General features: G+C 64.5%; 103 protein-coding genes and 4 pseudogenes (2 of these 107 cut by a window edge). 54 read left to right on the forward strand and 53 right to left on the reverse strand.

Annotation, left to right across the window (positions count from 1 at the left end; genetic code table 11):
* Nucleotides 1–645 carry the 5' portion of a 4-oxalomesaconate tautomerase gene (locus TQ98_RS15050; RefSeq protein WP_197708615.1) on the reverse strand. 453 nt of this gene lie to the left of the window's left edge, so 645 of the gene's 1,098 nt are visible here — the first part of the coding sequence; the start codon lies at nt 643–645; its stop codon lies off the left edge, out of view.
* Between the two features lie 138 nt (nt 646–783).
* Between TQ98_RS15050 and TQ98_RS15055 the strand changes: the two genes are divergently transcribed.
* Both TQ98_RS15055 and TQ98_RS15060 read left to right on the forward strand, forming a co-directional pair.
* Nucleotides 784–1,677 carry a LysR family transcriptional regulator gene (locus TQ98_RS15055; RefSeq protein ID WP_044874439.1) on the forward strand — a complete coding sequence of 298 codons (894 nt, stop codon included), beginning with the start codon at nt 784–786 and terminating at the stop codon, nt 1,675–1,677.
* A 402-nt stretch (nt 1,678–2,079) separates the two neighbouring features.
* A complete protein-coding gene (locus TQ98_RS15060; RefSeq protein WP_044874438.1) occupies nt 2,080–2,829 on the forward strand; it encodes a hypothetical protein in 750 nt (249 codons plus the stop codon).
* A 210-nt stretch (nt 2,830–3,039) separates the two neighbouring features.
* Here the strand turns inward: TQ98_RS15060 and TQ98_RS15065 are convergent, their stop codons facing one another.
* Entirely contained in the window at nt 3,040–3,870 is an 831-nt protein-coding gene (locus tag TQ98_RS15065) for a tyrosine-protein phosphatase (RefSeq protein WP_082073286.1), read from the reverse strand.
* Nucleotides 3,871–4,353: 483 nt separating this feature from the next.
* On the opposite strand from TQ98_RS15065, the gene TQ98_RS15075 reads away from it, so the two are divergent.
* Nucleotides 4,354–5,361, forward strand: a complete 1,008-nt coding sequence (locus TQ98_RS15075; protein ID WP_044874436.1) for a hypothetical protein — start codon at nt 4,354–4,356, stop codon at nt 5,359–5,361.
* Nucleotides 5,362–5,461: 100 nt separating this feature from the next.
* Here the strand turns inward: TQ98_RS15075 and TQ98_RS15080 are convergent, their stop codons facing one another.
* A complete protein-coding gene (locus tag TQ98_RS15080; protein WP_044874435.1) occupies nt 5,462–5,914 on the reverse strand; it encodes a MerR family transcriptional regulator in 453 nt (150 codons plus the stop codon).
* Nucleotides 5,915–6,315: 401 nt separating this feature from the next.
* Here TQ98_RS15080 and TQ98_RS15085 point away from each other — a divergent pair, with 401 nt between their 5' ends.
* The 3 genes from TQ98_RS15085 (at nt 6,316) to arsJ (ending at nt 9,000) form a co-directional block, all read left to right on the forward strand.
* Nucleotides 6,316–6,672: a metalloregulator ArsR/SmtB family transcription factor gene (locus TQ98_RS15085; RefSeq protein ID WP_044874434.1), complete on the forward strand. Its 357-nt coding sequence runs from the start codon at nt 6,316–6,318 to the stop codon at nt 6,670–6,672.
* 71 nt (nt 6,673–6,743) lie between these two features.
* Nucleotides 6,744–7,748: an ArsJ-associated glyceraldehyde-3-phosphate dehydrogenase gene (locus TQ98_RS15090; protein ID WP_044874433.1), complete on the forward strand. Its 1,005-nt coding sequence runs from the start codon at nt 6,744–6,746 to the stop codon at nt 7,746–7,748.
* 19 nt (nt 7,749–7,767) lie between these two features.
* A complete protein-coding gene (arsJ, locus tag TQ98_RS15095) occupies nt 7,768–9,000 on the forward strand; it encodes an organoarsenical effux MFS transporter ArsJ (protein ID WP_044874432.1) in 1,233 nt (410 codons plus the stop codon).
* A gap of 48 nt (nt 9,001–9,048) precedes the next feature.
* Here arsJ and TQ98_RS15100 read toward each other — a convergent pair whose 3' ends face one another.
* From TQ98_RS15100 to TQ98_RS15130, 7 genes and pseudogenes are all read right to left on the reverse strand, one after another.
* Nucleotides 9,049–10,377, reverse strand: coding sequence for an MATE family efflux transporter (locus TQ98_RS15100; protein ID WP_044874431.1), 1,329 nt, complete (start codon nt 10,375–10,377; stop codon nt 9,049–9,051).
* A gap of 22 nt (nt 10,378–10,399) precedes the next feature.
* Nucleotides 10,400–11,476 (reverse strand): arginine deiminase-related protein, encoded by a 1,077-nt coding sequence (locus TQ98_RS15105; RefSeq protein ID WP_146036020.1) that lies wholly within the window; start codon nt 11,474–11,476, stop codon nt 10,400–10,402.
* Nucleotides 11,477–11,507: 31 nt separating this feature from the next.
* Nucleotides 11,508–11,623 (reverse strand): annotated as a pseudogene (locus TQ98_RS27910) (IS5/IS1182 family transposase); the annotation flags it as partial.
* Nucleotides 11,620–12,417, reverse strand: coding sequence for a phosphatidylserine decarboxylase (locus TQ98_RS15115; protein WP_082073284.1), 798 nt, complete (start codon nt 12,415–12,417; stop codon nt 11,620–11,622). The pseudogene TQ98_RS27910 and the gene TQ98_RS15115, both read right to left, overlap by 4 nt.
* Nucleotides 12,418–13,175: 758 nt before the next feature.
* Nucleotides 13,176–13,658, reverse strand: a complete 483-nt coding sequence (locus tag TQ98_RS28140) for a hypothetical protein (protein ID WP_242443130.1) — start codon at nt 13,656–13,658, stop codon at nt 13,176–13,178.
* Nucleotides 13,658–14,101 carry a histidine kinase dimerization/phospho-acceptor domain-containing protein gene (locus TQ98_RS15125; protein ID WP_146036021.1) on the reverse strand — a complete coding sequence of 148 codons (444 nt, stop codon included), beginning with the start codon at nt 14,099–14,101 and terminating at the stop codon, nt 13,658–13,660. The genes TQ98_RS28140 and TQ98_RS15125 overlap by 1 nt, the downstream gene beginning before the upstream one ends.
* Nucleotides 14,094–14,192: pseudogene (locus tag TQ98_RS15130) on the reverse strand (ATP-dependent zinc protease); the annotation flags it as partial. The gene TQ98_RS15125 and the pseudogene TQ98_RS15130, both read right to left, overlap by 8 nt.
* Before the next feature lie 212 nt (nt 14,193–14,404).
* On the opposite strand from TQ98_RS15130, the gene TQ98_RS15135 reads away from it, so the two are divergent.
* From TQ98_RS15135 to TQ98_RS15145, 3 genes are all read left to right on the forward strand, one after another.
* The gene (locus TQ98_RS15135) at nt 14,405–15,361 is read left to right on the forward strand and encodes an SdiA-regulated domain-containing protein (RefSeq protein ID WP_052659236.1); all 957 of its coding nucleotides are present in this window, start codon (nt 14,405–14,407) and stop codon (nt 15,359–15,361) included.
* A gap of 37 nt (nt 15,362–15,398) precedes the next feature.
* Nucleotides 15,399–15,788 (forward strand): YkvA family protein, encoded by a 390-nt coding sequence (locus tag TQ98_RS15140; RefSeq protein ID WP_044874430.1) that lies wholly within the window; start codon nt 15,399–15,401, stop codon nt 15,786–15,788.
* A gap of 111 nt (nt 15,789–15,899) precedes the next feature.
* Nucleotides 15,900–16,529, forward strand: coding sequence for a TetR/AcrR family transcriptional regulator (locus TQ98_RS15145; protein WP_044874704.1), 630 nt, complete (start codon nt 15,900–15,902; stop codon nt 16,527–16,529).
* A gap of 214 nt (nt 16,530–16,743) precedes the next feature.
* Here TQ98_RS15145 and TQ98_RS15150 read toward each other — a convergent pair.
* The 4 genes and pseudogenes from TQ98_RS15150 to TQ98_RS15165 form a co-directional block, all read right to left on the reverse strand.
* A pseudogene (locus TQ98_RS15150) lies at nt 16,744–16,878 on the reverse strand (agmatine deiminase family protein); the annotation flags it as partial.
* A gap of 83 nt (nt 16,879–16,961) precedes the next feature.
* The gene (locus TQ98_RS15155; RefSeq protein WP_044874428.1) at nt 16,962–18,056 is read right to left on the reverse strand and encodes an extracellular solute-binding protein; all 1,095 of its coding nucleotides are present in this window, start codon (nt 18,054–18,056) and stop codon (nt 16,962–16,964) included.
* Nucleotides 18,057–18,058: 2 nt separating this feature from the next.
* Nucleotides 18,059–18,967, reverse strand: a complete 909-nt coding sequence (gene aguB, locus TQ98_RS15160) for an N-carbamoylputrescine amidase (RefSeq protein ID WP_044874427.1) — start codon at nt 18,965–18,967, stop codon at nt 18,059–18,061.
* A gap of 4 nt (nt 18,968–18,971) precedes the next feature.
* On the reverse strand, nt 18,972–20,021 hold the full coding sequence (locus tag TQ98_RS15165; protein ID WP_044874426.1) for an agmatine deiminase family protein: 1,050 nt from the start codon (nt 20,019–20,021) through the stop codon (nt 18,972–18,974).
* 133 nt (nt 20,022–20,154) lie between these two features.
* Here TQ98_RS15165 and TQ98_RS15170 point away from each other — a divergent pair, with 133 nt between their 5' ends.
* The 4 genes from TQ98_RS15170 to TQ98_RS15185 all read left to right on the forward strand — a co-directional run bounded on the left by TQ98_RS15170 (nt 20,155) and on the right by TQ98_RS15185 (nt 23,143).
* Nucleotides 20,155–21,015 carry a LysR substrate-binding domain-containing protein gene (locus tag TQ98_RS15170; protein ID WP_044874425.1) on the forward strand — a complete coding sequence of 287 codons (861 nt, stop codon included), beginning with the start codon at nt 20,155–20,157 and terminating at the stop codon, nt 21,013–21,015.
* 240 nt (nt 21,016–21,255) lie between these two features.
* Nucleotides 21,256–21,957, forward strand: a complete 702-nt coding sequence (locus TQ98_RS15175) for an alpha/beta fold hydrolase (protein WP_044874424.1) — start codon at nt 21,256–21,258, stop codon at nt 21,955–21,957.
* A gap of 157 nt (nt 21,958–22,114) precedes the next feature.
* Complete coding sequence (locus TQ98_RS15180) at nt 22,115–22,843, forward strand: helix-turn-helix transcriptional regulator (protein ID WP_044874423.1); 729 nt, start codon at nt 22,115–22,117, stop codon at nt 22,841–22,843.
* Between the two features lie 75 nt (nt 22,844–22,918).
* Nucleotides 22,919–23,143, forward strand: a complete 225-nt coding sequence (locus TQ98_RS15185; protein WP_044874422.1) for a VF530 family protein — start codon at nt 22,919–22,921, stop codon at nt 23,141–23,143.
* A gap of 39 nt (nt 23,144–23,182) precedes the next feature.
* Here TQ98_RS15185 and TQ98_RS15190 read toward each other — a convergent pair whose 3' ends face one another.
* Nucleotides 23,183–24,811: a mechanosensitive ion channel domain-containing protein gene (locus TQ98_RS15190; RefSeq protein ID WP_044874421.1), complete on the reverse strand. Its 1,629-nt coding sequence runs from the start codon at nt 24,809–24,811 to the stop codon at nt 23,183–23,185.
* A gap of 235 nt (nt 24,812–25,046) precedes the next feature.
* Here TQ98_RS15190 and TQ98_RS15195 point away from each other — a divergent pair, with 235 nt between their 5' ends.
* From TQ98_RS15195 to TQ98_RS15215, 5 genes are all read left to right on the forward strand, one after another.
* On the forward strand, nt 25,047–25,391 hold the full coding sequence (locus TQ98_RS15195; RefSeq protein ID WP_044874420.1) for a hypothetical protein: 345 nt from the start codon (nt 25,047–25,049) through the stop codon (nt 25,389–25,391).
* 140 nt (nt 25,392–25,531) lie between these two features.
* Nucleotides 25,532–26,737, forward strand: coding sequence for a TolC family protein (locus tag TQ98_RS15200; RefSeq protein WP_242443210.1), 1,206 nt, complete (start codon nt 25,532–25,534; stop codon nt 26,735–26,737).
* A complete protein-coding gene (locus TQ98_RS15205; RefSeq protein ID WP_103102978.1) occupies nt 26,734–28,215 on the forward strand; it encodes an efflux RND transporter periplasmic adaptor subunit in 1,482 nt (493 codons plus the stop codon). Before TQ98_RS15200 ends, TQ98_RS15205 begins: the two co-directional genes overlap by 4 nt.
* Nucleotides 28,212–31,373 carry an efflux RND transporter permease subunit gene (locus TQ98_RS15210; protein ID WP_044874416.1) on the forward strand — a complete coding sequence of 1,054 codons (3,162 nt, stop codon included), beginning with the start codon at nt 28,212–28,214 and terminating at the stop codon, nt 31,371–31,373. The genes TQ98_RS15205 and TQ98_RS15210 overlap by 4 nt, the downstream gene beginning before the upstream one ends.
* 220 nt (nt 31,374–31,593) lie before the next feature.
* A complete protein-coding gene (locus tag TQ98_RS15215) occupies nt 31,594–32,052 on the forward strand; it encodes an isoprenylcysteine carboxylmethyltransferase family protein (protein WP_044874415.1) in 459 nt (152 codons plus the stop codon).
* Between the two features lie 52 nt (nt 32,053–32,104).
* On the opposite strand, the gene TQ98_RS15220 is transcribed toward TQ98_RS15215, so the two are convergent.
* Entirely contained in the window at nt 32,105–32,860 is a 756-nt protein-coding gene (locus tag TQ98_RS15220) for an SDR family oxidoreductase (RefSeq protein ID WP_044874414.1), read from the reverse strand.
* Nucleotides 32,861–33,052: 192 nt separating this feature from the next.
* Here TQ98_RS15220 and TQ98_RS15225 point away from each other — a divergent pair, with 192 nt between their 5' ends.
* Both TQ98_RS15225 and TQ98_RS15230 read left to right on the forward strand, forming a co-directional pair.
* Nucleotides 33,053–34,300, forward strand: a complete 1,248-nt coding sequence (locus TQ98_RS15225) for an NADH:flavin oxidoreductase/NADH oxidase family protein (RefSeq protein ID WP_044874413.1) — start codon at nt 33,053–33,055, stop codon at nt 34,298–34,300.
* 234 nt (nt 34,301–34,534) lie between these two features.
* Complete coding sequence (locus TQ98_RS15230) at nt 34,535–36,211, forward strand: MFS transporter (protein ID WP_044874412.1); 1,677 nt, start codon at nt 34,535–34,537, stop codon at nt 36,209–36,211.
* A 78-nt stretch (nt 36,212–36,289) separates the two neighbouring features.
* On the opposite strand, the gene TQ98_RS15235 is transcribed toward TQ98_RS15230, so the two are convergent.
* Entirely contained in the window at nt 36,290–36,601 is a 312-nt protein-coding gene (locus TQ98_RS15235; protein WP_044874411.1) for a DNA binding protein, read from the reverse strand.
* Between the two features lie 267 nt (nt 36,602–36,868).
* Here TQ98_RS15235 and TQ98_RS15240 point away from each other — a divergent pair, with 267 nt between their 5' ends.
* The gene (locus tag TQ98_RS15240; protein WP_044874410.1) at nt 36,869–37,240 is read left to right on the forward strand and encodes an NUDIX domain-containing protein; all 372 of its coding nucleotides are present in this window, start codon (nt 36,869–36,871) and stop codon (nt 37,238–37,240) included.
* 51 nt (nt 37,241–37,291) lie between these two features.
* Here TQ98_RS15240 and TQ98_RS15245 read toward each other — a convergent pair whose 3' ends face one another.
* Entirely contained in the window at nt 37,292–38,296 is a 1,005-nt protein-coding gene (locus TQ98_RS15245; RefSeq protein ID WP_044874409.1) for an FAD:protein FMN transferase, read from the reverse strand.
* A 256-nt stretch (nt 38,297–38,552) separates the two neighbouring features.
* Between TQ98_RS15245 and rsxC the strand changes: the two genes are divergently transcribed.
* Nucleotides 38,553–39,953 (forward strand): electron transport complex subunit RsxC, encoded by a 1,401-nt coding sequence (gene rsxC / locus TQ98_RS15250; RefSeq protein WP_044874408.1) that lies wholly within the window; start codon nt 38,553–38,555, stop codon nt 39,951–39,953.
* A complete protein-coding gene (locus TQ98_RS15255) occupies nt 39,950–40,927 on the forward strand; it encodes an RnfABCDGE type electron transport complex subunit D (RefSeq protein WP_044874407.1) in 978 nt (325 codons plus the stop codon). Before rsxC ends, TQ98_RS15255 begins: the two co-directional genes overlap by 4 nt.
* A 205-nt stretch (nt 40,928–41,132) precedes the next feature.
* On the opposite strand, the gene TQ98_RS15260 is transcribed toward TQ98_RS15255, so the two are convergent.
* The gene (locus TQ98_RS15260) at nt 41,133–42,080 is read right to left on the reverse strand and encodes a hypothetical protein (protein ID WP_044874406.1); all 948 of its coding nucleotides are present in this window, start codon (nt 42,078–42,080) and stop codon (nt 41,133–41,135) included.
* A gap of 538 nt (nt 42,081–42,618) precedes the next feature.
* Between TQ98_RS15260 and TQ98_RS15265 the strand changes: the two genes are divergently transcribed.
* Complete coding sequence (locus TQ98_RS15265) at nt 42,619–44,328, forward strand: amidase (protein WP_044874405.1); 1,710 nt, start codon at nt 42,619–42,621, stop codon at nt 44,326–44,328.
* Between the two features lie 88 nt (nt 44,329–44,416).
* On the opposite strand, the gene TQ98_RS15270 is transcribed toward TQ98_RS15265, so the two are convergent.
* The 4 genes from TQ98_RS15270 to TQ98_RS15285 all read right to left on the reverse strand — a co-directional run bounded on the left by TQ98_RS15270 (nt 44,417) and on the right by TQ98_RS15285 (nt 46,952).
* Nucleotides 44,417–45,148, reverse strand: a complete 732-nt coding sequence (locus tag TQ98_RS15270) for a hypothetical protein (protein WP_044874404.1) — start codon at nt 45,146–45,148, stop codon at nt 44,417–44,419.
* On the reverse strand, nt 45,141–45,320 hold the full coding sequence (locus TQ98_RS15275) for a hypothetical protein (protein ID WP_044874403.1): 180 nt from the start codon (nt 45,318–45,320) through the stop codon (nt 45,141–45,143). Before TQ98_RS15275 ends, TQ98_RS15270 begins: the two co-directional genes overlap by 8 nt.
* A gap of 205 nt (nt 45,321–45,525) precedes the next feature.
* Nucleotides 45,526–45,948, reverse strand: a complete 423-nt coding sequence (locus TQ98_RS15280) for a VOC family protein (protein WP_044874402.1) — start codon at nt 45,946–45,948, stop codon at nt 45,526–45,528.
* Nucleotides 45,949–46,001: 53 nt separating this feature from the next.
* On the reverse strand, nt 46,002–46,952 hold the full coding sequence (locus TQ98_RS15285; RefSeq protein ID WP_044874401.1) for a GlxA family transcriptional regulator: 951 nt from the start codon (nt 46,950–46,952) through the stop codon (nt 46,002–46,004).
* Between the two features lie 104 nt (nt 46,953–47,056).
* On the opposite strand from TQ98_RS15285, the gene TQ98_RS15290 reads away from it, so the two are divergent.
* The gene (locus TQ98_RS15290; RefSeq protein ID WP_044874400.1) at nt 47,057–47,857 is read left to right on the forward strand and encodes an SDR family oxidoreductase; all 801 of its coding nucleotides are present in this window, start codon (nt 47,057–47,059) and stop codon (nt 47,855–47,857) included.
* Nucleotides 47,858–48,005: 148 nt separating this feature from the next.
* On the opposite strand, the gene TQ98_RS15295 is transcribed toward TQ98_RS15290, so the two are convergent.
* A complete protein-coding gene (locus TQ98_RS15295; RefSeq protein ID WP_044874399.1) occupies nt 48,006–48,440 on the reverse strand; it encodes a DUF1801 domain-containing protein in 435 nt (144 codons plus the stop codon).
* A gap of 119 nt (nt 48,441–48,559) precedes the next feature.
* Nucleotides 48,560–49,036, reverse strand: a complete 477-nt coding sequence (locus tag TQ98_RS28145; protein ID WP_242443132.1) for a hypothetical protein — start codon at nt 49,034–49,036, stop codon at nt 48,560–48,562.
* Between TQ98_RS28145 and TQ98_RS15305 the strand changes: the two genes are divergently transcribed.
* From TQ98_RS15305 to TQ98_RS28150, 5 genes and pseudogenes are all read left to right on the forward strand, one after another.
* Nucleotides 49,035–49,547: an ATP-dependent zinc protease gene (locus TQ98_RS15305; RefSeq protein WP_044874397.1), complete on the forward strand. Its 513-nt coding sequence runs from the start codon at nt 49,035–49,037 to the stop codon at nt 49,545–49,547. The two genes, TQ98_RS28145 and TQ98_RS15305, sit on opposite strands and share 2 nt — an antisense overlap.
* 164 nt (nt 49,548–49,711) lie before the next feature.
* A complete protein-coding gene (locus TQ98_RS15310) occupies nt 49,712–51,388 on the forward strand; it encodes a glycosyltransferase family 39 protein (RefSeq protein WP_103102979.1) in 1,677 nt (558 codons plus the stop codon).
* Between the two features lie 38 nt (nt 51,389–51,426).
* Nucleotides 51,427–52,890, forward strand: a complete 1,464-nt coding sequence (locus TQ98_RS15315) for a glycosyltransferase family 39 protein (protein WP_103102980.1) — start codon at nt 51,427–51,429, stop codon at nt 52,888–52,890.
* Between the two features lie 179 nt (nt 52,891–53,069).
* Nucleotides 53,070–53,768 carry a histidine phosphatase family protein gene (locus TQ98_RS15320; RefSeq protein ID WP_044874396.1) on the forward strand — a complete coding sequence of 233 codons (699 nt, stop codon included), beginning with the start codon at nt 53,070–53,072 and terminating at the stop codon, nt 53,766–53,768.
* A gap of 92 nt (nt 53,769–53,860) precedes the next feature.
* Nucleotides 53,861–54,197 (forward strand): annotated as a pseudogene (locus TQ98_RS28150) (polyphosphate kinase 2); the annotation flags it as partial.
* A 220-nt stretch (nt 54,198–54,417) separates the two neighbouring features.
* Here TQ98_RS28150 and TQ98_RS15330 read toward each other — a convergent pair.
* Together TQ98_RS15330 and TQ98_RS15335 are read right to left on the reverse strand one after the other, a co-directional pair.
* The gene (locus TQ98_RS15330) at nt 54,418–54,858 is read right to left on the reverse strand and encodes a ParB N-terminal domain-containing protein (protein WP_044874395.1); all 441 of its coding nucleotides are present in this window, start codon (nt 54,856–54,858) and stop codon (nt 54,418–54,420) included.
* 55 nt (nt 54,859–54,913) lie between these two features.
* The gene (locus TQ98_RS15335; protein ID WP_044874394.1) at nt 54,914–55,783 is read right to left on the reverse strand and encodes a CoA ester lyase; all 870 of its coding nucleotides are present in this window, start codon (nt 55,781–55,783) and stop codon (nt 54,914–54,916) included.
* A gap of 566 nt (nt 55,784–56,349) precedes the next feature.
* Here TQ98_RS15335 and TQ98_RS15340 point away from each other — a divergent pair.
* The 13 genes from TQ98_RS15340 (at nt 56,350) to TQ98_RS15400 (ending at nt 71,916) form a co-directional block, all read left to right on the forward strand.
* Nucleotides 56,350–57,753, forward strand: a complete 1,404-nt coding sequence (locus TQ98_RS15340; RefSeq protein ID WP_044874393.1) for a Y4yA family PLP-dependent enzyme — start codon at nt 56,350–56,352, stop codon at nt 57,751–57,753.
* A 13-nt stretch (nt 57,754–57,766) separates the two neighbouring features.
* Nucleotides 57,767–58,810 (forward strand): cysteine synthase family protein, encoded by a 1,044-nt coding sequence (locus tag TQ98_RS15345; protein WP_044874392.1) that lies wholly within the window; start codon nt 57,767–57,769, stop codon nt 58,808–58,810.
* Between the two features lie 26 nt (nt 58,811–58,836).
* On the forward strand, nt 58,837–59,985 hold the full coding sequence (locus TQ98_RS15350; protein ID WP_044874391.1) for an NAD/NADP octopine/nopaline dehydrogenase family protein: 1,149 nt from the start codon (nt 58,837–58,839) through the stop codon (nt 59,983–59,985).
* A gap of 50 nt (nt 59,986–60,035) precedes the next feature.
* The gene (locus TQ98_RS15355; RefSeq protein ID WP_044874390.1) at nt 60,036–61,886 is read left to right on the forward strand and encodes an IucA/IucC family protein; all 1,851 of its coding nucleotides are present in this window, start codon (nt 60,036–60,038) and stop codon (nt 61,884–61,886) included.
* Between the two features lie 17 nt (nt 61,887–61,903).
* A complete protein-coding gene (locus TQ98_RS15360; RefSeq protein WP_044874389.1) occupies nt 61,904–63,139 on the forward strand; it encodes an MFS transporter in 1,236 nt (411 codons plus the stop codon).
* A 39-nt stretch (nt 63,140–63,178) separates the two neighbouring features.
* Nucleotides 63,179–64,372 carry an aminotransferase class V-fold PLP-dependent enzyme gene (locus TQ98_RS15365; protein WP_044874388.1) on the forward strand — a complete coding sequence of 398 codons (1,194 nt, stop codon included), beginning with the start codon at nt 63,179–63,181 and terminating at the stop codon, nt 64,370–64,372.
* Nucleotides 64,373–64,461: 89 nt separating this feature from the next.
* Nucleotides 64,462–64,977, forward strand: coding sequence for a sigma-70 family RNA polymerase sigma factor (locus TQ98_RS15370; protein ID WP_044874387.1), 516 nt, complete (start codon nt 64,462–64,464; stop codon nt 64,975–64,977).
* A complete protein-coding gene (locus TQ98_RS15375; protein WP_044874386.1) occupies nt 64,978–65,943 on the forward strand; it encodes a FecR family protein in 966 nt (321 codons plus the stop codon). It abuts the gene before it with no gap.
* Nucleotides 65,944–66,047: 104 nt separating this feature from the next.
* Nucleotides 66,048–68,477: a TonB-dependent siderophore receptor gene (locus TQ98_RS15380; protein ID WP_044874385.1), complete on the forward strand. Its 2,430-nt coding sequence runs from the start codon at nt 66,048–66,050 to the stop codon at nt 68,475–68,477.
* A gap of 66 nt (nt 68,478–68,543) precedes the next feature.
* Nucleotides 68,544–69,728, forward strand: coding sequence for an ABC transporter substrate-binding protein (locus TQ98_RS15385; protein ID WP_103102981.1), 1,185 nt, complete (start codon nt 68,544–68,546; stop codon nt 69,726–69,728).
* Complete coding sequence (locus tag TQ98_RS15390) at nt 69,725–70,786, forward strand: iron ABC transporter permease (RefSeq protein ID WP_044874382.1); 1,062 nt, start codon at nt 69,725–69,727, stop codon at nt 70,784–70,786. Before TQ98_RS15385 ends, TQ98_RS15390 begins: the two co-directional genes overlap by 4 nt.
* Nucleotides 70,780–71,541: an ABC transporter ATP-binding protein gene (locus TQ98_RS15395; protein WP_044874381.1), complete on the forward strand. Its 762-nt coding sequence runs from the start codon at nt 70,780–70,782 to the stop codon at nt 71,539–71,541. The genes TQ98_RS15390 and TQ98_RS15395 overlap by 7 nt, the downstream gene beginning before the upstream one ends.
* A 72-nt stretch (nt 71,542–71,613) precedes the next feature.
* A complete protein-coding gene (locus tag TQ98_RS15400) occupies nt 71,614–71,916 on the forward strand; it encodes a helix-turn-helix transcriptional regulator (RefSeq protein ID WP_044874380.1) in 303 nt (100 codons plus the stop codon).
* A gap of 220 nt (nt 71,917–72,136) precedes the next feature.
* On the opposite strand, the gene TQ98_RS15405 is transcribed toward TQ98_RS15400, so the two are convergent.
* A complete protein-coding gene (locus tag TQ98_RS15405) occupies nt 72,137–73,909 on the reverse strand; it encodes an acyl-CoA dehydrogenase C-terminal domain-containing protein (protein WP_044874379.1) in 1,773 nt (590 codons plus the stop codon).
* 177 nt (nt 73,910–74,086) lie between these two features.
* Here TQ98_RS15405 and TQ98_RS15410 point away from each other — a divergent pair, with 177 nt between their 5' ends.
* A complete protein-coding gene (locus TQ98_RS15410; RefSeq protein WP_044874378.1) occupies nt 74,087–75,109 on the forward strand; it encodes an AraC family transcriptional regulator in 1,023 nt (340 codons plus the stop codon).
* 20 nt (nt 75,110–75,129) lie between these two features.
* On the opposite strand, the gene TQ98_RS15415 is transcribed toward TQ98_RS15410, so the two are convergent.
* Nucleotides 75,130–75,669 (reverse strand): cysteine hydrolase family protein, encoded by a 540-nt coding sequence (locus TQ98_RS15415; RefSeq protein ID WP_044874377.1) that lies wholly within the window; start codon nt 75,667–75,669, stop codon nt 75,130–75,132.
* Between the two features lie 209 nt (nt 75,670–75,878).
* Here TQ98_RS15415 and TQ98_RS15420 point away from each other — a divergent pair, with 209 nt between their 5' ends.
* The 5 genes from TQ98_RS15420 to TQ98_RS15440 all read left to right on the forward strand — a co-directional run bounded on the left by TQ98_RS15420 (nt 75,879) and on the right by TQ98_RS15440 (nt 81,161).
* Nucleotides 75,879–76,676, forward strand: a complete 798-nt coding sequence (locus TQ98_RS15420) for an alpha/beta hydrolase (RefSeq protein WP_044874376.1) — start codon at nt 75,879–75,881, stop codon at nt 76,674–76,676.
* 36 nt (nt 76,677–76,712) lie between these two features.
* A complete protein-coding gene (locus TQ98_RS15425; RefSeq protein WP_044874375.1) occupies nt 76,713–77,114 on the forward strand; it encodes a hypothetical protein in 402 nt (133 codons plus the stop codon).
* A gap of 80 nt (nt 77,115–77,194) precedes the next feature.
* Nucleotides 77,195–78,058, forward strand: coding sequence for a GNAT family N-acetyltransferase (locus tag TQ98_RS15430; protein WP_044874374.1), 864 nt, complete (start codon nt 77,195–77,197; stop codon nt 78,056–78,058).
* The gene (gene puuE / locus TQ98_RS15435) at nt 78,058–78,969 is read left to right on the forward strand and encodes an allantoinase PuuE (RefSeq protein WP_044874373.1); all 912 of its coding nucleotides are present in this window, start codon (nt 78,058–78,060) and stop codon (nt 78,967–78,969) included. The genes TQ98_RS15430 and puuE overlap by 1 nt, the downstream gene beginning before the upstream one ends.
* A 233-nt stretch (nt 78,970–79,202) precedes the next feature.
* Entirely contained in the window at nt 79,203–81,161 is a 1,959-nt protein-coding gene (locus TQ98_RS15440) for a methyl-accepting chemotaxis protein (RefSeq protein ID WP_044874372.1), read from the forward strand.
* A gap of 129 nt (nt 81,162–81,290) precedes the next feature.
* Here TQ98_RS15440 and TQ98_RS15445 read toward each other — a convergent pair whose 3' ends face one another.
* The 7 genes from TQ98_RS15445 to TQ98_RS15475 all read right to left on the reverse strand — a co-directional run bounded on the left by TQ98_RS15445 (nt 81,291) and on the right by TQ98_RS15475 (nt 90,424).
* Nucleotides 81,291–82,250 carry a biotin/lipoyl-binding protein gene (locus TQ98_RS15445; protein ID WP_044874371.1) on the reverse strand — a complete coding sequence of 320 codons (960 nt, stop codon included), beginning with the start codon at nt 82,248–82,250 and terminating at the stop codon, nt 81,291–81,293.
* Nucleotides 82,251–82,253: 3 nt separating this feature from the next.
* Nucleotides 82,254–82,607: a DUF3302 domain-containing protein gene (locus tag TQ98_RS15450; protein WP_044874370.1), complete on the reverse strand. Its 354-nt coding sequence runs from the start codon at nt 82,605–82,607 to the stop codon at nt 82,254–82,256.
* A gap of 172 nt (nt 82,608–82,779) precedes the next feature.
* Nucleotides 82,780–85,251 (reverse strand): MMPL family transporter, encoded by a 2,472-nt coding sequence (locus tag TQ98_RS15455; RefSeq protein WP_044874369.1) that lies wholly within the window; start codon nt 85,249–85,251, stop codon nt 82,780–82,782.
* Between the two features lie 18 nt (nt 85,252–85,269).
* Nucleotides 85,270–86,322, reverse strand: coding sequence for a YCF48-related protein (locus TQ98_RS15460; protein ID WP_044874368.1), 1,053 nt, complete (start codon nt 86,320–86,322; stop codon nt 85,270–85,272).
* Nucleotides 86,323–86,385: 63 nt separating this feature from the next.
* Nucleotides 86,386–87,744: a DUF1329 domain-containing protein gene (locus tag TQ98_RS15465; RefSeq protein ID WP_044874367.1), complete on the reverse strand. Its 1,359-nt coding sequence runs from the start codon at nt 87,742–87,744 to the stop codon at nt 86,386–86,388.
* A gap of 38 nt (nt 87,745–87,782) precedes the next feature.
* Nucleotides 87,783–89,726: a DUF1302 domain-containing protein gene (locus tag TQ98_RS15470; RefSeq protein WP_044874366.1), complete on the reverse strand. Its 1,944-nt coding sequence runs from the start codon at nt 89,724–89,726 to the stop codon at nt 87,783–87,785.
* A gap of 134 nt (nt 89,727–89,860) precedes the next feature.
* Entirely contained in the window at nt 89,861–90,424 is a 564-nt protein-coding gene (locus TQ98_RS15475; protein WP_242443142.1) for an alpha/beta hydrolase, read from the reverse strand.
* Nucleotides 90,425–90,800: 376 nt separating this feature from the next.
* On the opposite strand from TQ98_RS15475, the gene TQ98_RS15480 reads away from it, so the two are divergent.
* Nucleotides 90,801–91,805, forward strand: a complete 1,005-nt coding sequence (locus TQ98_RS15480; RefSeq protein ID WP_082073281.1) for an AraC family transcriptional regulator — start codon at nt 90,801–90,803, stop codon at nt 91,803–91,805.
* Nucleotides 91,806–92,339: 534 nt separating this feature from the next.
* Here TQ98_RS15480 and TQ98_RS15485 read toward each other — a convergent pair.
* From TQ98_RS15485 to prpD, 9 genes are all read right to left on the reverse strand, one after another.
* The gene (locus TQ98_RS15485) at nt 92,340–93,350 is read right to left on the reverse strand and encodes a putative sulfate exporter family transporter (RefSeq protein WP_044874363.1); all 1,011 of its coding nucleotides are present in this window, start codon (nt 93,348–93,350) and stop codon (nt 92,340–92,342) included.
* Nucleotides 93,332–93,682 carry a Rieske 2Fe-2S domain-containing protein gene (locus TQ98_RS15490; protein ID WP_044874362.1) on the reverse strand — a complete coding sequence of 117 codons (351 nt, stop codon included), beginning with the start codon at nt 93,680–93,682 and terminating at the stop codon, nt 93,332–93,334. Before TQ98_RS15490 ends, TQ98_RS15485 begins: the two co-directional genes overlap by 19 nt.
* Complete coding sequence (locus tag TQ98_RS15495; protein WP_044874361.1) at nt 93,679–94,344, reverse strand: DsbA family oxidoreductase; 666 nt, start codon at nt 94,342–94,344, stop codon at nt 93,679–93,681. The genes TQ98_RS15490 and TQ98_RS15495 overlap by 4 nt, the downstream gene beginning before the upstream one ends.
* Complete coding sequence (locus TQ98_RS15500) at nt 94,341–95,648, reverse strand: MFS transporter (protein WP_044874360.1); 1,308 nt, start codon at nt 95,646–95,648, stop codon at nt 94,341–94,343. Before TQ98_RS15500 ends, TQ98_RS15495 begins: the two co-directional genes overlap by 4 nt.
* A 111-nt stretch (nt 95,649–95,759) precedes the next feature.
* The gene (locus TQ98_RS15505; RefSeq protein WP_044874359.1) at nt 95,760–96,812 is read right to left on the reverse strand and encodes a 3-keto-5-aminohexanoate cleavage protein; all 1,053 of its coding nucleotides are present in this window, start codon (nt 96,810–96,812) and stop codon (nt 95,760–95,762) included.
* A gap of 70 nt (nt 96,813–96,882) precedes the next feature.
* Nucleotides 96,883–97,731, reverse strand: coding sequence for a TauD/TfdA family dioxygenase (locus tag TQ98_RS15510; protein WP_044874358.1), 849 nt, complete (start codon nt 97,729–97,731; stop codon nt 96,883–96,885).
* Nucleotides 97,732–97,745: 14 nt separating this feature from the next.
* A complete protein-coding gene (locus TQ98_RS15515) occupies nt 97,746–98,726 on the reverse strand; it encodes a quinone oxidoreductase (RefSeq protein ID WP_044874357.1) in 981 nt (326 codons plus the stop codon).
* A 202-nt stretch (nt 98,727–98,928) separates the two neighbouring features.
* A complete protein-coding gene (locus TQ98_RS15520; RefSeq protein ID WP_242443144.1) occupies nt 98,929–100,038 on the reverse strand; it encodes a hypothetical protein in 1,110 nt (369 codons plus the stop codon).
* Between the two features lie 215 nt (nt 100,039–100,253).
* Nucleotides 100,254–101,738 (reverse strand): 2-methylcitrate dehydratase, encoded by a 1,485-nt coding sequence (prpD, locus tag TQ98_RS15525; protein ID WP_044874356.1) that lies wholly within the window; start codon nt 101,736–101,738, stop codon nt 100,254–100,256.
* Nucleotides 101,739–101,872: 134 nt separating this feature from the next.
* On the opposite strand from prpD, the gene TQ98_RS27915 reads away from it, so the two are divergent.
* From TQ98_RS27915 to TQ98_RS15540, 4 genes are all read left to right on the forward strand, one after another.
* Complete coding sequence (locus TQ98_RS27915; protein WP_177410175.1) at nt 101,873–102,016, forward strand: hypothetical protein; 144 nt, start codon at nt 101,873–101,875, stop codon at nt 102,014–102,016.
* 128 nt (nt 102,017–102,144) lie between these two features.
* On the forward strand, nt 102,145–102,714 hold the full coding sequence (locus tag TQ98_RS15530) for a periplasmic-like protein (protein WP_044874355.1): 570 nt from the start codon (nt 102,145–102,147) through the stop codon (nt 102,712–102,714).
* A gap of 152 nt (nt 102,715–102,866) precedes the next feature.
* Nucleotides 102,867–103,253, forward strand: a complete 387-nt coding sequence (locus TQ98_RS15535) for a VOC family protein (protein ID WP_044874354.1) — start codon at nt 102,867–102,869, stop codon at nt 103,251–103,253.
* 100 nt (nt 103,254–103,353) lie between these two features.
* Complete coding sequence (locus TQ98_RS15540; RefSeq protein WP_044874700.1) at nt 103,354–103,632, forward strand: hypothetical protein; 279 nt, start codon at nt 103,354–103,356, stop codon at nt 103,630–103,632.
* A 45-nt stretch (nt 103,633–103,677) separates the two neighbouring features.
* Here TQ98_RS15540 and TQ98_RS15545 read toward each other — a convergent pair whose 3' ends face one another.
* The 8 genes from TQ98_RS15545 to paaN form a co-directional block, all read right to left on the reverse strand.
* Entirely contained in the window at nt 103,678–105,228 is a 1,551-nt protein-coding gene (locus TQ98_RS15545) for an amino acid permease (RefSeq protein ID WP_044874353.1), read from the reverse strand.
* A gap of 161 nt (nt 105,229–105,389) precedes the next feature.
* Nucleotides 105,390–106,763, reverse strand: a complete 1,374-nt coding sequence (locus tag TQ98_RS15550) for a glutamine synthetase family protein (protein WP_044874352.1) — start codon at nt 106,761–106,763, stop codon at nt 105,390–105,392.
* Between the two features lie 218 nt (nt 106,764–106,981).
* A complete protein-coding gene (locus TQ98_RS15555) occupies nt 106,982–108,472 on the reverse strand; it encodes an aldehyde dehydrogenase family protein (RefSeq protein WP_044874351.1) in 1,491 nt (496 codons plus the stop codon).
* Nucleotides 108,473–108,516: 44 nt separating this feature from the next.
* On the reverse strand, nt 108,517–108,909 hold the full coding sequence (locus TQ98_RS15560; RefSeq protein WP_044874350.1) for a c-type cytochrome: 393 nt from the start codon (nt 108,907–108,909) through the stop codon (nt 108,517–108,519).
* Between the two features lie 241 nt (nt 108,910–109,150).
* Entirely contained in the window at nt 109,151–110,065 is a 915-nt protein-coding gene (gene feaR / locus TQ98_RS15565) for a transcriptional regulator FeaR (protein ID WP_044874349.1), read from the reverse strand.
* A gap of 105 nt (nt 110,066–110,170) precedes the next feature.
* Nucleotides 110,171–111,094: a phenylacetic acid degradation operon negative regulatory protein PaaX gene (paaX, locus tag TQ98_RS15570; RefSeq protein ID WP_044874348.1), complete on the reverse strand. Its 924-nt coding sequence runs from the start codon at nt 111,092–111,094 to the stop codon at nt 110,171–110,173.
* Between the two features lie 91 nt (nt 111,095–111,185).
* Entirely contained in the window at nt 111,186–111,785 is a 600-nt protein-coding gene (paaY, locus tag TQ98_RS15575) for a phenylacetic acid degradation protein PaaY (RefSeq protein ID WP_044874347.1), read from the reverse strand.
* 26 nt (nt 111,786–111,811) lie between these two features.
* On the reverse strand, nt 111,812–113,053 hold the 3' portion of the coding sequence (paaN, locus tag TQ98_RS15580; protein WP_044874346.1) for a phenylacetic acid degradation protein PaaN. The gene runs 441 nt beyond the window's last position; 1,242 of the gene's 1,683 nt are visible here — the last part of the coding sequence; the start codon falls outside the window, past its right edge; the stop codon is at nt 111,812–111,814.

Here is a 113,053-nt window from a genome sequence, read left to right on the forward strand (position 1 = left end):
AGCCGGATCGGCGTGACCATCCACACCCAGGTCGCTTGCACGAATCATCACCGTCGGGGTCGCGGCATCCAGGCAGGTGACGTCGACACCCTCAATCTGCTCGATAGCATGACCTGTAGGAAGCAGGGCCCCGGTCTTGGCACCAGCGACGTCCAGAAAGCTGAGACGAATTCCCGCTGCAGAACCTGGAACGCCACTGATACTGGTATCGCCTTCGTATTCCACGCGACCACGCGGAGTGGGTACGAAACACTCAATGATGCGCTGAGTGTTGATGTTGAACACTCGCACTCGCGTCTCGCCGTAGGTGGGAGCCACAAGGCCAGTCTCGATCGCGAATGGGCCAACGGCCGAGAGCATGTTGCCGCAGTTGGGCGTGAAATCTACTCGGCGCTCAGTCACGTCGACCTGGGCGAACAAGTAGTCCACATCTGCGTCGGGGCGACTAGAGTGCCCAACGATGGCTACCTTGCTGGTCAGGGAGTTACCGCCACCGATACCGTCCACTTGGAGCGGATGGCCGGAGCCCATCAGATCGAGCAGTACCTGAGCGCGTGCTTCCTCCGACTCAGGCAAGTCAGTCATGTGAATGAAAGGGCCTCTTGAAGTGCCGCCACGCATGATCATGCAGGGAATGCTGTTCATCATCTTGTGTTAACCCATGACCGTTCCAACGATGGCCACAGGTTGTCAGCAGCGATTTAATGCTTCAAATGCAAAAATCATCCTCTACTGATAGGATTCGAGCATTAATGCGCACAGCAGAGAGAAAGAGACATTTCTATGCATAGAATAGAGTTCCTGGATCTGGCAGCCTTCGTACGGGTAGCTGAATCCCAGTCATTCCAGGAGGCTGCGCAAGCCCTTCACCTGTCACAACCTGCCCTGTCACGACGCCTTCAGAAACTGGAGGAAACGCTCGGCGCCAAACTCCTGGAGCGCACGACTCGGCGTACGTGGTTAACCGAAATAGGCAAGGAGTACCTGCCCCGAGCGCGACGGATGCTGGAAGACTACGAGTCCTCAATTCAGGGCATACGTGAGCTCAAGACCCATCAGAAAGGCACCGTCACCATCGCCTGCATTCCCACTGCGGCGTTCTACTTCCTGCCCAGCGTGATACGGGTGTTCAACGAGGCCTACCCGGGCATACGCATCCGAATACTTGATGTCAGCGCCAACGAAGGTCTGGAGCGCGTGGTGAGCGGAGACGCTGACTTCGGCATCAACATGATCAGCGCCCAACATCCTGACGTCAGCTTCACACCGCTGCTTCGTGACCCATTCGTGCTGGCAATGCGAAGCGACCATCCTTTGGCAGCGCTGTCTGAAGTGAACTGGCAAGATCTCCAGAACGTACGCCTGATCACTGTGAGTCGAGACAGCGGCAACCGCATGTTGCTGGACAGTGCCCTTTCAGGCCATGGAATCCGCCTCAACGGCTTTTACGAAGTGCAGCATCTATCCACCTCGCTGGGTCTGGTCGAATGCGGCCTTGGTGTAGCGATTTTGCCGCGGATGGCTATGCCTGATGCCGAACATGAAAACCTCTGTTCCAGGGAGTTACCTCCCCCTCATATCGAACGCACTATCGGCCTGGTGCGTCGAGATGGTGAACCCTTGTCGAGCACCGCAGAACTCTTTATCGAGATGCTGCTCAAGCGATGGCGTGAATAGGCTACCTGATCGACCCTGAGCGAGGCGTGATCCTGGATATTCCACCCCGGCGAATTGGAATGCCGAAGTCGAGCCGACCAGGACGATGATGGAGCGCGTCGAAACACGGCAGAACATCCTTCTTGTTGAGCAGGATGGAGGCGCCGCTTGAGATGACCACCACCCCAAGCTCCCGGTCGTGAGCAACAGATTGGGGTAGGAAAAGCAGATCCGTCCTCCTTTTGGAGTATGTCCCCCTTTTTGGTCCCGACTACTATCCGCCGGCTAGCTGACCAGCCTTTCACCTGCGCAGGCGTCTTGATGCCCCGTTGCTCAAGGCTGGTCGCATGGAGAGCCGGCCGGATGGGCTGCATGGTTTTGCGCGGTAACCCGACATAACAACAAGAATTGAGGAGTTGGATCATGCAAAAGAAGTCGCTGCTGTTCCTGTTGTGCCTGATTTGCCCGCTGGTCTGGGGGGATGGACGAAGCGCCGGGAAGTTGAGCGAAATTCTCAGTCGCAGCCAATTGATGTGTGCCAGTGCGATGGTCTATTTCAATCCGGCCGAACGCACACCCGACCCACGAGGCTTGAACGCGACCTACGAGCACCTCAATTTGATGGAGACCTACATGGTCCAGCTGGGGCAGCCCGAGGCGTTGGTGCAGCCGCTGCGCGCCATGAAGGAAGCCTTCGAAACCCTCGATCAATTGCCTCCGACCGAGCGCGAGCGTTACCCCAAGCTGATCCAGCAGCTACTCGGCCATCAGCAACAGCTGCAGCAGGCGGCCACCACTGCTTATGCCAGTGCCGGCCCCGATCCGGCCGCCGCCGACCTGGAGGCGCAAAGCCAGGCCCTGGCCACGCTGTTGCTGGACTACCAGGTTCGTCGCTACCCGCTGCCGCACAAGGGCGACCTGACGCTGACGCCAGAGCAGGCGAAGAAGCTCGACCAGACGATCGAGCAGCGTTTCGACACGCTACTGACCCGCCATGTCGAGCATGCCGATGTGTTGTCGAAGGTCAGGTCCAGCTATCTATTCGTACGTCCGCAACTGCAGCAGGTGGCAAGTGGTAATAACGCTGGCAGCGGTGGTGCGGAGTTTTATCTCAATCGCGCCTCCGTCGATCTGGACGAACTGGCAGCTGCGGTGCTGACACCCTCCCCCTGAACCGGACCTAGGTTCCCCCACCTTGCAGCCGCTGGTGCGGCTGCCTCCCAAGTACCTGCAGTCCAACAGACGACGGGCAATCGCCGCATGCGGGTATCACCGGTTTCACGAACCAGCCGCCTGTTGGCGCTGCCGCAAGGTTGGTGGGGGCGCCCTACCCTCGCTGAACGTGCGATTTTGCCCGCGGCATGGGGTGGCGGCTGAACAGGCTCAATCAACCTCCTCAAGGTAATGAGCCTGCAAGCGCTGCACATCCACCGACAGCGCTTCGCTCAAGAAGCGGGCAGTGGTGCCCCACTCCTGTTCAATCGTCTGCAGTGACGCCTGTAGATAGCCGGCCCGCACTTCCAACAACGGCATCGCCACCTCTGGCGAAATATCGAGCGATGCCAGGCGAGTGAGCAGGCCTTGGATGAGTCGCTGGTTCCAATGATTCGATTCCAGGTAATTGGCCAGAATCATGTCGGGCGCCACGTCAAATGCCGACAGCAACAGCAGGGTCGCAAAGCCGGTCCTGTCCTTGCCCGTGCTGCAGTGATACAGCAACGTGCGACCTGCTTCTGCCGCTTTCATGAACTGGCCAAAGACCGCCTGGTGCTTGACCGGAAAGTCGCGGTAAATCCGCAGCATGAAGTCGTCCATTTCCTGTCGCGTAGCCGCCTGCAGACGCGGCACCAACTCCTTCATGCTCATAGTGCCTTCCAGCACGGGCAGCGCCACCCAATGGAAAGCATCGGCAAAGCCGCCTTCTTCGGGGGACTTTTCTTCGGGGGACCGAAAGTCAATCACGTCATCAAGGCCAAGGGTTCGCAGCAGTCCAATGTCAGCCACGCTGGCCAATCCCGGGTTGCCGCTGCGAAACAGGCGACCTGCGCGTACGCGCCTGCCGTCACGGCTGCGCAGGCCACCCAGGTCGCGCAGATTGTGAACGTTCTCAAGCGGCAGCGCGGTGCCCGTGAGGACGAATTCCGAATCGAGGCTTGTGTTCGATTGCGCTGGGTCTGTGACCCCTGAAAGCAGCGATGTGATCTGGCTGTTCATGTGTACTCTCGGTCTCTTTTTGGGTGTGCGCCTGGGTAACCTGCGTGCCGCATCGCGATCCTTTGCCCTTCACAGCCCTTCCACCAGGCCGGCCACCTTAGGGCCTCCCCCTGATCGTTGCTTTGCATTGCACGCCCACGTCTTCGCATTTGACGCCAATTCAGGCGCTGTGCAGGTCTGCCGTGGGCGCCATGTCGTCGCGTGCCCACGCCGTTCTGCGTCGGGCCCCTCCTCCCCTAACCAGCCACGAATACGCAATGCAGTCCAAAAGTCTTGCACTGAAATGCTTGACCTTAAAGTTAAGTTAAACGTTAGGGTGCTGATGGCGGACTCAACAGGGCGTGCCCTGGCAGATGGAGGTTGGCTCAAGGCCGGGTCAGGGACCATGAAGGAGCAGGTTCCGATGACCGAATTCCAATCTGACAAGGCGACTTCCCTGGACGCGAACATTGGCAATGACGCACTTTGCGGAGACTTTGGAAAATGAAAATCGGCAGTTTGGCGGTAATAGCGGGAGCACTCATGAATTCCGTTGCGGCGTTCGCATGGGCGGAAGACTCAGCCGAAGTCAAAGGACCTGGCAATACGATGATCGATATTGCCGGCCATGAAGTCCCGGTGGTCGCGGGTGGTCTGTATGACCGCTTCCGCTCCAACCCGCCTCTTTCCACCATAGAATCCGAAGCCCCTGGCGTTGACCTGAGCTGGTTCAAGGGTCTCAAGAAGACCAAGGTCGACATCGGATTCGAATCCTACTCGCCCAACTTCTACTACAAGAACAGTCGAATTACCGCGGTCTTCACGGCGGATTTGGACAAGCTGCGAGAACTGATGCCTGCTGAGGTCCTGGATAAAGTCCAACCCCTTCAGGTGTGGCCGGGCAGAGGCCTGGTCGCCTTGACCGCTTACTCGTATGAGTACTGCGACAACGACAGCTATAACGAAATCGCCCTGTCCATCGTCACGAACAAGCCTGGATCGTCAAACCTGGGCCCCCTCTCCCTGCTTGGTCAGTCGATGTCCAAGGATTTCTGGGGGTACGTACTGAAACTCCCGGTCAATACCGAGCTTGCGAGAGTAAGGGGCGTGGTCGGATACAACCTGCCGAAGTGGCTGACCGGTATCAATCGCCGGGACAATGACAAGTCCGTCATCTTCGAGATTATCGATCACGAAACCGGCAAGGTTGACGTTGTCTTTGAAGGAGAAAAGCTGAGTGACCCTTCAAATGAAGTCGAACTGGTGACCAATAGCTTTACCAATGTCGGGCATAGCGGAGAGCTGACCTACGGCTATGCGGTATCGCGTCAACAGAGCCACGCCTCCAGCACGAGCGCAGAATCAGTCAACCTCACGCTGAATGAAGGGAGTCTTTCTACGTTCATGAAGTCCCTGAAGCTTGGGAAAATGATGAAGTATGAATACGTGCCGCAGTTCCAGAGCGCGCTCTATGCACCCGAATCACTGAAATCCCTCCTGGGCAACCAGTAATTTTTCGGGAGAGGCAAAAACCGGCAGCCATGTCGATGAGGCTGGTTCGTTCAAGTCAGGCTTTCATGGCCTGACTTGCTTTGCGCGAATGAGCGTTGCCTCAACCTTCCCCAGCGGGGTTTAGCCAGCTCGCCCCATTCCCTCCATTGGCTTCCTCGCGGAGGCGGTTCAGCACCCGTTGCGTGTTTTCCACGCATTGCATGCCTTCCGGCTTGCTCTCGATGCTTTCGATGGCGACCAACAGCTGCACCTTGTTCTGCTCCAGGCGCTTCTGCAGAACCTCGATCTCGGCCACCTTGCGCTTGAGGCTGTCCAGGAGCTCCCCGTGCTGCCAATTGTTCTGGCCGACCGGCAGCAGGTGGCGGATCTCCTCCAGCGAGAAGCCCGCCGCCTGGGCCCCGGCAATGATCTCCAGAATCCAGACCGCCTCGGGGCCGTAGTCGCGATAGCCGTTTGCCTTGCGCTCCACCGAGCTGATCAATCCACTGGCCTCGTAAAAGCGGATGCGGGAAGCCGCCAGGCCGCTGAGCTTCGCCAGCTCTCCAATTCTCATGTAGCACCTCGGAACAGGGATTGACCTTAAAGCTTACTTGAATCCTAGAGTACATAAGCGGCCCAACAGTGCAACGCCCACGGCAGGTGTTCATGAGCACAGCAAGCGGTGCGCTTGCGGCCGCGTTTCCAATCAGTTGCCCATCGAGAACGGTGCGGGACGCTCGCCATGGGAAAACGCTAGAGCCTCTGTCCAGGACGAAAGCAGGCCGTCGAAGCAGTGCCCTCTCCCCCACTCCCACCGCGTTTCCGCCCAAGATGCTTGCGAAATATGCGAAACTCCATATATTCGCCTGTCCGTATATGCGCAGCAGACGCTCGCTCCGCGGCAACGTTCGAAGCGCCCGTCTCAGCTGCTGGTGGCGATACACGTCCCGGCAGCCCCCAAGCGAAGAGGCCGTCATGGCTGATCAACTGACCCCCACCACCGTATTCAAATGCCTGGCCGACGAAACCCGCGTGCGGCTGATGTTGCTCATCACCCGAGAGGAAGAGCTGTGCGTGTGCGAGCTGACCTGTGCCCTGGACGAGAGTCAGCCGAAGATTTCCCGGCATCTTGCGCAGTTGCGCACCGGTGGGTTGCTGCAGGATCGACGCCGGGGCCAATGGGTGTACTACCGCCTTCACCCCGACCTACCAGGCTGGGTACACAGCGTGTTGAGCACCGCGCTGGACGGCAACCAACACTGGTTGAACGCTGACACCCGGCGCCTGGACGCCATGGGTGATCGCCCCGAGCGAGCGGCTGCCTGTTGCTGAGTGCCTACGCCGATGGCGGCCCGATCAACCTGAGATTTCCCCTCCCCCAACACACACCTGAGAACACCCGCATGAGCATCAAAGTCGGCATCAACGGTTTCGGTCGTATCGGTCGCCTGGCGCTGCGCGCCGCCTGGGACTGGGCGGAATTCGAGTTTGTCCGGATCAATGACCCGGCAGGCGACGCGGCGACCCACGCCCACCTGCTGAACTTCGACTCGGTGCACGGTCGCTGGCACCACGAAGCCCGTGCCGATGGGGATTTCGTGGTGATCGGCGGCAAGCGCATCCAGGTCACCTCCAACAAGGCCATCGCCGACACCGACTGGTCGGAGTGCGATCTGGTGATCGAGGCCAGCGGAAAGATGAAGACGGTTGCCGCGCTCCAGGCCTACCTGGACCAGCGTGTGAAGCGCGTGGTGGTGAGCGCGCCGGTCAAGGAGCCTGGTGCACTGAACGTGGTCATGGGCGTCAATGACCACCTGTTCAATGCAGCGGAGCACCGCATCGTCACGGCCGCATCCTGCACCACCAACTGCCTGGCGCCGGTGGTCAAGGTGATCCACGAGAATCTCGGCATCCGCCACGGCTCGATCACCACCATCCACGATCTGACCAACACCCAGAGCATCCTCGACCAGCCGCACACGGACCTGCGTCGCGCCCGCGCCTCGGGCATGAGCCTGATCCCCACCACGACGGGCTCGGCCACGGCCATCGCGGAAATCTTCCCGGAGCTGCGCGGACGGCTGAATGGCCACGCCGTGCGCGTGCCGCTGGCCAACGCCTCGCTGACCGACTGCGTGTTTGAGGTGGAGCGCGCGACCACGGCGCAGGAAGTCAATCAACTGCTGAAGGCTGCTGCCGAGAACGAGCTGAAAGGCATCCTTGGCTATGAGGAGCGCCCCTTGGTATCCATCGACTACCGCACCGATCCACGCTCGTCGATCATCGATGCGCTGTCGACCCTGGTGGTCAATGGCACCCAGGTGAAGCTGTACGCCTGGTATGACAACGAGTGGGGCTACGCCAACCGCACGGTCGAGCTGGCCCGCCTGGTCGGTCTGGCCGGCTGAGCAGGAGCGAACGGCGATCATGAATGCGTTGTCAGCCCTCTCCACGGAAGTCCGCCAGTACCTGCTGGTCACCGGCAACTACTGGGCCTTCACCCTCACCGATGGCGCCCTGCGCATGCTGGTGGTGCTGCACTTCCACACGCTGGGCTACACGCCTCTTCAGATCGCCGCCCTGTTCCTGTTCTACGAAATCTTCGGCGTCATCACCAACCTGGTGGGCGGCTACCTGGGCGCGCGCCTGGGGCTGAACCGCACCATGAACATCGGCCTCGGCCTGCAGGTCATCGCGTTGCTGATGTTGGCCGTGCCGGCGGCCTGGCTCACGCTCCCCTGGGTAATGGGCGCGCAGGCGTTGTCGGGCATCGCCAAGGATCTCAACAAGATGAGCGCCAAGAGCTCGATCAAACTCCTCGTGCCGGGCAGCCAGCAGGGCACGCTGTACCGGTGGGTGGCGATCCTTACCGGATCGAAGAATGCGCTGAAGGGGGTGGGTTTCTTCCTCGGGGGCGCCCTGCTCGCCCTGTTGGGGTTCAAGGGTGCGGTCGTCGCCATGGCGGCGGTGCTCGCACTGATCTGGCTCGGCAGTCTCGTGATGCTGAAAAAGGATCTGGGCAAGGCCAAGGCCAAGCCGAAGTTCCGCGACATCCTGTCGAAAAGCCGGGCGATCAATATCCTCTCGGCAGCGCGCCTGTTTCTGTTCGGGGCCAGGGATGTCTGGTTCGTCGTGGCACTGCCGGTCTACCTGAGCACGGTGTTCGGCTGGGACTTCTGGCTGGTGGGGGGATTCCTTGCCACCTGGATCATTGGCTACGGCATTGTCCAGTCACTTGCGCCGGCCATCACCGGCAAGCAACGCGGCCACGTCCCCGATGGGCGCGCGGCCTTCGTATGGGCCGGTCTGTTGGCGATGCTGCCCGCCGCCATTGCGGTTGGCCTTGCGGGGGGCTGGTCAGCCAAGGTCGTTCTGCTGGGCGGGTTGATCCTGTTCGGCGTGCTGTTCGCGGTGAACTCCTCGCTGCACAGTTACCTGATCGTCAGCTATGCCAAGGAAGACGGTGTCTCGCTGGATGTGGGCTTCTACTACATGTCCAATGCCCTGGGCAGGCTGTTGGGTACGCTGCTGTCCGGCTGGCTCTACCAGGCGTATGGAATCGGCACCTGCTTGTGGGTCTCCATGCTGTTCTTGCTGCTGGCCGCCGTGATCGCCTGCGCCTTGCCTCGGCACTCCGCAAGCCACGTGAATTGCACATGAGTCGTAGGCGACAGCCCTGAATGACCGCTGCGCGCTGTCGCCCCCGAATCACGCTTCAATGCGTTTCCAGATGCCGGACTTCATCCAGCCATAGGAAAAGACCAGGTTGACCAGGCATGCCAGTGGCAGTGCAAGCCAGACCGTTGCCACCGGCCAGGCCAGGTAGACGGCGGCGATGTAGGCAAAGCCCAGCATGGCGAATGAAATGAACACTTCGATGACAAATGCCGCCGCAGTGTCACCCGTGCCAATCACCGCGGTGAACCAGATCTCCGCCGGGATGGCTATCAGCATGGCGAGCGCGACGACCTGCAGGCTGATGCTGCTCTGCTCCAGCCCACCTGCCTCGGGAAAGAAGACCGATACCAGCCACTGCGGCGCCAGCAGCGCAACCGCCACAAACGGCCCGGTGACCAGCAACGCCCCGCTGATGGCATGGCGCAGGATGCCGTCGATCTTCTGCGACCAATCACGTCCGATGTAGCGGCTGACCAGCGAACAGGTCGCCTCGCAGAGGCCCTCGGTCGGAATCAGGAAGACGATGTAGCAGGTGAACACGACATTGCCGATCGCCAGCGCCTCGGTACTCATTGATTCGAGAATCAGGAAGAACAGAAACCAGCGCAGCGTCTCCACCCCGCCTTGTAGCGCGATCGGCGAAGCCAGGAGGCTCAGCCGCTGCACGGTTCGGCGCTCGAATTTCGGCCAGCGGAAGAACCGGTACCGGCCCGTATCGAGGCGCCACAGGTAGGCGGTGAGGAAGAGGAAGGTAACGATCTCCGCGCCCACCGAGCCCACCGCGGCGCCTCGCATGCCAAGGGCGGGCAAGCCGAAGTTGCCAAAGATGAACAGGTAATTCAGCAGCACATCGGTCCCCACCAGCAACAGCGTGGCGGGCACCAGGGCTCGCGAGCGGCCGATGCTGACCAGCAGAGCGCTGTAGGCGAACGTCGCGCCGATGAACACCAGGCCATAGGCTTCGATCTGGAGGTAGTCATCCAGCAGAACCCCCACCTCGTCGGACGTGACAAACCAGTAGGTCATCACCGGCGAGAGCAGCTTGAGCAGCACCGTCAGCGCGAGGCAGATCAGCAGTACCAGTATCAGCCCTTGGCTGAAGATGGCGCCGACCGCCTCGGGGCGGCGCTGGCCCGCACGTCGCGCAGTGAGGATCTGAATGCCGTCCACCAGCCCGAGCGGCAGGACCAGGAAAAACAGCAAGACCGAATCGGTTACGGCGATCGCCCCCAGCTCGGTCACACCGACCCTTGCCAGAAACACGGTATCGATCAGGTGGTCGAACGTTTCGGAGGCCTCGACGAAGATGATCGGCAGCGAGAGCCTCCACAGCACTTTCGACAGATTGCCGTTCGCCACGATCGCATGCTCACCGGTTACATCAGGCGGTCAGCGCGATCTTGTAGCAATGACGATTCAAGTGCATGACCATGCAGGACAGCAGCGCACCGCTCTTGTGGAATTCGCTCAGATTGAAATAACTGACCTCCAGTGCCAGGTCGGCAGCGATATCTTCCAACCTGCGATTCTTGCGGACTTCTTCGGCGTATTCCTCCGTGCCTGCCTTCAGCGAATGAATGTGCGATGAGTTCAGCACCAGGCTTGGCAAACGTACGGAGTTGCAGATACCGGAGTAACAGTCATCGAGGCTGACATCAATGATATTGGTCAGGCGTTCGAGCTCGGCAATCTTCTGCTTTTCAAGCAGTTCGGTGCAGACCAGCGTGTTCTCGCGGGTAATCGGAAATACCACGCAATCGAGATGGTAGAGATAGGGATCGGTCATGGGCAGCTTGACGATCTTCATATCGAACTTTTCTTCCATCCAGTCATAGGTTTCCTTTTCAGACCGGAGTCCATAGCCACCAATGTAATGATTGCCGTACAGGTGTTTCAGCTCCGCCTCCCCTTCGAACTTGGTCGCCGGCACATAGACGTCATATCCCATGCTCTGGAAAAAACTGACGCCAACCGCCGTTTCGCCACGGCGCGGCTTGGACGTGAAGTTCGAGATCACGACCGTATTCCTGTCCGATAGATGCTCGAGAACGATGCCAAGATTCGCCGTGTACAACAGGTCCTGCAGCCCGGAAACATGCGGCGTCGGCAGGATATAAACCAGCGCCTCCGCACTGATATAGCGGTACAACTCATAGAACTGGATGCAGGCCCTGACAAAATCCGGTTGGCGATCCTGTTCCGACATTTCCGTCATCCAGGAGTTGTTGGGTTCCTCAGTCGAATAGGAAAACGGGAAGTTCAGCAGGAAGCTGGGCCGCTCCAGCTGGGTGGGATTAAGCCAGGGCGATACCGACTTGAGCACTGGTTGTCTGGCCTCCTTGCCAAAGCTGATTTCCACTTCCTCCAGTTCAGGTTCCAGCGCTCCCGGCTCCAGGCCAATCGCTGGGTTCAGAGTATTCCGCGCTTCGTCTGCAGTAAGGGTCGCCAGAGGTTTCATGGCAGAGCTCTCCTGTCAAGTTAAGGATGGAATGTGGCTCGATCAGGGCGATCGATCCCTGCCACGGTACCAACTGATCCATCTCCATCAGGAACAACTCCTTGCGTTTCCGGCGTACCCCGCACCGGCGAGGTTGATCCGTTTCATTGCGAAACGTGTGGAACGGAAGCACCGTATTTCACGGCATACGGAAAGTCTTCTTCAGCGCTTGAAGAGGTGTGCTTGCTTTCTGAAATACGTATCAGCGCATCGACGCCCGCCTCAACATGGTCGCCGGTACTCTGCAGCGTCTCGAACACGAAGCGGGACGAAAGCGGCACGATCAGGTCCACTTGCGAGCCATAGCGAATCTGGGAGAAGCGCTCTCCCTGGTAGACAGCATGATGCTGTTTCAGGGTGAAAGGCGTTATGCAATCGACATCGTAGTCGGCGATTTGAAGCACAAAGTAGCTAAGGCCAAGTTCAGGCGAGTCGATCCGATTGACCATACGCTGGTTGTGATGAAGGTAATCCAGCATGTCCGGCGCAATGCCAAGATCTTCCAGAAGGCTTGTCTCTACATCGAGCATCGGATGGTTGATCGTATCGATGGGGTCCAGTTCCCGATACGACAGCCGCCCGGGATAGGGAACACGATTGACGTGGACGTCGTACATGGTCATGAAGATGCCGATGACCAGACTTTCCGCCTCGTATCCCGGGTCCCGCAGGGCATCCTGCAACGAATAGGGGCGCCCTTTTATATCGATGATGCTTTCATCGCCCCGTACCGTTTTCTGGTAGAGGATGATGCCGTCGGCCGGCGAAAAGAAATAACTCATGTCCGAATAGGCGGGACGGACGGGGTCTCGAAAAAAGTGATGCTGTGAGATCCAGCTGATCGGCTGGTCCTTGATTGGGGATATGTCGGTCGCCAGCCAGTCCCTGAGACTCTTTGACATGGGGTCCACCTCACTGGGTTGCGGTACAGGTGGTCGAGGAATTCGCCAGAAGCGGACAGACACGATGTCGGGAAGGACGATCTGCCACACTGGCGGCCGCTGTGAGCATGAAGAAGGTCCGTCTCGCGCCTGCCGAGCGTTGTTGTTCTTTCCCTGTTCTTCGTGTTTGTCCCGTGGCTGCAGTTTTCATCACGCCTCCTTCCTCCAAAGACCTGTGCATCCAGGAAATGGGCGGAAGCACCATCCGATTTGCCATTACCGTGCCGTCAAATTGACAGTATCGCCCCTCGCTGGCCTGCCCGGGTTCCATTGGTCAGAACCTTGGCCCGCTTTCGCTCGGGGCGGAGAACCAATTGCTATTACAGAATGCGGAGCATGCCAAAGCGGCCGGTGCGCGGAGGGTGACGTTGCCGTAGGTGCGGATGGATGCGCTGGTGTGACGGACGAGAACACGCATTTCGACCTCTCAACTCACGCGTCGTTGGCGGTGACGCGCGCCTTGCTCGCAGGGCATCCCTGTACCAGATGGGCCGACGCATACCGGCGTCGGCCGTCAATACAGTTGAGTCGAGGGGAAATCGCGCAGTTCAAACAAAATTCGCCGTCGATCGTGCCCCTGATACCCGGAAAGGGTCGATCGGCTCGTTGCTGCGCGTGAGGTCAAAGCGCCGTGGAGCTTGTGGGGGGTCATGCGACAAAGTTCCACCACGCGCTGGTCATTGTCCCGATGGAACTGCAGCTAGAACCGGCTGCCGCCCTCAGCGCGATGGGTGTGCGACACCGTCCAGCCCAGGTGGTCGACAACCCGTTTGACGATGGACAGGCCCAGCCACGAGCCATTCGGCGCGTCTTCGCGCGCATGCACGAAACGGTCGAACAGACGCGCTTTCACTGCTTCGGGCAAGCCGGGGCCATTGTCCTCGACGGCAATGGCATTGGCGTCCAGATGGACCGTGATGCCCCCCCAGCTCGGTATGCAGGCAGGCATTGCGCAACAGATTGCCGACGGCGATGGCCACCAGGTCCGGGATGGCCTGCACGGTCACTTCCTCCGGAGCGTCCACCTCGATGGTCAGCGGCTTGTCTCGCAGCAACGGCTGGCAAGGCTCCACCTCGTGCTCGATCAACTGCCGCAGCGGCACGCGCATGAGGTGGCTGCTCTCCGGAATCCTCGCCAGTTGCAGCAAGGCGGCAACCTGCTGCGCCGCGTCGGACGCATTGCGCCGAATGCGGTCAGTCATCAGCAACAGTTCCGGCTGATCTTCAGGCGCCTTGCCGGGACTTCAGCCGCCCCAAGCATGATCGTCAGCGGGGTGCGCAATTCGTGACTGACGTCAGCGGTGAACCAGCGCTCCCGTTGCAGGGCCAGGCTCAACTGGTTGGTGCGATCCTCGATGGCACGGGCCAGCACGCCGATTTCGTCCCGCGAATCGAGCCCCGGAAGCGCCTCGTCCTGCTGACCGACCTCCACGGCGCTCGCCAGGTTGGTCAGGGGCAGAATCACGCGGCTCGCACTGGCCCGACCGATCAGCAGCGCCAAGGCGATGCCGCCGAGAAAGATCACGGTCAAGGCGAAGTAGGTCGAGGATTCGATGGATTCAAAGTCGTTCTGGTCATCCACCACCGCATGGCGCTGAGTATGGTTCAGCCTCAACAGCGTGTGACGGCGGCGAGCATCACGCACCCTCGCCGCACGTGGGCTCAGTGGTGAAGGTACGGGAAACGTCCACGGCCCCCAGGTGTTCCAGGGTTTGGCGACCGATCAGCACCGGATGGCGGCACTCTGTACCGATCGGCGTCAAGAACGCGTCAAGACGCGGCATCGCTGGCGCACGGGCAAGCTGCTTGAGCGTTGACACGTTCTTCACGCAGCTGCGCGCACAGTACGCTCTTCTGCCCGCAGATGGATGGCCTCCCCTGCCGTCTCCAGCAGCCGCACCAACGACGGCGAGTCCACTCTGCATTGCCCTGCCCGGAGTACCGCTTGATGACCAGCGCAGCCAATCGTCCCTTCCCGTTCCGTGGCCTATCGGCGATGAGTCGCACCGCAAAGCTATGGTTGGTGGTGGGGTTTCTGGGTACCGGCGCGGGCCTGGCCATTTCCGAACACCAGCATTGGGATGAACGACTGGAATTCGATATCAGGAGCGGCCTGAGCGCCGCAGCTGCGCCGGGAACGAACATCTCGCTGGCGGACTACAGGGCCTACATCGACGCCAAACCGGTCAAGGGCATCGACAGGAACCTTTCTTCGGTGGCCTACGACTACGACGAGGATCGCCTGCTCGCGGTGATCAATGGCGGACCGACGGAACTCCTCGCCCTGAGCAAGTCGGGCGATGTCATCGGGCGGTATCCGCTGGACGGGTTCGGCGACGTCGAAGGCGTGGCCTATATGGGCGGGGGCCGCGTGGTGGTCAGTGATGAGCGCTCGCAGCAACTGGCTTTTTTCCAGTTGCCGGCAACACCGCAGAGTATCGCCCTCGACGAGGCGCAAACGCTGTCCCTGGGGATCAATCTGAACGGCAACAAAGGCTTTGAAGGCGTGACCTACGATGCCGAAAAGGACCGCCTGTACGTGGTGAAGGAAAAGAACCCGCGGCAGCTCTACGAGATTTCAGGCGTCGGCTCCAGCCTGGACCACCGCATGCACATCCAGATTCTCGACCGGACCGACTGGATTGGCGAAAAGGTCTTTGCGACCGATCTGTCTGACATCCATTTCGATCCCAAGACCCGGCACCTGATCCTGCTCAGCGACGAGTCGAAGCTTCTCTTCGAAATGACCGACGACGGCGAGATTGTCAGCACGCGCAACCTGGTTGGCTGGCTGAGCGAACTGAAGCATTCTGCTCCGCAACCGGAGGGCGTCACCCTGGACAAGGACGGCAATCTCTACGTCGTCAGCGAGCCCAACCTGTTCTACGCGTTCCGCAAGAACTGAATCGTCCGCCCTCACCCACTTTTGCCAAGGAAGCACCATGCAAGGTCAATCATCGTCACTGCTCACCCGCCTCAAACAGTGGGCCCGGACGATAAAGCGGGACGTGCATGCGCTGTGGCTGGCGGCTCGCGATCCGCGCACGCCCTGGTGGGCAAAGGTGCTGGCCCTGGTTGTCGCCGCCTATGCCCTGTCGCCCATTGACCTGATCCCGGACTTCATCCCGGTCCTTGGCTATCTGGACGATCTGGTGCTCGTGCCCTTTGGCATCTGGCTGGTGGTTCGATTGATTCCGGTGGAGTTGATGGAGGAACACCGTGCAACCGCCGCCCAGGCCGCTTCACGCCCGGTGAGCCGAGCGGCAGCAGGCGTCTTCGTGGTGATCTGGTTGGTGGCTGCGGTGTGGCTCCTGACCTGGATGACTCGATAACGACTCGTCCTGCTCCCAGGGCGTCTTGACGCGTTCTTCACGGCGCCGCGCGTAGCGTTTCAGAAACCCCTGGCCCAGGCCAACCGCCTGACAATGAAGCTCGAGGTGCATATGACCACGCATCAATGCACGCGATTGTCGAAATATCAGCGTCGAGACCAACTGCTTGCCGCCGCATTGGAAATGGTGAGCGAACAGGGAACGGAAGGGTTGACCCTTGTTTCCCTCGCCCATCGCGTGGGCATCACCCACACCGTCGTGTACAGGCACTTCGAAACGCGGGCAGGTTTGCTGATCGCCTTGTGTCAGCAAGTCGATGGGCGCCAGGTCGAGACCCTGGTGAACAGGCTCAAGCGCGCCGCCCCTGACCTGCACGCGGTTGCCCGCGCCATCAGTCACGCCTACATGGCCAGCGCGCTCAGCGCCGGAAAGGAATGGTTCGCACTGCTGGCAGCATTGAAGAGCAGTGAAGCGACGGAAACCGTGCAGCGGCAGACGACCGAGGACTACCTGGCAATCTGCAAGGACGCCCTCGCCCCTTACTCCAGCCTGCCGCCGGACCAGCTCCACTTGCGCTGCACGGGAATCCTCGGTGCCGCACAGGCGATCGCCAACGAATCGATTCACGGCCATTCCAGACTGGCCGACTCAGCCGCTTGCCTGACCGATCTGATCGTCAGCGCGATGGCTCCCGGACAGACGCCACCTGCCCTGCACAATCCCAGGCCTGGCAAACGATGAAGTCGCCGAACCGTTGAACAGAAGGAGCTGTACGTGATCGAACTGACCCTGGCAGGCATCAGCCTGGCCGTCTGGCTGCTGACCGAGCCGTGATCCGCAACCGGACCGCGAGACCAGCTGACGACCGTCAAACGAGCGGAAGGTGCTTGGTCACGCAATGAATTCCGCCACCGCCGGCCACGAACGCCACGATCACCCGCTCCTGCGGGCCGTGTTCGTCGGGCATGAACCAGCTGCTGGCAAGGGCCGCTGAAACGCGGGCCGCGCCCAGGCCAAGGCCCAGGGAAGCGACGGCGCCAATTCCGCTGGCAGCCATCACCTGTTTGATGAAATCACGGCGAGTCGACATGGGAGATCCTCTCTCAGGTGTAATGGCGGGGCGCAGCAACCCATGCCCGGGTGGCGCCCCGCGCGCTCTGGCAGTGGGTGGATTCAGTTGTGGAGGCTGGTCTTGAAGGTGGTCCAGGCACGCATACGCGCACGCATGTCTCGCTGCGGGATGTCCTTGCCGGGTATCAGCCTCTTGTAGGTCGCTTCATCGACATAGATATCCGGGTTGTTGCGCATGTCCGCGTCCACCATCGGCCTGGCCTTGGCGCTGGAGGTGGGATAGCCGGTGGCGTTACTGATCGCCGCCATGTTCTCGGGGCGCATGATGAAGTTGATAAGGGCGTAGGCGTATTCCGGGTGCTGGGCATCGGCCGGGATGGCCATGGTGTCCATCCACACCGTGGTGCCTTGCACCGGTACGCGGTACTGGAAGTTCGTCTGCTTGCCCGCCTCGTCCGAAGCGCGCTGGGCCTGGGTCATGTCGCCGCTGTAGCCGAGGGACAGGCAGATGTCGCCATTGACCAGTTGGGTGACCGGCTGCGACTGGAACTTGCGGATGTACGGCTTGATGCCCTGGAGCAGCGCCACCGCCTCGGCCAGCTCGGCCGGCTTGGCGCTGCGCGGGTCGTGGCCGAGGTAATTCAGCACCACCGCCAGCACTTCGTCGGGCGAGTCGATCATCGAGATGCCGCAATCGGCAAATGTCGCCGCCAGCTCAGGCTTGACGATCAGGTCCAGGCTGTTGACCGGCGCGCCGGCCAGGCGCTTGTCGATCATTTCCTGGTTGTACGTCAGGCCGATGGTGCCCCAGGTATAGGGCACCGTGGCGTGGCGCGAGTACGGGTAGCGGGTCTGCAACGTACGCAGGCCAGGCTCGATGTCATCCAGGTGTTCGAGCTTGCCCGGGTCCAGCTTCTGCAGGGCGCCGGCGCGCATCAGGCGTTCGGCCACGGTGTCGCCGGGGAAGATCAGGTCATAGCCGCTGTGGCCGGACATCATCTTCGCTTCCAGGGTCTCGCTGCTGTCCATCACGTCGTAGATGACCTGGATGCCGGTTTCCTTGGTGAAGGCGCTCAGGGTGTCCGGGGCGAAGTAGTCCGCCCAGTTGTACAGGCGCAGGACCTTCTCCTCGGCCTGGACGGCACAGCTCAGGCCCACGCCCAGCGAGACAATCAACAACTTCTTGATGGCATTCATCTTCAGGCTCCCTGGCGCTGCCAGCGTTCATGGGTTTGACGTCCATCCAGCCCCAGCAACGGGCCGTACATTTCCGGGCGGCGATCGCGGTAGACGCCCCAGTTGAGGCGCTCCTCGCGCATGGCGGCGAGGTCGAGGCGCTGGACCAGCACGCCGGTGCTGTCGCGGTCGGCTTCGGCCAGCAGCTTGCCCTTGTGATCGGTGATGAACGACGAGCCGTAGAAGCGCATCCGCAGGTGTTCATCGGTAGTCGCCACTTCCTCGCCGACGCGGTTGGCGGCAATCACCGGGAGGATGTTGGCGGCAGCGTGGCCGCGCTGGGTGAGCTGCCAGTGATCGCGGGAATCCAGCGCTGCCGCCCCCGGTTCCGAGCCGATGGCGGTCGGATAGAGCAGCACCTCGGCGCCCATCAGGGCCAGGCAGCGGGCGGTTTCGGGGAACCACTGGTCCCAGCAGATACCGACCCCGATCCGGCCGTAGGCGGTGTCCCAGACACGGAAACCGGTATCGCCGGGGCTGAAGTACTCCTTCTCCTGGTAGCCGATGGCGTTGGGGATATGGGTCTTGCGGTACACCCCAAGCAGGCGGCCATCGGCATCGGCCACGGCCAGGGAGTTGAAGAACGCGTTGCCGGCGCGCTCGAACCAGCTCAGCGGCAGCACCACGCCCAGCTCCCGAGCCAGGTCGGCAAAGCGTTTGAGCACAGGACTGCGGCCGTATTCCTGGGCCAGGGCGAGGTGCTTGTGGTCCTGCTCGATGCAGAAGTACGGGGTGGCGAACAGCTCCTGCAGGAGGATCAGTTGCGCGCCCTTGGCGGCGGCCTCCCGCACCAGGCGCTCGGCCTGGTCGAGGTTGCTTTCAAGGTCCCAGCTGCAGGCGAACTGGGTGGTGGCGACGGTCAGCATGCTCATCCCATCACCCCTTCAGCGGCCAGGCCGGCTGTTGCTGGGTGATGCAGTGCACGCCACCACCGCCGTGGGCCAGTTGGTTGATCCGCACCGGCACCACTTCTCGGCCCGGGAACGCCAGGCGCAGGGTCGCGGCGGCTTCGTCGTCGGCGGCAATGCCGTAGGCCGGCATGATGATCGCGCCGTTGGCGATATAGAAGTTGGTGTAGGAGGCACAGAACACCTCGGCGTCGCGATCCACCGCTTCGCTGGCTTCAAAGAGTTCGAGCAGCTCGAAGCGGCGCCCTTGCGCGTCGGTGGAAAGCTCCAGGGCGCGGCGGTTCTCGCGCGCCACTTCGGCGTAGGCCGAGGACGAATCGCGGGTCGCGTCCACCAGCAGCGCGCCGGGCTTGGCAAAGGCGCACACGCCATCGACGTGGCCATCGGTCATGTCGCCGGTGACGTAGTCGGGATCGCCCGGCAGCCAGATGGTCTTCTTCACCCCCAGCAGGCGGGCGAAGATTTCCTCCATTTCCACCTTGCTCATGCCGGGGTTGCGATTGCCGTTGAGCAGCACGGATTCGGTGGTGATCAGGGTGCCCTGCCCGTCCACGTGGATGGCGCCGCCCTCGTTGGCCAGCACGGTATCGAAGCACTCCATGCCCTGGTGGCCGAGAATGCGCCTGGCCAGGCTTTCATCCAGGTCGAAGGCCGATTTTCCGCCCCAGGCATTGAAGCGCCAGTTGACGCCGGCCACGCCCAGGCGCGGATGGCAGACGAAGCTCGGGCCTGAGTCGCGGCACCAGCTGTCGTTGATCGCCAGTTCGACCAGTTCGATGTTCGGGCCACAGAGCTCGCGGGCACGGGCCACAGCGGAGGGGTCGACCACCATCATCACCGGCTCGAAGCGGGCGATGGCGTTGGCCACGCGGGCAAAGTCGACCTGCACGTCAGCCAGGGTCACGCCCCAGCCGTTTTCCCAGAGCGCCTGATTGTGGGGGAACGCCATCCAGGTGGCGGCATGCGGTGCCCATTCAGCGGGCATTACCCAGCCGTTCTGCGAATCGTTGATTTGCATACAAATGCCTTGATTAAGTTTTTGTTATCACAGAGCAACCACGGCCGTGGTAGTTGCTGGCATGCTAGGCCTGTAAATGTGCAGCAACAAACGATAGATTTTGCGGATTTCTGATTAGCAGGACTTATCAGCCATGCTGAAACACTGGCCACCCCTGAATGCCCTGCGCGGCTTCGAAGCCGCCGCCCGCCTCGGCAGTTTCCACAAGGCGGCCGAAGAGCTGCACCTCACCCAGTCGGCCATCAGCCAGCAGATTCGCAGCCTGGAAAGCTACCTCGAGCAGCCGCTGTTCTTCCGCAATGGCCGCAGCGTGGCGCTGACCGATGCCGGCTTCGACCTGCTCAGCACCACCCAATCGCTGCTGCAACAACTGGCCGTAGGCATCCGCCGCCTGGACCAGTACCGCAAGCCCAACCAACTGGTGGTCAACACGACGCCCGCCTTCGCCCAACACTGGCTGGCACCACGGCTTGCGGACTTCCACCAGCGCCACCCGCAGGTCGACCTCTGGTTGCTGACCACCGACGAAACCCCGGACATGGCCACCCAAACCATCGACATCGCCGTACGCGACGACCTCAGCGCCCAGGCCGAATGCAGTTTTCGCGTACTGCTGGAAGACCGCCTGTATCCGGCCTGCCATCCCAGCCTGCTGGAGCTGGCGGCCGAGGCACGGACGACCCTGCATGGCGAGCGTGAAATGGACTGGAGTCACTGGCAGGTGCAGGGCGGCGTCGATGTCGGCCAGCAAAGCCGGGGGCTGAACTTCTCCGATCCCGGTTTGTTGCTCAATGCCGCCAGTCAAGGACTTGGCATTGCCCTGGTCAGCCACCTCCTGGCGGGCCATTTACGGGCCCAGGGTTGGCTGGTGCCGATGACAGAGCAGACGGTGCGCGGCCCGAACTGGAGCTGGCTGGTGCGTCGCAATCGAGAAGGCGATCCGCTCACCCGCAACTTCTGTGACTGGCTGATCGAGGCCCTGGAGCGGGGTTGAGGCGCTTTGCCGCGCCGTCGCGCGGTTGCACCCGTCAGCCTGCGAACCCCATCGGCACCGCGCCGACAGCATGGGTTTCGCTCCGCTCTACCCATCCTACTTGAGCGTCCGAGCCGCCAGCGGACGCACAAAAAAGTCTTCCCCTTTTCAGCGCCCATCCCGGAAAATCCGCGCCTGCCCGCGCCCCGATAGCCCGGCACCCCCTCGTTACCCACGCCACGCAATCCCGTCGAGTTCCCTATGGAAGTGAACCCTCCCGCCCTGGTGATGCTGCCCGGGCTGCTCAACGACCATCGCCTCTGGGCACAACAGGCCGAAGCCCTGGCCGGCCAGGTGGACGTGCAGATCGCCGACCTCACCCGTGACGACAGCACCGCCGCCATGGCCCGCCGTGTGCTGGACGAAGCCCCGCCCCGCTTCGCCCTTGCGGCACTGTCCATGGGGGGTTACGTCGCCTTTGAAATCCTGCGCCAGGCCCCGGAACGGGTGCTGCGCCTGGCCCTGTTCGACACCATGGCCAGCCTCGACTCGGCCGAACGTGCGGCCACCCGCAAGGGGCTGCTGGAACTGGCCCATCGCGGCCGCTTCATCGGCGTCAGCCCGCAACTGATGCGGCGCCTGATCCATTCGCGCTGGCTGGGCTCCCACGTGTCCGCGGCCGTGCAGGAGATGGCGGCGGCCGTGGGCAAGGAAGGTTTCATCCGCCAGCAACAGGCGATCATCGACCGCGCCGACGCCGTGCCACTGCTCGCAGCAATCCGCATCCCGACCCTGATCGTGGTCGGCGCCGACGACCAGATCACCCCCGTGACCGAAGCCCGCCTGATGCACGAACGCATCGCCGGCTCGCGCCTGGAGATCCTGCCGGAATGCGGCCACCTCCCGCCCCTGGAAGCGCCGGAGCGCACCACCGACCTGCTTCGGGAATGGTTGGACGTCTGAGTGGATTAGAAACTGACGACCGTAGGCTGACGTAACAGAGTGGCCCCCACAGCCTTGTTGCCGAAGAACGCCGTGCGTTTCATCGCGATCTCCAACCCGTTCCATGGATGGCAGTATCATCAGGCCCTTCCCTCCTCACATCGGGCCTCGTCGAAACATGGATGACATCGCCGACCTCAACCTGTCCGCCGTTGCCGGCGCCATCGCCGACCCCGCCCGCGCGCGCATGCTCTGCAGCCTGCTGGACGGCCATGCCCGGACCGCCACCGAACTCTCTGCCCTGGCCGATATCAGCGCCTCCGCCGCCAGTGCCCACTTCACCCGCCTGCGGGACCAGGGTCTGGTGGAAATGCTGGTGCAGGGCCGCCACCGCTATTACCGGCTGGCCAACGGACGGGTGGCGGCGGCGCTGGAAGCCCTGCTGGTAGTGGCCGACCGTCCCCGCCCGACGTTCCGCCCCAGCACGCCCTCCACCCTGCGCTACGCCCGCACCTGCTACGACCACTGCGCCGGCGAGCTGGCGGTGAAGCTCCATGACGCGATCCTGGCGCTCGGCTGGATCGAGGCGGACGGCAAGGATTACCGCCTGACCGAGGCCGGCGCCGAAGGCTTCAAAGCGTTGGGACTGAACCTGGAAGACCTGTACGTTCGGCGCCGCCGACTCGCTTTCCCCTGCATGGACTGGAGCCAGCGCACACCCCACCTGGGCGGCGCGCTCGGGGCGCTGTTGCTGGAACTGATGGTCCGCCGTGGCTGGGTCACCAAGGAACTGGACTCCCGCGCGCTGCGCCTCACGCCCAAGGGCGCCGCCACCTTGCACAAGCGCTTCGGCTTCGAGGCCAGGATGCCGGTCGACACCCACGCAGGCCGCCGGGCTTCGGCCTGAACGGCAATTCCCCACCCGCCCTTCCATTCGGCCGGATACGCCAGGCGCTCCGGCCCATCACCACCAAGGCAAGACATGACCTCCACACCGAACAACCCGCTCCACGGCATCACCCTGGAAAAGCTGCTCAACGAACTGGTCGCCCACTACGGCTGGGAAGGCCTCGCCAAACGCATCGACATCCGCTGTTTCAAGAACGACCCCAGCATCAAGTCCAGCCTGAGCTTTCTGCGCAAGACGCCCTGGGCGCGGGAGAAGGTGGAAGGGTTGTTCGTGGAGCTGAAGCGGCGGGAAGGGTAAGTCCACCCCGCATCTCCCGAGGTCGCGGTCAGTCGTTCATCACGCTTCATCCTGCTGCCTGGGCGCCTGCGCCGGGGGCGTGAACCAGCGTTCCCGGGGCACCCATTTCGCGTTTGCGGGGTCCCCCAGGTAGTGCGGCGACATGATCTGCACGCCGTACTCGTTGAACACGTCCTGGATATTCGCGTGGAGCATGGTCAGCAACTCCGCGCGCGGCCGAGGCTCACTTGGCACCGCCTGGGCCACCAGCCGGTACTCGGGATAGAAATCCGAAAGCGCGGTCTGGAACACCTGCGGCCGTGGCATCTGCAGGACGCCCGGCGTGCGCTGCGCCGCCTCGAGGAGCATCGCCTCCACCTGCCGCCAGGGCGTGTCATAGCCGATGGTCACCGTGGTATCCACCACGTAGCCCTGGCCCTGCACCACGCGGGAGTAATTCTTGGTGACCGAGCCGGTGATCATCGAGTTGGGCAGGGTCAGCACTTCACCCAGGCCGGTGCGGATGGTGGTGGTGAACATGCCAACCTCGGTCACCGTCCCTTCGTAGTCGCCAACGCGCACGAATTCGCCGGGGCGCAGCGTCCGGGTGTAGGTGAGGATCAGGCCCGCGGCAGCCTGCCCCACCACGCTCGACGCCCCCAGGGAGATCATCAGGCCGATCAGCACCGACAGCCCCTTGAACGCCTCGGTCCCTGCGCCGGGGAGGTAGGGATAGGCCATGGCCACGGCGAACAGCCAGATAGCCAGCGATGTCAGCCGGGTAGTTGGCTGCAACGTCTCCTTGGTGAGCCAGGTGATGGTGCCGGGCCGGGACAGGCGCTCCAGAAGCCGCTTGCTGAAAGCACTGAAACCGCGCGCGATGAAGAAGATCAGCAGCGCGATGACAATCCCCGGAACAGCACTCACCACGGCATCGACCAGGTAGCGAACCAGCTCCAGAAGGTACTGGTTGAGGCTCTCGCCCCAGGGTCGGGTATAGGGGAAGCGCTGCAGCACGAACGTCAGCCATTGGTAGGTGAGCAGCAGCACCAGCGACCAATACAGCAGGGCCAGCAAGCGCCTCACCAGTGGGAAGAAATTGCGGAAGTCGACCAGTTGCGTCTGGCCGATCTTCAGCGAACGGGTGTGCTGCTGCATGCGCATCGGCAACCAGGACAACGCTCGCTGGTGGGCCCAGGAAAGCAGCCGCAACAGCGCGATGTAGAACAGGGTAGCCACGACGGTCAGCCCGCCGGCGATCAACAGGAAATGCAGGCTGCGTGCCTCCTGGGACTCCGCGACCACCTGGCGCAGACGCTGCGCGGCATCCTCCGCTGCCTCCTGGACCGAACGATCGGGCGCGTCGACATCCTGGGTTGAAACGATGAACGCCCGGTGGTCCCCCAGCAGCACCAGGTAGCTGTTCTGGATGGTAGTGAGCCTGACGTTCAGGTCTTCGGTGCCATCGAGCACTTCATCGATCACGGCCTTGGCCCGCCTGGCGCGGACCTCGGGCGACTCACCGAGCAGGCTGGCGCGAAAGGTGAAGATGCTGCGATTGGCGATCTTCAGTTCGGCGGGAGCCGCCGTGACCGTCGCCGTCTCCTCCACCGCCTGTGCGACGGCGGAGACCACCAGCCAGAAAATCCCAAAGACAGCCGCGCCCCACCAGTAGATCCGCTTACCCATGCATCGCACTCCGGCCCGTCTGCAATTCTTGGCCGGGCTTCCCCAGCGCCCGGCAGTTGCAGCCTAGTCCAATTCAAAGCGGCGCTCGTGAATCCCGGCAGCATTCCCGTACCGACCTTTAGCCGCCAGGCGGGCCGCAGGTCTGCCGAGTGGACCCCACGCTCATGCCCGCTTGCTGAATTTGTTTTCCGGCTGCAATTGCTGCCCCCGCTGGCCGCGCACTACACTTCGCCGCATGAATCGGTGCCTGCGCGTTTTCTTCATCTTCCTGATCAGCCTGTCGCTTCCCCTGAGTGGGATGGCGGGCGTCCAGGCGCCGACCGAACCCTGCCCAATGCAAGCCTCCGGCATGCGCCACATGGCGGGCATGGACCAGGACTGCTGCCATGACATGGGCAAGATGGCCGAGCATGGCAAGAAGGCCTGCAAGACCGGCCAGGAATGCAAAACGGGCAGCATGCTTCAGGTTTCCGTCCTGAAGCCGCCCGTCGACCTGACCGGCCCTGTGCTGGCCATCGCTCCTCCCGCAGCGGCGCCCGACCGCTCACCTGCCGATCTCTGGCGACCACCCACCGCCTGATTCCTCTGTCGAGCTGAACGCCCTGCCGCATTACGCGTGATTGCCGGCGGGTTCGCGCCTATGCGCTGAAATTTCAGAGGATTCACCCGATGACCTCCTTGAGTCCTTGCCACGGACGGCGCCTGTCTGCCGCCCTGGCAATGATGCTGTTTGCCCTGCCGGGCCACGGCGCATCGCTCACGCTGGACGATGCGCTGCAACTGGCCGAACGCAATGCCCCTTCCCTGTCGGCGCAGACCGCCAAGCTGGACGCCGCGAAAAGCGCCGCGATTCCGGCCGGTGAACTGCCTGACCCCAAGTTGGCCCTGGGCCTGCAGAACGTCCCCATCGAAGGCGAGGACCGCTGGAGCGTGGATCAGGACTTCATGACCATGCAGATGGTGGGCGTGATGCAGGAAATGCCCAACCGCGACAAGCGCAAGGCCCGCATCGACACCGCCCAGGCTTCGGTTGAACGGGCCACGGCCGAGGCGGACGCCGAACGGGTGAAAGTCCGTCGGGAAACCGCCCTGGCCTGGATCGCGGCCTATACCGGTGAACGCAAGCTGGCCCAGTTCGACGGATTCTTCCGTGAAAACCGCCTTCTGGAGGACGCCGTCCGGGCCCGCCTGGCCGGTGGGCGCGGTCAGGCGCAGGACGCCGTGGAACCCAGGCAGGAAGCGGCGCAATTGGCCGAGCAGCAGGACGAGCTGGCGCTCCAACTGGCCCAGGCACGGGCTGCGCTGAAGCGCTGGATCGGCCCGGACGCCGCCCTCCCCCTTTCCGGTGATTTCCCGCGCTGGCCCATCGACGCCTCCCACTACCTTCACGCCCTGCATCGCCACCCGGAACTGGCGACGTACGGCCCCATGACCCGGGAAGCCGAGGCCCAGGTGCGCGAGGCCGAAGCCGAGAAGAAGCCCGACTGGAGCTGGGAGCTGGACTATCAACGCCGGGGACGGGAGTTCGGCGACATGATGACCGTGCAATTCACCTTCGATCTGCCGGTCTTCGCCGGCACCCGCCAGGACCCGAAGATCGCGGCACGGCGCGCCCAGGTCAGCCAGCTGGAGGCCGAACGCGAGGCACTGCTGCGCGAGCACGCCCAACAACTGGAAGCGGATCTGGCGGACTACCAGCGGCTGGATCGGGCGGTGAACCGCAGCCGGTCCACGCAGGTCCCCCTCGCCGAGGAAAAGGTGCAGCTGGCGCTGGCGGATTACCGGGCCGGGAAGACCGAGCTGGCCGCTGTCATCGCGGCGCGCCGCGAACTGGTGCTGGCACGGCTCAAGGAAACCGACCTGCAGGGGCAGCAGGCCCTGGCGGCGGCCCGTCTGTATTTCACCTATGGGGAGGGCCGCCAATGAGCCGTTCTACCTGGACACTTCCGGCCCTGATGGGCCTGACACTGCTGGTGGGCGCAGCCGGAGGCTACTGGTTCGCCACCCGCGAGCACCCACCGGCCCCCATCGCCGCCACCGGTGCCGGCGACCCCACCGACAGCCGCCAGCCGCTCTACTGGTACGACCCGATGTACCCGCAGCAGCACTTCGACCAGCCCGGCAAGTCGCCTTTCATGGACATGGAGCTGGTCCCCAAATACGCCGACGACGCGGGGGCGGACGCCGCCGTTCGCATCGCACCGGATATCCAGCAGAACCTCGGCGTGCGGCTGGCCACGGTCACCCAGGGCGCCCTGGAGCAGGCCCTTCAGGTGACCGGCGTGCTGGCCTTCGACGCACGGGACGTGGCACTGGTCCAGGCCCGCGCCAGCGGTTTCGTCGAACGCGCCTATGCCCGCGCACCCGGCGACCTGATCGCGGCCGGTGCCCCGCTGGCCGACGTGCTGGTTCCCGAATGGGCAGCGGCCCAGGAGGAATTCCTCGGGCTGCGTCGCGCGGGTGACCCCGCGTTGCTGGCCGCGGCGCGCCAGCGCATGCAACTGGCCGGGATGCCGACAGCGCTGATCCAGCGGGTCGAACGTCGTGGCAAGGCCGAGCCGGTGCTGACCCTGACCAGCCCGATCAACGGCGTCATTCGCGAGCTCGAAGTGCGCCCTGGCATGGCGTTGGCTGCCGGCCAGACGCTGGCCCGGATCAACGGCATCCAGCGCGTCTGGCTGGAGGTGGCCGTCCCGGAAGCCCAGGCCGCAACCTTGAAGGTCGGCCAGGCTGTGGAAGCACGGCTGCCGGCCCTGCCCGGAGAGATCACGCGGGGCGTACTGGCCGCCATTCTTCCCGAGGCCGACCCGCAAAGCCGGACGCTGCGGGTTCGCATCGAGCTGGAGAATCCGGCGGGTCGCCTGCGGCCCGGCATGACGGCTCAGGTCCGGTTGAACCAGCAAAGTCAGGGCGACGCCCTGCTGGTGCCCAGCGAAGCCGTCATACGCACGGGCAAGCGCGCGCTGGTGATGCTGGCCGACGAGAACGGCCGTTTCCGCCCCGTGGAAGTCCAGCTCGGGCAAGAGAGCGAAGGCCAGACGGCCGTGCTCGCCGGCCTGCAAGCCGGGCAACGGGTGGTGGCATCCGGGCAATTCCTGATCGACTCCGAGGCCAGTCTGCGCGGCATCGAAGCCAGGACGCAGGCCACGGCACCAACGCCCCCGGCGTTGCCGGCCTTGCATGAGGCAGAGGCCACCCTCGTCGAAGTGAGCGACCAGGCGCTGACCATCGCCCATGGTCCGTTCAAGACCCTGGGCATGCCGGGCATGACCATGTCCTTCCCGCTGGCCAGCCCTGAGCTGGCCAAGGGGCTGAAGGCGGGAGACCGCGTCCGCGTGAAGGTGCGCGAGACCGATTCCGGCCTGCTGATCGAGCAGGTGCAGAAACTGGAGGCCGCGCCATGATCGAGAAACTGATCCGCTGGTCGGTGGCCAACCGCTTCCTGGTGTTGCTCGCCACCGTGTTCGCCGTGGGCTGGGGCGTCTGGTCGCTGCGCAGCACGCCGATCGACGCGCTGCCCGATCTGTCCGATGTCCAGGTCATCATCCGCACCAGCTACCCGGGCCAGGCCCCGCAGATCGTCGAAAACCAGGTCACCTACCCACTGGCCACCACCATGCTGTCGGTGCCGGGCGCCAAGACGGTCCGGGGGTTTTCGTTCTTCGGCGACAGCTTCGTCTATGTCCTGTTCGAGGATGGCACCGACCTGTACTGGGCGCGCTCGCGGGTCCTCGAATACCTCAACCAGGTGCAGGGCCGCCTGCCGGCCGCCGCCAAGCCGGCGCTCGGCCCGGACGCCACCGGCGTGGGCTGGATCTTCCAGTACGCCCTGATCGACCGCAGCGGCGCCCACGACCTCGCACAACTGCGGGCACTCCAGGACTGGTTCCTCAAGTTCGAACTGAAGAGCCTGCCCAATGTGGCCGAGGTGGCCTCCGTGGGCGGCATGGTGCGGCAGTACCAGGTGCAGGTGGACCCGATCCGCCTCGCCAGCCTGGGGATCACCCAGGGGGACGTCGTCGACGCCATCGGCAAGGCCAATCAGGAAACCGGGGGATCGGTGCTGGAACTGGGCGAGGCCGAGTTCATGGTCCGCGCCTCCGGCTACCTGAAGACCCTCGCCGACTTCCGCGCCGTGCCGCTGAAACTGACGCCGGGAGGCACGCCCGTCACCCTGGGCGATGTGGCGACCGTCCAGCTCGGCCCTGAAATGCGGCGCGGTATCGCCGAGCTCGATGGCGAAGGCGAATCCGTCGGCGGCGTAGTGATCCTGCGCAGCGGGAAGAACGCCCGCGACACCATCGCCGCGGTCAAGGCCAAGCTCGACGCGTTGAAGGGCAGCCTTCCGGAAGGTGTGGAGATCGTCACGACCTACGACCGCAGCCAGTTGATCGAGCGGGCGGTTCGCAACCTCAGCCACAAGCTGGTGGAGGAATTCATCGTCGTCGCCCTGGTCTGCGCCGCATTCCTCTGGCATCTGCGTTCCTCCATCGTGGCCATCGTCTCGCTGCCGGTCGGGGTACTGATCGCGTTTGCCGTCATGCGCCACCAGGGCATCAACGCCAACATCATGTCCCTGGGCGGAATCGCCATTGCCATCGGCGCCATGGTCGATGCGGCGGTGGTGATGATCGAGAACGCCCATCGGCGGGTCGAGGCCTGGTACGCCCGCCATCCCGGCGAACAGCTGCGCGGCGAGCAGCACTGGCGGGTGATGACTGAAGCGGCGGCGGAGGTCGGCCCTGCCCTGTTCTTCAGCCTGATGATCATCACCCTGTCGTTCATCCCGGTCTTCACCCTGGAAGCCCAGGAGGGGCGGCTGTTCGGCCCGCTCGCCTTCACCAAGACCTATGCCATGGCCGCCGCTGCCGGGCTTTCCGTCACGCTGGTGCCGGTGCTGATGGGGTACTGGATTCGCGGCCGGCTCCCCTCCGAGCAGAGCAATCCGCTCAACCGTGGGCTGATCCGTCTGTACCAGCCCGCGCTGGATGCCGTCCTGCGCCACCCCCGGACAACCCTGGTGGTGGCGCTGCTCGCCTTCCTGACCGCGCTCTGGCCGGTGTCGCGCCTGGGTGGGGAGTTCCTGCCGCCGCTGGACGAGGGGGACCTGCTCTACATGCCCTCTGCCCTGCCCGGCCTCTCTGCCCAGAAGGCCTCGGAGTTGCTGCAACAGACCGACCGCCTGATCAAAACCGTTCCTGAGGTCGCCAGCGTCTTCGGCAAGGCCGGCCGCGCCGAAACGGCAACCGACCCGGCGCCGCTGGAGATGTTCGAGACCACGGTGCGATTCAAGCCAAGGGATCAGTGGCGGCCCGGCATGACCAGCGAAAAGCTGGTGGAGGAGCTGGACCGCACGGTCAAGGTGCCGGGCCTGACCAACATCTGGATTCCGCCGATCCGCAATCGCATCGATATGCTGGCGACCGGCATCAAGAGCCCCATCGGGGTCAAGGTTTCCGGGACCAGCCTCGCTGACATCGACCAGGTCACCCAGGCCATCGAGCGTGTCGCCCGGGCCGTTCCCGGTGTGACCTCCGCCCTCGCCGAACGCCTGACCGGCGGACGCTACATCGACCTGGACATCGACCGCCACGCAGCCGCTCGCTATGGGCTGAACATCGCTGACGTGCAAGCCATCGTGGCCAGTGCCATTGGCGGCGCGAACGTCGGGGAAACGGTTGAAGGCCTGGCACGCTATCCGATCAACGTGCGCTATCCGCGCGAGTGGCGGGACTCGATCGAAGCGTTGCGGCAACTGCCCATCTACACCGCCACAGGCGGCCAAATCACCCTTGGCGCGGTCGCCAGGGTGTCCATCGTCGATGGACCGCCCATGCTCAAGAGCGAAAACGCGCGTCCCTCCGGGTGGGTCTACATCGACGTGCGGGGACGGGACCTCGCGTCGGTGGTGAAGGACCTGCGCCGGGCGGTGGACCAGTCGGTGAAGCTGTCCCCCGGCATGAGCATCAGCTACTCGGGGCAATTCGAGTTCCTGGAACGCGCCAATGCCCGCCTCAAGCTCGTGGTGCCGGCGACGCTGGTGATCATCTTCGTCCTGCTCTACCTCACGTTCGGGCGCTTCGATGAGGCCTTGCTGATCATGGCCACCTTGCCCTTTGCGCTGACCGGCGGGGTCTGGCTGCTCTACCTCATGGGCTTCAACCTGTCGGTCGCCACCGGTGTCGGCTTTATCGCCCTGGCGGGCGTCGCCGCGGAGTTCGGCGTGATCATGCTGCTCTACCTGAAAAACGCCTGGGCCGAGCGGGAGGACGCGGGGCAAACCACGAATCAGGCCCTGGCAGGCGCCATTCGGGAAGGCGCCGTCCAGCGTGTCCGCCCCAAGGCGATGACCGTCGCCGTGATCATCGCCGGCCTGCTCCCGATCCTCTGGAGCGGCGGTACCGGCAGCGAGGTGATGAGCCGAATCGCGGTTCCCATGGTCGGCGGCATGATCACCGCGCCGCTGCTCTCCCTGTTCGTGATCCCTGCGGCGTACTGGCTGATGCGGCGCCGCACGCTGAGCCAACCCATCGGGCAAACCAGGGCCGGAGAATCCGCATGAGAAACCACGTTGTAGCCACTGCGCTGCGTTCAGCCGCTGGTGCGCGCGGCGCACCCTACCCGATACAACGTGCATCGATTAGCGTTGGCTGCACAGCCAGAACGCCGGTGCTAGATTCCAGGGGCGCCGCCGGCCGCATTGGGCTGGCGGGTATGGAATGCGGTCGGAGCTCCGTTTTGCGGGTCTCCGGCCGGGATCAATCACACAAGGAACCGAGACCATGAACTGGCTGGAACACCGCTTGCCACCGCCCCTGATTGCCATCCTTTTCGCGCTGCTGATGTGGCTGATCGCCCGTTGGGTACCGGCTGGCGAGGCAGGCGGCTGGCGCATCGGCGTCTCGGTGGTGGTGCTGCTGGCAGGGATCGCGGTCTGCGTGGCCGGCATCCTGTCGTTTCGTCACGCCAGGACCACCGTCAACCCGTTCCAGCCGGAGACGGCCACCGCCCTGGTCAGCTCCGGCATCTACAACCATACGCGCAACCCGATGTACCTCGGCTTCGCCACCGCCCTGGTCGCGTGGTCCATCTACCTCGCTTCCCCCATCGCGCTGCTGGGCGTCGTCGGGTTCGTGCTCTACATCAACCGCTTCCAGATCGGTCCGGAAGAGCGGGCACTGGAGGGCCTGTTCGGTCAGTCCTTCAACGACTATCGAGCCCGCGTTCGCCGTTGGCTCTAAGGCCGATGCGGCGCCGGGCCGCCCTTCCATGGGCATCCCGCTGGCGCACCCGCTAGTGAAGCGCGGCAGCGTCCTTGAGCCATGCCTCGAACGGGATGGTTCCGGTAATCGGATCGTCGCTGGGGGTCAGCGACTGATCGTCGATTGGCGCACCGAAGTAGGTGGCCTGGGCATCCGCGATCACCTCCCGTGAGTCCCCGTTGTGTTGCAGATAGGTCCTCACGAATGCGACGAGAGGCTTTCTGTCGGGCCCGGCAACTTCCACGGTCTGGTTGGCCGCTGATTGCTCGGCAATATTGGTCAGTGCTGCCGCCACATCGGCCGAGGCGATCGGCTGCAATGCGGCTGCGGGCAGGCGGATGCTGTCGCCCTCGGCGCCGGACTGGGCGATGGCGCCGATGAACTCGTAGAACTGCGTGGCCCGGAGGATGGTGTAGGGAACCCCCGAGTGCTCGATCAATTCCTCCTGGGCCATCTTGGCGCGGAAGTAACCACTGGCGAGCATCCGCTCCGTACCGACCACGGAGAGTGCGACATGGTGCTTCACCCCTGCCGCCTTCTCCGCGGCGAGCAGATTGCGCCCGGATACCTGAAAGAACTCCAGTACGGCGGCGTCGTCGAAAGACGGCGAGTTCGCGACGTCGACGACGACCTCGGCGCCGGCAAGCGCCGCTTGCAGGCCTTCTCCGGTCAGGGCGTTGACGCCGGTTCTGGGTGAGGCCGCCAGGACGTCATGCCCCCGCTGCCGTAGGGCGTTGCAGAGTTGGGTGCCTATCAGGCCCGTGCCGCCGATTACGATGATTTTCATGTGAGTGCCTCCAGTTTCCGGGTACACCGCAGGGTGCATCTGCCAGCGTGAGGCGAGCGCACGGCAGCTCAAGGCTGCACTCGCGATTGATTGGCCGATTGGCCAATGTTCATTCGATGCTGCAAAACCTCTTGACCTTAAAGTTGACTTAAAGCTTAGGCTCCTTTCCATCGTCCAACGAGGTGAGAGCCGATGAACCTGTTTACTCCCCTGACGCTGCCCAACGGGGCAGTGATTGCGAACCGACTCGGGAAGGCCGCCATGGAGGAAAACATGGCCGATCCGGACCACGCCCCATCGGATGAGCTGATTCGCCTGTATCAGGCCTGGGCCAAGGGTGGCGTGGGTCTGATGCTGACCGGCAATGTCATGGTGGACAGCCGTGCCATGACCGGCCCCGGTGGCGTCGTGCTGGAAGATGAGCAGCACCTCGGCCGCTTCAAGCGTTGGGCCGATGTCGCCCGATCCGGCGGCGCCCAGGTCTGGATGCAGATCAACCATCCCGGCCGCCAGATGACGGCGGCAATGGGCCAACAGACCCTCGCCCCGTCAGCCGTGGCGATGGACCTCGGGTCGCTTTCCAAGCAGTTCCCGGTGCCGAAGGAAATGACGGAAGCGGACATCGAGGACGTCGTCCGGCGCTTCGTACGCACGGCACAACTGGCGGAGTACGCGGGCTTCACCGGCGTTCAGGTTCACGCTGCCCACGGCTATCTGCTCAGCCAGTTCCTCTCGCCGCTGGTCAACAAGCGCAACGACCAGTGGGGCGGCAGCATCGAAAATCGCGCGCGGTTGCTGCTTCGCATCGTCACCGCCGTGCGCGAAGCGGTATCGCCCGGGCTCGTCGTTTCCGTGAAGCTGAACTCCGCTGACTTCCAGCGCGGTGGTTTCAGCCCGAACGACGCCAAGTATGTGGTCGAGCAGTTGAATGATCTGGCGGTCGACCTGGTTGAGCTGTCCGGTGGCAGTTACGAAGCACCCGCCATGCAAGGTGAAGCCCGCGACGGTCGCACGCTGGCCCGTGAAGCCTACTTCCTGGAGTTTGCGCGCGACATCGCCGGCGTCGCCCGCATGCCCCTGATGGTGACGGGCGGGATACGCCGCCAGGCGGTGGCGGAACAGGTCATCGAGAGCGGCATCGCCGTGGCGGGTATTGGTACCGCACTGTCGATAAACCCGAACCTTCCCCGCGACTGGAAGACCGGCAAGAACAGCGCACCCAACCTGCGGCCGATCACCTGGAAAAACAAGGGGTTTGGCGCGCTTGCCTACATGGCGATGGTCAAGTTCCAACTCCGGCGGCTCAGCCTGGGGCGGCCGACCCATCCGCAGGTTTCCCCGCTGTGGGCACTCCTGAAGGAGCAGTTCAGCACGGCCATCAAGGTGCGTCAGTACAAACGCTGGATGTCGCTTCGCTCCGCCCGACAGCTCGAAATCTGAGCGTTCTGACCCGGCGGTTCGCCTGCGCGTCATCCCGCGTCCAGATGGGGCGACGGGCAGGCAACTGCGTCACGTGATTACTATTATTTCTCCTGGAACTTGTCGCGATTCGACGAGGTCACCTGTCTATGTGCATCGCGCAAGCGGTATCCCGATGACTTTGGCCCTGGGCCTGAGCGCGGCAATGGCAGTGAAGTGCTCCGGCCTACAACAAGAACAAGGCGGAGAACACTCATGGCAACGATTGCTACAACATCCACGGGAAGCACGCCCAACCGCGGGATAACCAAGGAGGAGCGCAAGGTCATCTTCGCTTCGTCCCTGGGTACCGTGTTCGAGTGGTACGACTTCTACCTCTACGGCTCCCTCGCCGCGATCATCGCCAAGCACTTCTTCGCCGGCGTCAACGAGACCACTTCCTTCATCTTCGCCCTCCTCGCCTTCGCCGCCGGCTTCGCGGTCCGCCCCTTCGGCGCCATCGTGTTCGGCCGGCTGGGTGACATGATCGGGCGCAAGTACACCTTCCTCATCACCATCGTGATCATGGGGATGTCCACCGCCGTAGTGGGCGTTCTGCCCAGCTACGCCGCCATCGGCGTGGCGGCGCCGATCATCCTGATCACCCTGCGCCTGCTGCAGGGCCTGGCCCTGGGCGGCGAGTACGGCGGCGCGGCGACCTACGTGGCGGAACATGCGCCACAGGGCAAGCGCGGCTTCTTCACCTCGTGGATCCAGACCACCGCGACCCTCGGCCTGTTCCTGTCGTTGCTGGTGATCCTCGCCTGCCGCGTCTCCCTCGGCACCGAAGCCTTCGAGGCCTGGGGCTGGCGGATTCCGTTCCTGCTGTCGATCCTGCTGCTGGTCATCTCCGTGTACATCCGCCTGCAGCTCAACGAGTCGCCGGTGTTCAAGAAGATCAAGGCCGAAGGCAAGGCTTCCAAGGCGCCGTTGACCGAATCCTTCGCCCGCTGGGAAAACCTCAAGGTGGTGATCATGTCCCTGCTCGGCGGCACCGCCGGCCAGGCCGTGGTCTGGTACACGGGGCAGTTCTATGCGCTGTTCTTCCTGCTGCAGACCCTCAAGATCGACCCGCAGACCGCCAACCTGCTGATCGCCGGCTCCCTGTTGCTCGGCACGCCGTTCTTCATCTTCTTCGGCAGCCTCTCCGACAAGATCGGCCGCAAGAAAATCGTCATTGCCGGCTGCATCCTCGCCGCACTGACCTACTTCCCGATCTTCAAGGGCCTTACCGAATTCGGTAACCCGGCGGTGTTCGCCGCCCAGGCCCAATACCCGGTCACCGTGGTCGCCGATCCTGGCCAGTGCTCGTTCCAGTTCGACCCGGTGGGCAAGGCCAAATTCACCAGTTCCTGCGACCTGGCCAAGAGCCTGCTGGCGAAGAAGGCCATTCCGTACGAGAACGAAACGGCTGAGCCTGGCGCCGTCGCGCAAATCCGCATCGGCGACAAGCTGATCCCGAGCTTCGAAGGCACCGGCCTGCCGGCCGCCGAGTTCAAGACACAGAACGAAGCCTTCACCGCCACCCTCGGCACCGCCCTCAAGGAAGCCGGCTACCCCGAAAAGGCCGACCCGGCCCAGACCAACTACCTGATGGTGCTGCTGCTCCTGACCATCCTGGTGATCTACGTGACCATGGTCTACGGCCCGATCGCCGCCTGGCTGGTGGAACTCTTCCCGGCACGCATCCGCTATACGTCGATGTCACTGCCCTACCACATCGGCAACGGATGGTTTGGCGGCTTCCTGCCAACGGTAGCGTTCGCGATGGTCGCGGCCACCGGGGATATCTACTACGGGCTGTGGTACCCCATCGTCATCGCCGTGATGACGGCCATTCTCGGCACCTTCTTCCTGCCGGAAACCAAGGATCGGGAGATTCACCACGCCTGAGCCTGGCGCCTGCCCTCTCCCTGTGAGGGAGAGGGCACGAGCTGACAGCGACGCACTGCGCCAGCGGTTCCTGAGAGCTCACCTGGTGGAGCGTTCACTCTTTTTCTTGCGAATCCGCCCCGGCTCGATCTGCCAGGTTGCAACGGTCGCATCGCCATATTCGGCCACCCAGGCCCGATAGGTCAGGTTCCGGCACGCGCGAACCTGGATGGATTGTTGAGTGTGCGGATTGAGGTACGTCTTAAGCGGTTGAGGCGTCGGACCCGGCACCGCCCGCCGGGTGTTTCGATCCAGCATCGCAAGCAGCTGAGACCGACTGACGTTGTACTCACGCATCAGGGCATGGACGGCGGAAATGAAATGGCGGTCAGTTTCCGTGAGGGCAGGCATGGCATTCTCCTAAAAGCGCTGCCATAGCCGTACGGGGCGCCATCGCAGCCAGGGAAGCATGCTGGGCACTCTAAAGCGTGGTCCGGGCCTTCAGTTATCCGTGCCCGACCGCCAGTGGTGCTGGGGCGCCAGATTCAACACGCAGCCCAACTGCGCCAAGGTCACCGCATTCATCGAACGGCATGCACGACCGTTTGACCATTACGGTGACTCATCCACCACGCTCAGGGTCGAAACAAGGGAACGCTCACGTGGCAAGGAGCAACGATGGACAGTGCACTCAAGGTTCGAGCGACGGTGATCTGCCGTCGAGATGATGAAGTTCTGCTCGTCCGCAAGATGCAGAAGAAATGGAACCTTCCAGGGGGACGGGTCGAGCCTGACGAGGCGCCGCCGCAGGCGGCTCAACGCGAGCTGCTGGAGGAAATCGGACTGGAAGCGGACCAGCTCGATTTCGTCACCCAGCTTGAGCTGTTCGAAACCCTCCATCACATCTTCCATGCCCAGCTTCCCACGTCCCGGACTCCGCAGCCGCTCAACGAAATTGCTGAATGTCGCTGGTTCCGTCTGGACGCCCTGGACGACCAGGACTGCCACAAGGCCGTAAGGCACCTGTTCAAGGCTGTGCAGGTGCCTTGACCGCTGGCGGGAGCGCGATGTTCGAGGTTGGCAAGGCGAGCTTTCCGTCAACTACTGCTTCGTCTCGGGAAACAACGACTCGAATCGCGGCGTCGCCCGGGCCACGAAACCCTGCCCCTGGCGCATGATGAAATAGGCGGCGACGTCATGTTGCTGGGCGAAGGCATAGCCCTCGTCCGGGCCGAGCACCATCAACACCGTAGACAAGCCGTCGGCATGCAGCGCCGAAGGGTCGACCACCGTCACGGCCGCCAGCGCGTGCTTCACCGGCCTGCCGACACGTGGGTCGAAGGTGTGCGAATAGCGCTGGCCACCTTCCTCGAAATAGTTGCGGTAATCGCCGGAGGTGGAAACGCCGTAGCCATCCAGTGCAATGGCGCGCTCCACTTGCGGCTCGCTGCCGCCGGTCGGCACTTCCAAGGCGATGCGCCAGGGCGAACCATCCGGCTTGCGGCCAATTGCCTTGAGTTCGCCGGTGATCTCGACCAGATAGGACTGGATACCCAGGGCCGAAAGCCTGTCGCCGACCCGATCCACCGCATAGCCGGCGACCACGCTGTCGAAATCCAGTTGCGCCGCCACATCCTTGCACAGCTTGTCGCCCTCCAGGCGCAAGTGCTGGTGCCCTACCCGCGCCTGCTCCCGAGCCAGCGCACTCGCGTCCGGTACCTTCTCCCCCCGCGACTGCGGACCGAAGCCCCAGAGGTTCATCAAGGGCAGCACCGTCAGGTCGTAAGCCCCGCCACTCTCTCGGGACAGCACCTCACCGTACTCCAGCAAGCGACGCATATCGTCCGGCACGGCCTGACAGCCGCCGGCCGGTAGCTCGTTGAAGCGGGAAACCACGGAGTCGCCGCGCCAACCGGAGAACTGCTGGTCGAGCGCCCCGAGTATCGTCTCGACTTCGGCCTTTACGCGCTGCGCGTCGGGCGTTTGCGCGGTGGGTACGTACTGGATCGAATACGTGCTCCCCATGGTCGGCCCGGAAAGCTGCTCGATCCGTTCGCCGCAGCCATAGAGCAACGCCAACAGCATCACCAGCAGGCTTGCGCGCATCACTCGACACCTCTCTGTTCCGGCCGCCCCATCGCGGCCTGACACCGTTCCGACGCTCCCCCGTAGGATGGCAATTGGCCTACCGTTCATCCGGAAAAATGATCAAAAACTGAACAAAGCATTCTTTCGGTGCTCTTAGTCCCGTCAGTTATCGAGTGTCGCCCTCGCGATTCGCTCAATTTCCCGGAAGCAAAAAACCATCATGTGCAATAGCGCATTGGGATGTCTTTTGCCCCAAAAAATTGGAGGACAGAACATGTCTAGCCATTCGTTGCAGAGCGTCGAGCGCACGCAGAACCCCGTCCGCACCCAGCGTCAGCCGCAGCAGAAGCCCTTCTTGCGCCGCCTGCTGGCCATCGCCTCACCCTCACAGCGTAGCTGGCACGGCGGTCTCAAGCTCAGAGGCTACAAGCAATTATCCAACGCCACGCCGGTTGCCCTGATCGAAGTCGGAACCGAACAGCTGGCCATCCCGCTCGAGCGGGGTCGCCGCAGTGTCCAGGCCTGCGTTGAGCCGGGACAGCGTGTGCGCAAGGGCGAGGTGATCGGAATCGGCGATGACACCACCCCGTGGGTGCATGCCAGCACCTCCGGCATCGTGGAACGGATTGATCTCGCCTTCGCGGCCGACTCGGCCGAGCCGGTCATGTCCGTCATCCTGAACGCAGACGGTCTGGACGAGTGGATCGAACGCCCGGTGCTGGAGCTGCCGCAAACGCCGGAGGCGCTGGTCGAACGGGCATTGCAGATGGGCATCGTTGGCCTGGGTGGTGCGGGTTTCCCGACGGGCCTCAAGCTGGCCGGCGCCCAGCAGCCCGACCTGCTGCTGATCAACGGTGCCGAGTGCGAACCCTTCCTGACCTGCGATGACCGTCTCATGCGCGAACGTGCCGAGGCGCTGATCGAGGTCGCCGACTATCTCGCCACGCTGATGGGCGTAACGCTGACCCGCTTCGGTATCGAAACCAACAAGCCTGAGGCGATGGCCGCGTTACGTGCCGCCGCTCGCCAGGCGCGCACGCCGGTCGAGGTCTGTCCGCTGCCGGAGCGTTACCCGGCAGGGGGGCAGCCGTTGATGATCAAGAGCCTGAGTGGCCGCAATCTGGCGCCAGGGGCCCTGCCCGCCGAGATCGGCGTATTGGCGCTGAATGTCGCGACGCTCTATGCACTGGGACGAGCCGTCTTCCACGGCGAACCCCTTGTAAGGCGCGTGCTGACGCTGACCGGGGACTGCGAGCGCCCCGGGAATGTCCTGGTGCCGGTGGGTTACCCGGTCAGCGCACTGCGCGAGATTGCCGGCGCGACCGCCGAAGGCCAGTGGACCCAGGTCGGCGGCCCGATGATGGGACTGCCGCTGCCGGACCCCGCTGCCGTCATCAGCAAGACCAGCAGTTGCCTGATCTTCGGCGCCGAGCGCTACCTGCCGGAACCCCAACCCGCAGGCAGCTGCATTCGCTGCACGCGCTGCGTGGATGTCTGCCCGATGTCGCTCAGACCGCTGGATCTCTACGAGGCCGCGCAACGCCTCGACAAGATCAGCCTGCAGGAACTGCGCTTGGATGCCTGCATCGAATGCGGCAGCTGCAGCAGCACCTGTCCGAGCAATATCCCGCTGCGCGAAACCTTCCGCCAGAGCAAGACGGAGCTGCGCGCATGAGCCTGATACGCCGTCCTACCCCGCACAAACTCCGCACGGTGATGCTGCTGGTCAGCTTGTGCATCATGCCGGGCACCGTCCTGTACGCCTGGCAATTTGGCAGCGTGGTCTGGTTGCAGACCTTCTGGTGCGTGCTGCTCGCCCTGGGCTTCGAAGCCGGCCTGCTGCGCCTGCGCGGACAGAAGGTACGCGAGGGTTTGAGTGACCTGAGCTGGCTGGTGCTGGGCCTGATTCTGGCTCGGGCACTGCCGCTGCTGGTGCCGCTGTGGATGATCGCCGTGGCCAGTTTTGCCGCGCTCGCCCTGTGCAAGCACGGCAGCGGAGGCCTTGGTCGCAATCGCCTCAACCCCGCCATGGTTGGCCTGGGGATCATCGCGATCTGCTTCTACCAGCAGTTGTACCCCGCGCCCTCGAACTATGCCCCCTGGACCCTCACCCTGGACGCCAAGGCGGTTCTTCTGCAGCAGCTGCAGCTGGCGCCACGCCTTGACCTCGATGCGTTCGCCGGCGCCACGCAGTTGGCCAAGAACCAGTTCACCCTGATCACCCCCAACCTGTCGGGGTACGGCTATATCGCCGGCGGTTTGATACTGGCTCTCCTGCGGGTGATCCGAATCGAGATTCCGCTGGCGATGCTCGCCAGCACCGTGGTGCTGTGCCTGGCGGCCGGCCATACGCCACAGGAAGCCGTGTACAACCTCAGTCTCGGTGGCTACCTCTTCACCGCGTTTTTCATCGCCACCGATCCGGTCACCAGTCCCAATACACGTGGCGGTCGCATCCTCTTCGGCGTGGCCATTGGCGCGGTGACTGAATTGATTCGCGAATTCGGGCTTTATGCCGATGGTCTCTGCTTCGCCGTGCTGGCCGCCAACCTGCTGGTGCCGCAGATCGACCAGTTGGTGCTGCGCTTGCAGCGCCCCTGGTACCACGCGAAATCCTCACACGAAGCGCGCCCAGCGCCAGCCCAGTAGCATGTGGCGGACGGCGTTCCGCTGGAGCGGAGCGAAACCCATCGGCGATGGTCGATGGGTTTCGCGATGCCCATCGCATCACCAGGATGTTGGAGCGCCGATCCCGATCCCCGGACACGTCCCCTCCCGAACAACAGTCCCTCGGAAAAGCGCTACAACCGGGCCGGCAAACCGCCAAGGGCGGTCTGCCGGCCCACTCATTGCCTCAAGGCGAACTCGGCGCAAGCCGGCTCGCGTCGGGCACCGGGAACGGGAATCCAAGCACCGGGAACTTGCCGCGGACTCGGTTCTGGGCCTGACAGTTCTGGACGCAGGTGGTGGGTGGGAAGCCAACCTCGACCGAGTCTTCGCCCAGCACACCACCCATTCGCCCACCGCTGGCCACGCGCCACACCGAAACATTGCCGGATTGACTGATGCGGGTGGCGACCTGGGGACTGTCTCGCCCCACAAACCTGGGCGAAAGGTCATTGGCAAAATTGATCCGGGGCGTCACCGGAACCGGGTAGCACTGCGGAGTGAAGTCAGGCGGCGTGCAGATTGGCAGCGGCGGCGGGTTTCTGAAGTTCGGGTTGTCGAAGAAGAACACCCCGTCGGCCAGCACATGGGTGAAATCGGTGGTGGTGCCATCGGCACGCGCCGGCTCCATCTGGAAGATGCCGCCCTGGGCGCAGTCCTTTGCCTGGATCTTCATGCTCACGCCGGGGCCGTTCCTTTGCAGCAGAACGTCGGTGCCAGCAATCTCGACCGTCAGGTCGCTGTTCAGCGTCACCCCGACGAGATTGGGGGTCTTGCTGGCAAATATCGTGGTTGGAACACCGCCGGTCATGTCCAGCGGATTGGGTGCTCCCGTCATGGTGTAGTTGCGGACACCCAGCGTGGCCGCATCGACTTCGAAGGTTACGAACTTGCCTTGAACGAGGAAGCTGGCGCCCACCGAACTGGCGGGCACCACGGTTTCTGTTGGACCAGCGAGCGTCCCGCTCGGAAGCGACACGGAGAACCCGCCGCCTTCGCAGCCGGCATCTTTCGCGGCCTCGGCCTGCTGGCCAACTAGACCGAGGGAAAGCGCCAGGAACGCGGATAACGGAGCGGTGGTGCGAAGTGCCTTCAGGGGCGCGAAGGCGGTAACCGAGACCGATTGGGTGTTCATGACATCACCTCTTGCCGGTAGGGATGAGCAGTAACGACTACTTTCCTGGCCGCCCCCACTGGAGCGGCCGGCCAACCGGTGCGGTCATCTGTCCTCACCCTGAACTGCAACTGCGGTGTCCCGCACGATCCCTCTAGGCCAGTCAGCGCTGTGCGTGTGAAAATTTCACACGGGGAGTAACGGTAGCCCCGTGAGTCGGTGGGTCAACGACCATGTGTCGGACTATTGCGTACAGGAAGCGATAGCATTTGCCATCCAGACTCATCAGCTTGCTCGCAGGCGTTGGGATAGGCGACTCACGGGATGCCCGCTGAACGCACCCGCCAATCCGTCGAACCGACCGGCGGCATCGGCGATGCCAACCGCCAACCCGATTCCTCTGCTACCGGCTTGGTGCTAAATAGAACCCTCAGGAATTTCGCCAGCGCAGGTTTCACGTTCGGACCTGCGCGTCGTGCTTTTAAAGGAGGACGGTCATGAGAACCGGTTTTTTGAACAGTGATATCCCAGGGTCCAAGGTGCAGCCGGCGGTGACAGCATGATCGAAGTCACCGAGGTTTCCATCGCCGAACTGCGTGCCGCGCTCGAGTCCGGCCGCACCACCGCCGTTGAGCTTGTCCAGGCCTATCTCGCCAGGATCGATGCCTACGACGGCCCCGAAACGCCCACCGCCCTCAATGCGGTGGTGGTTCGCAACCCCGATGCGCTCAAGGAGGCGGAAGCTTCCGACGCCCGCCGCGCCCGAGGTGAAACCCTCGGTCCGCTGGATGGCATCCCCTATACCGCCAAGGACAGCTACCTGGTGAAGGGGCTCACCGCAGCCTCCGGGAGCCCGGCCTTCAAGGACCTGGTGGCCTATCGCGACGCCTTCACGGTTGAACGGCTTCGCGCGGCCGGTGCGATCTGCCTGGGCAAGACCAACATGCCACCCATGGCGAACGGCGGCATGCAACGCGGTGTCTACGGCCGCGCTGAAAGCCCGTACAACGCCAACTACCTCACCGCCCCCTTCGCCTCGGGTTCGTCCAACGGCGCCGGTACCGCAACCGCAGCCAGCTTCTCGGCCTTCGGCCTTGCCGAGGAAACCTGGTCGAGCGGCCGTGGCCCGGCCTCGAACAATGGCCTGTGCGCCTACACCCCGTCGCGCGGCGTCATCTCGGTACGCGGCAACTGGCCGCTGACGCCGACCATGGACGTAGTAGTTCCCTACGCCCGCACCATGGCGGACCTGCTCGAAGTGCTGGACGTGGTCGTGGCGGAAGACGCCGACAAGCGCGGCGACCTGTGGCGACTACAGCCCTGGGTGCCGATTCCCAGCGTCAACTCGGTGCGCCCGGTCTCCTACCTGGCGCTCGCCGTCACTGCCGATGCCCTGAAGGGCAAGCGTTTCGGCGCGCCGCGCATGTTCATCAACAAAGACCCGGAGATGGGTACCAGCGAAGCGCCGGGGATCGGCGGTCCGACTGGCCAGCGCATCGACACCCGCGCCTCCGTGATCGCGCTCTGGGAAGAGGCCCGCAAGGCGCTCGAAGCTGCCGGCGCGGAAGTGGTCGAGGTGGATTTCCCGCTGGTTTCCAATTGCGAGGGCGACCGTCCCGGCGCACCGACCGTGTTCAATCGCGGCATCGTTTCCAAGGAGTTCCTCCACGACGAACTGTGGGACCTGTCGGCCTGGGGCTTCGATGACTTCCTGCGCGCCAATGGTGATCCCAAGCTGAATCGCCTGGTGGATGTGGACGGTCCGCAGATCTTCCCCCACGACCCCGGCACCCTGCCGAACCGCGAGGGCGACCTGGTGGCCGGCATGGACGAGTACGTGCGGATGGCCGAGCGCGGCATCAAGCAGTGGGACCAGATCGCCACGCTGCCGGATGGCCTGCGCGGCCTCGAACTAACCCGCAAGCTCGACCTGGAAGACTGGATGGACACGCTCGGCCTTGATGCCGTGCTGTTCCCCACGGTCGCCGACGTCGGCCCGGCGGATGCGGACGTGAATCCGGAATCGGCCGACATTGCCTGGAGCAACGGCATCTGGGTCGCCAACGGCAACCTCGCCATCCGCCACCTGGGCGTCCCCACGGTCACCGTGCCGATGGGCGTGATGGCGGACATCGGCATGCCAGTCGGGCTGACGTTCGCTGGCCGTGCCTATGACGATTCGGCGCTGCTTCGCTTCGGCTCGGCATTCGAGTCGACGGGGTCGAAGCGGTTGAGCCCGCCGCGTACCCCCGCATTGCCACGCAGCTGAAGAAGCGGGCGGGATTGGGGCGGCAGAAGCCCCAATCCCGCCCAGTGTCTGCCGTCCCCCGTCGCGCCGGAACCCGTTTGCGGATGTGTCATGCGTAGCGGAGTTCACTGAAGTCGATGGCGACCAGCAGCTGTGTTTCGATCGCCCGATCCTGCTCGTCCCGTCTGTATGCCCGCCGTTTGCCAGGTATCCGCAGCCCATCGGCCTCGATGTATTCGTGCACGTACTGCGCAGCGGGCATTCCACCGCTGATGTCCACGCGATAGTCGTGCCGACGCAGCAGGAAGTCCTCGCCAAAGAAAAAATCCTGCACTGGACTATGCGTAGCCACGCCTTCCGGAAAGTGCACCCGCAACCGACGCCAGGCCTGGTTGCCCTCTTCCCAGGGTGCAATCTCCTCGGTCCTGACACCGGGCAAGGTGAACAGAAATGGCATGGTCATGTAGGACCAGAGCGCATAGCCATTGAAATACGCCCGTTGAAGCGGGTCCCAGGGCGTCATTTCCCCGTGGTCATGGAAGGACTCCCGCGGGTTTGATCGCTCAGCCAGCACCTGCCCGTCGGTGGTTTCGATGGCGATTCGATCGGGGGTGTAAGCCGTGCGCCGGTCCGGCCCGCCGAACGGCATCACCGACGCCCTCTGCTCATGCAGCCAGACGGTCATCTGCCGTGGCGTGCTGTCCTGCGTCAGGCCCTTCATGCCCCACAGCGAGCCGCTGGTCACGATACTGGCGCGGACGGTCGAGAACCTGTTCCAGCGTTCCAGTCCGCCGTGGGCGATCAATACCTGTTGCAGCAGATCGCGGTTCTGTTCACTCATGCGGGTGATCCTCCTGGGCCGATTGGGATGCCGCTCGTTTGTTGCCAAGCGGAGTCAGCTGGAAACAGACGCCACTTTGACCCCGGAGGTTTTCGGTGGCGGCATTGGTATGGACGGCGACGCCGGCCAATGAGAAGGCGATGGACGTCAGCAGGCTCTTCAGGGTTTTCATGGCATTCATCCCGGTCTGGTTACACGCAGCAGGCATGACCGTCACCCTCGAATCCGAGCCGTCACGGCCATCGGTGGCGATCCCGCTCAGTCTCGAATGCCAAGGTGCCGTCCCTGTGTCTGCGGATGGCCGTTATGTATGCCTTTGTAAGCAGCCGCCTTGAGATACAGACGGGTACAAATACACCCTGATCAGGCACCCCGCCCTACTCCGCCGTCTGCAGCTGGGGATTCCACGCCACCTCCCAGAGGTGCTGGTCCGGGTCCTTGAAGTAGCCGGCGTACCCGCCCCAGAAGGTCTCCTGCGCCGGCTTGACGATGACGCCCCCCGCCGCGCCGGCCTCCGCCATGACCGCATCGACCTCCTCCCTGGACGCCACGTTGTGGGCGAGGCAGAAGTCCGTCGAGCTGGGGGCGCCGCTCGGCAGGCCGGAATCGTCGGCCAGGCTGGCCCTCGGCCACAGCGCCAGTTGCAGCCCGGCCTGGAGTTCGAAAAAGGCCACGGCCCCGTTTTCGAACTCGGTGCCCACTATGCCCTGGGTCGGCAGACCGAGGCCGTCGCGATAGAAACGCACGGCCCTTTCCAGGTCGTCGACCCCCAGGGTGATCAGGGTTATCCGGGGTTTCATGTCAGTGCCTCCCTTGTCCTGCAGTGGCCGGTTCCGGCCCGGTGAATGCGTCCTCAGCCCACCACGCCACGCACATCCCGACGCACCGCCTGGGGCGGAACACCGAAGCCCCGGATGAAGGCTTCGCGCATGTGGCGCCGGTCGCGGAAGCCGGTTTCCCTGGCGATCATGTCCAGGGAGTGGCGACTCTGCTCGATCATCAGCCGCGCGGCTTCCAGGCGTAGACCTTCGATGGCCTTGGCCGGGGACTGCCCGGTTTCCGCAGTGAAGACACGAGTGAACTGGCGTGGGCTCAAGTGCGCGGTGTCCGCCAGTTCCTCGACGCTGAGGGGGCGTGCGAGGTTCCGACGCGCGTAGTTCAGCGCGTTCTGGATGCGGTCCGATTTGGGCGCGAGGTCGAGCATCTCCGAATGCTGCGATTGCCCGCCCGAGCGGCGCTGGTGCATCACCAGGTTGTGCGCCACCGAGCGCGCCACTTCGGCGCCCAAGTCCTTCTCCACCATGCCGAGGGCCAGGTCGAGCCCGGCTGTCATGCCGGCGGACGTCCAGATCGGGCCGTCGACGATGTAGATGCGGTCATCGTCGACAGCGATGTCCGGATAGCGCTTCTGCATGTCCGCGGCGAAGGCCCAGTGGGTGGTGGCGCGACGCCCGGCGAGCACGCCCGCCGCCGCCAGGATGAAACCGCCCGTGCAGATTCCGGCGGTTCGGCGCGCCTGGCCTCCGGCCCGCCGCACGAAGTCGAGGACGGCTGCCTGTGGCTCTTTCGTCAGTGGGTCGTTGACCCCGGAAATCATCCAGGTGTCCGCCAGGCCGGGCGTGTCGAGCCGGCGCGTGTCGATGGAGAGCCCCAGCGAGGACCGCACCAGGCCGCCCTCCGGGGAGAAATTCTCGATGCTGTAGAAGGGTTCCTTCGCGACAAGATTGGCGAACTCGAACACCGACTGCGTCGCCACGGAAAGCATCTGGAACCCATCCGTCAGCAAATAACCGATGCGGTGCATGCTGTTACCCTCCAATGTCCTGAAAAACCACCCTAAACGTCATTCAGGACATCGTCAAATCGGCGCACCATGCTTCCCAGGCCCCCCAACCTCGGAGAAGCACCATGTCTCAAGCCCATCTCGGTACCGCCCTCATTACCGGCGCCTCGTCCGGCATCGGCGCCATCTACGCCGACCGTCTGGCCCGCCGTGGCTACGACCTCATCCTGGTGGCACGCAATCGCCAACGCCTGAATGAACTGGCCACCCGCATCACTCGGGACACCCAACGCGCGGTCGAGGTCATCGAAGCCGACCTGGGGGATCACGAGGCACTGGCCAGGGTCGAGGCGAAGCTGAAGGAGGACGCAAGCATCACCCTATTGGTGAACAACGCCGGGGTTGGCACCCATACCCCGTTGCTGGACAGCGACGTGCAGGAGATGGCGAGGATGATCGACCTCAACGTCACCGCCCTCACCCGCCTGACCTATGCCGCCGCGCCCGGATTCGTCGCCCGTGGCGCCGGTGCGATCATCAACATCTCGTCGATCGTCAGTATCGCGCCGGAGATCCTCAATGGCGTCTATGGCGGCAGCAAGGCCTTTGTCACCGCCTTCAGCTTGTCGCTGCACCACGAACTGGCCAGCAAGGGCATTCGCGTCCAGGCCGTCCTGCCGGGCGCCACTGCCACTGACTTCTGGGCAACTGGCGGCCTGCCATTGGAGCATCTGGACCCGGGCATCGTGATGTCGGCGGACGACCTGGTCGATGCGGCGCTGATCGACTTCGACCGAGGCGAACTGATCTCCCTTCCGGCGCTGCAGGACTTCGAACAATGGAAAACCTTCGAGGCCCAACGTCGCGCCCTGTCCTCCCAGTTGTCCACCAACCAGCCGGCGCCGCGCTATCGAGCAAACGCCTGAAGCCCCGTACCGACTACGGCACTTGGCCAATCGTAGGGTGCGCTGTGCGCACCAATGACGAGGTCAGCACCGCGCGGCACCCAAACACCGGTGCGCGCGGCACACCCTACACATCGATGCCTTCGTTCGTCGGGGGCACTCGGCACCGTCAGGCGCCCCTGGCTTCCTTGCGCCGGCGGCTGGGGGCGGAGGTATTGAGGGCCGCGGCGGCGAGAATGAGCGCCTTCAACGCCGCTTCATCAAGGCGCTCGCCTTCACGGATATCGATGGCACGCCGGGTATTGCCTTCGAGGCTGGAGTTGAACAGGCCCGAAGGGTCTTCCAGCGAGGCGCCCTTGGCGAAGGTCAACTTCACGACCTGCTTGTAGGTTTCTCCGGTGCAGATGATGCCGGCGTGGGACCACACCGGAACGCTCCACTTCCATTCCTCGACCACATCGGGGTCGGCCTGCCTGATGAGCGCGCGGGCCCAGGCGAGGGTTTCTCCGCGCCAATCACCCAACGCTGCAATTCGTGCATCGATCAATTGAGCGGCAGAACCTGCGTCCTCTGCTGCCGACGAGCCGGCCTTCTCCTGCTTCATGATGGTTACCGTCTGCTTCGGAATGAAGTGCTCAAGTATTGTTCACGGGCAACACCCCTGCCAGCAGACCGGGCCACGAGCGGGCCGATGCCCCGAGCCGTTTCCTCCTGCTGCGCCGCTCAGTACTTGATATCCCGGGCTCTCTCCCGCCCTTGCTGCTTCGTTTGCCGTTTGTCCTGCCGGCATTCGGCGTTGTACTGCTGGTCTGCGGCGCGGCAGTCCTGCTTGATCTGGCGGGCATCCTGACGGGTTTCCTGACGGACATCCCGCGCGGCGCGGCGCTGCTGGGCCTGTTCCGTAGCCCAGGTAGAGCCTGCCGAGGCCGCCAGGAACAGGGCAGTGACCCAGGTAACGATCCGAAAACGTGTCATGGCCTGACCTCCTGCTGCCAACGCATCGTAAATCTTCAGTACAGCCGATTTTCCCGCGCCTTGCTGCGAGGTCGATATTCGTACCAGCCCTGCCCTGTCCAGCGGCGCCGGATTCCATTGCGCCATCACAAAATCTTCACAGGGGCCTGACAGTGATTTCACATCCGCCCCCCTAGTCTGACGCCCAGTTTCCGGTACTCCATCCGAATCAACGGAGTCGTTCATGCGTCGCTTCAAACTTCTCACAGGCCGGGTCCTTGGCCTGTTGTTCGGCAGCCTGCTGGCGGTCACCGCCCAAGCACAGCCCCGGGTGGTGGGCTGGGTGGAAGACGCTCTGCTGTTGCCCGAGAAGGTCATGGTCAAGGCCAAAATGGATACCGGTGCACTAACCTCCTCCCTGGACGCCAAGGACATCGAGCCGTTCAACCGCGATGGCAGGAAATGGGTTCGCTTCACGGTGGAGCTGACCGATGCCAAGTCTGGAGAGAGCGTGATCAGCGAGTTCGAGCGGCCGGTGGTGCGCAACGTGAAGGTGCGCGGTGCCGGCGGCGTGGATCACCGCCCGGTGGTGCAGATGTCCATCTGCATCGGTGACCAGCGCTACGACGAGGAATTCTCCCTGCGCAACCGCGGCAAGATGATCTACCCGGTGCTGATCGGCCGTCGCACCCTCGAACACCTGGGGGCAGTCGACGTCTCGCGCACCTTCACCCTCAAACCGAAGTGCAGCGCATAGGGCTGGCCCGAACGTACGCGCGGCGACTTGCAGGCGCTGAGGAACTGGGGAAACCAGGACCGTGCAGGCGAAGAAGAATGGCCAACGAGCTAAACAATAAAGCGGCATGACCCGCCGGAACGCTTGCACAAGGAATCGACACGATGTTGGGGGGAGCGAATTCGATGGCTGCACCGCACGGAAGCGCTGGACACCAGGATCGCACCTGGCTGCTGCTGGCCATTACCCTGCTTGCCCTGCTGACCCTGGTGGGCATTCACACCCGACCGCTCACCCCCATCGACGAGACCCGCTACATCGGCGTCGCCTGGGAAATGTGGCTGCGCGGCGAGTTCCTGGTCCCGATCAAGAACGGTCTCCCCTACAGCGACAAGCCGCCCCTGCTGATGTGGCTGTACCAGGCGGGCTGGACGCTGTTCGGCGTCAATGAATGGTGGCCCCGCCTGGTGTCGCCGCTGTTCTCCGCCGCCAGCCTGCTGCTGGCCTGGGGCCTGGCGCGGCGGCTCTGGCCCGCTCAGTCCGGTGTCGGCGGTACGACGGCGCTGGTGCTCAGCAGTTGCCTGCTGTGGATCGCCTTCTCCACCTCGGCCATGTTCGACGTCCTGCTGGCCTTCTTCACCCTGTTGGGCATGCATGGAACCCTGAGCGCCGCCCAGGGAGACCGGAAGGGCTTTCTCCTGCTCGGCCTGGCCATCGGCCTGGGGGTGCTGGCCAAGGGACCGGTGATCCTGCTGCATACCTTGCCGGTGGCGCTGCTCGCGTTCTGGTGGCAGCCCGCATTGACCCGGCACCGCTGGCTCGCCGGTGTCGCCCTGGCAGCCCTGTTCGGCGCGGCCATCGCCCTGGCCTGGGCCATTCCGGCCGGTCTCAGCGGCGGCGAGTCGTACCGGCACGCGATCTTCTGGGGGCAGACCGCCGAGCGCATGGTCCAGTCCTTCGCTCACCGCCGGCCGTTCTGGTGGTACCTGCCAACCCTGCCCTTCCTGCTCTTTCCATGGCTGCTCTGGCCCGCCGTGTGGCGTGGCAGTCGCCAGTTGCTGCGCGAGGGACTGGACCCGGGCACCCGCTTCTGCCTTGCCTGGCTGGTGCCGGTGCTGGTGGCGCTTTCCCTGATCAGCGGCAAGCAGGTCCATTACCTGATCCCGCTGTTCCCCGCCTTCGCCCTGCTGGTCGCTCGCGCCTTGGCGGGACGCACGCTGGCCGGTGTCTCCTGGTTGCCCGCCGCCGCTGCCGCCCTGGGTCTGGCGCTGGCAGTGCTGGCCCTGGGATGGGTCCCGCTGCCGAAGAAGGGACTGGCCGCTGCGCCGTCCCTGGTCCCCGCCCTGGCGTTGCTGGCCCTGGCGCCCGCCACCTGGTTCCTGGCCCGGCGCCGAGTCGCCTCGGTGCCAAGGCTGGCGGTGTTCGGCTCGCTGCTGGCGGCGCTGCTGCAACTCTCGCTCTCGGCGGCGTTCCGCGCTGACTTCGACATCGCCCCCCTGGCCGACGCCATACGGCAGGAACAGGCCGCCGGCCGTGTCGTCGCCAATAGCGGCTTCTATCACGACCAGTTCCAGTTCGCCGGCCGGCTGCGCCAGCCGCTGGCCGAGTTCACCGATGAGGCGCGCCTGGTGGAGTGGCTGAAAGCCAATCCGGGCGCCAGCACCGTCCTGTACTGGAAGGACGCCAACGCCCTGGCCGCAGAACCGGCCATTCCCCGCCAGGGTTACCGGGGAGGCGTCGCCGCCCTGGTGGACGCCCCGACCGCGCTGCGCCTGCTCGGGGCTCACGCCGACACGGCGGCCCCCTACCCGATCGCGGAAGTCCACCCGAAAAAGCCAGAAGAGGCGCAAGCCACCCCATGAGCATCACTCACCCCGCAACCACCCCAGGGATGCCGTCGATGGCCACGGAATCCGATCTGGACCGCTGGTACTGGAGCGTAGCCCTTGTCGCGCTGATGCTCCTGCTGTGTCTCTGGGGTAACGGCGATATCCCCTTCCTCAGCGTCAACGAAGCCCGGAGGGCGGTGACCGTTCGCGAGATGTTCGAGGCCGGCAACTGGATGATCCCGCGCATGAACGGGGACCTCTATCTGGCCAAGCCACCCCTCTTCTATTGGCTCGCGCTGCTGCCGGTAGAGCTGTCCGGCGGCGTTACCGAGTGGGCCATGCGCCTGCCCTCGGCGCTCTTCGCCGTGGCGCTGCTGGCCAGCACCTATGTGGCGGGTTCGCGTATCGGCGGCAGGAGCGTCGGCCTCTACGCCGCCCTGTTCCTCGCGGCCAATGCCGGCTTCAGCATCTTCGCCCGGCGGGCCGAAATCGAAATGACCCTGGCGGGGTTCTGCGTCCTTTCCTTGCTGGCCGCCTGGTTCTACCTGTTCCACGACCCGCGCCGGCGCTGGATTCTGCTCAGCTACACGCTCCTGGGCTGCGGCCTGCTGACCAAGGGCCCGGTCAGCCTGTTGCTGGTGACGGCGCCGCTCCTGGTGTTCGTGCTGCTCCAGCGCCACGGGCGAGGGAAGGCGCTGCTGTGCGACCCCCTCGGCTGGTTGATCGCCATCGCCATGGGCGTGTCCTGGTACTTGGCGGTGACCCTGCAGGAAGGCGTCGGCATCTGGCAGTCGATCTTCCAGCAGGACATCGTCAACAAGGTCAGCGGCAGCAACGGGGAACCCTGGTACGCCTACCTCGGCTACCTGGCCGGTGACTTCTTCCCCTTCTGGCTGATCCTCCTCGTGCGGCCCCGGCAACTCTGGGCGAGCATCAGGACCCACGGCGAGCTGAAGCTGATGGCCTGTGCCGTGCTCGTCCCGCTGCTGGTCTTCTCGGCATTCAATGACAAGCACGCGAAGTACCTGCTGCCAATCTACCCGGCGCTCGCGCTGGTCCTGGCATGGCACTGGGTGGCACTGATGGGCGCCTGGCAGGGCTGGAAGCGCCGCGTGCAGGTGTGGCTGCCGCCCTTTGCCCTGTTTTGCTTCGTCGCGTTCTTCACGATCCTGGAACCCCGCGTCTTCGCGTACCGGGTGCAGGCCCTGCCGGAAGTCAGCGAGGCAGTCCGTGCCCACCCGGATCAGCCCCTCTACAGCCTCGGCGAGCCGGACATGCGCCTGGTGTATTACGCCGGGCGCCCAGTCAAGCCGGTGTCGGAAGGCTCGATCCCGTCCATCGACAGCTCCGGGGCACAACTGTTTGTCACGGGCGCGATTCCAGCGTCCCTGCAGCCGCTGAAGTCATGCGTCGCCCGCCACTTCGAACCCTTCCTGAAGCATCGCAAGGAAGCCTGGTTGATCCAGCTGGGCGAAGGCTGCGGCCTCGACAAGGCCCCAGCCGCGACCACCGGTCAGACACCGCCGGAGGCCTGACCGGGATTTAGCGAAATTGTCACGTCTTGATGACGAATTTTTCATACCGCGCAGCCCACCATCGGCACATCTGATTACCCGATGGTGCCGAGAAACATGGTGCAGATTCCCGCAGTGGCAACCATGGCGCACGCCCTCCCCGCCCGTGGCATTTGCTCAGGAGAAACGGGGGGCTGCGCATGATCCGCGCTGGCCTCCTGCCCCTCCTCGCACAGTGCAAAAGCGTTCTCCTGTTGCTGCTGCGCAAACGCTACAAGCTGCTCCTCGTGGTGGCATCCCTCTATGCCACCGCCGTGGCTGCCCATGAGGTGCTGTTCGAGCGGTTGATTCCGGACCTGGGACGCGCAGACCAGTCGGCGCGCGAGAAGCTGCTCGAGCACTGGCGGCATGGCGACCTGGTGGTGCTGGTGCGCCACGTCGAACGGTGTGACCATGCCGACGCCCCCTGTCTGAACAGCGCCGATGGCATCACCGAGCGCGCGGCTCCGGTCGCAGCCCAGTTGGGCAGCAACTTCAGGTCCCTGGGCCTCCAGGCGACGGACATCTACACCAGCCCCTTGACCCGCGCCGTGCAGACCTCGACCTACATGTTCGATTCGCCGGTGCCGGCCGGCGAGTGGCTGGTCAACTGCAAGGATGACTTCCGCGAGCAGATCGCCCAGCACAAGAAGCCGCACCGGAACCTGGTCCTGGTCACCCATAGCGAGTGCGTGAACTACCTCCAGGCCAGCCTCGGGCTCCCGTCGTACCGGACACCGTCCTACGGCGCCTCGCTGTTCCTGCACCTCGCCGATTCCCAGGGTGAGCCCAGCGTGATCGGCTCGCTGAACGCATCATCCTGGGAAGACATTTCGCCGCCGTCGAGCGTGTCCCGCTAGTCCCCGGCAAGCGCAGGACACGGACTGTCACCGGCCTGCCACGGAGACGCCCTAGCATCGAGGGCACACCCTTCCCGAGGCCAGATGACGCCCTGATCCAGCGCATCCATCGCGAGCTGATCGACCACAGCGACGAAGAGCTTGAACTGGAGCTGGCGGAGGATGCCGAGAACCTCGACGAGCTGTTCGACGAGAACACCCCCGGATAGCCCGGAAAAAGCCGCCCGCCGAAGTTACTTCCGCGAGCTGTTCCGCCTCCAGGGCGAACTGGTGAAGCTGCAGAGCTGGGTGGTCAAGACCGGCCACAAGGTGGTCATCCTCTTCGAAGGCCGCGACGCCGCCGGCAAGGGTGGCGTCATCAAACGCATCACCCAGCGCCTCAATCCCCGCGTATGCCGCGTGGCCGCTCTGCCCGCGCCGAACGACCGCGCGCCTGAACCGCATCCATCACCTGCTCAGCCAGATCCCCTACGAGGATGTGGAACTTCCCCTGGTCGAGCTGCCGCAGCGCATGCATCACAAGGATTACCTGCGCGCGCCGACTCCCGCCGACCTGATGGTGCCCGAGGTCTACTGACCCGCCTCGTTCGCCCCTTCCGTCGACGGAGCCAGCCTTGCGGCGATCACCGCAAGGCCGGCGCGGTCCCCCTCAACCCAGCAGGTTGCTCAGCGGCACGGAAACCGTCGGTAGCGCCGGGGTGAACCGGTGACGCGTGGTCTTGTAGGGGAACAGCTCCCCACGGGCGATGGTCCGGTAGATGTGCGCGATCTCGAATGAATCCCCGCTGGTCCAGTGGTGCACCCGCACGCGCGGGTCACCGTACTCCAGCAGGATGCACGGGACCCGCGTCAGGCCCAGCCGTCTGGCCGCGCTCAGGCGGTGATTGCCGTCCATGACGATCCCCTGGGACCTTTCCACGACTATCGGCTCCAGCCAGTGGCCCTTGCGGGCGATCGCATCGCACAGCTGCAGGACGTTCTGCACATCCACCTGCTCCGACTGGCGAATGCAGGTAACCGCTTTGAGCGCGACCTCGTAACCGTCGCGATGCTCGAATACTTCATCCTTTGGCGCGTTGAAGCCGTCCACGGGTGATCTCCTGTTCTGCGTAGAGTGTTCGCCAGATGAGCGCCGGTTCCCGGCATCAGCGACCGTAGACATTGGCGACCGCCAGCATCCGCTGGGCCTGCTCGATAAGGGGCAGGTCCACCATCTCGCCATCCACCTTGACCGCGTGACTGCCCCGCGAGGCCGCTTGCATCACCCGGCCCGCCCAGGCCAGTTGCCCCTGGTCCGGCAGGAAGGCGGCCTGCACGGCGTCCACCTGCAGCGGATGGATGCAGAGCTTGGCGGTGAAGCCCAGCGCCCGCGCGTACCGTGCGTCATCGCCGACCACGGCGATGTCTTCGATCGCGGGGGTGACGGCGTCAATCGGGGCCGGCAGCCCCGCGGTACGGGACGCGACCACGATTCGGCTGCGGGCCAGGAGGAAGGCATCGCGAAACTGGTTGCAGTTGATATCCAGGGAGAAATCCAGGGAGCCGAAGGCCAGGCGAGCGATTCCAGGGATGGCGGAAAGGGCCTCGACGTTCTGCAGGCCCGTGGCCGTCTCGATGATGGCCACGATCTTCGCCTTGGGGTTCCACGCACGCAGCCGCTCCACGGCTTGGGCCGTCTCGCTCGGGTTCTCGGCTTTCGGCAGGAAGATGCCGGCGCAGCGTTCCGGGTGGCGCAATTCGATCAGCCAGGCCAGGTCCTGCTTGAACAGCGGGCTGCCCACACTGTTCAGGCGGATGTAGCGGTCGCAGCGGGTGCTCGGCGTGCTCTCCTGCCACGCCTGGATGCCATCCCGCGCGGCAGCCTTGCTGTCGGGATGCACCGCGTCCTCGAGGTCCAGGATGATCGCATCAGGCGCGGCCTCCACGGCCTTGGCGAAGCGCTCCGGGTGGTTGCCGGGTACGAACAGGTAGGTGATGGGGTATTTCAGATCGACGTTGGGGCGGTTGTGGGTCATACGCTGGTCCTTAGCTGAGCTCAGTAAAGGGGATGATCAAAAGCCTCGCAGCCCCCTATCCCTGGAATGACGCACCAGGGATCGGGCTGCGTCCGTTGGGCCGGACGAGCTCCGGGCCACGGTTTCCATATCGCTGTTCATCGACGCATCACGGTTCGTTTCGGCGCTTCACCGGCGGCCGAAAAATTTCAGTCAATCTACTTGATAATCATTCGCAGTATCAATATTGTCTGCACCACACCAAGGCAACTTCCTACTCAACGGATCACCTGATGGGAGTTGCAATTCCTCCATGACATCAATTCGCACGAAGTTTGCTGGGCCGGACCCCATGACCAATGGCTGATTGCCATTAGTGCAAACCTGAAGGAATAGAACCATGCAAGAAAGTCTGGATGCACAGGACAACTCCCTGACCGGGAACTTCCCTTTCCCGTTCGAGCGAAACAGCCGCTCCACTTAGCCCGATTCAATATCCGCCCAAGACACTGACATTTGACTCAAATGCCACGCCTAGTCGCGCCCGCCATTTGAGATCAGGACCTTTCTGCATCAGGAAATACATCATGTCGAAGATTGTTTCCGTGTCTTCAACCGATCACTTCGTTGCCTATAAGTCAGATTGGTTGCAGCCCTTGATCGACCCGATTGTCGGGCAGCTGATTCATGAAAAACCCCGGAAGCTGATCGAACTGGTCGAGGAACACGGTTCGCCGCTGAACATCGTCTGGCCCCATGCACTGGCCGCCAACGTCCTGGCCATGCGCCAGGTCCTGAATGCTCGAAGGGTCCGCCACCAGATCTTCTACGGCGCCAAGGCCAACAAATCGAAAGCCCTGGTGAGGGCGGCGGTCAGCGCGGGCATCGGCGTGGACGTTTCGAGCATCCATGAGTTCCAGGATGCGCGCCGCGCCGGGGCGAAAGCCGAGCAGCTGTGCGCAACGGGCCCGGCCAAGACCACCGCCTTCCACGAAGCGCTGCTCCTCGATGGCGCCCTGATTTCCGTCGATTCCCTGGAGGAGTTCGCCCATCTGGAATCGACGGCGACGCGCCTGGGCGCTGCCGGAAAAGCCCGCGTGCTGCTGCGCTATCGCCCGATATTCTGCGACTCCAGCCGCTTCGGCATGGATGCCGTGGACCTGCTGCAATGCCTGCAGCGCCTGGCACAGATCCCCGGGCTGCTCCAGTTCGAAGGCTTCCACTTCCACCTGAGCGGCTATGCCTTCGGAGATCGCGCTCGCGCCCTGGCCGAGCTGGCGCCCCACATCGAAGCCGCCCGCGAGATGGGCCTCGCTCCCCGCATGGTGGATATCGGTGGCGGACTGCCCATGCAGTATGTCGACCCGGCGTCCTACGCGGCATTCCTGCGTTCACACAACAGCGCCAGCGACTATCGCAACCACAAGGTGCCCGTCTCTTTCTATCCCTACGGCGGCCACCTCACTGCCGCAGAGTGGCTGGAACAACTGCTGGATTCGGCCTGTGTGGACGGCTTATCCATCGCCGACTACCTCGAGCAACAGGACTTGATACTGGCACTGGAGCCGGGCCGCAGCCTGGTGGACCAGGCCGCCCTGTCCATCTTCCGCATTACCCGCACGAAGCAACTGGCCAATAACAGGACGGTTCTATTTGCCGAAGGCAGCAGCTTCAGCGCCTGCGAAACCTGGTTCAACTCGGAATTTCTGATCGACCCGATTCATATATCGGCCACGTGCACGGACAGCACACGTTGCGCACCCACTCAAGCCTATATCGCCGGACACAGCTGTCTGGATGACGACGTAATAACCAACCGCCTCATCAACTTTAGCGTTACTCCGAAACCGGGTGACCTATTGGTGTACGTCAATACCGCTGGCTATCAGATGGACTTATTGGAAAACGAATTCCATCGCCATCCCCTGCCAACTCGATTGACGGCAATTCGTAGTGCAGACGAAAGCATTGAGTTTTCACCTGATTATTGAAGGGAGCGTTTCAATGATAGTGAAGAAAGTTTCTGACCTGATCGGCAACACGCCGATGTTGAGCATTGCAGTTCCCGATACAAGTTCCAGGCTTTTGCTCAAGATCGAGAAGAACAATCCGGGCGGCAGTATCAAGGATCGAATGGCCCGCAACATGGTGCTGGCCGCGCTGAAATCCGGTCGGCTGAAACCGGGCGGCGTGGTCGTCGAATCGTCCTCCGGCAACACCGGGATCGGCCTCGCCATGGCCGCGGTGGAGTTCGGTCTGCGCTTCATCGCGGTGGTCGACCACCACGCTGCGCAGGACAAGATCGCGGTCATGCAGGCCCTCGGTGCGGAAATCCGCTACGTCGAAGGCACCTACCAGGAAGACGAAGTCGCGGTGGTCGAGCGCCAGCGCCTGGCCGCCGAACTGGCCAGCCAGTTGCCCGGCGCCGTGTTCATGAACCAGTCCGACAATGCGGCCAATCCCGGCGGCTATTCCGACTTCGTACGGGAAGTCATCAGCCAGGCCGGCGGCAGCATCGGCGCCTATGTCGGCTGCGTGGGCACGGGGGGATCGATGACGGGTATCGCTCGCGGCCTGAAGCTGCACAACCCGGACATCGTCACCGTGGCGGTCGAGCCAGCCGGCTCCATCGTGTTCGGCCAGCCGGGCCACCCCTACTACCAGTCCGGCACCGGCACGCCCAAGGGCGACACCGTTGGCCTGGTGCTGGACTACAGCTGCATCGACATGGGCCTGCAGGTCACCGACTCCCAGGCCTTCGAGACCGCCAGGTACATGGCCCGGAATGCCGCGCTGCTGGTCGGGGGCTCCACCGGCGGCGTCATCTACAAGGCACTGGAACTGATCCACGAAGGTGTCATCGGCGGCAACGTCGTGGTGCCGGTGGCCGACGGCGGCGAAAAGTACCTGCACACGGTCTTCAGCGAAGACTGGCTGGATGAACGCAACCTGCTCGCGCCCGACATCTGGGATCAGTTGGACCAGTGGCTGGGCAAGGGCCACCTGCACGAGCACCACTCGATCCCGCTCCAACTGAGCGTCGCATGACCACCCGCGCAAGGAGTGAAAGTGAAATGGAGCCTTTGAAAGTCGCCATCTGCGGCGGAGGCAGGACGGGGCATCTCAATGCGGTCCTGTTCAAGCAGCTGGAGAACGTCCAGGTCTCGCTGCTGACCCGCAATCTGGACATCGTGGACCTGCACGCCCGGGATGCGCGCATCCAGGCCATCCAGCCTGACGGACCCGCGCTCAGCGCCCGCCTGGATGTCATCACCAACGATCCGGCCATTGCCCTGCGCGATGCGGACATCGTCCTCATCACCGTGCCCGCCCATGCCCGCCCCCGGCTGCTGCGGGAGATCGAGCCGCACCTGCCCAGCAACAAGCCGGTGCATGTTGGCGCCATCCCCGGCTTCTGCGGGTTCGACTGGCTGGCCGAAACCGTCCTGGCCGGGCATCCGAACGTGGTGATCTGGGGCATGAAGGACGTTCCCCATACCGCCTTCGATCTGAAGCCGGGCGTATCGATCCGCATGGGCGGCGCCAAGAGCCATCTGTATGTGGGGACCCATGCGCGGGAATCCGCAGCGTCGCGCCAACAACTGCTCGGCCTGCTGACTCGCCTCTACGAGTCCGAGGTCACCCTGCTGGACGATTACCTGGAGATCACCCTGACGCCGGGCAACCCGATCATGCACAGCTCGGTGATCTACGGGCTGGTCGGCCCCTACGGGCAATGGCACAACAGGATCTTTCCGCATCCGATGTGCTGGTGGACGGAGTGCTCCGAGCTCGGCGCCTACTTCCTGGAACGCATGGACCAGGAAAGCCAGCAGCTGTGCAACGTGATCAGCCGGGAACTGAAGGTCGACCTGTCCTCGGTGAAGTCCCTCAAGCAGGAAATCGTCGAGGCCTACGGCGAGCAGATTCGCGACCAGACCTCCATGCTCTCGATCCTGCGGACCAACCAGGCCTACAACTCGATCCTGGCACCCATGATCCCGGCAGGCGGCAACCGCCCCGGCTATGTCATCGACCGCGAAAGCCGCGCCTTCCATGAGGACGTCGCCTACGGCCTGGTGCTGCTGGTGGAGATGGCCAAGCGCTTCGGCCTGAAAGTCCCCTACATCGAAGAGGTCCTGCACTGGAGCGTTTCCTACATGCAGGGCCTGCGCGCCTCCGCGCTGGATTACTTCCCCAGCGCCTGGCCACAGGCGCGATGAGCGCGCGCCAGTTGCCCCCTCCCCCCTTTTCGAAAGAGCGATCAGACATCATGCAAGACCTCACCGCCGCCCTCGATTTCTCCCGTCGCAATGCGATGCGCCGCCTGGTTCGCTGCCTGTTCGTCGAAGGCATCCTGGACAAGACGAAGCTGACCTGGTCCGAGGATCAGCGTCAGGCCACATTCCCCCTCGACGACTCGGGCGCCGCACTCCGCTTCGAGCACTTCACCGCCAACCCCGCCGACACCCTGGATTGCGCGGGCGACGTGGTGCTTGTCTCGCCCGAGGGTGATCGCACGCCGATCACCACCCACCAGCAGATGCTCGACCTGCTGCGCAGCAGCTTCGATTTCTCGCCAACCGATGACGGGATCGAAGGCCTGAAGGCCGACATGGAGAACAGCATCACCAACGACGCCCACGCCCGTCTGTTCCGCACGGGCTGGAACGCCGAACTGGCGAATGCAACGGCTGCTGCCGGCCTCGGCAGCTTCACCGACTACCTGCGCAGGCACCTGAGCACCAAGGACGCCGCCATGCTGCTGGACCAGTGGGGTTCGCTGGAAGGCCATCCCTACTACCCGACCTGGAAGGCCCGCCCCGGCCTGCGCGACGACGAAGTGGAACGGCTCTCCCCCGAGTTCCACGCCCGTGTACCGCTGCGCATCGCAGCCTTGCGGGCCGACATGGCGAAGATGGAAAGCATGCCCCACGTGAAGGGCTACAACGCCTGGTTCGCCCGGCATTACCCCCTGCAGTGGAGCGAGTGGAAGGCAGGCCTGAACGCCAGGCAGCTGGATGAAAGAAACTGGCTTCCGCTGCCGATCCACGCCTGGCACCTGGAGGCTTACGTCAAGTCGACGTTCGCGGCGGAGATCGCGGACGGCCTGTTGATCACCGAGGGGCCGGACATCGAGACGCTTCCGACCATGTCCTACCGCACCATGATGCCGGCCCAGGCAGACACCGCGCCGCTGATCAAGCTGCCGATCGCGCTCTGGATGACCAGCGAACAACGCAGCCTGCAGGCGAAATCGATCCACATGGGGCCGCGCATCAGCCACGTCATCTCACAGATTCTCGATATCGAGGATGGCTTCAACGGCATGCTGGAAATCTTCCCCGAAGAAATCGGCGTTCGTTACAAGCATGCGGTGAAGCAGGACGACCACCCCGGCCGTCACCTCTCCGTGGTGTTTCGCGCCAGCCGGAAGGCCTTCGAACGCACCGACGGCTGCCTGCCGATCACCGTCGCCTCGCTGTTCACGCGCCTGCCCGGCAATGGCCGGCCGCTGTTCACCGACCTGATCGAGCGAGACGGCAGGAAGGCGACCCCCGCCGCCGTCGAGGCCTGGTTCCGGCAATACGCCCGGGTCATCACGCAGCCGGTGGTGGCGATCTTCCTGCTCTACGGCGTCGGACTGGAGGCCCACCAGCAGAACACCATGGTGCTGTTCGCCCCTGACGGCGAGGCGCGCAGCCTGCTGATCCGCGATTTTGGCGACGGCAGGACCTATGCTCCGCTGCTGGAGGCGCGTGGCTACACGCTCCAGCCCCATGTGCAGCCGGGCATCCTGCCCACCGTGTTCCGCGACGATATCGAACCGGTGCGGATGTTCGTGATCGACGCCTGCTTCTTCAGCCACCTGCACGAAGTGGCCCTGGCGCTGACCGGCGAATACGCCCTGGAAAACACCCGCATGTGGGAGGTGCTGCGGCAGGAAACCGAAGGGGCATTCGAGGCGGTGCGCAGCCGCGTCGACGCGAATCTCTGGGAGACAGAGCGCAAGGCCTTCCTGCAAGATCCCTGGCCCACCCGGTCGCTCCTGCGGATGCACATGCTCAAGTACGCCAACTATCGTCTGCAGCACACCGTCACCAACCCGCTCCACGCGTCCTGAGCAATCGAGGTCCTCCGATGTCCCACGCAGGTGTTGTTCAGGGTTCCCGCGTTCGCGTCCTGATCGTCCTACTGTTCACGATCCAGCTCGTTTCCATGGGCGCCATGGAGATGAGCGGGCCGTTCTGGCCCGTCCACCTGCGTGGGCTGACCGCCTCCGATTCGTTCTTCAGCTTCGCCAGCGTCGCGGTCTATGTCGGCCCGATGCTGGGGATCATCCTGACCAGCGCCTTCTGGGGCCGCATCGGCGACCGCCACGGCCACAAGTGGATGATGATCCGCGCGCTGGCGGGCCTGGCCCTGACCCAGTTCGCCCTGGCCTTCTCCAACGACATCTGGCAGATCCTGGTGCTGCGCTTCCTGCAGGGCGCGTTCGCCGGCTACATCGCACCGGCGCAGGCCTACGGGGTCAGCATCGAGGCACCGTCCCGGCGCGCGCGGCTGTTCGCCATCCTGCAGATTTCCACCAATGTCGGCTCGCTGCTGGGGGCCGTGGTCGGCGGGTTGATCCTCGACTTCGCCACCTTCTTCTGGATCAACATCGTCGCGGCCGTGCTGTGCGCCGTCTGCACGGTGGTGGCCGCCGTGGTGCTGCCCAACGTGCCGCCGGTGATCAAGGCACCACCCGCCGCCAACCAGGCCGGAACGCGCAGCCTCTGGCAGGATTCACCGCTGCTGCCGCTGCTGGCCATCATGGGCGTGATGCTGCTGGCACGCATGCTCCCGCAGACGTCGTTCTCCCTGTACGTCAGCACCCTCTTCGAGGTCAGCAATTCCGTGGTGGGCCTCTGCTATGGCCTGCTCGCACTGGGCTTCATCCTCTCGGCGGCGCCCTGGTCCAGGTACTTCGAAAAGCGCGGACAGCAGGAAACCCTGCAGCGCATGGTGTATGTCGTGGTCGGCTGCATCGCCCTCACCAGCCTCGCGGCCATCACTCGCAATCCGGTGGTCTTCGTCGGGGTCTACTTCGTCTGGGGCATGCTGCTGGGGGCGACGACCCCGGTGCTGATGGCGGTGATTTCCCGCACGGTCGACGCCTCCCGGCAGGGCTACGTCCTTGGCGTCGCCCAGAGCACGTCGCAGTTCGCCTCCATCGCCGGGATCGCCGTGGGCGGCCTGCTCAGCCAGGTCTACGGCCTGCAATACACCTACTATTTCGTTGCCGTCGCCTATGGAGTCGCCCTGGCCACCATCGTCGCGCTGCGCCACCGCCCGCCGCTACCGATGGTCAGCGGCGCGCCCCGCAGCGAGTGACCAGCGGCCCAATGGGCTCCACCCAGATCGAGGAATCCCATGTTGGACATCAACCGATTGCGCGCTGACACCCCGGGCGTCGAAGAGATCATCCACTTCAACAACGCGGGCGCCTCGCTGATGCCCGAGCCGGTGGTGGACGTGGTGATCGAGCATCTGCGGCTGGAAACCCGACTGGGCGGCTACGAGGCGGCCGCCCGGGCCGTAGCCGAACTCGAAGGGGTCTACCGCTCGGTGGCCCGTCTGATCAATGCGCGGGCGGAGGAGATCGCCATCGTCGAGAACGCGACCCGCGCCTGGGACATGGCGTTCTATTCGCTGCCATTGAAGTCCGGTGACGTGGTGCTGACCTCGACCACCGAATACGCCGGCAACTACATCCCCTACCTCCAGCTGCAACGCCAGCGCGGCATCGAGGTGCGGGTCATTCCCAATGACCCTCAGGGCCAGGTTTCCCTCGCCGCCCTGCGGCAGATGCTGAAGGACAAGCACACCGCCCTGATCTCACTGCCGCTGATTGCCACCAACGGCGGCCCGGTGCAGCCCGTCGAAGCCATCGGCGCCCTGGCGCGGGATGCCGGCGTGCTGTTCCTCCTCGATGCCTGCCAGGGCGCCGGACAGGTGCCGATCGACGTGCAGAAGATCGGCTGCCACATCCTCACCGCCACCAGCCGCAAGTACCTGCGCGGGCCTCGGGGCGTGGGCTTCCTCTATGTCGAGAACGACCTGTGCCAGACGCTCGAGCCGGCGTTCCTGGACCTGCATTCGGCCTCCTTGCTGACGCCGCAAACATTTGAAATCCGCCGCGACGCGCGGCGCTTCGAGAACTGGGAATGCAACGTCGCGGCCAAGCTGGGCTTCGGGGCGGCGGTGGACTATGCCCTCGCGGTGGGGATCGAGCCGATGTGGGCGCGGATCCAAGGCCTGGCGGACTACCTGCGCACCGGGCTCCAGCAGGTGAATGGCGCGTCCAATCGGGACCGGGGCGCGGTCCGCTCGGGAATCGTGTCCTTCACCCTGGACGGTCACGCCCCCCGGCAGATTCAGCAACACCTGGCAGCAGAAGCGCGGCGGATCAATGTCTCCATGTCCAGTGCCGGCTCGACCCTGCTGGACATGACCGAGCGCGGCTTGAACGCCGTCGTGCGGGCATCGGTTCACGCCTACAACACCGAAGCCGAAATCGATCTTCTGCTCGAAGCGCTCGACCGTATCGCCCGCACACGGGCCTGAACCACACGGAACAAATGCAGCGCTTGCAGGGAAGCTTCGCCGCAAATTATTATTGCGAATACTTCTCACTTGTAAAACCAAAGACGCCCATGAGCGATGCCCTCCCCGCTACCGAGAGTCAGCACCTGCGTGCCGTCGAGGCGTTGTACAGCGACCATCACGGCTGGCTGTACAACCGGCTCTACAGGAAGCTGGGCAACGCGCTCGATGCAGCCGACCTGGTCCACGACACCTTTGCGCGCATCCTGGCGTCCGGGGTCTCTGTCTTCCATGAGCCGCGCGCCTACCTGAACTGCGTGGCGCGGGGCATCCTCGTCAACTGGTGCCAGCGCCAGGCCCTGGAACGGGCCTACCTGAGCGCGCTGGAGAGCCTGCCCGAGGCTGAAGCGCCCTCCCCCGAACGGCGGCTGCTGGTGCTGGAAACGCTGCATGAGATCGATGCCATGCTCGACACCCTGCCGCCTCTGGTGAAGCGCGCGTTCCTGCTGTCGCAACTGGGCGGCAAGAAGTACGAGGACATCGCCGAAGAAATCGGCGTCTCCCTGATTACCGTCAAGCGCTACATGAAACAGGCATTTCTCCAGTGCCTGACGCTGGTGGAATGAATGGTCCAGAGCAGCCATGAGCAAGGCGATTCCACGCCGCTGGAGGAAGCGGCCGAATGGTTGATGCGCCTGAACGACAGCGACGTGACCGACGAAGAGCGCGGAGCCTGGGCGATCTGGCGCGAGAGCAGCCCCGAGCGCGCCCAGGCCTGGAGCCGCGCCGAATTGCTGATGGGCAAGATGGCCGGCCTGCCACCGGCGTTGGCCATGCCGGCGCTGGATCGCCCGGCAAGCCCCGACCGCCGTGCCGCCATCGCCAAGCTGGCGGTGATGCTGGCCCTGGTGCCGGCGGGGTGGAAACTTGCCCAGTGGCAGGGGTGGACCACTGACTATCACACCGCCGTCGGCGAGCGCCGCGAGATCACGCTGGCCGATGGCAGCCAGATCACCCTCAACACCGACTCCGCCATCGATGTGCGGTATGACGCCGGGCAGCGCTTCATCCGGCTGCTGCGTGGCGAAATCCTGGTACAGACCTCACCCGACAACCAAGTGCCACGGCGGCCCTTCCTTGTCGAGACGACCCAGGGCCGGATGGAGGCGTTGGGGACGCGCTTCACGGTCCGTGAAGGGACTGGCCGCACCCATCTCGCCGTACTGGAAGGCGCCGTCAGGGTCGAACCGGCCAGCGCCGGGCTGACGGCATCGCAGGTGGTGCACGCGGGCCAGCAGACCCGTTTCACTGCCCGGAACGCCGACCCCGTGAGCCCCGCCGACAAGAGCGCCGAAGCCTGGACCCAAGGCATGCTGAAAGCCGACAGGATGCGGCTCGCCGACTTCGCGGCCGAACTGGCCCGCTACCGCCACGGTTTCATCCGCTGCGAACCCGCCATCGCCGATCTGCGCGTCTCGGGTGTCTTTCCCGTCAATGACATCGAGCAGGCCCTGAACATGCTCGTGTCGACCTATCCGCTGGCGGCCACCGTTCGCATGAACGGCTACTGGATCCTCCTCTCCGCCCGCTAGCGGGCACCGCAAAAAAAATCCGTTCGCGGCTGATACTTTTTTTCCTCTCAACTGGCAAATGAGAGAGATACGCATTATTCACTAGCCAAAAGGACTTTTCTGACATGTTTGCTGCAAGTCGTTCCTGGGGTGAGCGCAAGTTGGCGTTGGCCATTCAAAGCGCAACGCTGACCGTTGCCTTGGCCGCAGTAAGCGCCAACGCCTGGGCGGTTGCGCCCGAGCAACTGGATGCCGTTGCCGTGAAGTCCTATGAGATTTCGGCCGGACCGCTGGGGAGCGCACTGTCGGACTTCGCGATGGACGCCGGCATCGCCCTGTCATTCGAGCCGGCCCTGACCGATGGCCGCTCCAGCCCAGGGCTGTCCGGCAGCTATTCCGCCCGCGAGGCCGCCGCACGCCTGCTGGCCGGCAGCGGACTGGAGCTGGTGGAACGCAGCGACGGCAGCTACACCCTCGCGCAAGGCGCAGGGGACGACGGCGACCTGACCCTGGCGGCCACCACCATCAACGCCAGCGGCGGCTACAAGGATTCACCGCCGGCGGCCTATGCGGGCGGCCAGGTCGCTCGCGGCGGCCGGCTCGGCATGCTGGGCAACAAGGACTTCATGGACACGCCCTTCAGCGTGACCAGCTACACCTCCAAGATGATGACCGACCAGCACGCCGTGACCGCAGCCGACGCCCTGGAGCGGGACCCGTCCGTGCGCTCCACGGGCCAGACAGGGGGCATCGTCGATTCCTTCTTCATTCGCGGCTTCCCGGTGGGCGAAGGCAACCTGGGCGAGTTGGCGTTCGACGGCGTCTACGGCGTCGCCCCCAACTACCGGGTCTTCACCGAATACGCCGAGCGCATCGAAGTGCTCAAGGGCCCGGGCGCCCTGCTCTACGGTATTTCGCCCAACAGCGGCGTCGGCGGTGTGATCAACATCGTGCCCAAGCGGCCGCTGGCGGAAGACCTGACCCGTTTCACCGCCACCTACGCCTCCGACACCCAGGTGGGCGGCCATGTCGACGTCAGTCGCCGCTTCGGTGACGAGCAGCAGTTCGGCGTGCGCGTGAATGGCAGCCTGCAGCAGGGCGACACCGCCGTGGACGACCAATGGCGCGGCGTGGGCATTGGCGCCATCGCCCTCGACTACCAGGGCGAGCGCCTGCGCCTGAACCTGGACCTGATCAGCCAGCGGGAAGAATTCGACGCGCCGTCGCGCCCCTTCTCCATCGCACCGGGCATCGATGTTCCGTCCGCCGCGAACGGCAGCACCAACGTCACCCAGGACTGGGGCTGGTCGGAAACCAACGAGCAGTCGGCACTACTGGGCGGCGAATATGACCTGTCCGATGCCGTGACCGTCTTCGCCCACGCCGGCGGCGGTCGTACCGATGTCGCGCGGCTATCGGACCAGCAGCCGCGCATCCTGAACGAAGCGGGCGACATCACCAGCACGCCGGGCTACTACAAGTTCAACGTGGACCGTTCGACCGCCGACGCCGGCGCTCGCGCCCGCTTCGATACCGGGCCGATCTATCACACCACCACGCTGATGGCGACCACGTACCAGGACGAGCTGTCCCGGGGCATCAACAGCGGCACCCCGATCAACTCGAACATCTATCACCCCAGCGACGCCCCCGAGCAGTTCATCAAGGCGCCCAAGGTATCCCGGGTGTCCGAGTCGGAACTGTCGGGCGTGGCCTTCGCCGACACCCTGTCGATGCTGGATGACCGCTTCCAGCTGACCCTGGGCCTGCGCCGGCAGGAGATCGAGTCGCGCAACTACAGCACCTCCGGCGCCGTCACCTCCCGCTATGAAGACAGCGCCACCACGCCCATGGTCGGTGTGCTGGTCAAGCCCTGGGAGAACGTGTCGCTCTACTACAACTACATCGAAGGCCTCAGCAAAGGCGATATCGCGCCGGCCACCGCCGCCAACGCGGGCGAGGCCTTTGCCCCTTACGAGACCCAGCAGCACGAGGTCGGCGTGAAGGTCGACTACGGCACCTTCTCCAGCACCGTCGCCGTGTTCCAGATCGAGAAGCCGAGCGGCGAGCTGGGTGCCGACAACGTGTTCTCGGTCCAGGCCGAACAGCGCAACCGTGGCGTGGAGCTGAGCTTGTTCGGCGAGGTCACGCCAGGCACCCGCCTGCTGGGCGGCGTCACCCTGCTCGACGGGGAACTGACCGACTCCGCCACCGTTGCCAACCGCGGCAATGACCCGGTGGGCGTGCCGGATGTGCAGGCCAACGTCTGGGCCGAATGGGACACCCCCTGGGCACAAGGGGTGACGCTGACCGGTGGCGCCATCTACACCAGCAGCCAGTTCGTCAACCAGGCCAACACCCAGGAGCTGGACGCCTGGACCCGCTTCGATGCCGGCGCGCGCTACAGCACCGTGATTGACGGTAAACCGACCACCTTCCGCGCCACGGTGCAGAACGTGTTCGATCGCGAGTACTGGTCCGGCGTCGCCTCCTACGGCGCGTTCTCCCAGGGCGCCCCGCGCACCCTGCAGTTGTCGGCCACGGTCGACTTCTGAGTCGCGACCCCCACGCACTGATCAGGACGGTCGGTATTTCCAACAGGCTTCGGTAGAGACACGTACATGGCAATTCAACGTCGATGGAACGCGGCTTCCCTTGTTCTCTTCTTTTTCGGGTTGCTGGGCGCAGCCGTACTGGCGGCCCTGCCAGGATTCGTGCTCGCCGAGGGTGCGGCGCCGGTCAGGACGACCGTCACCGACCTGCTGGGGCGCAAGGTCCAGGTTCAGGTGCCGGTTCGGCGCGTGATCCTGGGCGAGGGGCGGCAGCTGTACCTGGTGGCCGCCCTGGACACCGAGAATCCCCTGCAACGCATCGTCGGCTGGCGCAAGGACCTGATCCAGTCCGACCCTGATACCTACGGCGCCTACCTGCGCAAATTCCCGAAGATCGCCGAGATTCCCACCTTCGGCGGCTTCGAGGACGGCACCTTCGACATCGAGCAGGCCATCTCGCAGCAGCCGGATGTCATCATCCTCAACATCGAGGCGCAGCATGCGACGGAGGATGCTCGCTACATCGAGAAGCTCGATGCCCTGGGCATTCCCGTCGTCTACATCGACTTCCGTAATGACCCGATCCAGAACACCGAGCCCTCGATGCGCCTCTTCGGCCAGTTGTTCGGCAAGGAGCAGCGCGCCGAGGACTTCATCACCTTCCGCGCGCAGCAGATCGCGCGGGTGACCGACGTCATCGCGGCGAAACAGCCACAACGGCCGAAGGTCTTCATCGAGCGCATCGGCGGCTACACCCAGGATTGCTGCCTGAGTTTCGGGAACGAGAATTTCGGCAAGTTCGTCGAGATGGCCGGTGGCGACAACATCGCCAAGGGCATCATCCCGTCCACCTTCGGCCAGCTGAACCCCGAGCAGGTCATCGTCGCCAACCCCGACCAGGTGGTGGTGACCAGCGCCAACTGGGAGGCCTTCGCACCGGGCGGCACCTGGGTCGGCGTCGGCCCCGGCGCCGACCTCGATGAGGCGCGGCGCAAGCTCCAGCCCTATACGCAGCGCCCCGCCTACGCCGGGATCAAGGCGCAGGAGCACCACGCGTTCCACGCCATCTGGCACCAGTTCTACAACAGCCCCTACCAGTTCGCGGCCATCCAGCAACTGGCCAAGTGGTTCCACCCGACCCTGTTCGCGGACCTGGACGCCGACGCCACCCTGCGGGAATTGCATGAGCGCTTCCTGCCGGTGGCCTATGAGCCGGGTTACTTCGTGAGCCTGAACCCGGGGAGCCCGCAATGAATCCCGTTGGAATCCAGGCGGCCGGGCAGCGCCACACCTACCGCTCCCTGGTGCTGCGCAAGCGCCTGACGCTGGGCGGCTTCGTCGCCTTGCTGCTGTTGAGCGTCCTCCTCGACCTGGCCCTGGGGCCGGCGAAATACAGCCTCGGCGAGGTGCTGCAGGCCCTCCTCTCCCCCGACAGCGTGCCCGCCCAACTGCGGGTGGTGATGTGGGATATCCGCCTGCCGGTGGCGCTGATGGCGGTCGCCGTCGGAGCCGCATTGTCACTGGCCGGCGCACAGATGCAGACCATCCTGAACAACCCGCTGGCGAGCCCCTTCACCCTCGGCATCTCGGCGGCGGCCAGCTTCGGCGCGGCTTTGGGGCTGGCCTTCGGCGTGGCGCTGTTCCCGGCAATCGCGCACTACATGGTGCCGATCAATGCCTTCATCATGGCCATGCTGTCGGCCGGGTTGATCCATCTGCTGAGCATGCGCCGCGGCGTCACGGCGGAAACGGTGGTCCTGCTGGGCATCGCCCTGGTGTTCACCTTCAACTCGCTCCTGGCCCTGGTGCAGTACTTCGCCACGGAACAGGCCGTCGCCGCCGTGGTGTTCTGGACCATGGGCAGCCTCACCAAGGCCACCTGGCCGAAGCTCGGGATCATCTGCGTGGTGATTCTCGTGGTGCTGCCCATCTTCGCCAAACGCGCCTGGGCCATGACGGCCCTGCGGCTCGGCGACGACAAGGCCGCCAGCTTCGGGGTCAACGTCCAGCAGCTGCGCTTCCAGACACTGATCATGGTCAGCCTGCTGGCGTCCCTTCCGGTGGCCTTCGTCGGCACCATCGGTTTCGTCGGCCTGGTCGGCCCGCACATTGCGCGGATGCTCATTGGCGAAGACCAGCGCTTCTTTCTGCCAGCGTCCGTGCTGACGGGGGCGCTGATTCTCTCGGTCAGTTCGGTGGTCAGCAAAACGCTGATTCCGGGCGCGATCTTCCCGATCGGCGTGGTGACCTCGCTCATTGGCGTGCCGTTCTTCATTTCCCTGATCCTGGGCGGGAAGAAGCACTCATGGTGAAGCTGCGCCTGGAGAATGTCGGGGCCCGCTATGGGAACCGCGAAATCATTTCCGCCATCAGCACGGCCGACTTCACGGGGGGCCAGGTGGTGGCCGTGATCGGCCCCAACGCGGCGGGCAAATCCACGCTGTTCAAGCGCATTGCCGGGCTGATCGACGGCCCCGGCCGCGTCGTGCTGGAGGACTCGAAGAAGGGCCAACGGGGCGTCTGCTACATGCCCCAGAACAGCAACGCCAGCGCACGCCTGACGGTCTACGAATCGGTTCTGCTGGCCAGCAAACAGGCGACACCCAGTTGGGTGGTGCATGACGCCGAGCTTGGACTGATCGATGAAGTCCTCCACTCGCTGGGCATCACCGACCTCGCCTTCCGCAACCTCGGCGAGCTGAGCGGCGGCCAGCAGCAGTTGGTGTCCATCGCGCAGACCCTGGTCCGCGAGCCGGAAATACTGCTCATGGACGAACCGACCAGCGCGCTGGACCTGCGCCGGCAGATTCAGGTCCTGAAGTTCATGCAGCGGCTCGCCCGGCGGCACCAGATGATCGTGTTCATCGCCATCCATGACCTCAACCAGGCCCTGCGCTTCGCCGACCAGGTGCTGGTGATCGCCAACGGCACCGCCCAGGGCAGTGGAGCCTGCGAGGACATCATCACCGCCGAGCTGCTGCGCCGCGTCTACCAGGTGAACGCACGGATCGAGCGGTGCAGCCGGCAGGCAAGCCACATCATCGTCGACGATATCGTCCCGGAGTGACGCCCCAGCCATGCGCAAGTCGCCATGGCTGGCCGGAAAGACGCACCACAGTTCATTGGCAAGGAGAGGCTTATGGAACTCAGAACCGCAATGGGACAGGCCGTGAAGGCGTTCAGGATCAGCCGGGGATTCGCCCAGGACGAGGCCGGCAGGAGCCAGAGCGTCGTCAGCTCCATGGAGCGCGGGATGCGGTCCATCTCCATCACCGACCTGGACCTGCTGGCCAGCAGCATCGGCGTGCATCCGCTGGCGATCATCGTGAAGGGCTATCTCCTGCAGAACCAGTCGATCGGCACGGAAGAACTGATTGCCCGGATCAGGACAGACCTGGATGCCCTCTCCCGGACCCGGCTCGATCAGATTCCGCTGCGCTAAGGCAGCGGAGCCTCCCTGTAGGGTGCGCCATGCGCACCGCGGGTAGTTTGCAGGATGGGTCGGGCGGCGTTCCGCGAGCGGAGCGAAACCCATGCGGTCGGCGCGGTGTCTCTGAGCCGCACGCGGAATCGCAAAAAAGGGACGTGCCCCTGGGACACGTCCCTTGAAGAAAATGCGCGGCCCCAAACAGCCGGGCCGCGCTTCACGTCAAACGTTTTCCTTAGAACTGCTCTGCGGCCAGGCCGAAGAGGGAGTCGCTGCCTGCGCGGATGCTCGCCTCCAGGCTCAGGACGCGCGGCAGCAGGCGCTGGAAATAGAACTCGGCGGTGGCCAGCTTGGCGCCGTAGAAGTCTTCGTCTTCGCTGCGGCGGGCCTGGGCAACGGCAGCCATGCGCGCCCACATGTAGGCGTAGGCCACGTAGCCGAACAGGTGCAGGTACTCCACCGAGGCCGCACCGATTTCGTTGGGGTTGCCCTTGGCCTGCTCCAGCAGCCAGCCGCTCACGCCTTCCAGGCGCTCCAGGGCTACCAGCAGGTCGCTGCCGAAGGACGCCTCATGGCGGTGGGCGAAGTCGCGGACTTCGGCGCAGAACTGGCGTACTGCGGCGCCACCGTTGGCCACCACCTTGCGGCCGACCAGGTCGAGGGCCTGGATGCCGTTGGTGCCTTCGTAGATCTGGGCGATGCGCACGTCACGCACCAGTTGCTCCTGGCCCCACTCGCGGATATAGCCGTGGCCGCCGAACACCTGCTGGCCGAGCACGCAGCTCTCCAGGCCGATGTCGGTGAAGAAGGCCTTGGCCACCGGGGTCAGCAGCGCCACCAGGGCTTCGGAGCGCTGGCGCTCGTCGGCGTCTTCGGAGAACTTCGCCAGGTCCAGTTGCTGGCCGACGTAGCAGGCGAAGGCGCGGCCACCCTCGGTCATGGCACGCATGGTCAGCAGCATGCGGCGCACGTCCGGGTGGACGATGATCGGGTCAGCGGCCTTGTCCTTGGCGACCGGGCCGGTCGGAGCGCGGCTCTGGATACGGTCACGGGCATAGGCCACGGCGTTCTGGTAGGAGGCTTCGGCGCAACCGATGCCCTGCAGGCCGATGGACAGGCGCTCGTAGTTCATCATGGTGAACATGGCCGCCAGGCCCTTGTTGGCCTCGCCCACCAGGTAGCCGGTGGCGCCGTCGAAGTTCATCACGCAGGTGGCGGATGCCTTGATGCCCATCTTGTGTTCGATGGAACCGCACGCCACGGCATTGCGCGCGCCGAGGCTGCCATCGGCATTGACCATCAGCTTCGGCACCAGGAACAGGGAGATACCCTTCGGGCCGGCCGGGGCGTCGGGCAGCTTGGCCAGCACCAGGTGGATGATGTTTTCGGTCAGATCCTGCTCACCGCCGGTGATGAAGATCTTGGTGCCACTGATCGTGTAGCTGCCGTCGGCCTGGGGCTCGGCCTTGGTGCGGATGATGCCGAGGTCAGTACCGGCATGGGGCTCGGTCAGGCACATGGAACCGGCCCAGCGGCCTTCGTACATGGGCGGCAGGTAGGTGGAGCGCAGCTCGGCGCTGGCGTGGGCGTCGATGGCCAGGCACGCGCCCGAGGTCAGCGCCGAGTACAGGGCGAAGCTGTTGTTGGCCGCGTAGACCATTTCCTCGAACTGCACGCCGAGCATCTTGGGCATGCCCATGCCGCCGAAATCCGGGTTGCCGGACAGGCCGACCCAGCCGCCTTCCACGTAGGTGGCATAGGCCTCCTTGAAGCCGGCGGGCGTGGTCACCACGCCGTCGTGCCACTGCGCGCCCTCTTCGTCGCCGCTGCGGTTGATCGGGGCCAGGAGCTGGCCGGTGACCTTGGCGGCCTCTTCGAGAATGGCGTCGGCGGTGTCCGCATCGATGCGCTCGGCGAGGGCGGGCAGACGGGCCCAGATCGCGGGAGCGTCGAAGACTTCATGGAGGACGAAGCGGCTGTCACGGAGATTTGCGGTGTAGTTCGGCATGGCGATTACCTTCCCAGAGGATGGGGTGGAGTCTAGGCACGCTGACGGTTCCAGCCTATGCCCAAAATGAGCGAGCCGACGTGGCAATTTTGGCCACAGGAAATCGCCGTGCCGGCATCGCCGCACTATCATTGGCCCACGTTGTGACAACTGCGACCCGGAGCATTGGGAGCTGGAATGAGAGAACGAGATTCGGTGGCCGCATACCTGGTCCAGGCTGCGCTTTACCGACTGAAGGACCACCCCGATCGGGTGCGGGCGATGCTCGACGAAGCCGGGATCGACCCCGGCATCCTGGAAACGCCCGATGCCCGCCTCCCCGCCCCCACCGTGAACCGTTTCTGGCTGGCCATGACCCGCGAGCTGGACGACGAATTCTTCGGTTTCGACTCCCGTGGCATGCCCCAGGGCAGCTTCGCCCTGATCTGCCGGGGCCTGATCCAGGAACCGACCCTGGGCAAGGCGCTGCGCCAGCTCCTGAACTCCATGGGCCTGTTCCTGCGGGATATTCGCGCCAGCCTGGAACTGCGCAGTGGCCAGGCGGTGATCTGCCTGCGCACCTCGCTGCACGAGCCCAGCATCAGGAGCAGCGCCGAAGAGATCTACCTGAGCATCGTGCTGGGCGTGTTGTGCTGGCTCGCCGGCCGGCGCATTCCCATGGACAGGACCGCCTTCGGCTACCCTCGCCCGCCTCAAGGCGCCGATCCCCTGCTGTGGGGGCCGCTGCTGGAGTTCGACGCCCCCAACACTGAAGTGGCCTTCGATGCCGACTACCTGAACCTGCCGGTGGTGCAGGACCTGCCCGCGCTGAAGCACTTCCTGCGCACTTCACCGCAGTGGCTGGTGGTCCGCTTCCGCAATGAAGAGAGCCTGACGGCCAACGTGTTCCGGCGCCTGAAGCAGAACCGCGATCTCACCTGGCCGACCCTGGTGGAGCTGGCCCAGGAATTCGGCATGAACACCACCGCCTTCCGCCGCCAGCTGGAACGCGAGGGTTTCAGCTATCAGGAGATCAAGCACGAGGTTCGCCGTGCGCTGGCCTTCGAACTGCTTCGGGGCGACCAGTTCAGCATCAGCGAAATCGCGATCATGACCGGCTTCCAGGAACCCAGCGCCTTCCACCGGGTGTTCCGCCGCTGGACCGGGGAAAGCCCCGGCCAATTCCGCAAGCGAGTCCAGCAGGTTCCGGGCGACCGCTGAGCCCGGCGGCCGCCCACGCCTCAGGCCTCGACGGACACCTGCGCGGCCGGCACCACCCGCGCGCGCACGCCGAAGCTCGACATGCTGCCGAGGACCTTGTTGTGGTGGGCAATGATCTGCGCCGCGCTGAGCACGCCGTTGTCCAGGGTCGAATGGCCGTCCGCCACCAGCGTCACTTCGTAGCCCAGGGCCAGGGCGCGGCGCACGGTGGTGTCGACGCAGAAGTCGGTCTGCAGGCCGCAAACGATCAGGCGCTGGATGTCGTACTCCTGCAAGACTGCCTGCAGGTCGGTCTTGTGGAAGGAGTCCGGCGTGGTCTTGCGCACCCGGTAATCACCCGCGTCAGCCGCCAGCCCCTCGGCCAGCTGCCAGCCATCGCTACCGAACCGGAAGTCCCCGTTGTCCTCTTCATGCTGGATCAGCACGACCGGCAAACCGGCGGCCCGCGCCTTGGTGCTGATGCCGTTGATGGTGTCGATCACCCGTTCGATCTCGAAGGCGGCCTCGATGCCAACGCTGAGGGCCTGCTGCACGTCGATGATCAGGAGTGCGGTCTTCATGGGAGCGTCCTTGAGGGGAGGAAAAGCGGAGATTAAGCCCACGCTCGAGTCGGCGCCACGTCCAATTGCTGGTGCGCACGGCGCACCCTACCCGGTTGACTCCATTGCTGCGACCGCGCCATCTGCACCGCCAGCCCCAGCGGCCCCACTAGCCGCACCTCGGCATTTTCTGGCAGCCTCAGGCGTCACCCCGACCCTTGGAGCATTCCGTGCCGAGTCCCAGCCACCACACCCAGGACCTCCGGATCGACAGCCCCCATGGCAAGCTTTTCGTGCGCATCTGGAGCCCCGACCACCAGAGTCCCTCCTTCGAAGAGGCGCCCTTCGTTCTTTTCCATGACTCCCTCGGCTGTGTGGAGCTGTGGCGCGACTTCCCGAGCAAGCTCGCCGCCTTCACGGGCAGACCGGTGGTGGCCTATGACCGCCTCGGCTTCGGTCGGTCGGATGCCCATCCGGGTGAGCTGACCTTCGGTTTCGTCGGTGACGAGGCGGAACGCGCCTTCCCGCTGGTGATGGATCATCTTGGCGTCACCGACTTCATCGCCTTCGGCCACAGCGTCGGCGGCGGCATGGCCACCCACTGCGCCGCCCGGCACCGGGAGCACTGCGTGGCGCTGATCACCGAGTCGGCGCAAGCTTTCGTCGAAGACCGCACCCTGAAAGGCATCCGCGAGGCCAAGCAGGGCTTCCAGCAGGACGGCCAGATCGAACGGCTGATGAAGTACCACGGCGACAAGGCGCGCTGGGTGCTGGATGCCTGGACCGAAACCTGGCTCTCCCCCGGCTTCGCCCACTGGTCGCTGAAGGACGAAGTAGAACGCCTGGATTGCCCGGTTCTGGCCATCCACGGCGAGCTGGACGAGTTCGGCTCCGCCCTCCATCCACAGCGGATCGCCGAACTCACGGACAACCGTTCCCAGGTTCTGCTGATGGAGAAATGTGGCCACGTTCCCCATCGGGAAAAGACCGACCAGGTGATCCAGGCCGTGGGGGACTTTCTTCGCTGATGCGTGCCGCCCAACGGCTGGCTATGATCGAAAGCCATGACACCCACACTCCCCACCCGCCAACCCTGCCCGCCCGGCGCCTGTAACTGCGGCCGTGACGAGCTGCTGGAACAGCCCGGCTCGGACGTGCGCATCCTGCTCCTGACCCGCCAGGAGGAGAAGCGCCTGCTCGATCGCCTGGAGAACATCCAGAGCCTGGCGGACCTGGAGCACATGCAGCGGCGGATGTACGAACAGCTTGGCATCCGCCTGTCCATTACTCCGGGCTACAACGAGGTGCGCACCATGCGCGGCCTCGATATCGAGATCGCTGAACTGCCGGGCCTCTGCCGCAAGACCCGCCAATCCATTCCGGCAGCCATCCGCCGAGGTCTGGAGAAGCGCCCGGAGATCGCCTACCGACTGCTCGACGCCCACGACCTGCTTCGCGACGCCTGAGGCGCCGCCCGGCGGCCTGGCTCGATTTCCCGGTTGGCGCTATACCGAAATCGTCTGGTCCGGCCTAGGAGGCGCTTGCGATGCCGAGCCCGCTGGTGATTCGCGACATGACCCGCCCCGAGCTGGACGAGCTGGTGGGCTGGGCCGCACGGGAAGGCTGGAATCCCGGCCTCCATGATGCCGGCCTGTTCTGGGCCAACGATCCGGAAGCCTTCATTGCCGCCGACCTCGATGGGGAATTGATCGGCGGTGGCGCCATCACGTCCTACAACGGTGAATTCGGCTTCATGGGCTTCTTCATCGTCCGCCCCGAGTTTCGCGGCCAGGGCCTCGGCAATACCCTCTGGCACGTCCGCCGCGACAGGCTCCTGGCACGGCTGCGCCCGGGCGCGGCCATTGGCATGGACGGTGTGTTCGCCATGCAGGACTACTACGCCAAGGGCGGATTCGTGTTTTCCCATCGCAACCTGCGCTTTCGCATGGACCTCGCGGGAGACTTGCCAGCGCCTGACGAGGACGTGGCGCCGCTCGGCGAATTTCCCTTCGAAGCCGTGCAGGCGTACGACCGCCGCTGCTTCCCCGCGCCCCGGACAACCTTCCTGCAAGGCTGGACCACCCAGCCCGATGCCCTCGCCCTGGGCTGCCGGCGCGACGGGAAACTGTGCGGCTACGGCGTGGTGCGGCGCTGCCAGGAAGGTTGCAAGATCGGCCCGCTGTTTGCCGATGACGCTCGGGCCGCCAGGGCGCTGTTCGCCCATCTGGCTCGATTCGCCGTGGGCGGTCCGCTGTTCCTGGATGCCCCGGAAAACAACGCGGCGGCCATGGCGTTGGTCCGTGAGCACGGGATGGAGGAGGTCTTCGGCTGCGCGCGGATGTACCTCGGTCCACCTCCGCCGGTCGACCAGCAGCGCGTATTCGGCGTCACCACCTTCGAGCTGGGCTGATGGCCGAACGCGATCTCGTCGGTTACGCCGGCAAGCCACCCCACCCACGCTGGCCCGGGGATGCCCGGGTCGCAGTGCAGTTCGTGCTCAACGTCGAGGAAGGCGCCGAATCCTGCGTGCTCAATGGCGACGCCCAGTCGGAAGCCTACCTCCACGAACTGCCGGGCCGCCCGCCCCGTATTGGCGAGCGCGACCTCAGCGTCGAGGGCCTGTACGAATACGGCTCCCGCGCGGGCGTCTGGCGCATCCTGGACCTCTTCAACGAGCGGGGCTTGCCGCTGACCGCCTTCGCTGTCGGCCGGGCACTGGAGCTGGTGCCGCAGATCGGCCACGCTCTGCGCGCCGGCGGTCATGAGGTGGCCGGCCACGGCTACCGCTGGCTGGACTACCGCGACATTCCAGAAGATGAGGAGCGGCGCCATATCCGCCTCACCATCGAGCTGATCGAGCGCATCTGCGGCCGGCGTCCGGTGGGCTGGTACACGGGCCGGGTCAGCCCGAACACCCGCCACCTGCTGCGGGAGGAAGGCGGTTTCCTCTACAGCTCGGACGCCTACAACGACGACCTGCCCTACTGGCTTCCAGGTTCGCCGCCCCACCTGGTAATTCCCTACACCCTGGTCAATAACGACGCCCGCTACCTGCTGCCCAACGGTTTCGCCTCGGGGCAGGACTTCTTCCAACTGCTCCGGGACGCCTTCGACTTCCTCTGGCAGGAAGGTACGCGGCAACCCAAGATGATGAGCATCGGCTTGCACGGCCGAATCAGCGGCCACCCGGCACGGGCCATGGCCCTGGCACGTTTCCTGGACCACGTGCAGGGGCACGACGGGGTGTGGGTCTGTCGGCGGGAAGACATCGCCCGTCACTGGGCCGCCGAGCAGCGCGCGCCCCACGGACCGTCGGCGTAAAGCCCTCCGCACCCGTTACCGGAAGATTCACCTGCGCAGTCCACGACGCCCTCGGTGCCAGGCGTTTCGACAGTCGCGACGCCATCAGCATGCTCCTCAGGGGGCCGGAATCACGGTCTCGCGCGCCAGTTGCTCAATTTTATTGACGCCCCGTTAAGCAATTTGCACGCTTCTTGCAGAATTTTTTACGCTTCCAACCCTCTGTCACCCATCTACACGCGGAGTCTCACGACATGCCGTTGCGCGTAAAACTTGCCGTCAGCTTTCTGCTGATAGGCTTGATACCGGTGCTGGCCACGGTCTTCACGGTGTATCAGCAGGCCAGCCAGGCCCTGCGCGAGCAGGCGCTCAATGCGCTGGAAGCCGTAGCGAATATCAAACAACAGCAACTGCAAGACAATTGGCAGGCGCGGCGTAACCAGCTCGCCGCCCTGGCCAGCAACCTCAGCACCAGCTACGCCGGGCTGGACGCCACATCCCTGGTCACCAGCGCGAACTACGACCGGGCGATCTTCGAAAACTTCGTCGCCACCTTCGGCTACCGCGAACTCAAACTGGTCTCCCGCGAAGGACAGGTGCTGTTCAGCCTCCAGCGCAGTGCCGACTACCAGCAGAACCTGGGCGATGCGGCCTGGCGTGGCACGTCGCTGGGACAGGTGGTGCGCAGCGCGTTGGGCAGTGGTCAGGTGCAGATCGGCGACCTGGCGGTGAACGCGGCGGGCGGTGAACCCAGCCAGTACCTCGCCGCGCCGATCCGCGACGAGGGTGAACTCAAGGCGCTGCTGGTCCTTGAGCTGCCGCTGTCCGAGCTGAACCGGGTGATGCAGGCGCGCCAGGGTCTGGGCGAAGCCGGCGAAACCTATCTGGTGGGTACCGACGGCCGCCTGCGTTCCGATTCGGTGCGCTTTGCCGAACACCGGGTCCAGCGCGCCGGCGAAGAGGCCGCTCCCCCGCCCGGCGAGGCGATCCGCCATGCCCTGGATGGCGAGCAGGGACGCCTGGCCGAAGCCGGCCTCAACGGCCAGCCGGCGCTCAAGGCGTTCGTTCCCCTGCAACTGGACGGCCAACGCTGGGCACTGATTGCCGAGATGGATCAAGAGCAAGCCTTCGCCCCGGTACACGCCTTGATGTGGCGGGTCCTGCTGCTGGTGGCCTTAACCATGGCCGGCGTGGCCGTGGCCACCTGGCTGGTCAGCCGTAGCGTGATGCGCCCGCTGGGTGGTGAGCCACGGCGCATGGCCGAGTTGGCCCAGCGCCTGGCCGCCGGCGAGCTGCATCTGGGCGCCGATGCCAACGGGCACAGCGGCCTGATGGAGGCCCTGCACGAGATGGCACGGGCCTGGCGCCAGGTGGTCGAGCGACTGCGCCAGGCCAGCCATGCGGTGGACGCCGCCAGTGGCGACATCCTCGGGGCCGCCGGGCACACCAGCAACAGCCTGGACCAGCAACAGGAGGCCCTGGAGCTGGTGGTCAGCGCGGTCGACCAGATGGCCGCCACCGTCCAGGAAATTGCCAACAACGCCAGTCAGAGCGCCGATGGCAGCGCTGCCGCGCGCGACGCATTCGCCACCGTGCAGAGCAGCCTGCAACGCATGATCGGCCAGCAGGATCGGCTGCTCGCCGGTCTGCGCGGCGCTGACCAGGTGGTGCAGACCCTGGCCACCGACAGCCAGCAGATCGGCTCGGTGCTGGAGGTGATCCGCGCCATCGCCGAACAGACCAACCTGCTCGCCCTCAACGCGGCTATCGAAGCGGCCCGTGCCGGCGATCAGGGCCGCGGCTTCGCCGTGGTGGCCGACGAGGTGCGCAATCTGGCGCAGAAGACCCAGCAGGCCACCGAAGAGATTGTCGCGATCGTCGCCGCCCTCGGTGAGTCGTCCGGCGAAGCGCAGACGCGCATGGGGGACTCCAGCGAACAGGCCCGCGCGCTCGAGCTGGAGACCCAATCCGTGCTCGCCTCACTCGGTCAGTTGGATGATTCGCTGAAGGACGTCCACGCGCTGGCGTTCCAGATCGCTGCGGCGGCCGAACAGCAGGCGTCCACCACCCAGGAGGTCAATCAGCACATGCACAGGCTCAGCGACATGACCGTCGAGAACCGACGCACCGCCGCTCACACCCGCGAATGCGGCGAACACCTGCGCAAAGTGGCCGGCAGCCAGGAACAATTGGTCGCGCAGTTCCAGCTCTAGGTGCGGACTTGCCAGGTGGGCTTCAAAGGTCTCCGGGCCAGGGATGGCGCGGCGAAATGACGGGCTGAAGCGGAACCACCGAGGGGTAGCCATGGCGTACTGCTTGCCAGGGCGACCCCTCGACAGCACTTAGTGGAACGGGAAGATGTAGTTCATCCAGGCCGCCATGCGCAAAAGGATCTTGCGCATGATCGCCACATGGTGGAAGTGCTTGCTGTAGAGCGCTGCCTGGCCATAAGAACCGCCGGGCATCAGCGCCGCGTACTGGGCATAGTCCGGGTCGGTGATTTCGATGATCACCGGCACACGGCCGGGAGGCGGTGAGCCGGTGAAGCTGATCAAGGTGCCGGACGGCTGCACCTGACCCTCACCAATCACGCCGATCACCTGCTTCACCTTGCCCTGGAATACCCGGCCGGGGATACCGTCGAAGGCCACTTCCGCCTCATCGCCGGTGCTCAGGCGCAGTTGGCTGTTCTGGCGCATCCAGGCGGCGAAGTAATGCCCCTCATCCGGAATGAAGACCATGGAGGGGCGCAGCGGCAGCCGGGTCGCCATCATCCCCGGGCGCAGGGACACGTGGGTGACGAAACCCTTGCTCGGCGCCCGAACCACAGTGCTGTCCAGCTCGAACTGGGCATTGCCCAGTTGCGCCTCCAGGTCTTCCACCCGCGCGGTGGTGAGGTCGACATCGCGGCGGTTGCCGACATTGCGAGCGGCCAGTTCACGGGCGCGGGACTGGTCGGCACGGGCCGAGACCAATTGGGCCTTCAGGGACTTCAGCCGGAATTCGAAGGGTCTCGGGTCGATGCGGAACAGCACATCGCCTTTCTCCAGCGGCTCGTTACCCTTGACCGGCACGTCGATTACCTGGCCGGTCACCACCGGAATCACCGGCGTCGACACGAAGTAGGTGCGCGCCACCTCGGAGTACGGGTGGTTGTAGTTCATCAGGAAGATCAGCGTACCGATCAGCACGATGCCCCCGAGCACGGCAGTGGGCACGCTCCACTTGTTCAGCGGGATCTTGAAAATCTTGAAGACGGCGACGCAGATGGCGGTGTAGGTAAGGATCAGTAACAGGTCCATTGATCAGCCCTCCTTCCGCTCGTCGTGGGAAGCAGCCTGCTGCCCCTCCAGCTGTTCGATGCGCTGGCGAAGTTCCGCCAGTTCCTTCACCAGGTCAGCATCCTGGCTGGCCCCCTGCTTGCCATGGTTGAAGCCCCAGCCCCGATCCTCGCGGTACAACATGGCCCAGATCCAGAGGAACGGCCACAACGCGTGGAGGGTGAAGAGGCTGACCCAGCCGGCCGCGTGGATGGCGTCCTGGTGGGGATGATTGCGGTGTACCGCGATTTCGTAGGGAATGTCGTGGAGGACGATGATGCCGTAGAACAGCACGATCCCCACGAAAATAAGCACGCCCAGTGCAAAGTAGTCGAGCATGAAGGCCTTCCTGATCAGCGGCCCTCATGACGTGGATGGGGGCCCGTTAGACGAAGCTGGAGTCGGGGCGAATGCCTTCAGGACACCTGATGGCCTCTCCCCCTCCCGAACTCCAGCGTAGTTCAAGTTGCTTCGTCTGCAGGGCCCTTTTCAAGGCCCCTGTCACGGGCCCTCAGGCGGCGGCAGCGGATACCGCCGCGCGGGCTTCGACTTCCGGCTTGCGCAGCAGGAAGTAGGACAGCGCAGGAATCAGGACCAGTGCGCCCACCATGTTCCAGACGAACATGAAGGTCAGCAGGATGCCCATGTCGGCCTGGAACTTGATCGGCGACCAGGCCCAGGTGATCACGCCCGCTGCCAGGGTGATGCCCACCAGGCCCACCACGCGGCCGGTAAAGGCCACCGCCTTCTTGTAGGCCGCCGACAGCGACAGGCCCTCGCGCTGGTACTGCAGCTGCACGCTGAGCAGGTACAGCGCATAGTCGACGCCGATGCCCACGCCCAGGGCGATCACCGGCAGCGTCGCAACCTTCACACCGATGCCCATGGCCACCATCAGGGCCTCGCAGAGGATCGAAGTGAGCACCAGCGGCAGCAGCGCCACCACAGTCGCCCGCCAGCTGCGGAAGGTGATCAGGCAGAACACCGTCACCGCCAGGTAGACGTAGAGCAGCATGGTGCGGTTGGCCTCGTGGACCACCCGGTTGGTCACCGCTTCGATACCCGCGCTACCTGCGGCCAGCAGGAACTGGCGATCGTCGGTGCTGTTGGCGGCGGCGAACTTCTCGGCGATCCCCACCACGTCGTCCAGGGTCTGGGCCTTGTGGTCCTTGAGGAAAGCGATTACCGGCATCAGCGAGCAGTCGGTGTTGAACAGCTCGGGGGTGTTCACCGAGGCCTGTTGGGCCGCGTAGTTGAGCACGTCCTGGTTGCGCTGCAGGCTGAGGAACTTCGGGTTGCCCTCGTAGGTGCCGGCGGTGATCTGCCGTACCGCGTTGGCCAGGGACGCCGTGGCCTGCACGTTCGGGTGCTGCTGCAGGGCCCAGCTCAGGCGGTCGGCCTGGATCAGGGTCTGGTAGTTCAGGCAACCCTCGGCCGGGGTCTTCACCATCACCGCGAACAGGTCGCTGGACAGCGCGTAGTGGCTGGTGATGTAGGCGTTGTCGCGGTTGTAGCGGGACTCCGGACGCAGCTCGGGAGCACCGGCGTCGAGGTCGCCGATCTGCAGGTTCAGGCTGACCAGGTAGCCGGCCACGCCCATGATCGCGGCCAGGCCGACGGTGGGCAGCGCCCAGCGCTTCTCGGTGAACCGGTCGAGGAAGTCCCAGATGTGGCCGAAGCCCTTGTGCGCCGCGGCGTTGGTATCGATACGCAGGGCGCGCTCGGCGGCCTTGGTACCCACACCGACGTAGGACAGCGCCACCGGCATCATCAGCAGGGTGGTGAAGATCAGCACGGCCACCCCGATGCTGGCGGTGATGGCCAGGTCCTGGATCACCGGGATGTCGATCAGCATCAGCACGGCGAAGCCCACGGCGTCCGCCAGCAGCGCGGTCACGCCGGCCAGGAACAGGCGGCGGAAGGTGTAGCGCGCCGCCACCAGCTTGTGGGTGCCACGACCGATGTCCTGCATGATGCCGTTCATCTTCTGGGCGGCGTGGGACACGCCGATGGCGAAGATCAGGAACGGCACCAGGATCGAGTACGGGTCCAGCGAGTAGCCGAGCCAGGCCACGGTCCCCAGCTGCCAGACCACCGCCATCAGCGAGCAGAAGATCACCAGCAGGCTGCTGCGCAGGCAACGGGTGTAGACCAGGATGATGAAGAAGGCGGTCACCACGGCCATGGCGAAGAACACCATGACCCGCAGCAGGCCATCGATCAGGTCACCCACCAGCTTGGCGAAGCCGATCACGCGGATCTTGATGGCGCCCTGCCCTTCCTCGCCCGAGGCCTGGGCCTTGCGGTCGCCGGCGTACTCGAAGCGCAGGCGCAGCTTCTCTTCCAGCTGGCGGGAGAACTGGTGGTAGTCCACGCCCTGGCTACCGGCCGTGGCCTGGTCCAGGAGCGGTACCACCAGCATGGTGGATTTGAAGTCGTTGGCCACCAGGCTGCCGACGATGCCGGCACGGGCGATGTTCTGCCGCAGCTGCTCGATGCTCGCCTTGGAGCCGTCGTAGCCATCGGGCATGACCGGGCCCCCCTGGAAGCCTTCCTCGGTCACTTCGGTCCAGCGCACGCCGGGCGCCCAGAGGGACTTCATCCAGGCACGGTCCACACCGGGGGTGAGGAACAGCTCGTCGTTGACCTGCTTGAGGGCGTCGAGGTAGGCCGGGTCGAAGATATCGCCCTGGGTGTTTTCCACCACGACCCGCACGGTGTTACCCAGGCCGCGCAGGCCCTTGCGGTTTTCCAGGAAGTTCTGGATGTAGGGGTGTCCCTGCGGAATCATCTTCTCGAAGCTGGGACGCAGCTCCAGGCGCGTGAAGGCCATGTAGCCCAGCAGCACCGTGACTAGCAGGATGCAGGCGATGAAGGGCAGGCGATTGTTGAACACCATGCGTTCAAGCAGGTTGCCGCTCTTCACGTCGAACTCTTTGAGATCCCGGATGACCGGCATCACGTCTTGTTTCATGCCACCCATGATGGGTCTGCCTCTCTCTTATTCTTGTTTGGCGCTGGCCAGGGGACGCTGGCTGACGCCGCGAGCACCGACCAGCAACAAACCGGCCTCAGGGGAGACCAGCGCACCGTAGACGGGAACCGGCGGACCGATGTCCACGGCCGTGAAGCTGGCTCCGTTGTCACCGCTGACCAGCGCCTGGCCGGTCTGGCTGAACAGGTAAAGGTGCGCCGATGCGTCACGGGTGGAAGCGGTGATGCTGGCGTTGAGTCCGGTGTTGACCGGGGTCCAGCTGAGGCCGCCATCGGTGCTGCGGAAGGCATGGCCGCGCAGGCCGTGGGCCAGGGCCAGGCCAGGCTGGACGCTGATACCGAAGTAGCTGCCCTCGTAGGGCGACGTCAGGGCCTGGAAGCGCTCGCCGCTGTCATCGAGACGCAGCAACAGGCCCTGCTCCCCGGCGATGAACAGGTGCTGCCCGTCACCGGCAATGGCGTTGAGGTGATAGGAGGACGGATTGTCAGTGCGATCCATCCACGGCTCCCAGCTCCGGCCGCCGTCGCGGGTACGGAAGATCAGGTTGAAGGCGCCCACGACGAAGCCGTTGCTTTCATCGTCGAACCAGACATCGAGGAAGGGCTTGTCCGCCCCTTCGGCCTCGATGCGCTTGCCTTCGTCGAGCCATTGCCCGGCATCGGGCCGGGCACTGTAGTAATCCTGCATCAGGCGGCCCAGTTGGCGGCCGTCGAGCTGCTTCACCCAGGTGGCGCCGCCGTCACTGCTGTGCAGCACCACGCCGTCATGGCCCACCGCCCAGCCCTGGGCCGGGGTGGGGAATTGCACGGCGGTGAGATCGGAACTGACCGGCACGCTGGCCTGGGCCCAGCTCTTGCCGTTGTCATCGGAATAAAGAATGTGGCCGCGCTGCCCCACGGCAACCAGCCGCGGACCTGCCTGGGCCACATCGAGCAGCGGGCTGCGCACAGCCAGCTCGCTGTGCTGGGCCGGGAGGTCAAGCACATCCACCATGGGTTCGGCGTTGGCATTACCGACCATCAGAGCCAGGCCCACGGCGACGAATTTGAAGGAAAACATGGGACGTCCTCGAAAAAAAGGGGGGTTGCCGCCCCCATGCCCAGGGGCGGCAACCAACCTGGCTTAGCGAATGCCGGCGCCAGCCAGGGACTCGGCTGCCCACTGAGCCTTGGTCAGCGGGTCGATGTAACGGATGCCGCCGTACGGGCCAACGATGCCGTTGATGTTGTAGGAGTTGCCCACCAGGTCGTAGATCACGAACGGGGTGGTGTCCGGTACTTCCTTGTCGTAGCTCTGGCTGAGGAAGGCGAAGGAGCCACGGTAGATCTGGCCGCGGGCGTCGTACTGGTCAGACGCCAGGGCGACCCAGCTGTCCTCGTCCAGGTAGAAGCGACGCTTGGCGTAGATATGGCGGGCGCCGGCCTTCAGGGTGCCTTCCACGACCCAGACGCGGTGCTTTTCCCAGCGCACGTGGTCAGGCGCCAGGTGGTTGGGGGTGGTCAGGGTCTTCGGGTCCTGGGCGTAGGTCAGCTCGTAGGTGTTGTAGGGCACGATCATTTCCTGCTTGCCCACCAGCTTCCAGTCGTAGCGGTCCAGCGCGCCGTTGAAGACGAACACGTCATCGTAGGTGCCGGCACCGGCGGTACCCGGGTTCGGGGTGTCGTAGGCCAGGCTCGGCGCCAGCTTCACGCGGCGCTGACCGGGCAGGTACTGCCAGGCGCGGCGCGGCTGCTCGACGGCATTGGCGGCGTCCTTGAGCATGATCGCCTCGCCGGCGCGGCGGGCCGGACCCGAGTAGTACAGCTTCATCTGGTAATACACGTCGGTATTGGCGATGGGCTTGTTCAGGTCTTCATAGATCGGGTAGTTGATGAACGCCTGGCCGGTGGTGGCGAGGGTCGCGGTGCCGGCGGCGTCAACGTTCCAGGAGTCGTACTTGGAGTTGATGGTCACACCCTGGTAGCGCAGCAGGTGGTTCCACATGGCCTCGGCGCCCGACTGCGGAATCGGGAACGGAACACCCGGCAGTACGTTTTCGATGGCCAGGCCGCCATTGGCGGACTTGGCGCCGGTGGCGTTCTTCACCGCATTGTCCAGCACCGGTTTGGGCATGGCCACCGTGCGGTGGGTCGGAAACACGTCGACGCGGAAGCCCGGATAACGCTTGGCCAGTTCCACCGTGGTAGCGGTGAGCTGGTCCTTGTACTGGTCGACGTTCTTGCCATCGATCACCAGCACCGGCTTCTCGCTGGCGAAGGGGTCCGGACGCATGCTGTCGCCGGACTTGAAGCCGGCCGGAGCGGTGGTCAGGCCACCTTCGTAGGCGGGAATGGAACCATCGGCGTTGGCTGCTTTCTCTGCGCCCACCAGGGTCAGGCTGGCGCCCAGCTTGGCAGCTTCGTCGGGAGAAACGGCTGCGAATGCGCTACCAGCGAAGGCCACCGCGAGGGAAGCCGCCATCAGAGTTTTCACGAATTTCATCTCGTAGGTCTCCTGCTCGTTTACGAGCGATGCGGATATCAGAAGGTGGTCTTGAAAGTCAGGTAAACCGCGCCACGGTCTTCCGTGGTAGCCCCGCCGCCGGAGAAGGAGGAATAACCCCCGGCGAAGCAGGTGTAGCGCTGCGTGGCATCCAATGCGTTAGGAGTGGCGCCGTCGTTGGCACCGTCTTCGCACTTCTTGGTTTCGCCGAAGGAATCGACGTATTTCAGGTCGACGAAGTACTGGTTGTAGATGGCCGCGCCTACACCTACCGAGTAGGTGCCGGTGTCTTCTGCGCCGCCGCCCTGGACCGGGGATACACCGTCCAGACCCACGTTGACGGACATCGGCGTACTCAGGTCCACACCCGGGAATACCTGGTACCAGGTCGGGGTGAAGTTGACCGCGAGACCCCAGTTGTCGCGGGTCGGCTTGTCGATGCCGTGGTAGGTGTCCTTGCCCTTGTAAAGCGCTTCGTTCTTGCTATCGAGCTCCAGCAAGTTGCTGTAGTACAGCTCGGCCAGCAGCGAGGCGGAGTCGAACACCGGCGTATCGCCGATGGTCATCAGGCCGTTCAGGGTCCAGTGCAGGGTGTCACCGGTGGCGCTCAGGCTGTCGCCGTCGCTAGGCACGTCAGTGATAACACCCGTGCTCGGATCGCGGGGGGAAAACACTGCTGCCGGCAGGCCCAAGCCGCCTGCAAGGCCAGCCCGACCCGGGGCACTGAGGATGGCCGGGATGCTCGCCAGAGGCATGTTGTGGCGAACGTTCAGGTCACTGGCCACGCTGATGCCGGCGACTTCCTTGGACAGGCTCAGGCCGAAGATGTCGATGTCATCGGCATATGCGAACTTGTAGTCCGTGGTGGCGATGGACCTGCGCAGGTTGGGAATCGCGCCAGCCGGCAGCGGTGTGGTACCGCGAATCGTCAGCCCGGTGGCATTCAGTACCGCCTGCGGCAGGATTTCCGAGGTCTTGCGGTAATAGGCGCCGAGGGTGCCATCCAGCCATTCGGGGGACCACTTGAGCATCACGCCCCAGTCACCACGCTTGTCCGGCTCGAAGTCATGACCACGACGCACCGTGGTGAGGGTGCCGCTCGGCCCCGCCAGGCCCGGACCACCGGTGTGGCCGAGAAGGAAAGACTGGGCGCCGAAGCCCACCAGGTCGGAGCTTCCGTAGTAGGTGCCGGCTTCCGGCAGGCGGGCGGCATCCCAATCCAGGAAGTACTGGGCGGCCACGGTCAGCTCGGGGTTGATGGTGAAGGACGCGGAAAGCTGGTTGCGCGGAACGAACAGCTCTTTGGCTTCGGTGCCGGGCGCGGCGGCCAGTTTGGCCAGGTCCAGGCCGGACTGGCCGTAGCTGATGCCATGCACCGGGTTGAGGATGGTCTCGCCCCAGTACACGTTGTGCTGGCCGGCCTTCATGCTGAACATCGACTCGTCGCCCACTTCGGTGCTGTAGAACACGAAGGCGTCGAGGATTTCGCCAGACGGACCGCTGTAGTAACGCTGGGCGTAGTTGGAGAGGTGCGGACTGCCGAATGCCGGGTTACCCGCTTGCGGCTGGCCGACGATGGTCGAGAACGCCTCGTTGCCGTTGACGAAGGGGTTCGAATTGGAGCCGGTGTTGTCGTAGGCCTTGTCGTACCAGCTGGCGGCACTGACGCGGAAACCCTTGTTGCCGCCGTGGATCACGTCCAGTTCGGTCAGCAGGTCCACACGGTTGGTGATGTTGGTGCCGGCATGACGGAAGTTGAAATCACCGTCGTTGTTGTTCGGCGTGCGCAGCATCCGCTTGTCCGCGCTCTCGGTCCGCACACCGTAGTTGTACTTGACGGTGTTGTCGAAACGAATCGACCAGTCCGGGTTGCCGGTATCGACTTCGAAGGCCTGCACGTACGGCGCACCCACGGCGGCGGCGATTGCCGAGGCGAGGACGCACCTGCGCACATTCAGGTGATGATTGTTTTTGTTGTTCATGCGTTGGCTCCGCTTATTGTTGTATTGACTACTGCAACCCTGTCACGCGCTCCTTGCTGCACCGGCACCGGACTGTTGCTTCGCCCAGCGCCTCGCAGGCCGGTCTCCCCAGCCTAGATGGATATCGATAGTGGTTAGCGATCCAGCACCTGGATCAGCTCATGGGCGTAAGGCCATTCGCCGTATCCCGCAGCGGGATTCAGGTGACCCACACTGCCCAGCTCGACCAGCCTGCCTTCCCACGCCTCGGCCATGCGGCGGACGGCGTCCAGGCTGGCCAGGTGGTCGTTGTCGCTGGCACACACCAGGCTGGGGAACGGCAGCGGCTTGTTCGGCAGCGGGGTCCAGCCATTGGCCCGCAGGGATTCGGGGGTCGGGTAGTTGGCCGGCCAGGTGGCGTCGAGGTCCGGCGGAGTGACCAGCAGCGCGCCACGAATCTGTGCGCTGTAACGGGCGGCCCAATGCACCACCATCAGTACGCCGGCGCTGTGGGCGACGAGGATCACCGGACCTTCGATCTGCTCCAGTTCGCGCTGGATGGCCTCGACCCGTGCGGGGAGGCTCAGCTTGTCGTGCTCCAGCGGCGGCACGGTGCGGACCTTGGGCAGTTGCGCTGCCAGCAGCGTCTGCCAATGGTCGGGCACGTGGTCGCGCAGGCCCGGAACAATGAGGATGGTTGCGTTGTTGTTGTCAGTCACATCATCACCCTTTGCGTTCGATGGGATCGCCATCGCGGCTTGAGGAATTTCTTGATGCAAACATTAGTGGCGCAGGGGGGGAGGTGCTTTTCATACGGCGTCAGGGTCTTCGCATTTCATGACAAGGGTTTTCCGCCCTGCCCTACGGCCTTCCCTGCTCAACGCCACGCCGTCGGCGGCATGCGCTGTTTTTCAGAACTCGGCTTAACTTTCATCTGGTCAGTGCGCCGGAAAACTACGGATTGTCATCAAAGCCAATGTCTAAGTAGGCTTGGGCTGACAGATTCACTTCTCTTTTGACGACAAGAACAATCGGAAGCGGGCACTTGAGCCCCAGAACCGGCACAACGGAAGCGTGGCGATCGATATGACTCCAATGGTTCGCGCAGCGGCTCTCACCAACTACAACGAAGTGGCCCTGCACCTGGGCCTCAACCCGCAGCAGATGCTTCGTCGCGTGGGGCTCAGCCAGACGTTGATGGACAATCCCGAGCAACGCCTGCCCACCTCGGCAGTCGCTACCTTGCTGGAGGAATCATCCCGGGCCTGCAACTGCCCCACGTTCGGCCTGCGCATGGCGGAGTCGCGCCAACTCTCGGACTTCGGCGCCATCAGCCTGTTGCTGTCCCATCAACCGACCCTGCGAGATGCGCTGGAAACCATCGTCCAGTACCGGCATCTGCTCAATGAATCCCTGGCGCTGTTCGTGGATGAAGTGGGCAAGACCGTGGTGCTGCGGGAAGAGATCATCACCGACCCGCCGGTGGTGGTGCGTCAGGGCATCGAACTGGCGATCGGCGTGCTGTTTCGCATGTGCAGCGCCCTGCTGGGCTCCGGCTGGCGCCCCCTGAGCGTGAACTTCACCCACGACGCCCCGCCCGAGCTGCAGCTGCATCGGCGGGTGTTTGGTTGCAAGGTGGAGTTCGGCAGCGAATTCAACGGAATCGTTTGCCAGGCCGCCGACCTGGACAAGGCCAACCCCCTGGCCGACCCGGCCATGGCGCGCCACGCCCGTCGCCTCGTGGAAACGCTACCCGGCGCCGCCCCGCAATCGACCCTGAACGACGTGCGCCGGGCCATCTACCTGCTGCTGCCCATGGGCCGCGCCACCATCGAGCAGATCGCCCAGTCCCTCGGGATGAACGTGCGCACCCTGCAGCGCCGCCTGGAGGACAGCCAGGTGACCTTCTCCGACCTGATCAGCGAAGTGCGCCGCGACCTGGTGCTGCGCTACATGGAAAACCCGCGCTACTCCCTCAGCCGCATCGCCGACCTGCTCGGCTACTCGGCGCCCAGCTCCTTCACCCGCTGGTTCACCACCCAGTTCGGCATGGCCCCCGCCGCCTGGCGGCGGGAGCATCAGATCAAGACCGAGGAATAAGCCCCCGAGTGGGGTATTGGGTGAGGCACCTGTGCCTTGTAGGGGCGAATTCATTCGCCAAGGGCAACGCCGTTGCCCCAGCGGCCGCCTTCACAGCGCCGGAGGATGGGTTGAGTCCACGAGCCCCATCGATCTCCGCCGATGGGTTTCGCTTCGCTCTACCGCATCCTACAAACCGACTCCTCTGCGGGCCCCGCTCGGACTCCCTGGGGCAATCCCGATAGGCCCCCGATTGGGGTATTTGGTGCGGCACCTGCTCCTTGTAGGGGCGAATTCATTCGCCAAGGGCAACGCCGTTGCCCCAGCGGCCGCCTTCGTAGCGCCGGAGGATGGGTTGAGCCCGCGAAACCCATCGACCTCCGCTGATGGGTTTCGCTTCGCTCTACCACATCCTTGGACTGCCAAATACCCTTGGGCGAAGCGCACCGGCCCCTCAAAAAAAACCGCGCTGCAAGCCGTCCCACCAGCTTCAGCGCGGTAAAGATGCCCACTTTCGCAGGCGTCGATGACCCCACAACGTGGGGGGAGTACCACTCAGAATCCGAAGTGCAGCATCGCCAGCACCAGGGCTGCGAGGAAGGCGGTTTCGCCCACCATCAGCAGGATCGGCTTGATACCGACCGTGGCCAGTTCCTTGAGCTGGGTCTTCATGCCCAGGGCGCTGATGGCGATCACCAGGCACCAACGGGACAGCTCATTACCGGCCTCCTGCACCATCGGAGGAATGATGCCCGTGCTGTTGGTCGCGGCGAGCACCACGAAGCCAACGGCAAACCAGGGCAGAAGCGGCGGGCGCTTGGTGCCCGGTTCGGCGCCACGGGCGCGGGTGATCATGGCCGCGCAGAGGATCACCGGCAGCAGCATCGCCACGCGCATCAGCTTGATCACGGTGGCGCTGTCGCCCGTCTCGTGGGACATGCTGTAGCCGGCACCCACGACCTGGGCCACGTCATGGATGGTGCCGCCGATGAAGAACCCGGCGTGCAGCGGCGAGAGCCCCACGGCCTGGGCGATCATCGGGTAGAGGATCATGGCCACGGTGGACAGCGCCGACACACCGATCACGGTGAACAGGGTGGCGCGCTCTTTCTGCGGGTGGCTGGGCAGTGCCGCCGCCAGGGCCAGGGCAGCGGAGGCGCCGCAAATGGCCGTGGCACCACCGGTGAGCAGGCCGAACAGGCTGTTGAAGCCCAGCACACGGGCCGCCGCAACGGATACGAGGATGGTCACGGCGACAAGGGCCACCACCATGGCCACCGGCTCCCAGCCGAGGGAGGCGATCTGCCCCAGGGTGATGCGGATACCCAGCAAGGCCACCCCGATGCGCAGCACTTCACGGGCGGTGAACTCGATGCCCGCCTTGCACACGCCGTCCGTGGCGAGGAAGTTCACGGACATCCCCAGCAGCAGGGCGAAAAGCATCACCGGGGCACCGTAGTGCTCGGAGAGGAAGGTGGCCGCCGCGGCGACCAGGGTGCTGACAATTACACCGGGCATCAGGACCCGGGTGCGAGAACCCAGCGCGGTTATTGCTGTTGCGGACATTGCGAAGACTCCTGGGACCTGGGCCGGGACAGGTCGATAAAACACCGGCCTTGCCGTTGCTCTACGGCATAGGTGGCGACACCGAAGCCGCGCACATTGGGCACACAGCCACTAGCCAGGTCGAAACGCAGACCATGGGCCGGGCACTGCAGCAGGCGGCCATCCAGCTTGCCGACGAAGAGGGACGCGCCGTTGTGCGGACAGCCCTCGTCAATGGCGTAGATCACGCCACCCTGATTGAACAGCACCACCGATTTCCCTTCGTGGCGGAACAGGGTGCGGCTGCCCTCGGCCGGCACCTGCGCCGCCGGAACTTCCACCAGCCCGGTCAAGACGCACACTCCCCGGCTGCAGCGAGGTGCTGCAGGGTCCGGTGCAGGATGGGCAGGATCTGCTCGGGCGGCTGGGCCCCCACCAGCGACAGGCGCTGATCGATGACGAACGCCGGCACGCTACTGGCCATCATGGCGCCGGACCCGACATAGGGCTGCGCATCATCGCGCAGCACAGCTTCCAGCGCCGCTCGGTCGAAGCCGCAGGACTCGGCCACACGCAGCAGCAGGCCACGGTCGCCGAGGTCGGCACCCAGTTGGAAATAGGCGGAGAACAGATGCTCCAGCAGCGCATCGACCTGCTCAGGCGTGCCACTCTGGGCAGCGCGCTCGAACAGCCGATGGGCGTTGGCGGTATTGGGCATCACGCGGATGCGGTGCAGCTCCAGGTCCACGCCGGCCATTTCGGCGGCCGCCAGCACCTGTGCCTGGCGAGCCCGCACTGCGGCCGGACTACCCAGGCGCTCGGCGTAGAACTCTTCGAAAGGCACGCCTTGCGCCGGCAGATGGGACAGCAACTGCACGCCTTTCCAACGTACTTCCACCTGGACGTCCGACCGGCTCATGGCCAGGGAGCGCAACGCCTTCTGCAGGTTGCGCTTGCCGATCAGGCACCAGGGGCAAATGAAGTCGAAGGCCATCTCGACGAGTAGCGGTTTCACGGGCGTACCTCAGTAGTCATCAGCGGCGACAGCTTCTGGATGTCATTCCGGTAGTGGCGCTTGCCGTAAAGGAAAACCAGGGCCGCAGCGACGCTGATCAGCGGGATCAGCTGGAAGGCACGGTCCAGGCCAAAGTGGTCGGCCAGCACACCGGTCAGGTACGGCCCGGGAGCCAGGCCCAGCATGTTGTTGGCCAGGGTCAGGGTGGCGAATGCGGTGCCGTGGATCGAATAGTGAGTCAGGTTGGCCACCATGGCGCCGGCAGGGCCGGAGGTGCCGGTTGCCACCAGCATGGCCATGGCAATGACCACCAGCTGCGGGACGCCGGGCGCCATCTGGAACCCTACGGACAGCAGCAGGCAGCTGATCAGGCAGTAGGCAATGGCCAGGGCGATCTTGCGCTCGGGGGCATTGCGGCACAGGCGGTCGCTGAGGATGCCGCAGAAGATCATGCCGGCGCCGCCGGTGAGGACAATGATGGCCGCGACCGCGCCGGCCTGGTCGGTGTCCATGTGGTAGTAGCGATTCAGGTAGCTGGGGAACCAGACCATCACCGCCGCTCCGACGAACAGCTGCAGGCCGCTGCCGATATAGGCACAGACCACCGACCGGCTGGCGAACAGCGTCTTCAGGGGGCGGCGGCAGGGAAATTCGTCATTGTTGGTCGGCTGCGGCAAGCGCGACGCGCCAATGCGCGATTGCTTCACCACCAGCGGATAGACCATTGCCAGCAGCAGACCGAACATCGCCATACCGGCGAAGGACCAACGCCAGCCCAGGTGCTCGGCGAGTACGCCGCCCAGGGCCATGCCCAGGACCGAGCCGAACATGCCACCGGCCATGAAGGCACCGGTCAGGGTGGCGCGCATGTGTTTGGGGAATACGGAAATGACCACGGCGATGCCAACGCTGCCATAGGCAGCCTCCCCTACCCCCACGAAGAAGCGGGCGAGGAACATCTGCGAGTAGCCTTCGGCCAGGCTGCAGCCCAGGGTTGCAAGGCTCCAGAGCGTGGCCATCAGGACCAGGCTGCGAACGCGGCCCCAGCGGTCGGCCAGCAGGGAAAGCGGGAACGTCAGGAGACCCACCATCAGGGCGACGATGCCGCTGAGCAGGCCGAGTTGGGAGTCGCTCAGCATCCATTCGGACTTGAGCAGCGGGAATACCGCGTTGAGCACCTGCCGGGACATGTAGTCGGAGATCAGCAGGCCGAACGTCAGGGCGAATACCACCCATGCGTAGCTACGGGGGATGTTCACGGCCGAGTCGTCGACATCGGCGGTGGCGGCGGAGTAGTAAGCCATGGCGTTACCCTGAATCAATTGCGTCTTTTTGTTGTTGTCACGCTAGTCGGTGGGACGGCATTTCGCCGTCCCACCCGTGCCGGCCTTTTGGGCCGGCACCGGCTGCGCAGGTCAGGCACGCATCGGGACGTGCTTCTGGCCGGGCTGGCGGTTCGGCGCCATGCCGTTCATACGCAGGGTCTCTTCAACGTCCTTGTACTGCACGCCGATCTTGTAGATTTCGCGTGCTTCCTTGCCGGAGGCGATTTCGCGGCCCAGTTCGTGGGCGATGCGGACCGTCTGCTGGATCTGCTGCACCGAAGTGAAGCGGTTGCCGTGCTGGTCGATGATGGTGTCCTCGATGCCGACACGGGGGTGCAGGCCCATGGCCAGGGCCATGGTGTTGAAGGGCAGCACGTTCTTCAGCAGCGACTCAGCGGTCAGGGTGCCGCCGTTCGGAGCGCGGTGGATGAAGTTGAAGAAATTGAACGGGTTGGGGCCGTCGAAGCCGCCGCCGATACCGATCCAGGTCAGGTTCAGCGGGCCCTTGTAGACGCCCTTGCGCACCATGCGCTCGAGGGTTTCCAGGGCATGGATGCCGGTGAGCTGGAAGTGCGGCTGGATGCCGTTGGCGGTCAGGCGCTTGAGGTGCTCTTCCACCCAGGCCGGGCCGGCCGGAACGGTCATCTCGCTGTAGGCGGCCTGGAAGGCCGGATTGGCCAGGGAGGTGCCTTCCAGGTATTCCGGATACAGCAGCTCCATGATGTTCATCTGGGTGGTGTTGATGGCCACGGTGACCTGATCCGGCTTCGGGGTCAGCTCGGCCAGCATGTGGCGGGTGTCGTCGGACAGCCACTTGGCCGCCTCGCCCTCGCCCTCGGGAGCGAAGGAGATGGAACCGCCGACCTGGATGATCATGTCCGGTACCGCTTCACGCACGCCGGCGATCAGCTCGTTGAACTTGGACAGGCGCTTGGAGCCGGTGCCGTCCAGTTCGCGCACATGGAGGTGCAGCACGGTGGCGCCGGCTTCGTAGCAATCGACTGCCTTCTGGATCTGCTCATCCATGGTTACCGGGATGTCTTCCGGGAAGTCGGCCGGCATCCACTCGGGGCCGTAGGGGGCCACGGTGATGACCACCTTTTCCATGTTTTCCGGGTGCAGCGAATCGTCGAGAAATTGCATGTGAAATGTCCTCGGTAAGTTCTTGTTCAGTAGGTCCGGCCGGAGCGATATCCGGCCGGTGGATCAGTCGTCAGAAAGTCGTGTCGCCGACGATCCCGGCACGCTCCATCTTGCGAACGCAGGGCGGGTAATCCATCACGGCGTAGTGCTGGGTGGAGCGGTTGTCCCAGATGGCCACGCTGTTCTGCTTCCAGCGCCAGCGGACCTGGTATTCCGGAACGTAGGCCTGGCTGATCAGGTAGCGCAGCAGGTCGCTGCTGCCCATGGTGTGATCCTGGCCGTAGCGAACGCGATCGGGCGTATGGAAGTTGGTGAAGTGGGTGGTGAAGGCGTTGACGAACAGCACCTTCTCACCGGTCTCCGGGTGGGTGCGCACCACCGGGTGCTCGGCGTCCGGGTAGATGGCCTTGAGTGCCAGGCGCTTCTCGATCGGCATGGCCGCGCCGAAGCTCCACTCGATGCTGTGGCGGGCGCGCAGGCCTTCGATGCGCTCCTTCACGTCTGCGGGCAGCTTCTCGTAGGCCAGGGCCATGTTCGCCCACATGGTGTCGCCGCCCACCGGCGGGCACTCGACGCAGCGCAGCACGCAGCCCATGGGCGGTGCTTCGCGCCAGGTGGCATCGGTGTGCCAGGCGTTCTCGTAACGGTCGTTGGGCTGGTCAGGATTCTTGTAGATGCGCACCAGGCCAGGGTGTTCCGGGTCGCTGCCAGCCACCGGGTGATCTTCCAGCTCGCCAAAACGGCGGGCAAAGGCCACGTGCTCGGCACGGCTGATGTCCTGGTCGCGCAGGAACAGCACCTTGTGCGTGAGCAGGAGTTGGCGGATCTCCGCAAAGAGATCATCACTGCGGGCAGCATCGCCCAGGTTCACACCACTGATTTCAGCACCGATGGCACACGTTAATTGTTCTACTTTCATGGCCAGCCCCTGCCTCAGATAACGAAAATCGACGAACCGGTGGTCTTGCGCGATTCCAGGTCGCGATGGGCCTGGACCGCATCCTCCAGCGCGTAGTGCTGGTTGATGTCGATGTTGATCCGGCCGCTGCCGACGTGGTCGAACAGCTCACCCACCAGGTCGGCCTTCTCCGCCGGATCGGCGATGTAGTCGGCCAGGGCAGGACGCGTGATGAACAAGGAGCCTTTCATGGCCAGCAGCACCGGGTCGAACGGCGGAATCGGGCCGGACGCGGTACCGACGCAGACCATCAGGCCACGGCGCTTGAGGGAATCCAGGGAAGCGTGGAAGGTGTTCTTGCCGACGCTGTCGAAGACCACGTCCACACCGCGCCCGCCGGTGATCTCGCGCACCCGCTTGGCGATGTCTTCGTCGCTGTAGTTGATGACGTGGTCGCAGCCATGGGAGCGGGCGACTTCGGCCTTGGCTTCAGTGGACACGGTGCCGATCACGGTCAGGCCCAGCAGCTTGGCCCATTGGGAGACGATCAGGCCCACACCACCCGCGGCGGCGTGCAGCAGGATGCTGTCACCTTCCTTGAAGTCGTAGATGCGACGCATCAGATAGGACGAGGTCAGCCCGCGCATGGTCATGGCCGCGGCGGTCTCGAAGGCGATGGTCTCCGGGAGCTTGATCAGCGGCGCAGCCGGAATCAGGCGCTCGGTGCTGTAGGCGCCGAGGGTGTTGAGGAACCCGGTGTAGGTGACGCGATCGCCGAGGGCAACATTGCTGACGCCCTCGCCCACGGCCACCACGATGCCGGAAGCCTCGACGCCAATGCCGTTGGGCAGCGGGATCGGGTAGGTGCCGTTGCGGAAATAGGTGTCGGCGTAGTTCAAGCCTACTGCGACGTGGCGGATACGAACTTCGCCGGGGCCCGGATCACCGACCTCGACCTCTTCCAAGCGAAGTACTTCCGGCCCCCCGGTTTCATAGAAGCGAACGGCTTTGGCCATGCTTGTCTCCAATCTGAATTCTTGTCATTGGGTCACGGACCCGTGGATTGGACTCTAGGCATGTGGCCTTTCCCATGCTTCTCATCGCACGACAGTGGCTTCGCATTTCATGACAGGGCATCTGGCACAGGGGTGCCGGCCCAACAGCGACGGGACTGGAAGGTGGAAAGCAGACGGCGTGGCCAAGCAGGAACGGCAGGCTTCAATCCCACGGCAGCGGGACGACCCGAGGCGGCAGTGGCTCGAACTGGATGGGCTGGGTTTCTGTCCGTCCGAGGCTCCCCTCCACCTGTCCGGACACATGCAGGACACCGGCCATCACCCCGGTTTCCGGATTGCGCATCAACTCCAGCCATTCCTCGTCGAAGGCATCGTTGAGGTTCTTGCGCAGTTGCGCCTCCCGGCCGGGCCGTTCGTTCTCCTGGATCATGGCGGCAAGGCCCGTGACCCCCAGAGAAAGCACCGAACCGGCGACGCGCCCCATCAGGCCCGACACCAGGCTGGCCGCGCCACTGGCGGCAATCTCCGTCTCCAGTTGGTCGCTGGTTTCCCGCGTGATGTTCGACAGGCCCTCATCGGTTGCCCAGGCACCGGCGCTCGGGGAATTGCGGATGCGGGACATCAGCGCCGCGTAGGCCGGCAGCTCCTCCAGCGGATCGGCATGGAGCACCTGGAACAGGCTGGCGCTGTATTGCGTGGGTGCCTGGGCGATGGCCGGGATTTTCTGCAGGTGCCGGTCGAACTGGTCTTCGGGCACACCGAAGCGTTCCGGGATCACCTGCACGCGCTCGTCGAGCTTCTGGATATAGAGCCGGGTGGCCTGCTCCATGATCTGGTCAGGGCTGGTTTCCCGAGCGACCGGTTCCAGCACACGATCGTCGTAGGCCTCCTGCAGGTCGGCGGCCAGCCGGTCGACGGTCTTTTGCCGGTCACCGTCGGAGTTCAGCCGGTAAAAGGCCACCTTGATGCTGAGCCACTTTCGGGTCCAGAAACTGGAGAACCAGGGGATGTAATCGGAATCGGTGCGCTGGTAGACGAGGTCCATCCAGTGCTCCATGGAGGCCTGGGCGTAGGTCCTCGCTTCTCCCGTCGCGGCCAGCGACGCGGCGACGATGTCCCGATCGACCTCACGCCAGGTGCCTGGAGATACCTCTATCGGCGGCAGGACCTCGGGCGCCCGCGGCGAAGCGCACCCCACCAGCACCGCCATGACGACGGCGATCAGCCAACCCAGCACATTACGCGCCAGCGGATGGAACAGGACCGGACCCTGCCCCGCCACTGAACCGGCAGGACAATTCGAACCGCTCATAGCGGTCTGCCAACCCCACGGGCCTATCGGCCAGCCTGTCCTTTCCGGGAAACCGCGCCCCACGCCCCTGCGGCTTCGCCCGCCCCACTCCAACGAACGCTCAGCACGTCCGACCAAGGTTCATCCAGTATACGGGCCTGACACCCGCCGCCCTCCGTTCCTGACGGAATGCACGGCGCCCTCTGAACAGCGGCTTCCAGCCCGCCGCCGTGGGATCAGAGCACCAGCAAGTCCATGAAGCGCTCCACCGGCATCGCCTCCAGCGCCGCCTGGTCCTTGCACAAGGCGAAGATGCGCGCGCAACGGTCAGCGGCGAAACGCGTGGCCAGGTTGGCCCGGAATTTCTCCTCCAGCAGCGCAATACCCTCGCCACGCCGGCGGCGGTGGCCGAGGGGGTACTCCACCTCCACCTTGTCGGTGCTGCTGCCGTCCTTGAAGAACACCTGCACGGCGTTGGCGATGGAGCGCTTGTCGGGCTCCAGGTACTCGCGGCTGTAGCGCGGGTCTTCAACCACCTCCATCCGGTCGCGCAGCCGATCGATGACCGGATGGGCCTGATGGAAGTCGTCTTCGTAGTGTTCGGCCACCAGGTTGCCGTAGACCAGCGCCACCGCCGTCATGTACTGGATGCAGTGGTCGCGGTCGGCGGCGTTGGCCAGGGGGCCGGTCTTGTTGATGATGCGGATGGCCGATTCCTGGGTGGTGATGCGGATGCGATCCACCTCCGTCACCCGGTTGCGGACCTGGCGATGCAGGCGCACCGCCGCCTCGCAGGCGGTCTGGCCATGGAACTCGGCGGGGAAGCGAACCTTGAACAGCACGTTCTCCATCACGTAGCAGCCAAAACCCTGGGGCAGGCTGAAGCGGCGCTGTTCCTCCGGTTTGGTGGCCAGGTCCTTGTTCGTGTGGCTGTACGACACGTCGTAGAAGCCCCACTGGGGCTCGCTCAGCACGCCGGGAATGCCCATTTCGCCACGCAGGGCGATATCGGCCAGCCGCACGCCACGGCTGGTAGCGTCCCCCGCCGCCCAGGACTTGCGTGACCCGGTGTTGGGGGAATGGCGGTAGGTCCGCAAGGCCTGGCCATCCACCAGGGCATGGGAGATGGCCGAGAGCAGTTGCTCGCGGTCGGCGCCCAACAGCCAGGCGCAGACGGCGGTGGACGCCAGTTTGACCAGCACCACGTGATCCAGGCCCACGCGATTGAAGGCGTTCTCCAGGGCCATGACGCCCTGGATTTCATGGGCCTTGACCATGGCCTCCAGCACCAGCCGCATGGTCAGCGGGGCGTCTCCCCGGGCAACGCGCACCTGCGACAAGTGGTCGGCCACGGCCAGGATGCCGCCGAGATTGTCGGAGGGGTGAGCCCACTCGGCCGCCAGCCAGGTGTCATTGAAGTCCAGCCAGCGGATCAGGGTTCCCAGGTCCCACGCGGCCTTGGCCGGGTCCAGCCGATAGCTGGTGCCCGGTACCCGCGCGCCATGGGGCACCTGGGTGCCTTCCACCAGCGGACCGAGAAGCTTGGTGCATTCGGGAAAGCGCAGGGCCAGGAAGGCGCAGCCGAGGCTGTCCATCAGGCAGTTGCGCGCGGTATCCAGCGCCTCGGCAGACTCGACCTGGTAGCCCAGCACATAGTCGGCGATGTCCTGGATCAGCGGGTCATAGGGAGGCCGCGTGTTTGGGTCGACAGTGCTGCTCATGGCCGTGTCTCCGGTTGGCGGGATACTTTCAGTCTATGCCCTGGCGCCAATCGGGCCCGAAGCCGACCGGCGGCCGGCACGATGCGCTGCCGTGTGCTGCGCTTAGTGGGGAGACCCAGCCAGAGGTGCCCGCCATGAACACCGACCCCAACGTCCGCAAGCCCGCGCCTGCGCCGCAAGGCCCCAGCCCGAAACCGGAACAGGTGCCGGCGCCGGATGTGAAGCGCATGAGCAACAACGCGCCGAGCAAGGACAAGAAGCCGGATGATTGGGAGTGAGACGAGGGGTAGGCGCCTGGACACCGATCCTGCCGACGAAACCGCCTTGCGTGGCCATCTGGAGCCCGTGCACCCTTTGCGGGTATCTTCTCCAGCCGTCGCCAGTACCCGCAGGAAGTGCCTGTTCCATGAGCCGTACCGCAATCCGGGCCGCCGTATTCTGCCTTGCCACCCTCAGTTCGGCCGCCGCCTTGGCCAAGGTGGAGGTCCTGCCCGTTCAGCACAGCAAGGCGGGCCGGATCCTGGCCGTGCAGATTTCCGAAGACGTCGCCCCCGGTGACTACGAAGCCCTGATGCAGGGCCTGCGCGCCAATCCGGGCAAGTTCGATCGCAAGCTGGTCCTGCTGGACAGCATCGGCGGCAGCGTCACCGAGGCCATTCGCATGGGTCGCCTGCTGCGGGAAACCGGCTTCGACGTGATGGTGCCCAGCAACGGCGTCTGCCAGGGCAGCTGCGTCTACCTGCTGGCCGCTGGTCGCAGCAAAACGGTGCGCGGCTACGTTGGCCTGCATCGCCCTTACTTCCCCGGCGGCGATTCCGCCCTGGCCGATGCCGCCACCGGCATCCGCTACAGCCCGGTGGCCTACCTCAAGGAAATGAACGTGCCCGCCAGCCTGCTGGACGACATGAACAGCATCGCGCCCACCAGCATGCGCGTGCTGACCCGCGACGAGCTGGCGCGGTATCGGCTGAACTGATCGTTGCCCGGCCCTGACGCCGAGCCGGGTGGGCTGAAGCCCACCCTACGCCCCTGCCCTCCACCTCGCGTTTCGTCCGACTGGCTGGCGCTGCTGCCGGTTTTGCTCTGCAGTTAGTCTGGATGGAAGGTTGCAGCGCAAAGGAGGGTTCCATGTCCATTCAGCTCGATCACCTGATGGTGCCGGCCCGCGACAAAGTGCGGTCGGCAAGACTCCTGGCTGAATTGCTCGACGTGCCCTGGTCGGAAACCGGCATCGGGCCTTTTGTGCCGGTGTACGTGAACGACGGCCTGACCCTGGATTTCGATGAGTGGGGCGAGCCCTTCCCGCTGATCCACTTCTGCTTCCGCGTCAGCCCGGAGGCGTTCGAGGCGATCCTCCAGCGCATCCGGAAGGCCGGAATTCCCTATCGCAGCAACGTCCACGGGCCGGTGGATCACCAGGTGGACACAACCCACGGCGGCGCCATCGTCTACTGGAACGAACCGGACGGGCATCAGTGGGAGATGCTGACGGTCAGCTACGCACGCCGGGCGTGAACAGACCGGCCCGCCATCTCAAGCCAACGCTCGACCCCTCGTAGGGTGCGCTGTGCGCACCGAAAACGCGGCACGACGCTCCGGAGCGCACGTCCACGGGATAGCGGAACGCCGCTGGCTCTGCTCCCCCGCCGTATTCGCGGCAGAAGTCCTCTCCGAAACCCCTGACACCACCGTCGGCAAAGCCACCGGCGGCATGACCGGAATGATGCTTGGTGCCCTCGGCGGCGCCGCGCAGCAAGCCAGTGGCCTGGCAGAACCGGCCTACCTGGTAAAGACCGACGACGGCTCGATGCAGCGCTTCCGGTCCCCCGGTCAGCATTTCAAGCCTGGCGATCAGGTCGAAGTACACGGCATTCGCATCGAAGCCGCGCACTAAGGACGCGGCGCCCCTTTCCCAACGGGACAGGGGCGCCGGCGAGGGTTACTTGTTCAACGCCTCTTCCGCCGCGGCAATCTCTGCCTGGCGGCGGGCGATCATGTCGCCGATGGGCGGTCCCTGGAAGCGCCGTGCCTCGAAGGCGAACCAGATGATGCCGGTAAGGATCAGGAAGCCGATGGTGATGTACAGCGCCCAATCGTTCGGCGGCTGGATGCCGATGATGAAGATCAGTGCCATCGAGATCACCGAGAGAATCGCCACGAGCGAATAGAGCCCGCGCCCCAGGTTCCACGGGCCCATGCGCGGCCACTTCTCCGTGCCAAAGGCGAAAAGCCCGAGGACGATGGGAATGATGAAGGAGAAGAACAGGAAGATGACGGTACAGGACACCACGATCGTGTAGACCGGCGTTTCACCGATGGACACCAGGGACGAGCCCCAGACGAAAAGCACCGCCAGGGTGGCACCGGTCCAGATCGCGGCCACCGGGGTCCGGTGAGCCGGCGACACGCTGGCCAGCACCTTGGAGGCCGGCAGGCCGCCGTCCCGGGCGAAGGCGAAGATCATCCGCGAGACCGAGGTCACGGTGGCCAAGCCGCAGAGCACCTGGGAAATGAAGATGGCCAGGTAGAGCAGCTCTTTCACCGCCGCGTTCACCTGGGTGTCCATGGCCCAGAAGAACACGTTCCAGCCCTGGGCGGCGGCTTCTTCCAGGCTCGGCAGCATCAGCACGAAGGCGCTCAGCATCAGCCAGCCGAACAGCAGCGACCAGACCACCGACATCACCATGCCACGCGGCACGGATTGGGCCGCCTGCACGGTTTCTTCCGAGGTGTGGGCCGAAGCGTCGTAGCCGGTGATGGTGTAGATCGGCAGCAGCAGGCCGAGCCAGAAGATCCAGCTGTTGGACACCTCCGGCCAGACGTTGCCCCCGGCCGCGCCGGAGAAGTTGCCGAAGGTCCACAGGCGGGAGAACTCGTAGCTTGGCGCGGCAGCCAGGCAAATGACCGTCAGGGCGATGGCCGTGGCGAAGATCAGGTAGCCGGAGAAGTCCGTGAGTTTCGCCGTGAGCCCGATGCCGAAGTGGTTACAGAGCGCCTGGGCACCCGTGAGGATGGCGAGGAAGATGATGCGCGTGGTGGTGGTGTCTTCCATCCCCAGCATCGGGCCGAAGGCACCGAAGAAGAAATAGTAGGTGCCGACGTTGATCGCCCCCAGCACCGTCACCAGCCCCAGCAGGTTGAACCAGGCGGTGAGCCAGCCGGTGAAGCGGTTACCGAGGATCGAACCCCAGTGGTACAGCCCGCCGGCGGTGGGATAGGCCGAGGAGATCTGCGCCATGGCCACGGCGAACACCCCGGAGATCATGCAGCCCAGCGGCCAGCCGATGCCGATGGCCGCGCCACCGGCGCCGGAGATGCCTTGCGCCAGCGAGTTGATGCCGCCGGAGAGGATGCAAATGATGGAAAAGGAAATCGCGAAGTTGGAGAACAGCCCCATGCGCCGCGACAGCTCCTGGGCATAGCCCATGCTGTGCAACAGCTTGACGTCATCGTCCTGATGCGCGGAGCCGTGTTGGCTTGCAGTTTTCATCGTGGGTGCCCTTTGTTGGGAATGGCGATGGATTGCTCCATGCGGCGGTTCGGGCACCTTCCCCGCCTGCGCTGCGACGTCCTGTCGTACTGCTCCCATCCCCGTTACAAACCGGCCAGTGGTCGTGCCCGAACCCGCCGCTGGCCGGACTTCAAAGCTGCTCAGTAGCGCTCGAATCCACGCTGCAATTCCCAGTCGGTGATGCGCCTATCGTATTCCTTCTGCTCCCACTCGGCGGTGTGCACGTAGTGGTCGATCACCTCGTCGCTGAAGGCCTTGCGCAGCATGGCCGAGCCCTTGAGGGCAGCGGTGGCGTCACGCAGGGTCTTGTCGACCTCCGGAAGCTGGTCGTTCTGGTAGGCGTCCCCCACATAGGGCGCGCCCAGTTCGAGTTTTTCATCGATGCCCGCCAGGCCCGCGGCGATCAGTGCGGCAAAGGCGAGATAGGGGTTCAGGTCGGCGCCCCCTATGCGGCACTCGATACGCACCGACTTGCTGCCCTCGCCGCAGAGGCGGAAGCCGGCAGTGCGGTTGTCCCGGCTCCACACGGCACGGGTCGGTGCGAAGGTCCCGGCCTGGAAGCGCTTGTAGGAGTTGATGTAGGGCGCGAGGAAATAGGTGATCTCACTGGCGTACTTGACCTGTCCGGCCACCCAGGCGCGCATCAGCTTGGACATGCCGAACTCGTCCTTGCCGTCGAAGAACAGTGCCTTCTTGGCCTTCTTGTCCCAGAGCGAACTGTGCACATGGCAGCTGGAGCCGGCCAGGTCGTAGCGCCACTTGGACATGAAGGTGATGGACTTGCCCTGCTGGTAGGCGATCTCCTTGCAGGCGTGTTTGATGATGGCGTGGCGGTCGGCCATGGTCAGCACGTCGGCGTAGCGGACGTTGATCTCCTCCTGCCCCGGCCCCCACTCCCCCTTCGAGTTCTCCACCGGCACGCCGCAGGCCTGCAAGTGCTTGCGGATCGCCCGCACCACCGGCTCTTCGCGGGTGGTCTGGAGGATGTTGTAGTCCTCGATGTAGTGAGAGGCCGTCTTCGGGTGGCTGTAGTTGCGCCGGTGAATGGCGTCGTAGCTTTCGTCGAAGAGATAGAACTCCAGCTCCGAGGCGAACATGCCGACGTAGCCGCGCTCCGCCAGCCGCGCCACCTGGCGCTTGAGGATGGCTCGCGGGCTGTGGGGCAGGTCTTGGCGGTGGTGATGATCGAGCACATCGCAGAGCACCAGGGCCGTGCAGTCCAGCCAGGGCACCCGGCGCAGGGTACTCATGTCGGGCTTCAGCACGAAGTCGCCGTAACCCTTGCTCCAGCTGGCGGCGGCATAGCCCGGCACCGGCTCCATGTCGATGTCGTCGGCCAGCAGGTAGTTGCAGCAGTGGGTCTCTTCAAAGGCCGTATCGACGAAGAATTCCGCCTGGAAGCGCTTTCCCACCAATCGCCCCTGCATGTCCACCATGCAGGCCAGCACCGTGTCGATCTCGCCGCTGGCAACGGCTTGCTTGAGTTCGTCGAAGCTGAGGATGGGTTCGCTCATCTGGCTGTCCTTGGGTCCGGGCGACTGCCGAAAGCTTAGCCCAGCCAAGACATTTGCAAGTTTTCCCTGCACCGGCACGGTGCGAACGGCGTAGATCGGGGCATTTGCGGGCTTTTTTCGCCGGGCGCCGAATTGCTCTTTCTGTAGGAAACCTTTTCCACCCTCCCCAAAAAAAACCGGCAGGCGCTTGGGCACCTGCCGGAAATCGAGGGTTTGGTTCAGTGGGAGATACAGACCGACTTGAGCTCGGTATACGCCTCGATCACCGCGCGGCCGAACTCGCGGCCCATGCCGGACTGCTTCACGCCGCCGAAGGGCATGTTCGGGTCCAGCAGCACGTGGGCGTTGACCCAGACGGTGCCCGCTTCGATGCGCGGTACCAGGTTCATCGCCTTGGACAGGTCGTTGGTCCAGAGACTGGCCGCCAGCCCGTAGGGGCTGTCGTTGGCCAGCTCGATCATGGCGTCTTCGTCGGTGAACGGGATCACCGACAGCACCGGGCCGAAGACTTCCTCGCGGGCCACGGTCATGTCGTGGTTCACGTCCGCCAGCACGGTGGGCTGGACGAAGAAGCCCTCGCCTTCCAGGCGCTCGCCACCGGCCACCACGCGGGCGCCTTCCTGGCGGGCCAGGTCGATGTGCCTGAGCACGCTCTGCTGCTGCTTGCGGGACACCAGCGGGTTGATCGCCGCCTCCTGGTCCATGCCCGGGCCGATGGACAGGCCCTTCACGGCAGCGGCCAGACCCTGGACGAATTCCTCGTAGCGGGACTGGTGAACGTAGAAGCGCGAAGCCGCGGCGCAGACCTGGCCCTGGTTCAGCAGGCCGCCCAGCAGCGCACCCTGGACCGCCTTCTCCACGTCGGCGTCTTCCAGCAGGATCATCGGGTTCTTGCCGCCCAGTTCCAGGGCGAAGCGGGTCATGTTCTCCATGCAGGCCACACCGACGCTCTTGCCAACGGCGGTGGAGCCGGTGAAGGACACCTTGCTGACCAGGGGGTGGGAAGCCAGGGCATTGCCCACGGTGCTGCCGCCACCGGTGATGATGTTGAACACGCCCGCCGGGATGCCCGCCTCGAAGGCCAGTTCGGCCAGGCGCAGGGCGGTCAGCGGGGTTTCGCTGGCCGGCTTGATGACCACGGTGCAGCCGCAGGCGAGTGCCGGCATCAGCTTCCAGGTGGTGATCATCATCGGGAAGTTCCACGGCACGATGCCGGCCACCACGCCTACCGGCTCACGGCGGGCGAAGGCGGTGAAGCGCGAACCCGGCGGGATCGGGATGGACACGTCCAGGGTCTGGCCTTCGATCTTGGTGGCCCAGCCCGACATGTAGCGCATGAACTCAACGGTGGCGCCCACGTCGAGCATGCGCGAGATGTTGATGGACTTGCCCTGGCTCAGGGTCTCCAGCTGGGCCAGTTCTTCGGCGTGCTCTTCCACCAGGGCGGTGAAGCGCAGCAGGATGCGCTCGCGATCGGCCGGACGCAGGCCGGACCAGACGCGGGACTTGAACGCCTTGTGGGCGGACTGCACGGCCTGCTCCAGGTACTGCAGCGGCACGTCCGGCACGGCGGCGATGGTCTCCCCGGTAGCCGGGTTCAGCACCGGCGTGGTGGGGCCTTCCGGCAGCACCCACTGGCCATCGATGAAGCAGCCGTGGCGACGCTCCAGAAATGCCGCGACCTGCGGCAGGATTTCAACCTTGCTCATGCTTGATCCTCTTCATCCGAAAGCCGGGCGCCTGCCCGGCGCCATCATTTCTGTGCGCCCAGGAAGCAGCCCACCGCGCGACGGTCGTCGGCGCTGGCCATTCCGGCGTAGGGCATGTAGGTCCCGGCGACAAAGGCCTGGGGCTGGGCGATGAACTGCTCAAGGCTGTCCAGCTGCCAGGCCACGCCCTTGTCCTTCATCGCCTGGGAATAGCTGAAGCCAGACAGGCTGCCGGATTGGCGGCCGTAGAGCCCGTGCAGGTTCGGCCCCATCATGGCCGGGGCACCCTGCTTGGCCGAATGGCACACGGAGCAGTCGCTGCCGAACAGCGTCTCGCCCTTCTGTACCTGCTCCGGCGCGCAGTCCGCGGCCAGCACCGACTGAGCCGCCATCAGCGCCAGCACGCCGAACAGCAACCCGAAATTGCGTTTGTGCATCAACTCACCACCTCGATCGTCCACAAGCCCGCCCCACGGGGGCCGGAAAGGCACGCGCGGAATCAGGGCCGATGTCCGGATTCTCTGCGCTGAAGGGGATCGAGGTTTTTTTGTCTGTGCCAGACGTGTTGGCAGGGCTGCCAGACAGGCTGGCATGGGGGCGAAGAACACCTGTAGGGGCGAATGAATTCGCCCCTACAGGCGAGTGTCGCCCCCACAACCACGCAGGGCCGGATCAGCCCTAGCTGTACTGCTTCCGGTACTCGCTGGGGGAGACGCCGAAGCGCGCCTTGAAGGCGGTGGAGAAGTAGCTGGAATCGGTGAAGCCCCAGGCATAGCCCAAGGCCGAGAGCTTCTGCTCGGCGGTGGCATGGCGCAGGCTTTCGGCGCAGAAGTCCAGGCGGCGGTTCTTGATGTACTGCGCCACCACGAGGCCCTTCTTGGCGAACATGCGGTAGAGGCCGCGCACCGAAACGCCCACTTCCCGGGCGATGATCTCGGGGCAGAGTTCTTCCGCGCGGATGTTCTCGTCGATAAAGCGCAGGGTCTTGCGGAACAGGCGCTCATGGGCGTCCTGTTCGACCTCGGCGGCACACAACGCCGGACGCAGCAGGCTCACCACCGCCTCCAGGGTGGCCTCGCTCTCCGGCAGGCTCAGACTGTCCTGGCGGGTGGATTCGAGGATCAGCCGGTTGGCCAGCACCGCCACCGGCGAACTGGCCGGAATGCGCTGGGCGCAGCGCACGCCGGAGAAGCGCAGCCCCTGCTCCACCACGTGACGCGGCAGGATCAGGGACAGCTGACGGGAATTCTCGTGGTAGACGAAGTCACTGGGCAGCGTCGAGTCGATCAGCGTGATGTCGCCAGGCGCCATTTCGATGCTGTTTCCGGCCTGTTCCATGCCGGCACGCCCTTCGAGCTGGAAGGCCAGGTAGAAATGCTTGCCGTCGCTCTGAGCCACTTCCTTGGGCGTGCGGTAAAGGCGCGCCTGAGCCACGTCCACAATACTCAGCTTCATCGCGCCGGCCTTGTGTTCGCGAATGGCCCCGGAAAACTCCGAACCCAGCAGCTTGGCGCTGAAACGCCCGCAAACCTGGTTGATGCCTTGCAGCCACTCGTCGAAGTGGTCTGCCCTCAGTGCCTGTGCAGTCATCATGGCTTTCTCAGCCTCACGCTACGTGTTGTTCTTATCATTCTCCGGCCTGGCAATGTGGCAGGCCGGGTTTAACTCGTCCGTGATACCCGCATCGAAGCGGATTCGCTACTTCAGTCCGCCGAAACGCTGGTAGAAATTCTCGCCCGCATCGGGCAGCGGACCGTCCGCGGTTTCCAGCGCCGTGTTCAGCCAGTGCTCAGCCTTGGCGAAGATGAGCCGGTAGATATTGCGGCACAGCTGGCGCGCCGCACGGCCTTCCCAGTCGCCCGGCAGGAGTTCGTCGGGCAGTTGCGGGTCGCGCAGCAGCAACTTGCGGTATTCGTGAATCAGCAAGGTTCGGGCCAGGAAGCAATCCTCCGGCTGCAGGTTCTCCTGCTCGCGAAGGGCCTGCCAGAGCGGGCGGAACAGCGTGATGAACTCGCGGTAGTGCTCGCCCAGCTCGTCGATGTTCCAGCTCTCGCGAACCTGCATGCGCAGGGCCTTGGAGGCCAGAACATCCTGGGCGCTGGTCTCGAAGATGATGCTGTCTTCCAGGGCGTCCAGTTCCTGCAGGGTGGCGGTCACGTCCACCCGGTCGCAACGCGGGTTGGCCAGCACCGTGGGCGAAATCGCACCAAAACCTTGCCACTCCAGTTCCTCGCGCACCTGCTTGCGCTTGTCCTGGGGCAGTTGCGACAGCACCACCAGGCACCAGGAGCCGTCCCAGGCCGGGACGCTGGAGCTGTAGACCCGCTTGAACGCCTTTTCGAACCGCCGCCGGCCGGTGCCGGTCAGGCTGTAGTAACTGCGCCGCCCCACCTTCTCGGCACTCAGCCAGCCTTCCTTGGTGAGGCGGAAGATGGAGGTGCGGATCAGCCGCTCGTTGATGCCCATGGGTTCCAGCAACTGGATCAGGCTGCCCAGCCAGACGGTGCCGCCGTGGGGTTCGATGGCGTCGCCGTAGAGTGTGATGATCAGCGAACTGGCGCGGATGGGCGTCTGCTGCTGGAAGCGGGTGACGAGTTGGTCCAAGGGCACGAGCGAAGTCATGGGCATTCTGGAAGCGGAAAAGATGCCGAATATACCCGCAGGCTCCTCGGCATGGCCATTGGGGCGCAGCGCGCCTGTGCGAAGACCGCACTCATTGCGACGCGCTACCTTTCGGCCGCACACCACGGTCGGCGATGCGCGGCCGGTCGGCCTCCATCGCCGCCAGGGGTTCGCAGGCCACCAGATTGGCCAGGCAACGCTGGGCCAGCATCTGGTACTCGCGGGTACCGGCCTGCTTCCAGGCCACTTCTTCATCACTGAGGCGGCGCTTGACCTGGGCCGGCGCTCCCATCACCAGGGATTGTTCCTCGCAGCTGAACCCGGCCTTGACGAACGCGGTGGCGGAGACGAATGACCGCGCGCCGATCTGGGCGCCGTCCATCACCACCGCATTCATCCCCACCAGCGCGTCTTCGCCGATGCGGCAGCCGTGCAGCACGGCGCCATGACCAATGTGGCCATTGCGCTCGACCACCGTGTCGCTCTGAGGGAATCCGTGCATGACGCAGGTGTCCTGGATGTTGGCGCCCTCCTCCAGGATGATCCGGCCAAAGTCGCCCCGCAGACTGGCCAAAGGCCCGACATAACAGCCAGGGCCGATGATCACGTCGCCGATCAGCACGGCGGACGGGTGCACGAATGCGGTGGGATGCACCACCGGGGTCAGGCCATCGAGGCTGTAGCAGGTCATCGCGGATTCCTTCTTCTTATGGGGGCTTACGCGCCGTGTCGGCGGCTCTGCACGGTGACGAACCGGCGAGCGACGAAGGCACCATCCGTGATGGAGGCGTTGGCCGCCGGGTTACCGCCGCTGGCGTGGAAGTCGCTGAAGGCCGCGGACTGGTTGACGAAAACGCCGCCGTCGAAATTGATCGACAGGGCCACCGCCACCTCCTGGGACAGCAGCTCGGCACGGTCCAGCACGGCTTCGTCGGTGGCGTACACGCCCAGGGTCAGGGCGCCCTTTTCGGCAATCACCTCACCGGCCAGACGCAGGCTGTGCTCGGTGTCATCGGTGGCGATGACGAAGGCGATGGGGCCGAAGCGTTCTTCGGAATAGGCCTCGCGATCCGCCGCGTCCACTTTCAGCAGCAGCGGCGTGTGAACGCGCGCGCCGGGGAACTGCGGATGCTCGCGCGCCTCGCTGTCCAGCAGCACCTCACCCAGGGCGCGGCAATCCCGGATGCGCTGGGCGGTGGCCTCGGACTGGATGGCGCCGAGCACGGCACAGGCGCGCTCATTGTCAGCCAGGAAGCTGCGCACGGCGCCGGCCAGGGTCTGGGCGACATCGTCGAAGGACAGGTGCTCGTCACCGTTGCGGATCCCGCCACGCGGTACGTAGATCGCCTGGGTGGTGGTGCACATCTGCCCGGAATAGAGGCTGAGGGAGAAGGCCAGGTTGCGGGCCACGGCCTTGAAATCACGCGCGCTGTCGATGATCACGCTGTTGATGCCGGCCTTCTCGGTGAAGACCTGGGCCTGGCGGGCATTGTCCTCCAGCCAGTTGCCGAAGGCGTTGGAGCCGGTGAAGTCCACCAGCTTCACCCGCGGGTCCAGGGCCAGTTGCTGGCTGACCGGCGCTTGCGGGGTGTCGACCACCAGGCTCACCAGGGCCGGGTCGAAGCCCAGCTCGGCCAGCACGTCCTGGGCAACCTTGACGCTCATGGCCACCGGCAGGATGGCGCCGGGGTGCGCCTTGACCAGCACCGGGTTGCCGGTGGCGAGGCTGGCGAACAGGCCAGGGTAGGTATTCCAGGTGGGGAAGGTGGAGCAGGCGATCACCAGGGACAGCCCGCGCGGAACGATGTGCCAGCGCTTGTCCAGCACGAGCGGGTCCTGCTTGCCCTGGGGCTTGGTCCAGCGCGCCGTTTCCGGCACTTCGGCCATGGCACGCCAGGCATAGGCCAGCACTTCCAGGCCTCGGTCCTGGGCATGGGGACCGCCCGCCTGGAACGCCAT

It is taken from the genome of Pseudomonas sp. LFM046 (assembly GCF_000949385.2).
GTDB lineage: Bacteria > Pseudomonadota > Gammaproteobacteria > Pseudomonadales > Pseudomonadaceae > Metapseudomonas.

Excerpts from the sequence above, each read along its gene's own strand:
- TQ98_RS15355 (WP_044874390.1), top strand. The coding sequence starts at position 60,036 with ATGCAAGACCTCACCGCCGCCCTCGATTTCTCCCGTCGCAATGCGATG.
- TQ98_RS15140 (WP_044874430.1), top strand. The coding sequence starts at position 15,399 with ATGCAAGGTCAATCATCGTCACTGCTCACCCGCCTCAAACAGTGGGCC.
- TQ98_RS15360 (WP_044874389.1), top strand. The coding sequence starts at position 61,904 with ATGTCCCACGCAGGTGTTGTTCAGGGTTCCCGCGTTCGCGTCCTGATC.
- TQ98_RS15395 (WP_044874381.1), top strand. The coding sequence starts at position 70,780 with ATGGTGAAGCTGCGCCTGGAGAATGTCGGGGCCCGCTATGGGAACCGC.
- TQ98_RS15485 (WP_044874363.1), bottom strand. The coding sequence starts at position 93,350 with ATGTCCGCAACAGCAATAACCGCGCTGGGTTCTCGCACCCGGGTCCTG.
- TQ98_RS15500 (WP_044874360.1), bottom strand. The coding sequence starts at position 95,648 with ATGGCTTACTACTCCGCCGCCACCGCCGATGTCGACGACTCGGCCGTG.
- TQ98_RS15480 (WP_082073281.1), top strand. The coding sequence starts at position 90,801 with ATGGTTCGCGCAGCGGCTCTCACCAACTACAACGAAGTGGCCCTGCAC.
- TQ98_RS15230 (WP_044874412.1), top strand. The coding sequence starts at position 34,535 with ATGGCAACGATTGCTACAACATCCACGGGAAGCACGCCCAACCGCGGG.
- TQ98_RS27915 (WP_177410175.1), top strand. The coding sequence starts at position 101,873 with ATGAACACCGACCCCAACGTCCGCAAGCCCGCGCCTGCGCCGCAAGGC.
- TQ98_RS15425 (WP_044874375.1), top strand. The coding sequence starts at position 76,713 with ATGACACCCACACTCCCCACCCGCCAACCCTGCCCGCCCGGCGCCTGT.
- TQ98_RS15165 (WP_044874426.1), bottom strand. The coding sequence starts at position 20,021 with ATGCAAATCAACGATTCGCAGAACGGCTGGGTAATGCCCGCTGAATGG.
- TQ98_RS15465 (WP_044874367.1), bottom strand. The coding sequence starts at position 87,744 with ATGAAATTCGTGAAAACTCTGATGGCGGCTTCCCTCGCGGTGGCCTTC.
- TQ98_RS15405 (WP_044874379.1), bottom strand. The coding sequence starts at position 73,909 with ATGCCGAACTACACCGCAAATCTCCGTGACAGCCGCTTCGTCCTCCAT.
- TQ98_RS15180 (WP_044874423.1), top strand. The coding sequence starts at position 22,115 with ATGGATGACATCGCCGACCTCAACCTGTCCGCCGTTGCCGGCGCCATC.
- TQ98_RS15440 (WP_044874372.1), top strand. The coding sequence starts at position 79,203 with ATGCCGTTGCGCGTAAAACTTGCCGTCAGCTTTCTGCTGATAGGCTTG.
- paaY (WP_044874347.1), bottom strand. The coding sequence starts at position 111,785 with ATGACCTGCTACAGCCTCGATGGCCTGACCCCGGTGGTGCATCCCACC.
- TQ98_RS15365 (WP_044874388.1), top strand. The coding sequence starts at position 63,179 with ATGTTGGACATCAACCGATTGCGCGCTGACACCCCGGGCGTCGAAGAG.
- TQ98_RS15240 (WP_044874410.1), top strand. The coding sequence starts at position 36,869 with ATGGACAGTGCACTCAAGGTTCGAGCGACGGTGATCTGCCGTCGAGAT.
- TQ98_RS15530 (WP_044874355.1), top strand. The coding sequence starts at position 102,145 with ATGAGCCGTACCGCAATCCGGGCCGCCGTATTCTGCCTTGCCACCCTC.
- TQ98_RS15315 (WP_103102980.1), top strand. The coding sequence starts at position 51,427 with ATGGCCACGGAATCCGATCTGGACCGCTGGTACTGGAGCGTAGCCCTT.
- TQ98_RS15545 (WP_044874353.1), bottom strand. The coding sequence starts at position 105,228 with ATGAAAACTGCAAGCCAACACGGCTCCGCGCATCAGGACGATGACGTC.
- TQ98_RS15455 (WP_044874369.1), bottom strand. The coding sequence starts at position 85,251 with ATGGGTGGCATGAAACAAGACGTGATGCCGGTCATCCGGGATCTCAAA.
- TQ98_RS15235 (WP_044874411.1), bottom strand. The coding sequence starts at position 36,601 with ATGCCTGCCCTCACGGAAACTGACCGCCATTTCATTTCCGCCGTCCAT.
- TQ98_RS15505 (WP_044874359.1), bottom strand. The coding sequence starts at position 96,812 with ATGCAATTTCTCGACGATTCGCTGCACCCGGAAAACATGGAAAAGGTG.
- TQ98_RS15145 (WP_044874704.1), top strand. The coding sequence starts at position 15,900 with ATGACCACGCATCAATGCACGCGATTGTCGAAATATCAGCGTCGAGAC.
- TQ98_RS15370 (WP_044874387.1), top strand. The coding sequence starts at position 64,462 with ATGAGCGATGCCCTCCCCGCTACCGAGAGTCAGCACCTGCGTGCCGTC.
- TQ98_RS15210 (WP_044874416.1), top strand. The coding sequence starts at position 28,212 with ATGATCGAGAAACTGATCCGCTGGTCGGTGGCCAACCGCTTCCTGGTG.
- paaX (WP_044874348.1), bottom strand. The coding sequence starts at position 111,094 with ATGACTTCGCTCGTGCCCTTGGACCAACTCGTCACCCGCTTCCAGCAG.
- TQ98_RS15295 (WP_044874399.1), bottom strand. The coding sequence starts at position 48,440 with ATGAAGCAGGAGAAGGCCGGCTCGTCGGCAGCAGAGGACGCAGGTTCT.
- TQ98_RS15550 (WP_044874352.1), bottom strand. The coding sequence starts at position 106,763 with ATGAGCGAACCCATCCTCAGCTTCGACGAACTCAAGCAAGCCGTTGCC.
- TQ98_RS28145 (WP_242443132.1), bottom strand. The coding sequence starts at position 49,036 with ATGAACGACTCCGTTGATTCGGATGGAGTACCGGAAACTGGGCGTCAG.
- TQ98_RS15075 (WP_044874436.1), top strand. The coding sequence starts at position 4,354 with ATGAAAATCGGCAGTTTGGCGGTAATAGCGGGAGCACTCATGAATTCC.
- TQ98_RS15345 (WP_044874392.1), top strand. The coding sequence starts at position 57,767 with ATGATAGTGAAGAAAGTTTCTGACCTGATCGGCAACACGCCGATGTTG.
- TQ98_RS15220 (WP_044874414.1), bottom strand. The coding sequence starts at position 32,860 with ATGAAAATCATCGTAATCGGCGGCACGGGCCTGATAGGCACCCAACTC.
- TQ98_RS15225 (WP_044874413.1), top strand. The coding sequence starts at position 33,053 with ATGAACCTGTTTACTCCCCTGACGCTGCCCAACGGGGCAGTGATTGCG.
- TQ98_RS15080 (WP_044874435.1), bottom strand. The coding sequence starts at position 5,914 with ATGAGAATTGGAGAGCTGGCGAAGCTCAGCGGCCTGGCGGCTTCCCGC.
- TQ98_RS15065 (WP_082073286.1), bottom strand. The coding sequence starts at position 3,870 with ATGAACAGCCAGATCACATCGCTGCTTTCAGGGGTCACAGACCCAGCG.
- TQ98_RS15390 (WP_044874382.1), top strand. The coding sequence starts at position 69,725 with ATGAATCCCGTTGGAATCCAGGCGGCCGGGCAGCGCCACACCTACCGC.
- TQ98_RS15205 (WP_103102978.1), top strand. The coding sequence starts at position 26,734 with ATGAGCCGTTCTACCTGGACACTTCCGGCCCTGATGGGCCTGACACTG.
- TQ98_RS15430 (WP_044874374.1), top strand. The coding sequence starts at position 77,195 with ATGCCGAGCCCGCTGGTGATTCGCGACATGACCCGCCCCGAGCTGGAC.
- TQ98_RS15115 (WP_082073284.1), bottom strand. The coding sequence starts at position 12,417 with ATGTCAAAGAGTCTCAGGGACTGGCTGGCGACCGACATATCCCCAATC.
- TQ98_RS15450 (WP_044874370.1), bottom strand. The coding sequence starts at position 82,607 with ATGCTCGACTACTTTGCACTGGGCGTGCTTATTTTCGTGGGGATCGTG.
- TQ98_RS15195 (WP_044874420.1), top strand. The coding sequence starts at position 25,047 with ATGAATCGGTGCCTGCGCGTTTTCTTCATCTTCCTGATCAGCCTGTCG.
- TQ98_RS15060 (WP_044874438.1), top strand. The coding sequence starts at position 2,080 with ATGCAAAAGAAGTCGCTGCTGTTCCTGTTGTGCCTGATTTGCCCGCTG.
- prpD (WP_044874356.1), bottom strand. The coding sequence starts at position 101,738 with ATGAGCAGCACTGTCGACCCAAACACGCGGCCTCCCTATGACCCGCTG.
- TQ98_RS15085 (WP_044874434.1), top strand. The coding sequence starts at position 6,316 with ATGGCTGATCAACTGACCCCCACCACCGTATTCAAATGCCTGGCCGAC.
- TQ98_RS15415 (WP_044874377.1), bottom strand. The coding sequence starts at position 75,669 with ATGAAGACCGCACTCCTGATCATCGACGTGCAGCAGGCCCTCAGCGTT.
- TQ98_RS15470 (WP_044874366.1), bottom strand. The coding sequence starts at position 89,726 with ATGAACAACAAAAACAATCATCACCTGAATGTGCGCAGGTGCGTCCTC.
- puuE (WP_044874373.1), top strand. The coding sequence starts at position 78,058 with ATGGCCGAACGCGATCTCGTCGGTTACGCCGGCAAGCCACCCCACCCA.
- TQ98_RS15340 (WP_044874393.1), top strand. The coding sequence starts at position 56,350 with ATGTCGAAGATTGTTTCCGTGTCTTCAACCGATCACTTCGTTGCCTAT.
- TQ98_RS15445 (WP_044874371.1), bottom strand. The coding sequence starts at position 82,250 with ATGGACCTGTTACTGATCCTTACCTACACCGCCATCTGCGTCGCCGTC.
- TQ98_RS15245 (WP_044874409.1), bottom strand. The coding sequence starts at position 38,296 with ATGCGCGCAAGCCTGCTGGTGATGCTGTTGGCGTTGCTCTATGGCTGC.
- TQ98_RS15055 (WP_044874439.1), top strand. The coding sequence starts at position 784 with ATGCATAGAATAGAGTTCCTGGATCTGGCAGCCTTCGTACGGGTAGCT.
- TQ98_RS15410 (WP_044874378.1), top strand. The coding sequence starts at position 74,087 with ATGAGAGAACGAGATTCGGTGGCCGCATACCTGGTCCAGGCTGCGCTT.
- TQ98_RS15520 (WP_242443144.1), bottom strand. The coding sequence starts at position 100,038 with ATGAGCGGTTCGAATTGTCCTGCCGGTTCAGTGGCGGGGCAGGGTCCG.
- TQ98_RS15105 (WP_146036020.1), bottom strand. The coding sequence starts at position 11,476 with ATGAAACCTCTGGCGACCCTTACTGCAGACGAAGCGCGGAATACTCTG.
- TQ98_RS28140 (WP_242443130.1), bottom strand. The coding sequence starts at position 13,658 with ATGACTGACCGCATTCGGCGCAATGCGTCCGACGCGGCGCAGCAGGTT.
- TQ98_RS15380 (WP_044874385.1), top strand. The coding sequence starts at position 66,048 with ATGTTTGCTGCAAGTCGTTCCTGGGGTGAGCGCAAGTTGGCGTTGGCC.
- TQ98_RS15275 (WP_044874403.1), bottom strand. The coding sequence starts at position 45,320 with ATGAAAACCCTGAAGAGCCTGCTGACGTCCATCGCCTTCTCATTGGCC.
- TQ98_RS15215 (WP_044874415.1), top strand. The coding sequence starts at position 31,594 with ATGAACTGGCTGGAACACCGCTTGCCACCGCCCCTGATTGCCATCCTT.
- TQ98_RS15375 (WP_044874386.1), top strand. The coding sequence starts at position 64,978 with ATGGTCCAGAGCAGCCATGAGCAAGGCGATTCCACGCCGCTGGAGGAA.
- TQ98_RS15555 (WP_044874351.1), bottom strand. The coding sequence starts at position 108,472 with ATGAGCAAGGTTGAAATCCTGCCGCAGGTCGCGGCATTTCTGGAGCGT.
- TQ98_RS15260 (WP_044874406.1), bottom strand. The coding sequence starts at position 42,080 with ATGAACACCCAATCGGTCTCGGTTACCGCCTTCGCGCCCCTGAAGGCA.
- TQ98_RS15385 (WP_103102981.1), top strand. The coding sequence starts at position 68,544 with ATGGCAATTCAACGTCGATGGAACGCGGCTTCCCTTGTTCTCTTCTTT.
- feaR (WP_044874349.1), bottom strand. The coding sequence starts at position 110,065 with ATGATGACTGCACAGGCACTGAGGGCAGACCACTTCGACGAGTGGCTG.
- TQ98_RS15170 (WP_044874425.1), top strand. The coding sequence starts at position 20,155 with ATGCTGAAACACTGGCCACCCCTGAATGCCCTGCGCGGCTTCGAAGCC.
- aguB (WP_044874427.1), bottom strand. The coding sequence starts at position 18,967 with ATGAGCATGCTGACCGTCGCCACCACCCAGTTCGCCTGCAGCTGGGAC.
- TQ98_RS15135 (WP_052659236.1), top strand. The coding sequence starts at position 14,405 with ATGACCAGCGCAGCCAATCGTCCCTTCCCGTTCCGTGGCCTATCGGCG.
- TQ98_RS15510 (WP_044874358.1), bottom strand. The coding sequence starts at position 97,731 with ATGAAAGTAGAACAATTAACGTGTGCCATCGGTGCTGAAATCAGTGGT.
- TQ98_RS15310 (WP_103102979.1), top strand. The coding sequence starts at position 49,712 with ATGGCTGCACCGCACGGAAGCGCTGGACACCAGGATCGCACCTGGCTG.
- rsxC (WP_044874408.1), top strand. The coding sequence starts at position 38,553 with ATGTCTAGCCATTCGTTGCAGAGCGTCGAGCGCACGCAGAACCCCGTC.
- TQ98_RS15350 (WP_044874391.1), top strand. The coding sequence starts at position 58,837 with ATGGAGCCTTTGAAAGTCGCCATCTGCGGCGGAGGCAGGACGGGGCAT.
- arsJ (WP_044874432.1), top strand. The coding sequence starts at position 7,768 with ATGAATGCGTTGTCAGCCCTCTCCACGGAAGTCCGCCAGTACCTGCTG.
- TQ98_RS15305 (WP_044874397.1), top strand. The coding sequence starts at position 49,035 with ATGCGTCGCTTCAAACTTCTCACAGGCCGGGTCCTTGGCCTGTTGTTC.
- TQ98_RS15200 (WP_242443210.1), top strand. The coding sequence starts at position 25,532 with ATGATGCTGTTTGCCCTGCCGGGCCACGGCGCATCGCTCACGCTGGAC.
- TQ98_RS15155 (WP_044874428.1), bottom strand. The coding sequence starts at position 18,056 with ATGAATGCCATCAAGAAGTTGTTGATTGTCTCGCTGGGCGTGGGCCTG.
- TQ98_RS15280 (WP_044874402.1), bottom strand. The coding sequence starts at position 45,948 with ATGAAACCCCGGATAACCCTGATCACCCTGGGGGTCGACGACCTGGAA.
- TQ98_RS15335 (WP_044874394.1), bottom strand. The coding sequence starts at position 55,783 with ATGACCCACAACCGCCCCAACGTCGATCTGAAATACCCCATCACCTAC.
- TQ98_RS15460 (WP_044874368.1), bottom strand. The coding sequence starts at position 86,322 with ATGTTTTCCTTCAAATTCGTCGCCGTGGGCCTGGCTCTGATGGTCGGT.
- TQ98_RS15090 (WP_044874433.1), top strand. The coding sequence starts at position 6,744 with ATGAGCATCAAAGTCGGCATCAACGGTTTCGGTCGTATCGGTCGCCTG.
- TQ98_RS15190 (WP_044874421.1), bottom strand. The coding sequence starts at position 24,811 with ATGGGTAAGCGGATCTACTGGTGGGGCGCGGCTGTCTTTGGGATTTTC.
- TQ98_RS15270 (WP_044874404.1), bottom strand. The coding sequence starts at position 45,148 with ATGAGTGAACAGAACCGCGATCTGCTGCAACAGGTATTGATCGCCCAC.
- TQ98_RS15290 (WP_044874400.1), top strand. The coding sequence starts at position 47,057 with ATGTCTCAAGCCCATCTCGGTACCGCCCTCATTACCGGCGCCTCGTCC.
- TQ98_RS15185 (WP_044874422.1), top strand. The coding sequence starts at position 22,919 with ATGACCTCCACACCGAACAACCCGCTCCACGGCATCACCCTGGAAAAG.
- TQ98_RS15285 (WP_044874401.1), bottom strand. The coding sequence starts at position 46,952 with ATGCACCGCATCGGTTATTTGCTGACGGATGGGTTCCAGATGCTTTCC.
- TQ98_RS15320 (WP_044874396.1), top strand. The coding sequence starts at position 53,070 with ATGATCCGCGCTGGCCTCCTGCCCCTCCTCGCACAGTGCAAAAGCGTT.
- TQ98_RS15265 (WP_044874405.1), top strand. The coding sequence starts at position 42,619 with ATGATCGAAGTCACCGAGGTTTCCATCGCCGAACTGCGTGCCGCGCTC.
- TQ98_RS15560 (WP_044874350.1), bottom strand. The coding sequence starts at position 108,909 with ATGCACAAACGCAATTTCGGGTTGCTGTTCGGCGTGCTGGCGCTGATG.
- TQ98_RS15535 (WP_044874354.1), top strand. The coding sequence starts at position 102,867 with ATGTCCATTCAGCTCGATCACCTGATGGTGCCGGCCCGCGACAAAGTG.
- TQ98_RS15255 (WP_044874407.1), top strand. The coding sequence starts at position 39,950 with ATGAGCCTGATACGCCGTCCTACCCCGCACAAACTCCGCACGGTGATG.
- TQ98_RS15175 (WP_044874424.1), top strand. The coding sequence starts at position 21,256 with ATGGAAGTGAACCCTCCCGCCCTGGTGATGCTGCCCGGGCTGCTCAAC.
- TQ98_RS15400 (WP_044874380.1), top strand. The coding sequence starts at position 71,614 with ATGGAACTCAGAACCGCAATGGGACAGGCCGTGAAGGCGTTCAGGATC.
- TQ98_RS15515 (WP_044874357.1), bottom strand. The coding sequence starts at position 98,726 with ATGGCCAAAGCCGTTCGCTTCTATGAAACCGGGGGGCCGGAAGTACTT.